This is a genomic window from Pseudomonas sp. GD03903, from assembly GCF_029840045.1.
In the GTDB taxonomy this organism is placed as follows: Bacteria; Pseudomonadota; Gammaproteobacteria; order Pseudomonadales; family Pseudomonadaceae; genus Pseudomonas; species Pseudomonas pseudonitroreducens.
This window is the reverse complement of sequence record NZ_JAOCBT010000001.1, coordinates 396,806-512,148: the sequence shown is the minus strand read 5'-3', so window position 1 is coordinate 512,148 and position 115,343 is coordinate 396,806. Positions and strand designations below refer to the sequence as shown.

89 protein-coding genes and 1 riboswitch (2 of these 90 running past the window's edge) are annotated in these 115,343 nt (G+C 65.9%); of the genes, 37 read left to right on the top strand and 52 right to left on the bottom strand.

What is annotated here, in order from left to right:
• From hflX to N5C91_RS02185, 7 genes are all read right to left on the bottom strand, one after another.
• Window positions 1-658: the 5' portion of a ribosome rescue GTPase HflX gene (gene hflX / locus N5C91_RS02215; RefSeq protein ID WP_236171295.1), read on the bottom strand. Its footprint begins 644 nt before the window's first position; only the first 658 of its 1,302 coding nucleotides appear in the window; the start codon lies at window positions 656-658; its stop codon lies off the left edge, out of view.
• Between the two features lie 12 nt (window positions 659-670).
• Complete coding sequence (hfq, locus tag N5C91_RS02210) at window positions 671-919, bottom strand: RNA chaperone Hfq (RefSeq protein ID WP_017520393.1); 249 nt, start codon at window positions 917-919, stop codon at window positions 671-673.
• 106 nt (window positions 920-1,025) lie between these two features.
• On the bottom strand, window positions 1,026-1,988 hold the full coding sequence (miaA, locus tag N5C91_RS02205) for a tRNA (adenosine(37)-N6)-dimethylallyltransferase MiaA (RefSeq protein ID WP_279827519.1): 963 nt from the start codon (window positions 1,986-1,988) through the stop codon (window positions 1,026-1,028).
• 78 nt (window positions 1,989-2,066) lie between these two features.
• On the bottom strand, window positions 2,067-3,971 hold the full coding sequence (mutL, locus tag N5C91_RS02200; protein ID WP_279827517.1) for a DNA mismatch repair endonuclease MutL: 1,905 nt from the start codon (window positions 3,969-3,971) through the stop codon (window positions 2,067-2,069).
• Window positions 3,968-5,398: an N-acetylmuramoyl-L-alanine amidase AmiB gene (gene amiB / locus N5C91_RS02195; protein WP_236171292.1), complete on the bottom strand. Its 1,431-nt coding sequence runs from the start codon at window positions 5,396-5,398 to the stop codon at window positions 3,968-3,970. The genes mutL and amiB overlap by 4 nt, the downstream gene beginning before the upstream one ends.
• 7 nt (window positions 5,399-5,405) lie before the next feature.
• Window positions 5,406-5,873: a tRNA (adenosine(37)-N6)-threonylcarbamoyltransferase complex ATPase subunit type 1 TsaE gene (gene tsaE / locus N5C91_RS02190; protein ID WP_236171291.1), complete on the bottom strand. Its 468-nt coding sequence runs from the start codon at window positions 5,871-5,873 to the stop codon at window positions 5,406-5,408.
• On the bottom strand, window positions 5,861-7,357 hold the full coding sequence (locus N5C91_RS02185; protein WP_279827512.1) for an NAD(P)H-hydrate dehydratase: 1,497 nt from the start codon (window positions 7,355-7,357) through the stop codon (window positions 5,861-5,863). The genes tsaE and N5C91_RS02185 overlap by 13 nt, the downstream gene beginning before the upstream one ends.
• A 104-nt stretch (window positions 7,358-7,461) precedes the next feature.
• On the opposite strand from N5C91_RS02185, the gene queG reads away from it, so the two are divergent.
• The gene (queG, locus tag N5C91_RS02180) at window positions 7,462-8,523 is read left to right on the top strand and encodes a tRNA epoxyqueuosine(34) reductase QueG (RefSeq protein ID WP_279827634.1); all 1,062 of its coding nucleotides are present in this window, start codon (window positions 7,462-7,464) and stop codon (window positions 8,521-8,523) included.
• A 95-nt stretch (window positions 8,524-8,618) separates the two neighbouring features.
• Here the strand turns inward: queG and orn are convergent, their stop codons facing one another.
• Window positions 8,619-9,161, bottom strand: a complete 543-nt coding sequence (gene orn / locus N5C91_RS02175; protein WP_279827510.1) for an oligoribonuclease — start codon at window positions 9,159-9,161, stop codon at window positions 8,619-8,621.
• A gap of 89 nt (window positions 9,162-9,250) precedes the next feature.
• On the opposite strand from orn, the gene rsgA reads away from it, so the two are divergent.
• Window positions 9,251-10,282, top strand: a complete 1,032-nt coding sequence (gene rsgA / locus N5C91_RS02170; protein WP_279827508.1) for a small ribosomal subunit biogenesis GTPase RsgA — start codon at window positions 9,251-9,253, stop codon at window positions 10,280-10,282.
• Between the two features lie 245 nt (window positions 10,283-10,527).
• Here the strand turns inward: rsgA and motB are convergent, their stop codons facing one another.
• Together motB and motA are read right to left on the bottom strand one after the other, a co-directional pair.
• The gene (motB, locus tag N5C91_RS02165) at window positions 10,528-11,595 is read right to left on the bottom strand and encodes a flagellar motor protein MotB (protein WP_279827506.1); all 1,068 of its coding nucleotides are present in this window, start codon (window positions 11,593-11,595) and stop codon (window positions 10,528-10,530) included.
• A gap of 2 nt (window positions 11,596-11,597) precedes the next feature.
• On the bottom strand, window positions 11,598-12,449 hold the full coding sequence (gene motA, locus N5C91_RS02160) for a flagellar motor stator protein MotA (RefSeq protein ID WP_054906352.1): 852 nt from the start codon (window positions 12,447-12,449) through the stop codon (window positions 11,598-11,600).
• A 120-nt stretch (window positions 12,450-12,569) separates the two neighbouring features.
• Here motA and N5C91_RS02155 point away from each other — a divergent pair, with 120 nt between their 5' ends.
• The 6 genes from N5C91_RS02155 (at window position 12,570) to N5C91_RS02130 (ending at window position 21,025) form a co-directional block, all read left to right on the top strand.
• Window positions 12,570-14,093, top strand: coding sequence for an HDOD domain-containing protein (locus N5C91_RS02155; RefSeq protein ID WP_279827503.1), 1,524 nt, complete (start codon window positions 12,570-12,572; stop codon window positions 14,091-14,093).
• Window positions 14,094-14,207: 114 nt separating this feature from the next.
• Window positions 14,208-15,023 carry a thiosulfate sulfurtransferase gene (rhdA, locus tag N5C91_RS02150; RefSeq protein WP_236171285.1) on the top strand — a complete coding sequence of 272 codons (816 nt, stop codon included), beginning with the start codon at window positions 14,208-14,210 and terminating at the stop codon, window positions 15,021-15,023.
• A 3-nt stretch (window positions 15,024-15,026) separates the two neighbouring features.
• Window positions 15,027-15,896 (top strand): archaetidylserine decarboxylase, encoded by an 870-nt coding sequence (asd, locus tag N5C91_RS02145; RefSeq protein WP_236171284.1) that lies wholly within the window; start codon window positions 15,027-15,029, stop codon window positions 15,894-15,896.
• Window positions 15,897-15,972: 76 nt separating this feature from the next.
• The gene (locus tag N5C91_RS02140; RefSeq protein ID WP_279827498.1) at window positions 15,973-16,950 is read left to right on the top strand and encodes an HPP family protein; all 978 of its coding nucleotides are present in this window, start codon (window positions 15,973-15,975) and stop codon (window positions 16,948-16,950) included.
• A gap of 128 nt (window positions 16,951-17,078) precedes the next feature.
• A complete protein-coding gene (locus N5C91_RS02135) occupies window positions 17,079-18,887 on the top strand; it encodes a molecular chaperone (RefSeq protein WP_279827495.1) in 1,809 nt (602 codons plus the stop codon).
• 65 nt (window positions 18,888-18,952) lie between these two features.
• Complete coding sequence (locus N5C91_RS02130) at window positions 18,953-21,025, top strand: EAL domain-containing protein (RefSeq protein ID WP_236199039.1); 2,073 nt, start codon at window positions 18,953-18,955, stop codon at window positions 21,023-21,025.
• A 192-nt stretch (window positions 21,026-21,217) separates the two neighbouring features.
• Here N5C91_RS02130 and serB read toward each other — a convergent pair whose 3' ends face one another.
• Window positions 21,218-22,429: a phosphoserine phosphatase SerB gene (serB, locus tag N5C91_RS02125; protein WP_236199040.1), complete on the bottom strand. Its 1,212-nt coding sequence runs from the start codon at window positions 22,427-22,429 to the stop codon at window positions 21,218-21,220.
• 223 nt (window positions 22,430-22,652) lie between these two features.
• Here serB and N5C91_RS02120 point away from each other — a divergent pair, with 223 nt between their 5' ends.
• Complete coding sequence (locus tag N5C91_RS02120) at window positions 22,653-24,221, top strand: AhpA/YtjB family protein (RefSeq protein ID WP_279827491.1); 1,569 nt, start codon at window positions 22,653-22,655, stop codon at window positions 24,219-24,221.
• Window positions 24,222-24,271: 50 nt separating this feature from the next.
• Window positions 24,272-24,808 (top strand): metal-dependent hydrolase, encoded by a 537-nt coding sequence (locus tag N5C91_RS02115; protein ID WP_236171278.1) that lies wholly within the window; start codon window positions 24,272-24,274, stop codon window positions 24,806-24,808.
• A gap of 1 nt (window position 24,809) precedes the next feature.
• Here N5C91_RS02115 and N5C91_RS02110 read toward each other — a convergent pair whose 3' ends face one another.
• The 11 genes from N5C91_RS02110 to N5C91_RS02060 all read right to left on the bottom strand — a co-directional run bounded on the left by N5C91_RS02110 (window position 24,810) and on the right by N5C91_RS02060 (window position 37,209).
• Window positions 24,810-26,048, bottom strand: a complete 1,239-nt coding sequence (locus tag N5C91_RS02110; protein WP_279827486.1) for a calcineurin — start codon at window positions 26,046-26,048, stop codon at window positions 24,810-24,812.
• Entirely contained in the window at window positions 26,048-27,673 is a 1,626-nt protein-coding gene (locus N5C91_RS02105) for a phospholipid carrier-dependent glycosyltransferase (RefSeq protein ID WP_347815394.1), read from the bottom strand. Before N5C91_RS02105 ends, N5C91_RS02110 begins: the two co-directional genes overlap by 1 nt.
• Window positions 27,674-27,849: 176 nt before the next feature.
• A complete protein-coding gene (locus N5C91_RS02100; RefSeq protein WP_236171275.1) occupies window positions 27,850-28,572 on the bottom strand; it encodes an ABC-type transport auxiliary lipoprotein family protein in 723 nt (240 codons plus the stop codon).
• A gap of 151 nt (window positions 28,573-28,723) precedes the next feature.
• Entirely contained in the window at window positions 28,724-30,988 is a 2,265-nt protein-coding gene (gene parC / locus N5C91_RS02095) for a DNA topoisomerase IV subunit A (protein ID WP_236199044.1), read from the bottom strand.
• A gap of 7 nt (window positions 30,989-30,995) precedes the next feature.
• Window positions 30,996-31,514 carry a TIGR02281 family clan AA aspartic protease gene (locus N5C91_RS02090; RefSeq protein ID WP_279827479.1) on the bottom strand — a complete coding sequence of 173 codons (519 nt, stop codon included), beginning with the start codon at window positions 31,512-31,514 and terminating at the stop codon, window positions 30,996-30,998.
• Complete coding sequence (locus tag N5C91_RS02085) at window positions 31,511-32,551, bottom strand: esterase-like activity of phytase family protein (protein WP_236171272.1); 1,041 nt, start codon at window positions 32,549-32,551, stop codon at window positions 31,511-31,513. Before N5C91_RS02085 ends, N5C91_RS02090 begins: the two co-directional genes overlap by 4 nt.
• Window positions 32,551-34,446, bottom strand: a complete 1,896-nt coding sequence (parE, locus tag N5C91_RS02080) for a DNA topoisomerase IV subunit B (RefSeq protein WP_236171271.1) — start codon at window positions 34,444-34,446, stop codon at window positions 32,551-32,553. The genes N5C91_RS02085 and parE overlap by 1 nt, the downstream gene beginning before the upstream one ends.
• 11 nt (window positions 34,447-34,457) lie before the next feature.
• Window positions 34,458-35,087, bottom strand: coding sequence for a YqiA/YcfP family alpha/beta fold hydrolase (locus tag N5C91_RS02075; RefSeq protein ID WP_236171270.1), 630 nt, complete (start codon window positions 35,085-35,087; stop codon window positions 34,458-34,460).
• A gap of 75 nt (window positions 35,088-35,162) precedes the next feature.
• Window positions 35,163-35,972, bottom strand: coding sequence for a 3',5'-cyclic-AMP phosphodiesterase (gene cpdA / locus N5C91_RS02070; protein WP_236199049.1), 810 nt, complete (start codon window positions 35,970-35,972; stop codon window positions 35,163-35,165).
• Window positions 35,973-36,142: 170 nt separating this feature from the next.
• Complete coding sequence (locus N5C91_RS02065) at window positions 36,143-36,601, bottom strand: DUF1249 domain-containing protein (protein ID WP_045216166.1); 459 nt, start codon at window positions 36,599-36,601, stop codon at window positions 36,143-36,145.
• Window positions 36,592-37,209, bottom strand: a complete 618-nt coding sequence (locus tag N5C91_RS02060; protein ID WP_017520423.1) for an NUDIX domain-containing protein — start codon at window positions 37,207-37,209, stop codon at window positions 36,592-36,594. Before N5C91_RS02060 ends, N5C91_RS02065 begins: the two co-directional genes overlap by 10 nt.
• A gap of 216 nt (window positions 37,210-37,425) precedes the next feature.
• Here N5C91_RS02060 and N5C91_RS02055 point away from each other — a divergent pair, with 216 nt between their 5' ends.
• Entirely contained in the window at window positions 37,426-38,178 is a 753-nt protein-coding gene (locus N5C91_RS02055; RefSeq protein ID WP_279827468.1) for an RsiV family protein, read from the top strand.
• 217 nt (window positions 38,179-38,395) lie between these two features.
• Here N5C91_RS02055 and cytX read toward each other — a convergent pair whose 3' ends face one another.
• Window positions 38,396-39,682: a putative hydroxymethylpyrimidine transporter CytX gene (gene cytX / locus N5C91_RS02050; RefSeq protein WP_279827465.1), complete on the bottom strand. Its 1,287-nt coding sequence runs from the start codon at window positions 39,680-39,682 to the stop codon at window positions 38,396-38,398.
• Window positions 39,683-39,798: 116 nt separating this feature from the next.
• Entirely contained in the window at window positions 39,799-41,679 is a 1,881-nt protein-coding gene (gene thiC / locus N5C91_RS02045; RefSeq protein WP_279827462.1) for a phosphomethylpyrimidine synthase ThiC, read from the bottom strand.
• A gap of 112 nt (window positions 41,680-41,791) precedes the next feature.
• Window positions 41,792-41,899, bottom strand: a riboswitch (TPP riboswitch).
• Between the two features lie 173 nt (window positions 41,900-42,072).
• On the opposite strand from thiC, the gene N5C91_RS02040 reads away from it, so the two are divergent.
• Window positions 42,073-43,527, top strand: coding sequence for a TolC family outer membrane protein (locus N5C91_RS02040; protein ID WP_279827459.1), 1,455 nt, complete (start codon window positions 42,073-42,075; stop codon window positions 43,525-43,527).
• A 598-nt stretch (window positions 43,528-44,125) separates the two neighbouring features.
• Here N5C91_RS02040 and N5C91_RS02035 read toward each other — a convergent pair.
• Both N5C91_RS02035 and N5C91_RS02030 read right to left on the bottom strand, forming a co-directional pair.
• On the bottom strand, window positions 44,126-44,914 hold the full coding sequence (locus N5C91_RS02035; RefSeq protein WP_236171264.1) for a class II aldolase/adducin family protein: 789 nt from the start codon (window positions 44,912-44,914) through the stop codon (window positions 44,126-44,128).
• A 65-nt stretch (window positions 44,915-44,979) separates the two neighbouring features.
• Window positions 44,980-46,053, bottom strand: coding sequence for an ABC transporter substrate-binding protein (locus N5C91_RS02030; RefSeq protein ID WP_236199054.1), 1,074 nt, complete (start codon window positions 46,051-46,053; stop codon window positions 44,980-44,982).
• A gap of 351 nt (window positions 46,054-46,404) precedes the next feature.
• Between N5C91_RS02030 and N5C91_RS02025 the strand changes: the two genes are divergently transcribed.
• The 3 genes from N5C91_RS02025 to N5C91_RS02015 all read left to right on the top strand — a co-directional run bounded on the left by N5C91_RS02025 (window position 46,405) and on the right by N5C91_RS02015 (window position 49,475).
• The gene (locus N5C91_RS02025) at window positions 46,405-46,755 is read left to right on the top strand and encodes a cupin domain-containing protein (protein WP_236171262.1); all 351 of its coding nucleotides are present in this window, start codon (window positions 46,405-46,407) and stop codon (window positions 46,753-46,755) included.
• Window positions 46,756-46,825: 70 nt separating this feature from the next.
• The gene (locus tag N5C91_RS02020; RefSeq protein WP_279827452.1) at window positions 46,826-48,775 is read left to right on the top strand and encodes an FAD-dependent oxidoreductase; all 1,950 of its coding nucleotides are present in this window, start codon (window positions 46,826-46,828) and stop codon (window positions 48,773-48,775) included.
• 106 nt (window positions 48,776-48,881) lie between these two features.
• Window positions 48,882-49,475, top strand: a complete 594-nt coding sequence (locus N5C91_RS02015; RefSeq protein ID WP_205337798.1) for a cupin domain-containing protein — start codon at window positions 48,882-48,884, stop codon at window positions 49,473-49,475.
• Window positions 49,476-49,755: 280 nt separating this feature from the next.
• Here the strand turns inward: N5C91_RS02015 and waaA are convergent, their stop codons facing one another.
• On the bottom strand, window positions 49,756-51,027 hold the full coding sequence (gene waaA / locus N5C91_RS02010) for a lipid IV(A) 3-deoxy-D-manno-octulosonic acid transferase (protein WP_279827444.1): 1,272 nt from the start codon (window positions 51,025-51,027) through the stop codon (window positions 49,756-49,758).
• Between the two features lie 237 nt (window positions 51,028-51,264).
• Window positions 51,265-52,149 carry a LysR family transcriptional regulator gene (locus N5C91_RS02005; RefSeq protein ID WP_279827442.1) on the bottom strand — a complete coding sequence of 295 codons (885 nt, stop codon included), beginning with the start codon at window positions 52,147-52,149 and terminating at the stop codon, window positions 51,265-51,267.
• A 142-nt stretch (window positions 52,150-52,291) separates the two neighbouring features.
• Here N5C91_RS02005 and N5C91_RS02000 point away from each other — a divergent pair, with 142 nt between their 5' ends.
• The 4 genes from N5C91_RS02000 (at window position 52,292) to N5C91_RS01985 (ending at window position 56,075) form a co-directional block, all read left to right on the top strand.
• Complete coding sequence (locus tag N5C91_RS02000; protein WP_279827440.1) at window positions 52,292-52,624, top strand: multidrug efflux SMR transporter; 333 nt, start codon at window positions 52,292-52,294, stop codon at window positions 52,622-52,624.
• 234 nt (window positions 52,625-52,858) lie between these two features.
• Window positions 52,859-54,034, top strand: a complete 1,176-nt coding sequence (locus N5C91_RS01995; RefSeq protein ID WP_279827437.1) for an FAD-dependent oxidoreductase — start codon at window positions 52,859-52,861, stop codon at window positions 54,032-54,034.
• Complete coding sequence (locus tag N5C91_RS01990) at window positions 54,031-54,834, top strand: aldo/keto reductase (RefSeq protein ID WP_236171258.1); 804 nt, start codon at window positions 54,031-54,033, stop codon at window positions 54,832-54,834. The genes N5C91_RS01995 and N5C91_RS01990 overlap by 4 nt, the downstream gene beginning before the upstream one ends.
• A 329-nt stretch (window positions 54,835-55,163) precedes the next feature.
• The gene (locus N5C91_RS01985) at window positions 55,164-56,075 is read left to right on the top strand and encodes a metal ABC transporter ATPase (RefSeq protein WP_236199060.1); all 912 of its coding nucleotides are present in this window, start codon (window positions 55,164-55,166) and stop codon (window positions 56,073-56,075) included.
• A gap of 137 nt (window positions 56,076-56,212) precedes the next feature.
• Here the strand turns inward: N5C91_RS01985 and N5C91_RS01980 are convergent, their stop codons facing one another.
• From N5C91_RS01980 to msbA, 6 genes are all read right to left on the bottom strand, one after another.
• On the bottom strand, window positions 56,213-57,418 hold the full coding sequence (locus N5C91_RS01980) for an acyl-CoA dehydrogenase family protein (protein WP_279827433.1): 1,206 nt from the start codon (window positions 57,416-57,418) through the stop codon (window positions 56,213-56,215).
• Between the two features lie 10 nt (window positions 57,419-57,428).
• On the bottom strand, window positions 57,429-58,712 hold the full coding sequence (locus N5C91_RS01975; protein WP_279827431.1) for an acyl-CoA dehydrogenase family protein: 1,284 nt from the start codon (window positions 58,710-58,712) through the stop codon (window positions 57,429-57,431).
• Window positions 58,713-58,958: 246 nt separating this feature from the next.
• Window positions 58,959-60,383: a bifunctional D-glycero-beta-D-manno-heptose-7-phosphate kinase/D-glycero-beta-D-manno-heptose 1-phosphate adenylyltransferase HldE gene (hldE, locus tag N5C91_RS01970; RefSeq protein WP_054906316.1), complete on the bottom strand. Its 1,425-nt coding sequence runs from the start codon at window positions 60,381-60,383 to the stop codon at window positions 58,959-58,961.
• A gap of 87 nt (window positions 60,384-60,470) precedes the next feature.
• Window positions 60,471-61,883 carry a PIG-L family deacetylase gene (locus N5C91_RS01965; protein ID WP_279827425.1) on the bottom strand — a complete coding sequence of 471 codons (1,413 nt, stop codon included), beginning with the start codon at window positions 61,881-61,883 and terminating at the stop codon, window positions 60,471-60,473.
• A 153-nt stretch (window positions 61,884-62,036) separates the two neighbouring features.
• Entirely contained in the window at window positions 62,037-62,933 is an 897-nt protein-coding gene (locus N5C91_RS01960; RefSeq protein ID WP_279827422.1) for a GNAT family N-acetyltransferase, read from the bottom strand.
• A 22-nt stretch (window positions 62,934-62,955) separates the two neighbouring features.
• Window positions 62,956-64,785: a lipid A export permease/ATP-binding protein MsbA gene (gene msbA, locus N5C91_RS01955; protein ID WP_236171252.1), complete on the bottom strand. Its 1,830-nt coding sequence runs from the start codon at window positions 64,783-64,785 to the stop codon at window positions 62,956-62,958.
• Between the two features lie 99 nt (window positions 64,786-64,884).
• Between msbA and N5C91_RS01950 the strand changes: the two genes are divergently transcribed.
• Window positions 64,885-65,532 (top strand): lipopolysaccharide kinase InaA family protein, encoded by a 648-nt coding sequence (locus N5C91_RS01950; RefSeq protein WP_279827419.1) that lies wholly within the window; start codon window positions 64,885-64,887, stop codon window positions 65,530-65,532.
• On the opposite strand, the gene N5C91_RS01945 is transcribed toward N5C91_RS01950, so the two are convergent.
• Window positions 65,533-66,930: a hypothetical protein gene (locus N5C91_RS01945; RefSeq protein ID WP_236199066.1), complete on the bottom strand. Its 1,398-nt coding sequence runs from the start codon at window positions 66,928-66,930 to the stop codon at window positions 65,533-65,535. It lies immediately after the preceding gene.
• A gap of 471 nt (window positions 66,931-67,401) precedes the next feature.
• Between N5C91_RS01945 and N5C91_RS01940 the strand changes: the two genes are divergently transcribed.
• Window positions 67,402-68,322: a glycosyltransferase family 2 protein gene (locus N5C91_RS01940; RefSeq protein ID WP_236171249.1), complete on the top strand. Its 921-nt coding sequence runs from the start codon at window positions 67,402-67,404 to the stop codon at window positions 68,320-68,322.
• Between the two features lie 81 nt (window positions 68,323-68,403).
• Here the strand turns inward: N5C91_RS01940 and N5C91_RS01935 are convergent, their stop codons facing one another.
• The 12 genes from N5C91_RS01935 to glnE form a co-directional block, all read right to left on the bottom strand.
• Window positions 68,404-69,207, bottom strand: coding sequence for a hypothetical protein (locus N5C91_RS01935; protein WP_279827411.1), 804 nt, complete (start codon window positions 69,205-69,207; stop codon window positions 68,404-68,406).
• Between the two features lie 37 nt (window positions 69,208-69,244).
• A complete protein-coding gene (locus N5C91_RS01930; protein ID WP_279827408.1) occupies window positions 69,245-69,928 on the bottom strand; it encodes a hypothetical protein in 684 nt (227 codons plus the stop codon).
• The gene (locus N5C91_RS01925; protein ID WP_236171246.1) at window positions 69,925-70,911 is read right to left on the bottom strand and encodes a glycosyltransferase; all 987 of its coding nucleotides are present in this window, start codon (window positions 70,909-70,911) and stop codon (window positions 69,925-69,927) included. Before N5C91_RS01925 ends, N5C91_RS01930 begins: the two co-directional genes overlap by 4 nt.
• A 63-nt stretch (window positions 70,912-70,974) precedes the next feature.
• A complete protein-coding gene (locus tag N5C91_RS01920) occupies window positions 70,975-72,729 on the bottom strand; it encodes a carbamoyltransferase (protein ID WP_236171245.1) in 1,755 nt (584 codons plus the stop codon).
• Between the two features lie 5 nt (window positions 72,730-72,734).
• The gene (locus N5C91_RS01915) at window positions 72,735-74,222 is read right to left on the bottom strand and encodes a lipopolysaccharide kinase InaA family protein (RefSeq protein WP_236171244.1); all 1,488 of its coding nucleotides are present in this window, start codon (window positions 74,220-74,222) and stop codon (window positions 72,735-72,737) included.
• On the bottom strand, window positions 74,219-74,974 hold the full coding sequence (locus tag N5C91_RS01910) for a lipopolysaccharide kinase InaA family protein (RefSeq protein ID WP_279827400.1): 756 nt from the start codon (window positions 74,972-74,974) through the stop codon (window positions 74,219-74,221). The genes N5C91_RS01915 and N5C91_RS01910 overlap by 4 nt, the downstream gene beginning before the upstream one ends.
• Complete coding sequence (locus tag N5C91_RS01905) at window positions 74,971-75,705, bottom strand: lipopolysaccharide kinase InaA family protein (RefSeq protein ID WP_279827398.1); 735 nt, start codon at window positions 75,703-75,705, stop codon at window positions 74,971-74,973. Before N5C91_RS01905 ends, N5C91_RS01910 begins: the two co-directional genes overlap by 4 nt.
• Window positions 75,705-76,511, bottom strand: a complete 807-nt coding sequence (gene rfaP / locus N5C91_RS01900) for a lipopolysaccharide core heptose(I) kinase RfaP (protein ID WP_236171241.1) — start codon at window positions 76,509-76,511, stop codon at window positions 75,705-75,707. Before rfaP ends, N5C91_RS01905 begins: the two co-directional genes overlap by 1 nt.
• Before the next feature lie 105 nt (window positions 76,512-76,616).
• Complete coding sequence (locus N5C91_RS01895) at window positions 76,617-77,738, bottom strand: glycosyltransferase family 4 protein (protein ID WP_279827394.1); 1,122 nt, start codon at window positions 77,736-77,738, stop codon at window positions 76,617-76,619.
• Window positions 77,735-78,808, bottom strand: coding sequence for a lipopolysaccharide heptosyltransferase I (waaC, locus tag N5C91_RS01890; protein ID WP_279827392.1), 1,074 nt, complete (start codon window positions 78,806-78,808; stop codon window positions 77,735-77,737). The genes N5C91_RS01895 and waaC overlap by 4 nt, the downstream gene beginning before the upstream one ends.
• Window positions 78,805-79,848: a lipopolysaccharide heptosyltransferase II gene (gene waaF / locus N5C91_RS01885; RefSeq protein WP_279827390.1), complete on the bottom strand. Its 1,044-nt coding sequence runs from the start codon at window positions 79,846-79,848 to the stop codon at window positions 78,805-78,807. The genes waaC and waaF overlap by 4 nt, the downstream gene beginning before the upstream one ends.
• 301 nt (window positions 79,849-80,149) lie before the next feature.
• Window positions 80,150-83,095, bottom strand: coding sequence for a bifunctional [glutamate--ammonia ligase]-adenylyl-L-tyrosine phosphorylase/[glutamate--ammonia-ligase] adenylyltransferase (gene glnE, locus N5C91_RS01880; protein ID WP_279827387.1), 2,946 nt, complete (start codon window positions 83,093-83,095; stop codon window positions 80,150-80,152).
• Between the two features lie 244 nt (window positions 83,096-83,339).
• On the opposite strand from glnE, the gene aceE reads away from it, so the two are divergent.
• From aceE to msrA, 4 genes are all read left to right on the top strand, one after another.
• Window positions 83,340-85,988 (top strand): pyruvate dehydrogenase (acetyl-transferring), homodimeric type, encoded by a 2,649-nt coding sequence (aceE, locus tag N5C91_RS01875; RefSeq protein WP_045216080.1) that lies wholly within the window; start codon window positions 83,340-83,342, stop codon window positions 85,986-85,988.
• An 11-nt stretch (window positions 85,989-85,999) separates the two neighbouring features.
• A complete protein-coding gene (gene aceF, locus N5C91_RS01870) occupies window positions 86,000-87,640 on the top strand; it encodes a dihydrolipoyllysine-residue acetyltransferase (protein WP_279827384.1) in 1,641 nt (546 codons plus the stop codon).
• 285 nt (window positions 87,641-87,925) lie between these two features.
• Window positions 87,926-90,625 carry an EAL domain-containing protein gene (locus N5C91_RS01865; protein WP_279827381.1) on the top strand — a complete coding sequence of 900 codons (2,700 nt, stop codon included), beginning with the start codon at window positions 87,926-87,928 and terminating at the stop codon, window positions 90,623-90,625.
• A gap of 132 nt (window positions 90,626-90,757) precedes the next feature.
• Window positions 90,758-91,405 carry a peptide-methionine (S)-S-oxide reductase MsrA gene (gene msrA, locus N5C91_RS01860; RefSeq protein ID WP_236171233.1) on the top strand — a complete coding sequence of 216 codons (648 nt, stop codon included), beginning with the start codon at window positions 90,758-90,760 and terminating at the stop codon, window positions 91,403-91,405.
• Between the two features lie 192 nt (window positions 91,406-91,597).
• On the opposite strand, the gene N5C91_RS01855 is transcribed toward msrA, so the two are convergent.
• Entirely contained in the window at window positions 91,598-92,434 is an 837-nt protein-coding gene (locus N5C91_RS01855) for a 23S rRNA (adenine(2030)-N(6))-methyltransferase RlmJ (RefSeq protein WP_279827375.1), read from the bottom strand.
• A 178-nt stretch (window positions 92,435-92,612) separates the two neighbouring features.
• On the opposite strand from N5C91_RS01855, the gene N5C91_RS01850 reads away from it, so the two are divergent.
• The 10 genes from N5C91_RS01850 to N5C91_RS01805 all read left to right on the top strand — a co-directional run bounded on the left by N5C91_RS01850 (window position 92,613) and on the right by N5C91_RS01805 (window position 107,731).
• Window positions 92,613-94,415 (top strand): acyl-CoA dehydrogenase, encoded by a 1,803-nt coding sequence (locus N5C91_RS01850; RefSeq protein ID WP_279827370.1) that lies wholly within the window; start codon window positions 92,613-92,615, stop codon window positions 94,413-94,415.
• Window positions 94,416-94,598: 183 nt separating this feature from the next.
• Entirely contained in the window at window positions 94,599-95,276 is a 678-nt protein-coding gene (locus N5C91_RS01845; RefSeq protein ID WP_236171230.1) for a hypothetical protein, read from the top strand.
• A gap of 104 nt (window positions 95,277-95,380) precedes the next feature.
• Window positions 95,381-97,123 (top strand): potassium/proton antiporter, encoded by a 1,743-nt coding sequence (locus N5C91_RS01840; protein ID WP_279827367.1) that lies wholly within the window; start codon window positions 95,381-95,383, stop codon window positions 97,121-97,123.
• 83 nt (window positions 97,124-97,206) lie between these two features.
• Window positions 97,207-100,560, top strand: coding sequence for a mechanosensitive channel MscK (mscK, locus tag N5C91_RS01835; protein ID WP_279827365.1), 3,354 nt, complete (start codon window positions 97,207-97,209; stop codon window positions 100,558-100,560).
• Between the two features lie 58 nt (window positions 100,561-100,618).
• The gene (selO, locus tag N5C91_RS01830; RefSeq protein WP_279827362.1) at window positions 100,619-102,079 is read left to right on the top strand and encodes a protein adenylyltransferase SelO; all 1,461 of its coding nucleotides are present in this window, start codon (window positions 100,619-100,621) and stop codon (window positions 102,077-102,079) included.
• A gap of 122 nt (window positions 102,080-102,201) precedes the next feature.
• The gene (locus N5C91_RS01825) at window positions 102,202-103,479 is read left to right on the top strand and encodes a bifunctional O-acetylhomoserine aminocarboxypropyltransferase/cysteine synthase (RefSeq protein WP_279827359.1); all 1,278 of its coding nucleotides are present in this window, start codon (window positions 102,202-102,204) and stop codon (window positions 103,477-103,479) included.
• A gap of 370 nt (window positions 103,480-103,849) precedes the next feature.
• Window positions 103,850-105,769 carry a methyl-accepting chemotaxis protein gene (locus tag N5C91_RS01820; protein WP_236199083.1) on the top strand — a complete coding sequence of 640 codons (1,920 nt, stop codon included), beginning with the start codon at window positions 103,850-103,852 and terminating at the stop codon, window positions 105,767-105,769.
• Between the two features lie 109 nt (window positions 105,770-105,878).
• On the top strand, window positions 105,879-106,313 hold the full coding sequence (gene trxC / locus N5C91_RS01815; RefSeq protein WP_236171224.1) for a thioredoxin TrxC: 435 nt from the start codon (window positions 105,879-105,881) through the stop codon (window positions 106,311-106,313).
• Window positions 106,314-106,398: 85 nt separating this feature from the next.
• Window positions 106,399-106,845, top strand: a complete 447-nt coding sequence (locus N5C91_RS01810) for a YiiD C-terminal domain-containing protein (protein WP_236171223.1) — start codon at window positions 106,399-106,401, stop codon at window positions 106,843-106,845.
• Between the two features lie 76 nt (window positions 106,846-106,921).
• The gene (locus tag N5C91_RS01805) at window positions 106,922-107,731 is read left to right on the top strand and encodes a universal stress protein (RefSeq protein ID WP_279827352.1); all 810 of its coding nucleotides are present in this window, start codon (window positions 106,922-106,924) and stop codon (window positions 107,729-107,731) included.
• Between the two features lie 4 nt (window positions 107,732-107,735).
• On the opposite strand, the gene N5C91_RS01800 is transcribed toward N5C91_RS01805, so the two are convergent.
• Window positions 107,736-108,503 (bottom strand): ParA family protein, encoded by a 768-nt coding sequence (locus N5C91_RS01800; RefSeq protein ID WP_279827350.1) that lies wholly within the window; start codon window positions 108,501-108,503, stop codon window positions 107,736-107,738.
• A 423-nt stretch (window positions 108,504-108,926) separates the two neighbouring features.
• Complete coding sequence (locus N5C91_RS01795) at window positions 108,927-109,832, bottom strand: LysR family transcriptional regulator (RefSeq protein WP_279827349.1); 906 nt, start codon at window positions 109,830-109,832, stop codon at window positions 108,927-108,929.
• 387 nt (window positions 109,833-110,219) lie between these two features.
• Here N5C91_RS01795 and N5C91_RS01790 point away from each other — a divergent pair, with 387 nt between their 5' ends.
• Window positions 110,220-111,551 (top strand): MFS transporter, encoded by a 1,332-nt coding sequence (locus N5C91_RS01790; protein WP_236171219.1) that lies wholly within the window; start codon window positions 110,220-110,222, stop codon window positions 111,549-111,551.
• A 243-nt stretch (window positions 111,552-111,794) separates the two neighbouring features.
• A complete protein-coding gene (gabP, locus tag N5C91_RS01785) occupies window positions 111,795-113,186 on the top strand; it encodes a GABA permease (RefSeq protein ID WP_236199088.1) in 1,392 nt (463 codons plus the stop codon).
• Between the two features lie 318 nt (window positions 113,187-113,504).
• Here gabP and hemE read toward each other — a convergent pair whose 3' ends face one another.
• A complete protein-coding gene (gene hemE / locus N5C91_RS01780) occupies window positions 113,505-114,569 on the bottom strand; it encodes a uroporphyrinogen decarboxylase (RefSeq protein ID WP_279827343.1) in 1,065 nt (354 codons plus the stop codon).
• Between the two features lie 188 nt (window positions 114,570-114,757).
• Window positions 114,758-115,343, bottom strand: partial view of an FAD-dependent oxidoreductase gene (locus N5C91_RS01775; RefSeq protein WP_017520506.1) — the 3' portion only. 833 nt of this gene lie beyond the right edge of the window; only the last 586 of its 1,419 coding nucleotides appear in the window; its start codon lies off the right edge, out of view; its stop codon occupies window positions 114,758-114,760.

Below are 115,343 nucleotides of genomic sequence, written 5' to 3'. Positions count from 1 at the left end.
TGGTCAGCGCATTGAACAGCGTGGACTTGCCGGCGTTGGTGTAGCCCACCAGGGATACCGCCGGAATCTCCGCCCGGCGACGGCCACGACGAGCCTGCTCACGCTGGCTGCGGACCTTTTCCAGGCGGGACTTGATCTGGCGGATACGCCCACGCAGCAGGCGGCGGTCGGTTTCCAGCTGGGTTTCACCCGGGCCACGCAGGCCGATACCGCCTTTCTGGCGTTCAAGGTGAGTCCAGCCGCGTACCAGACGCGTGCTCATGTGTTCCAGCTGGGCGAGCTCCACCTGCAGCTTGCCTTCGTGGGTACGGGCGCGCTGGGCGAAGATGTCGAGGATCAGCCCCGTACGGTCGAGCACGCGACATTCGAGCGCTCGCTCGAGGTTGCGCTCCTGGCTCGGCGTAAGGGTGTGATTGAAGATGATCAGCTCGACCTTCTCGGCGTGGACGAGGTCGTGCAACTCTTCGACCTTGCCGCTGCCGATCAGGTACTTGGCTGAGGGCTGATGGCGCGAAATGCTGACGAAAGCAACCGATTCCGCGCCTGCCGAACGGGCCAGCTCCTGGAATTCCTGCGGGTCTTCGCGCGCCTCGGGGTCCTGACCTTCCAGATGGACCAGAATGGCCCGTTCCCCACCACCCGGGCGCTCAAAGAACAAGGCGGACTCCCGTCAAACGTTGCCCGGCTCGGCCGGTTGATCACCGGTGGGCAGGCGCACGGGGCGGCTGGGAACCACGGTGGAGATAGCGTGCTTGTAGACCATCTGGCTGACAGTGTTCTTCAGCAGGATGACGAACTGGTCGAAGGATTCGATCTGACCCTGCAGCTTGATGCCGTTGACCAGGTAGATGGAAACCGGAACGCGTTCTTTGCGCAGGGTATTGAGGTAAGGGTCTTGTAGCGAATGCCCTTTTGACATATGCCGCACTCCTTGTAAGGGTAAAAAACTGATTTAGTAGTAGTCGAATTTGGCTTAACGCCGTCCTGAACCCCAAGGATAGACGGCCGGAATTAAGGTCTCGAGCCTATATGGAGACCGCCTCAAAGTATTTCAAGGCACGCGGCAAATTGTCGCTTGCCTGACTGTCCAACCAGTGTAGATCGCTCCAGCTGCGGAGCCAGGTGAACTGGCGCTTGGCTAGCTGCCGCGTGGCGATGACGCCGCGCTCCACCATCTCAGCGTAGGACAGTTTGCCCTCGAGGTAATCCCATACCTGTCGGTAACCCACCGCTCTTATGGACGGTAGCCCCACGTGCAAGTCACTCCTTGCGCGAAGGCGTTCGACCTCGGCGATGAAGCCCTGTTCCAGCATCTGGTCAAAACGTTGCGCGATACGCTCGTGCAATACCTGGCGCTGCAGAGGCGCGATTGCCAGATGAGCCACAGTATACGGTAATTGTCCACCGCCTTGCGCGCCGAGACCCGCATTTTCACGCGCCTGGCGCAGGCGATGTGCAGTCATGGACATACCGCTCACACGGTACACCTCAAGGGCCCGGACAAGTCGCTGGGGATCGTTGGGATGGATACGTGCAGCCGACTCCGGGTCGACGCGGGCCAGCTCCGCATGCAGGGCGCCCCAGCCTTCAGCGGCGGCCCAGGTCTCCAGCTCAATCCGCACGGCGGGGTCGGCGCTGGGCATATCGGCCAGCCCTTCCAGCAACGCCTTGAAATACAACATGGTGCCGCCAACCAGCAGCGGGATCTTCCCGGCCGCGGTGATCTCGGCCATGGCCGCCAGGGCGTCAGCGCGGAACTCCGCCGCCGAATAGGCCTCGCTGGGGTCACGGATGTCGATCAGGCGGTGCGGAAACTCGGCCAGCACTTCACGAGAAGGCTTGGCAGTACCGATGTCCATGTCGCGGTAGATCAGCGCCGAGTCCACGCTGATCAACTCCACTGGCAGCAAGCGCGCCAGTTCCAGCGCCAGGTCGGTCTTGCCGGCGGCGGTGGGGCCCATGAGAAAAATGGCGGGAGGCAGGGACATCGGGAGCTCGTTATTGCGCACTGCTGAATCGATTGGCGCGCAGTTTACTGCACTTTCCTGAACGCAACCTTACGGAAATCAACGTCCGCGCAGGAACAGCTTGTCCAGTTCGTCGAGCCCCAACTGGGTCCAGGTCGGGCGGCCGTGGTTGCACTGGCCGCTGCGCTCGGTCACTTCCATGTCGCGCAACAGGCCGTTCATCTCCGGCAGGGTCAGACGCCGGTTGGCGCGTACCGCGCCGTGGCAGGCCATGGTGCCGAGCAGCTCGTTGAGGTGCGCCTGGATACGGTCGCTGGTGCCGTACTCCAGCAGATCGGCAAGCACGTCGCGCACCAACTGGGTGGCCTCGGCCTGCTTGAGCAGCGCGGGAATCTGGCGGATCGCCAGGGTTTCCGGGCCGAGCCGCTGCAATTCAAAGCCCAGCCTGGAGAACCAGCTGCCATGCTCTTCGGCGCAATCCGCCTCGCGCTCGCTGACGGCGATAGACTCCGGCACCAGCAGCGGCTGGCCGCGCAGGCCTTCGCTGGCCATGGCGGTCTTCAGGCGTTCGTACATGATGCGTTCGTGAGCAGCGTGCATATCCACCAGCACCAGGCCGTGGGCGTTCTCCGAGAGGATATAGATGCCCTTGAGCTGCGCCAGGGCATAGCCCAGCGGCGGCACGTCCTGGCTGCTTTCCGGCAGCGCCTGCGGCGCCTGGTCGGGCAACGGAGCGAAGTAGGCCTTGTAGGCGCCCTGGGCCTCCTGGATCGGCGGCATTTCCGGGCGGTTCGGCTGATAGCTGTAGTCGCCACCAGCGCCGGAGCCGGCGGAAGTCGGACTCGGCTGCCAGGCGCGCGCGGCGGCAGGAGCCTCGAGCACGGTCTCGGACAGGCGCATCTCGCCCTGCGGGCCGAACTCGCCGGCTTCCGCGCCAGTGGGGCGCGGCACAGTCAGACTGGTCGCTCCCGGCGGCGCCAGCTGATCGTCCGGGCGCACTTCCGCCAGCGCCCGGTGCAGGGTGCCGTAGAGGAAGTCGTGGACCATGCGGCTGTCGCGGAAGCGCACTTCGTGCTTGGTCGGGTGGACGTTGACGTCCACCACCGCGGGGTCAACCTCGAAGAACAGCACGAAGGTCGGATGCCGGCCGTTGTACAGCACGTCGCGATAGGCCTGGCGCACGGCGTGGGCGACCAGCTTGTCGCGCACCATGCGGCCGTTCACGTAGAAGTACTGCAGGTCCGGCTGGCTGCGGGAGAAGGTCGGCAGGCCAACCCAGCCCCACAGGTGCAGGCCATTGCGCTCCACCTCGATGGGCAGGGCCTGCTCGAGGAAGCCGGAGCTGCACACCGCGCCGACGCGGCGGGCGCGGGAGGCTTCGTCCTTCGCTTCATGCAGCGAGAGGATGGTCTTGCCGTTGTGGCGCAGATGGAAAGCCACGTCGAAGCGCGCCAGGGCCAGACGCTTGATGACTTCCTGCAGGTGATCGAATTCGGTCTTCTCGGCGCGCAGGAACTTGCGCCGCGCCGGGGTGTTGAAGAACAGGTCGCGCACTTCGATGCTGGTGCCCACCGGGTGCGCCGCCGGCTTCACCGTGGATTCCATGTCGCGCCCCTCGACTTCCACCTGCCAGGCCTGCTCGGCGTCGGCGGTGCGGGACGTCAGGGTCAGACGCGAGACGGAGCTGATCGAGGCCAGCGCTTCGCCACGGAAGCCCAGGCTCATCACCCGCTCGAGGTCTTCCAGCTCGCGGATCTTGCTGGTGGCGTGGCGCGCCAGTGCCAGTGGCAGGTCGTCGGCGGGGATGCCGCTGCCATCGTCACGCACACGCAGCAGCTTGACGCCGCCCTGTTCGACTTCGACATCGATGCGCTTCGCACCGGCGTCCAGGCAGTTTTCCAGCAGTTCCTTGATGACCGAGGCGGGCCGCTCGACCACTTCGCCGGCAGCGATCTGGTTCGCCAGCCGCGGAGTCAGCAGCTGGATTCGGCGAACGTCACTCATTGCTGCGACGCCAGGGCAGTGCCGGGAATGTTCAGCACCTGGCCGACCTTCAGAGCATCGGTCTTCAGGCTGTTGGCGCTACGGATCGATGCGGTACTGACGTCATAGCGGCTGGCGATCATGCCCAGGCTCTCGCCGGCGCGCACCACGTGCTCGCGGGGACCGGAAGCCAACTGACCGCCGTCACGCAGCGAAGCGATATAGGTGCCCGGCGGCGGGGTCTGCACGAAGTACTGGCGCACACCGCTGGCAATGGATCGCGCCAGCGCCTGCTGGTGCGAACCACTGGCCAGCTTGGCCGATTCGTTCGGGTTGGAGATGAACCCGGTTTCCACCAGGATCGACGGGATATCCGGAGACTTCAGCACCATGAAGCCGGCCTGTTCCACCCGACGCTTGTGCAACGGGGTGACACGCCCAACGCTGGTCAGGACCTTGTGGCCGACGTCCAGGCTGGAAGACATGGTGGCGGTCATCGACAGGTCGAGCAGCACGCCGGCGAGCATCTTGTCCTTGTCGTCGAGGTTGACGCCGCCATCACCGCCGATGAGGTCGGAGCGGTTTTCCGTGTCGGCCAGCCAGCGCGCGGTCTCGGAGGTGGCGCCACGATCGGACAGGGCGAACACCGAGGCACCGAAGGCGCTGCGGCTGGGCGCGGCGTCGGCATGGATGGAAACGAACAGGTCCGCACCCTTCTTGCGGGCAATGACGGTGCGGTTGCGCAGCGGGATGAAGTAGTCGCCGGTCCGCGTCAGTTCGGCGCGGAAGCCCTTCATCTGGTTGATCTGCCGTTGCAGTTCGCGGGCGATCGACAGGGTGATGTTCTTCTCGTGCAGGCCGTTCGGGCCGAGAGCACCGGGGTCTTCGCCGCCGTGACCGGCGTCGATGGCAATCACGATGTCACGCTTGCCGCCGCTGCTGGGCGCGGGAATCTTGGCGACCGACTGCGCCGGGCTGACCGGGGTGGCGGGTACGCTGGGGGTCGGGGTCGCCGGTACGTCCGGGGCGATGTCGGCGCCCTGGTCATACAGGTCGACGACCAAGCGATTGCCGTACTGCTGGTTCGGCGGCAGCACGAAGCTCTTGGGCGTGACCTGGTTCTTCAGGTCCAGCACCAGGCGCAGGTCGGTAGGCGAGCGCTGGGCAGAGCGCATCGCGGTGATCGGCGTGTTGCTCAGCTTGAGCTTGTCGAGCGCAGCGGCCATCTGCGCGCCATTGATATCGACGACGATGCGGTTGGGTGCACTCAGGGTGAACAGACTGTGCTGCACGGGACCGGACAAGTCGAACACCAGACGTGTGTTGTCCGGCGCGCGCCAGATGCGCACGCTCTTGATTTGCGTGGCGGCAGAAACCTCGCCGGCAAAGAATGCCAGCAGAACGGACACCCCGATAAACAACGCCCGAAGGCGCAACCCCCAACCCATCTTTTTTCTATGCTCCCGTGGCCAGGGCGGCACACCAGGCTTCGCCCCGTGTTCCGTGCGGGTCGAGGCGCAGCATGCGTCCGCCCGCATGCGGAACAATGGTAATGTCCATGTCGGCCTTTGGCAAAATGCCTTTGCCGCGCTCCGCCCACTCGATCAGGCACAGTGCGTCGCCCTCGAAGTAGTCGCGGATACCGAGGAACTCCAGTTCTTCCGGATCGGCGAGGCGGTAGAGGTCGAAGTGGAAGGCGCGCAGATCGCCGATTTCGTAGGGCTCGACCAGGGTAAAGGTCGGACTTTTCACCGCTCCGGCATGGCCCAATCCGCGCAGAATGCCGCGCGAGAGGGTCGTCTTGCCCGCCCCCAGGTCTCCGTGCAGGTAGATCACCCCGCGTCCGCCGGCTGCCTCGGCAATCCGCCGACCGAGGTCGACCATGGCATCTTCGCCGTCGGCGAAAAGATTCAGTTCAGGCATGGGGACAGCTCCTCGAGCAACTGACGAACGGCAGGAATCAGATCGGCGGCTGCCAGGCCGCGACCTTGCGCACCGAGCGACTCGCCGGCACATGCATGCAGCCAGACTGCCAGGCAGGCGGCATCGAACGCAGGCAAGCCCTGCGCCAGCAGCGCACCGAGAATGCCGGACAACACATCGCCGAGCCCAGCGCCCGCCATGGCAGGGTGACCATGACTGCACAGCGCCAGCCGTCCATCCGGAGACGCGACCAAGCTGCCGACGCCCTTGAGCACGACCACGGCCTGATAGCGCTGTGCCAGTGCGCGCGCCGCATTCGGGCGGTCCGCCTGGACCTCGGCGGTGGTTATCCCCAGCAGACGCGCCGCTTCGGCGGGATGGGGAGTGATCAACCAGTCAGCGGACGGACGAGCGACCAGCCCTTCGGACAGCAGATTGAGCGCATCGGCGTCCCACACCTGCCGGCACGCCAGGCTCGCCGCGGCACTGACCAGCACACGGCCCCAGGCTTCGCGACCGATACCGGGCCCCACTACCAGGACATCGGCGCGCTCGGCGAGACGCAGCAGCTCGGCGGAAGAGGAAACGCCGCGCACCATCAACTCAGGCCGGCGAGCCAACGCCGCGGGCACGTGGGCCGTGCGCGTCGCCAGGGAAACCAGCCCGGCACCACAGCGCAGCGCGCTTTCCGCTGCCAGCAGAGCGGCGCCACCCATGCCGGTATCGCCGCCGATCACCAGCGCATGGCCGAACTGGCCCTTGTGCGCGGCCTTCGGGCGCGCAGCCAGGCGAGCCAGCGAGGCAGGAGCGAGACGGCGCGCCACGCCGTCCTCGGAAATCAGCGCAAGATCGGCATCGAGCCCGTCGAACGCCAGTTCGCCACACTGATCGGGGCCACTGGCGGTGAACAGACCAAGCTTGAGGCCGATGAAGGTCACGGTCAGGTCGGCGTTCACCGCGCAACCCAGCACTTGCCCAGTGTCGGCGCTGAGACCGGAAGGGATGTCCACCGCCAGCACCGGCAGTCCGCTGGCGTTGATTGCGCCGATGGCCGAGGCATAGGGCTCGCGCACCTCGCCACCGAGGCCGGTGCCCAGCAGCGCATCTACCAGCACGCCGCGCAGTTCGGCACGCTCGCTCCAGGCATCGATAGCCACGCCGACTGAGCGCGCCTCGCCATGGGCCGAGGCGGCATCGCCGGACAGCCGCGAAGCCTCGCCCACCGCCAGCACGCGCACGCGCCAGCCGGCGCGCAGGGCCAGGGCCGCTATCAGGTAGCCATCGCCGGCGTTGTTGCCATGGCCGGCCAGGACGGTGATCTCGCCGGCATCCGGCCACTGGCGGCGCAGGGCGCGCCAGGCAGCATGGGCGGCACGGCGCATCAGCTCGAAGCCGGGCGTGCCAGCGGCGATCAGGCGTGCGTCGAGGTCACGTACCTGCTGGGCGCTGTAGAGATCAAGGGGCAGATTATCGTGGGCAGTCATCGCGAATCCGGGCGGCAGGGTGTGTCGCCTTGGCTGGCGGGCAGGCCGACGCCGGCAAGGTCTGGCAGAATTATACGCACCCGGACTTCGGTTTCCTGCCCTCCATGCACGATTCAACGCTCGACCATGACGACCTCGCCCGCGCCATCAAGGACTGGGGGCGCGAACTCGGCTTCCAGCAGGTCGGCATCAGCGGGCTCGACCTGGAGGCGCACGGTGCGCACCTGCAGCGCTGGCTGGCCGCCGGCTATCACGGCGAGATGGACTACATGGGCGCCCACGGCAGCAAGCGCTGGCGGCCGGACGAACTGGTGCCCGGCACCCTGCGGGTGGTGTCGCTGCGCATGGACTATCTGCCCGGCGACACGCGCATGGCGCAGGTGCTGGGCGATCCGGAGAAGGCCTATGTATCGCGCTACGCCCTGGGCCGCGACTACCACAAGCTGATTCGCAAGCGCCTGCAGCAACTGGCCGAACGCATCCAGCAGCGGGTGGGGCCGTTCGGTTTCCGCGCCTTCGTCGATAGCGCGCCGGTGCTGGAGAAGGCCATTGCCGAGCAATCGGGCCTGGGCTGGATCGGCAAGAACACCCTGGTGCTCAATCGCAAGGCCGGCAGCTATTTCTTCCTCGGCGAGTTGTTCACCGATCTGCCACTGCCGGTGGACGCGCCGCACGGCACCGAGCACTGCGGGCGCTGCTCGGCCTGCATGGACATCTGCCCCACCGCCGCCTTCGTCGCACCCTATGTGCTGGATGCGCGGCGCTGCATCTCCTACCTGACCATCGAATTGAAGGGCTCGATCCCCGAGAACCTGCGCCCGCTGATCGGCAACCGGGTGTTCGGCTGCGATGACTGCCAGATGGTCTGCCCGTGGAACCGCTTCGCCCGCGCCACCGACCAGCACGACTTCCAGCCGCGCCACAGCCTGGACAACGCCGCGCTGGCGGAGCTGTTCCTGTGGACGGAAGAAGAGTTTCTCAGCCGTACCGAGGGCTCGCCGCTTAGGCGCGCCGGTTACGAACGCTGGCTGCGCAACCTGGCCGTGGGCCTGGGCAACGCACCGTCGACTATTCCGGTGATCGAGGCACTGCGCGCGCGGCGGGAGTTCCCATCGGAACTGGTGCGCGAGCATGTGGAGTGGGCGCTGGGCCGGCACGGCGCTTGAGGCTCTTGTAGGGCGCATAACGCGCCAGCGTTATCCGCCGCGCACGTCGGCGGATAACCTGTTCCAGGTTATCCGCCCTACGAGATGCCGCCCACTCAGAGCTTGATGAAGTGCTCGCGGTAGTAGCGCAGCTCGGCGATGGACTCGCGGATGTCGTCCAGGGCCAGGTGGGTGTTGCCCTTCTTGAAACCGTCACGCACCGAAGGTGCCCAGCGCGCGGCCAGTTCCTTGAGGGTGGAGACGTCCAGGTTGCGGTAGTGGAAGTAGCCTTCCAGCTTCGGCATGTGCCGATAGAGGAAGCGGCGATCCTGGCAGATGCTGTTGCCGCAGATCGGCGAGCTGCGCTTGGGTACCCACTTCTCCAGGAAGGCAATGGTCATCGCCTCGGCTTGCGCGGCGGAGATGGTGCTTTCGCGCACCCGCTGGGTCAGGCCGGACTGGCCGTGCTGGCGGGTGTTCCACTCATCCATGCCGGCGAGCAGCTCCTCGCTCTGGTGCACGGCGATCACCGGGCCTTCCTCGAGGATGTTCAGCTCACTGTCGGTGACGATGGTCGCCATCTCGATGATGACGTCCTTGTCCGGGTCCAGCCCGGTCATTTCCAGGTCGATCCAGATCAGGTTCTGCGGGTTCTGCATGATGGGGCTCCTCAGCTCAGCCCCCTAGTTTAGCGGGAAGCGCACCAGTGCATGCTAAACTGCGGCGCGATTTTCCCTGTGGATTCCCTATGGCCAAGCGTCACCTAACCCGCCGGCAGAGCTGGCGGATCGAAAAAGTCCAGGAAGAGCGCGCTGCCCGCGCCGCCAAGCGCGAATCACGCGCGCTGGAAGAACTGGAAGGCGGCGACCTGGGTCCGGAACAGACCGGGCAGGTGATCGCCCACTTCGGCGTCCAGGTGGAAGTCGAGGCCCAGGACGGCGACGACGCCGGCCAGGTGTTCCGCTGCCACCTGCGCGCCAACCTGCCACCGCTGGTGACCGGCGACCAGGTGGTCTGGCGCCCGGGTAACCAGGGCATCGGGGTGATCGTCGCGCAACTGCCGCGGACCTCCGAGCTGCGCCGCCCCGACATGCGTGGCGTGCTCAAGCCGGTGGCGGCCAACGTCGATCGCATCGTGATCGTCTTCGCCCCGCGCCCGGAACCCCACGCCAACCTGATCGACCGTTACCTGGTGGCTGCCGAACACGCCGGTATCAAGCCGCTGCTGCTGCTGAACAAGGCCGACCTGATCGACGAGGAAAACGCCCCCTTCCTCGATGCGCTGCTGGGCACCTACCGCGAGCTGGGCTACCCGTTGCTGGAAGTCTCGGCCGCCAACGGCCTGGCACTGGACGCCCTGCGCGCCGCGCTGAACGAACACGTCAGCGTATTCGTCGGCCAGTCCGGCGTGGGCAAGTCGTCGCTGGTGAACGCACTGCTGCCCGGGGTCGACACGCGTGTCGGCGACCTCTCCGAAGTTACCGGCAAGGGCACCCACACCACGACCACCGCACGGCTGTTCCACTTTCCCGCCGGCGGCGACCTGATCGACTCCCCCGGCATCCGCGAATTCGGCCTCGGGCATGTCAGCCGCGACGATGTGGAGGCCGGCTTCATCGAATTCCACGATCTGCTTGGCCACTGCCGCTTCCGCGACTGCAAGCATGACCGTGAACCGGGCTGCGCTTTGCTCAAGGCATTGGAAGAAGGGCGCGTCTCGCCGCAGCGGATGAACAGCTACCGGCACATCCTCGCCAGCCTGCCGGAAGACGAATATTGATTGGCGGATAAAGCGTTCCGCTTTATCCGCCCTACACCGATGCGAGCCGTAGGGCGGATAACCCTCACGCGTTATCCGCCGCACCGATGTTGCCCAGGCCGGTAGGAGCGAGCTTGCTCGCGAACAGCTTCCGCAGCGGCGTTGATTCGCGAGCAGGCTCGCTCCTACGAAGAGCACGCCTCGGCCAATCAATGGCATGAAGCGCAACGAAGAAGGCCAGCTTTTCAGCTGGCCTTCTTCGTTTCCTACTGCTGCTTGTTCAGCTCGTCGAGTTTCAGCGTGCCACCGTCGTCGAACAGGTTGAGCTTCTGCTTGAGCTGGTCCGGCGGCACGGGGTCGCCCTGCCTGGCCGGCGCGGCATTCGGGGCATCCGGAGCACCCGGCGCAGCTTGTGCCCCCGGCACGGCAGGCGCGGCGCCATCGGCCGGTTTCTCAGCGCCACCGTCCTGTCCCTCGATGGCACGCTGGGCCTTCTTGGTCAGGACAATGATGTCGATGCGGCGATTCACCGGGTTCAGCGGCTGGTCGCGGTCGAACAGCGCCGAGGAGGCGTAACCCACCACGCGGGCGATCTGGTCTTCCGGGTAGCCGCCGGCTTCCAGCGTGCGGCGCGCCGCGTTGGCGCGGTTGGCCGACAGCTCCCAGTTGCCGAAGTCGCCGTTGCCGGCGTAGGGCTTGGCGTCGGTGTGGCCACTGATGCTGATCTTGTTCGGCACCTGCTTGATGGTCTCGGCCAGCGCCAGCAGGATGTCCTCGAAATACGACTGCAGGCGCGCGCTGCCCAGGTCGAACATCGGCCGGTTGTCCGAATCGACGATCTGGATACGCAGCCCGTCCTGGGTGATCTCGAAGAGGATCTGGTCCTTGAAGCGCTTCAGCGTCGGGTTCTCGTCGACCTTGTTCTGCAGCTCCTGCAGCAGCAGCTCCAGGCGCTCCTTCTCCACCTGCTCGGCGACGTCCTGGGCCTGTTGCTCGGTGACCTTGGCGTTCTCGTCCGGGTTGATGCGCGTCTCGTCGGCGTCCGGCTGGGCCTGGATCTGCGGGTTCAGCGTCTTGTCCGGCGCCGGCGTCGGCGTGCCGCCCAGGTCGATGACGTAGGGACTGGCGCTCTCGGTGAAACCGATGGGGTCCTGGAAGTAGCCGGAGATGGCCTTCTTCTGCTCGGGCGTGGCCGAAGACAGCAGCCAGAGCACGAGGAAGAACGCCATCATGGCGGTGGCGAAGTCGGCGAAGGCGATCTTCCAGCCACCGCCATGGTGGCCGGCGGCATAGCGCTTGATGCGCTTGACGATGATCGGCTGGTTGTTATCCATGCTTAGCGCCCACGTACCGCCTGTTCCAGCTCACTGAAGCTGGGACGATGCGCCGGCAGCAGCACCTTGCGGCCGAACTCCACGGCCAGCGACGGCGGCATGCCGGAGGCAGATGCCACCAGGCAGGCCTTGATCGCTTCGTAGAGGTTCAGCTCTTCCTTGGCGTCGTGCTCCAGGGCGTTGGACAGCGGGCCGACGAAACCGTAGGCGGCGAGAATACCGAGGAAGGTACCCACCAGCGCCGCGGCGACGTGGTGGCCGATCTCGGCCTGGCTGCCCTGGCCGAGCAGCGCCATGGTGATCACGATACCCAGTACCGCGGCGACGATACCGAAGCCTGGCAGGGCATCGGCGACGCGGGTCACCGCGTGGGCGGGGTGTTCGAGGTCTTCCTTGAGGCTGCCCAGTTCCATGTCGAACAGGCCTTCCAGCTCGTGCGGCGCCATGTTGCCGGAGGACATGATGCGCAGGTAGTCGCAGACGTAGGCGGTCATGCGGTCATCCTTGAGCACTGCCGGGTACTTGCTGAAGATCGGGCTGGCAGCCGGGTCCTCGACGTCGGCCTCGATGGCCATCATGCCCTCGCGGCGGCTCTTGTTGAGCACCTCATAGAGCATGCCCAGCACTTCCAGATAGAAAGTGTGGGTGAAGCGGTTGCCGAACATCTTCGGCGCCTTCTTCAGCACGGTCATGAAGGTGCTGCCAGGGTTGGCCTGGAGGAAGGCGCCCAGCGCGGCACCGCCGATGATCAGCACCTCGAACGGCTGGATGATGGCAGCAATCTTGCCGCCGGAGAGCATGTAGCCGCCGAGCACGCTACCCAGAATGACGATGATGCCGATGATTTTTGCCATGGGGACCGGACTGAAACTGTGAACAGAAAGGAGGCATGATTCCCGCCTCCCTGTTGTTATCGGAGATTTCGGGCAAGACTATAGGCCGAAAACACTAAAAACCAGTTCGGCGCCTCACGCATGTCTAAGCAAGTGCTTCATCCAGAGCGTCTCAAGGCCTGGCTTAACCAGCTGGAAGATCTGCCTTTGCCGGTTCCACTGGAACAGCGCGATGACATTCGCCGGGCGCTGAACGACAGTCGCCGCTCGATCCGGGACATTTCCGAACTGCTGCAGGACGCACCAACGCTGGCGTTCGCCATCCTGCGCGAAGCCAACCGCGTACCCAGTGTGCGGGACAATCCGGCGGAAAGCCTGGAAGTGGCCCTCAATCGCCTGGGGCTGGCACGTGTCACCCAGTTGCTGGATAGCCTGCCGGCGATGCCGGAGGCACAGATGCCCCGCGCGCTCAGTCAGTTGCTACTGATCAGCCGCCATGCCATGCAGCAGGCCAGCGGCCTGTTCGCCAACCGCCTGGCGCGGCTCTGGCAGGAAATCCACTGGGGCAGCCTGTTCACCCTCGCGCCGTTGTGGGCGCTGGCCACCGCCAGACCGGAGCTGATGGAGAACTGGCAGCGCCAGGTCTACGGCCTGGGCCGCTGCAGCAGCGAAGTCGAAGAGGAACTGCTCGGCACTCCCCTGCTGCCCTTGTGTCGCGCGCTGGCCGACAGCTGGCGACTGCCGGACTGGGTCGGCCAGGGCTACGCCCTGCTCAGCGACGACAAGCGCCTGCTGGTGCGCGCCCTGCACGTCGCCCACACCGAACATGAGCCGCTGGGCCAGCAGCAGCGCCTGGATGCCGACCCGGAACTGCAACGCTGGCTGACCCGCCCGGCCAACACCATTCTCCTGGCCAACAGCATCGCCATGGCCGCGCACCAGTCCTGGGGCGGCGTGCACATGCTGCGCTGGCAGCGCCTGACCAGCCTCTACCTGCAGATGCCGCTGGAAGAGTTGCAACAGACCGTCCACGGCCTCGCCGCGCAGAGCGCCCGTCACCACGCCCGTCCGCTGCTCTGGCACCCGGCCGAGGCGCTGCTGTGGCCCTGGGAGGCGCGCCGCTGGCTCAACGGCCCGAAGGCCGCAGAACCGGCCAAGGCGCCGGATACGCTGGCCGAATGGCGCCAGCACTGTAGCCGCCTGATGCAGACGCCCAGCCCGTTCGGCAACGCCGTGCAACTGCTCGACTGCGCCAGCGACGCCCTGCAGGCCTGCGGGCTGCAACGCGGGATGATCCTGCTGGCCGACAAGGGTGGCAGTTGGCTGCAGGCGCGCCGGCACTTCGGCCTGGACAGCGAGATTGGCGACTTCAAGCTGGAAGTCGCCGCCAGCCCGGTGCTGCGCAAACTCCTGCAACAACCCGGGCAACTGCGCCTGAGCCCAGCCAACATGGCCGAGTTCTCGGCGCTGATCCCCGGCTCGCTGAAGGCGCTGCTGCCCAGCGAACACCTGCTGCTGCGCTCGCTGGGCAACGGCGCGCGAGTCGTCATGCTGGTCGTCTGCGACCGCCTGGAGCAGCCACTGGCGGACTTTCACGCCCAGGCCTTCGGCCGCACCGCGCAGTGCATCGAGCACGCGGTGAAGCAGATGGCGCGGGGCTCGTGATCCGGGAAAGGTTTGCGCCCCGCCTTCCGCCCTTTAAACTAACCGGCCTCACGGGGTAGCCCAGGGCACGCGCTCACGTTGCCTCCCCCACCTTTTTCGCCGGGAGTCTCCGCCATGTCCGCCTTCTCCGCCCTGCCCCTGGTGATCGAACCGGCTGACCTCGCCAGCCGTCTCGATGCTCCGGAACTGATTCTGGTCGACCTGACCAGCGCCGCGCGCTACGCCCAGGGTCACATCCCCGGCGCCCGCTTCGTCGCGCCCGCGCGCACCCAGCTGGGCGGCACGCCGGCGCCCGGCCTGCTGCCGGCCAAGGCCGACCTGGAGGCGCTGTTCGGCGAACTGGGCCACAACCCCGATGCCGTCTATGTGGTCTATGACGACGAGGGCGGTGGCTGGGCCGGCCGCTTCATCTGGCTGCTCGACGTGATCGGCCACGACAACTATCACTACGTCGACGGCGGCCTGCATGCCTGGCTCGCCGACGGCCTGCCGCTGAGCGAGGACGTCCCCGCCGCGGCCGGCGGCCCGCTGCCGCTGACCCTGCACGACGAACCCACCGCCACCCGCGAATACCTGCAGAGCCGCCTGGGCGCCGCCGACCTGGCCGTCTGGGACGCCCGCAACCCCAGCGAGTACAGCGGCCAGAAAGTCCTCGCCGCCAAGGGCGGGCATGTGCCGGGCGCCGTCAATTTCGAATGGACCGCCGGCATGGACCCGGCCCGCGCCCTGCGCATCCGTACCGATATGCCGCAGATCCTCGAGGACCTGGGCATCACCAAGGACAAGGAAGTGATCACCCACTGCCAGACTCACCACCGCTCCGGCTTCACCTACCTGGTGGCCAAGGCCCTCGGATATCCGCGGGTCAAGGGCTATGCCGGTTCCTGGTCGGAATGGGGCAACCATCCCGACACCCCCGTAGAGGTTTAAGGAATGTCGTTCAAAGATCGTCTGTTCATCCTCGCCCAGTACCTGCTGCCGCATCACCTGCTGTCGCGCCTGATCGGCTGCGCTGCGGAATGCCGCGCCCCCTGGTTCAAGGACCGTCTGATTCCCTGGTTCGCCCGTCGCTACCAGGTGGACATGCGCGAAGCCCAGGTCGAGGACCTGCGTGCCTATGAGCACTTCAATGCCTTCTTCACCCGTGCCCTGAAAGACGGCGCCCGGCCACTGGACGAAAGCGCAGGCGCGGTGCTCTGCCCCGCCGACGGCGCCATCAGCCAGCTCGGCCCGATCGAGCACGGCCGCGTGTTCCAGGCCAAGGGCCACAGCTACAGCCTGATGGAACTGCTGGGCGGCGACGCCGAGCGCGCCGCGCCGTTCATGGGTGGCGAGTTCGCTACCGTCTACCTGTCGCCCAAGGATTACCACCGCGTGCACATGCCGCTGGCCGGCACCCTGCGCGAGATGGTCTACGTGCCGGGCCGACTGTTCTCGGTGAACCAGCTGACCGCCGAACAGGTACCGGAACTCTTTGCCCGCAACGAGCGTGTGGTGTGCATCTTCGACACCGAGCGCGGGCCGATGGCCGTGGTGCTGGTGGGCGCGATGATCGTCGCCTCCATCGAAACCGTCTGGGCCGGCCTGGTCACGCCGCCCAAGCGCGAGCTGAAATCCTTCAGCTACGACGAAGCCGCGCGCGCGCCGATCCACCTGGAGAAAGGCGCCGAACTGGGCCGCTTCAAGCTGGGCTCCACCGCCATCGTGCTGTTCGGGCCCGAGCAGGTCAGCTGGGCGGAAAACCTCGCCGCCACCAGCGCCGTACGCATGGGCGAACGCCTGGGTGGCGCGCGCCAGGGCTGACGCCCGTTTCTATAAGGCGGGCGGCCAATGAGCTGCCCGCCGCTGCTTTCCGCCTCATCGTGTTAGTTCTCCTGCCATGAAACGCTTCCTGCACCTGATGGGCTGGCGTGCCAACGCCACCAGCCATCTTGAAAAGTGGCTCTCCGCAATCGGAGCGCTGTGCGGCATCGCCGCTATCTACGCCGTCACCCACTGGATTCTGCCCAGCGAAGCGGCCATCTGGGTCGTCGCCTCCATGGGCGCCAGCGCCGTGCTGCTGTTCGCCGTACCCCATGGCGTGCTGTCGCAGCCCTGGGCAGTTCTCGGCGGCCAGGTACTCTCGGCCTGCGTCGGCGTCATCTGCCAGAAACTCTTTCCCGGCCAGCCGTTCACGCCCGCTCTCGCGGTCGGCGCGGCGATCCTGGTCATGCACTACGCGCGCTGCATCCATCCACCGGGCGGCGCTACCGCGCTGGCAGCGGTTTCCGGCGGGCCAGCCATCACGGCCCTGGGCTTTCACTACGTGCTCAGCCCGGTACTGCTCAACGTGGTGCTGATCCTCGCGGTCGCCGTGGTCTTCAACGGTCTGTTCGCCTGGCGTCGCTATCCCGCGCCGCTGGCACGCCTGCCCGCCACGCCGAAGCTGCCCGCCGGCCCGGCGCCCGAAGACCTCTACCACGCGCTGCGCAAGATGGATTCGTACATCGACGTGCAGTTCGACGACCTGCTGAAAATCCTCCAGCTGGCCCAGGAACATGCCCAGGCGCAGCGCCTGACGCCGGACGACATCCTGCTCGGCGCCTGCTACAGCAATGCCCTGAGCGGCGACGCCTGGGCCGTGCGCCAGGTGATCGACGACCATCCGGACAAGCGCAGCCGCCAGGACCAACTCGTCTACAAGGTGGTCGGCGGCGCCGGCAAGGGCAATACCGGCGTCTGCCGGCGCCAGGACCTGCTCGACTGGGCCGCGCATCCGGTGCTCGCCCAGGGCGACGGCTGGGTACGCAGCACGGCGCAGGAGTCGGCGAAGAACGCCCTGCAACGGCAGATCAAAGGCGAGACCGCTCTACCGTGACCTGTTCGCGCACCATCCGGGCGATGGGCTGCGGCGGGCGGCGGATGCTGCTAGAGTTCGGAAAAAGCCGACAGTTATGACCAACCGGTTCGTACAACGAGCCGGCTTGTGGAGAAACGATTGCCACCATGGACAACAGTCCCCAGCAGTTTCTACGTGTCCCCACCCCGACGCACGAGAGCCTGAGCTTCTGCAACGCCAATGCGCGTGAGCTGAAAAACTGGCTGGATCACCTGCCCAAGGCCAACCTCGGGGAAACAGCCCGCCAGCTTTACCAGGGGCTGATCGAACTCAACCAGCTCAAGCTGCCGGTCGAGACGCGCCTGCAGTTGCTGGAACTGTTCCGCCCGGAAGTCCACTTCGTCTGCCATAACCTGGAACGGCACTTCCTCAACCAATCCATCGTCCTCGACGAGCGCCCGCGCAAGGTCGCCAACCTCTGCCAGGCCCTGCAGAACCACCTCGCCATCGGCTACAAGCTGATCGTTGTACGCGAAGCTTCGCGCTTCACCCGCGAGCGCGCCCAGGCCACCACCGCTGCTATCCAGCGCGCTATCCGCAGCCTCTGCGGCCCGCTGGTGCGCGCCTCGCAGCTGTATTGTCCGGTGCCGGAAAACCTCTGGCTGGAGCTCCACCAGCTCTACCAGCTTGCCCGCCAGCACGGCCTGCAGCACACGCCGGTGCGCGATGCCTTGGCGCGTCAGTCCCAGGGGCTGTCCATCGAACAGTCCTACCTGGTGGCGCTGATGCTCGGCTCCGCGCGCTGCAACCAGATGCGTCAGAACAACATCGCCCGTGTCGCCGAAGTCCTCGAGGGCTGGACGGCGCAGGTGAAAGTCCAGGCCGCCGATGCGCCCTCCACCCTGTTCGTGGTGGTGCCGCAAGTCGACGGCCCGCCGCGCTACCGCACCCTGTTCAAGGAAAGCGACCTCGCCGGCAGCCTCGGCATCGACCCGCAGCCGCTGGTGGACCTGATCCGCGAGTACCTCCTGTTGCCTCCGGAAAGCCGCGCGCAGGCGCGCCTGAAGGTTCCCGAGGGCGTCAGCGTCGACCTGCTGCAGCACCTTGCGGCGGCCTGGGGCGACATCGCCGAACGCACCTTCCACCGCACCCCCGGCCAGGGTCAGCTGACCCTGTGCATCGGCATGAGCGCCCTGCATTACTTCCTCGCTGGCCGCAGAAACTTCAACGACGTGCTGAAGATCCAGGTGCAGGAACAGGTACCGGCCTTCAAGGCTGACGTGAAGGATGCCTGGTCCGGCGCCTTCGACGCGCAGAAGGTCAACGACTGGCAGCCCGGCATGCCGCTGGAAGAAATCGAGTACACCGCACCGCGCGCCAACGACGACAGCGGCCTGAACGTGGCGCAGGAATCCCCGCGCGACGACTACCCGGTGTTCACCCTGAACATCGTCAACCACAGCCCCGGCGGCTACTGCCTGACCTGGCCGAAGGATATCCCCAGCCAGCTGCAGGCCGGCGAGATCCTTGGCATCCAGGACACCCCGGAGCACAGCTGGAGCGTCGCCGTGGTGCGCTGGATTCGCCAGGTCCGTGGCGGCGGCACGCAGATGGGCATCGAGCTGATCGCTCCGCTCGCGCAACCCTGCGGCCTGCAGTTGCTGCGCAAGACCGAACAGGGCAGCCAGTATCTGCGCGCCCTGCTGCTGCCGGAGATCGCCGCGATCTCCCGCCCGGCCACCGTCATCACCCCGCGCCTGCCGTTCCAGGAAGGCAATCGCGTGCAGCTCAACCTGCAGGGTGACGAGCGTCGCGCTACCCTGACCCGCAAGGTCACCGCCACTGCCAGCTTCACCCAGTTCGAATACCAGGCGCAGGATGCAGCCGGCACAGCGAGCGATAAGCCCATCACAGCACCGAATGCTCGCGGCGCTGGCGGGGAGGAAGACTTTGACTCGCTCTGGAAGTCTCTGTAGATTCCAGGCGATCCCCTTTCGTCGCCTTTTTGCTGCCGTCCAGCGCGGTATAAGCAGTCTTCTCCATGGCCAATGAAAAGAAAACCATCCGCCTGCTGATCCTGGAAGACTCGCAGAACGAAGCCGAGCGCCTGGTCAGCCTGTTCCGCAACGCCGGTCGTGCGACCCGCGTCCACCGCATTACCTCCAGCGAAGACCTGACGGACATCCTGTCCCAGGGCTGGGACCTGCTGATTGCAGCCCCCGAAGCCGAGGCGCTGGAGCCGAGCGAAGCGCTCAGCACCATCCGCCGGCAGGCCAAGGATATTCCCTTCATCCAGCTGGTCAGCGGCAACGACTCCGATGCCGTCACCGAGGCCCTGGCCCTCGGCGCGCAGGACGCCCTGCCGCAAGGCGAGGACGAGCGGCTGATCCTGGTAGCCAACCGCGAACTGGCCAACCTCGAGGAACGCCGCGCGCGGCGCGCCGCCGAAGTCGCGCTGCGCGAAGCGGAGAAGCGTTGCCAGTTGCTGCTGGACAGTTCGGTCGACGCCATCACCTACGTCCACGACGGCATGCACATCTACGCCAACCGCGCCTACGTCGGCCTGTTCGGCTACGAGGATGCCGAGGAGCTGGAAGGCATGCCGATGATCGACCTGATCGCCGGCTGCGACCAGGCCAACTTCAAGGACTTCCTCAAGGGCTATCAGACCACCGAGGACAATGCCGACCTCGCCTGCAGCGGTATCCGCAGCGACGGCCAGGCCTTTGCCGCGCGCATGACCTTCTCGCCGGCCACCTATGACGGCGAGCCGTGCATCCAGGTGGTGATCCGCGCCGAGTCGGACAACGCCCAGCTCGAGGAAAAACTCCGCGAAGTCAGCAGCCAGGACCTGGTTACCGGCCTGTTCAACCGCGCCCACTTCCTCGACCTGATGGACACCGCCGTGGAGCGCGCAGTGACCGCCGGACAGCCGGCGACCTTCGCCTACATGCTGCTCGATCGCGCCCAGGCCCTGCAGCTGGAACTCGGCGTCGCCAGCATCGACCTGCTGCTGGCGGACCTGGGCAACCTGCTGCGCGGGCAGTTCCCGGAGCAGGCGCAACTGGCCCGCCTGAGCGACGACGTGTTCGCCGTGCTGTTGCCGGGCGAAACCCCAGAGCAATCGGTCCCGCGCTTCAACGCCCTGCTGAAGAAAGTCGAAGGCCATCTGTTCGACATTCATGGCCGCACCGCGCAGATCACCCTGTCCATCGGTACCGCCGGGCTCGACGAGAAGACCACCCGCGCCCAGGAAGTCATCGAGCGCGCCCACCGCGGCGCCGATGAAATCGCACAGAAGGACGGCAACGGCCTGAAGGTTTTCAACCCGGCCGACGAACTGGCTGCCGCCGCCTACCGTGGCGACATCAGCGCGATCATCCGCCAGGCGCTGGAGCAGAACAGCTTCCGCCTGCTGTTCCAGCCAATCATCAGCCTGCGCGGCGACACCCACGAGCACTATGAAGTGCTGCTGCGCCTGCTCAATCCGCAGGGCGAGGAAGTGCCGCCGGCGGACTTCCTCAATGCCGCCAAGTCCAGCGGCCTGGCCGAGAAGATCGACCGCTGGGTGCTGCTCAATTCCATCAAGCTGCTCTCCGAACATCGCGCCAAGGGGCATGAGACCAAGCTCTTCGTGCACCTCTCCGGGCCCAGCCTGCAGGACCCGGAACTGCTGCCGTGGCTGAGCGTGGCGCTGAAGGCCTCGCGCCTGCCGGCCGACGCGCTGATCGTGCAGATCAGCGAGCCGGACGCCATCGCCTACCTGCGCCAGGCCAAGGTGCTGAGCCAGGGCCTCGCCGAGCTGCACTGCCAGGTCGCACTGTGCCAGTTCGGTTGCGCACTCAACCCGTTCAACACCCTCAAGCACATGAACGTCGACTTCGTGAAGGTCGACGGTTCCTACGTGCAGGACCTGAACACGGCGGAGAACCAGGAAAACCTGAAGACCCTGATGGCCAGCCTGCACGCCCAGGCCAAGCTGACCATCGTCCCGATGGTGGAAAGCGCCACCGCGCTGGCCACCCTGTGGCAGGCCGGCGCCAACTACATCCAGGGCCGCTACCTGCAGGGCCCGAGCCAGGCGATGGACTACGATTTCGCCTCGGACGAGTAAGCGGAAGTTACGGCGGAGCTCCAGTATTGGGGTTGATCGATCGCGGACAGAGTCCGCTCCTACCCCCGGCCTGAGCGTAGGAGCGGACTCTGTCCGCGATTGGGTTGGCTCCACGCCGAACCATCCGTAGCATGCGAAAACAAAAAAGCCGCCCCTTGGGACGGCTTTTTTGCAGCGACAACTCAGCGCTGGTCAGGCACCTTCGCGATCGCGGAAGCCGAGCAGGTACAGGATGCCATCCAGCCCGAGGGTGGAGATCGCCTGCTTGGCCGACTGCTTGACCAGCGGCTTGGCGCGGAAGGCCACTCCCAGGCCGGCCAGACCGAGCATCGGCAGGTCGTTGGCGCCGTCGCCCACGGCAATCGTCTGCTCCAGCTGCAAACCTTCCTTCGCGGCCAGCTCGCGCAGCAGGTCAGCCTTGCGCTGGGCGTCGACGATGGGCTCGATGGCCACGCCGGTCAGCTTGCCGTCGACGATCTGCAGTTCATTGGCGAATACGTAGTCGATACCCAGCTTCGCCTGCAGTTGCCTGGCGAAGTAGCTGAAGCCACCGGAGAGAATGGCGGTCTTGTAACCCAGGCGCTTGAGCTCGGCGAACAGGGTCTCGGCGCCTTCGGTCAGGCGCAGCGAGGCGCCGATCTCTTCCAGCACGTCTTCGGACAGACCCTGCAGCAGCGCCAGGCGCTCCTTGAAGCTGGCGCGGAAGTCCAGCTCGCCACGCATGGCGCGCTCGGTGATCTCGGAGACCTGCTCGCCGACGCCGGCGGCCTTGGCCAGCTCGTCGATCACTTCGGCCTCGATCAGCGTCGAGTCCATGTCGAACACCGCCAGGCGACGGTTGCGGCGGAACACCGAGTCCTGCTGGAAGGCGATGTCGACGTTCAGCTCCTGGGCCACGCTGAGGAACTCGGCGCGCAGCGCCACCGGGTCGGCCGGTTCGCCGCGCACGGAGAATTCGATGCAGCCCTTGCCCTGGTCGGCCGGCATGTCCAGCGGCATGCGCCCGGACAGGCGATCGATCTGGTCGATGTTCAGGCCGTACTTGGCGGTGATCGAGCTCACCCGCTGCAACTGCTCGGCGGTTACCCGGCGAGTCAGCAGGGTGACGATGTGGCGCGGCTTGCCCTGGCCACCGACCCACTGGCGGTAGTCGTCTTCGGAGACCGGCGTGAAGCGCACCTGCTGATCGAGTTCGTAGGCCGTGAATAGCACGTCCTTGAGCACCGAGGAAGCCCGCTGGTTATCCGGGATTTCCACCAGGATGCCGAAGGAGAGGGTGTCGTGGATCACCGCCTGGCCGATATCGAGGATGTTCACGCCACCCTGCGCCAGGACGCCGGTAATGGCTGCGGTGAGGCCGGGGCGGTCTTCCCCGGTGATGTTGATCAGGACGATCTCGCGCAAGGCGCTGTCTCCGCCATGGAAAAAAGGCGGTCATTCTACCTGCTTTCAGTGCCTGCGGATGCTCCGCTCGCCCACCCGCGCAGCGGCACCGCCGATCGGAATGCACGGTGGATCGGCATGGCACGCCGACTTTCGCCGCCTTGACAGCGCCTGCGGCGCTTTGCCCCCCGGTAGGGCCTCGTTATACTGCCCCGCATCTGCCCTAGAGAAGACCGAGCCCGCTGTGACCCGGCCCACCTCCGTCAAGCCCGACAATTTCTTCCTGCTGCTCTTCCACGCCCTGCGTCAGCGCCGCGTGCCGATTGCCCTGCGCATCGCCGTCCACAGCTTGCTGTTGGTGGCCACGGCCCTGGTGATCTATGCCTGCGTGATGGGCCTGCAGTTCAAGCAGGCCATGCAGCAGCAGGCCGACGCCCTCGGCCAGAGCCTGACCACGCAGACCGCGCAGTCAGCCACCGAGTTGCTGGTGTCCAACGACATCCTCAGCCTCAACGTGCTGCTCAACAACCTGACCAAGAACCCGCTGGTGGCCCACGCGGCGATCTACAGCGTGGACAACCGCATCCTCGCCGAATCCGGCACGCGGCCCAAGCAGGGCCTGCTGGGCGACGCCGAAGGCCTGTACTCCACGCCCATCACCTTCCAGGAAGTCATCGCCGGCCACCTGCGCATCAGCCTCGACATGCATCAGTTCGAGCAGCCGATGACCGTCAGCCTGCAGAGCATGGGACTCATCAGCCTGATCCTGTTGCTGCTCACCCTGACTTTCGGCCTGCGCCTGGGGCGGCAGATTTCCACACCCCTGTTACAACTTCGCGTCTGGCTTCGCGATCCGGACGACAGCGCGCCGGGCGCCGGTCTGCAGAACGAGATCGGCGATCTCGCCCGCCAGCTGCAAGCTCGCCTGGCGCCGGAGAAGCCGCCGGCCCCCGAGCCGGTGGTCAGCGCCCCCGCACCGCGCGCGAAAGCGCCGGCCAAGGCCGGCAAGCCCGCTGCCAGGGAGCCGGTGCTGGAAGCCAGCGGCGCCACTGACGAACACGAATTCGACGAGAACATCTTCTCCGACGACGAGCTGCTCACTCCCGCTGCGCGCCGCAAGGCCGACGCTGAAGACGACTTCCCCGAGGAAGAATTCGAGGCGGTGACGGAAGAGGAAGCCGAGGACGAAATCGGCGTCGAGGAAGAAGAGCCCGAAGCCGAGCCGGAGCCGGTTTCCGCCGGCACCAGCGCGGTGCTGGCCGTGCAACTGGGCGCCCAGGAACAGCTGCGGCGCCTGCCGCGTGCGCGCCTGGTAGACCTGCTGGAACGCTACCGCGACTGCCTGGAGCAGGCCGCGCGCCTGTACAAGGGCACGCTCTACACGCTCAGCGACGGCGGCAGCCTGATCCTTTTCCACAGCCGCGACCAGGACGAGGAATTCCTCACCAATGCACTGTGCTGCGGCGAGCTGATGCGCGCCCTCGGCCACGCCCTGCAGATCGAGGTTGCCGACAGCGGCATCACCCTGCAGCTGCAGCTGGGCCTGGTGCTGGGCGAAGACGTCGCCGACCTGGAACAGGCCGAACTGCTGCAGGATTCCTCTGCCCAGGACGCCCTGGCCCTCAGCCAGCACAGCCGCAACCTGCTGCTGGTGGAAAAATCCATTGGCGACGACGAGAAGGTCCGCGAGCGGGCACGCATCCGCCCCATCGCCAGCCCGGAAAACGCCTGCTGCGTGGAATGGCTGAAAGAGCCCTATCCGTCCATGCTGGAGCGCCAGCTCTCGCGCATGCGCGCCCTGCGCACCACCTGACCCCCAATAGAAAGAGAGGGGGTCGCCAGGCCCCTCGTGGAACGGACTCCATGACCACCCTGATCACTCATCCCCTGCCCGTGCTGGCCGTGGGCCTCGCGCTTGGTTCGCGCCTCATTGCGCCGCGACTGCTGCTCGCCGGCATGCTGGCCGCCTGCCTGCCCGACCTCGACGTGGTCGCCTTCAAGCTGGGGATCGCCTACCACGATGCCTTCGGCCATCGCGGTTTCAGCCACTCCTTGCTGTTCGCGGCGTGCATGGGTGTGCTCGGGGCGCTGGGCTGCCGCTTGCTGGGCAGCGGCCCGCTGAAAGCCGGCCTGTGGATCGGCCTGGCGACCGCATCCCATAGTGTGCTGGATGCGATGACCGACGGCGGCCTGGGCGTCGCGTGGTTCTGGCCCTGGAGCGAGCAGCGCTACTTCCTGCCGCTGCACCCCATCGAGGTTTCGCCCATCGGCCTGTCACGCTTCCTCAGCCAACGCGGGCTCGACGTGCTGCTCTCCGAGGCGCGCTGGGTCTGGTTGCCCTGCCTGGGTGTGGCGCTGGCCGGCATCGGCGTGCGCCGCCTTCTCCGCCGGGACGCCTGACTCAGCGCTTGCCGAGCTGCGCCTGGACCTGGTCGAGTAGCGAAGCCTGCGCCCCCGGCAGTGGCAACTGCGCGCTGTAGCCGTGGAAACTGGCGAACCGTGCCTGGTAATCCAGCTCGAGCTGGAAGCGGTTATCCCAGCCGGGCGAATCTTCCGGCATCAGTTGATCGCAATCATTCAGCGCCTGCAGCGACTCGCAGGGCTTGTACGCCTGCGGGTAGACCTGGCGCTTCCAGAGCACCCACGGCGACAGCGACAGGCCGGCGAGGCGATTGCGCCGCAGGTCCAGCTCCAGCAACTGCAGCAGCCCGTTGCCGCCCAGGTACTGGTGCTGGTAGTCGACCATTACCATGTCCACGCTGTGTCCCAGGTCGTTGAGCATCCGCGTGTGCACGGCGCCGTCAGCATGGGCGTTCAGGGTGAGGAATATCTGGTCGTTGCGGCGAATCAGCCGGTCCCATAGCAGCGCTCCGCTGGCATTGTCCTCGTGGGACAGCTCGGCCATGCCGTTGGCACCGCGGCGCAGGATGCTGTGGGAAGCGAGGATCACCGGTACGTGCGGATGTTCGTCAATGACACTCTGTGCCCATGCCAGAGTCGCCTCTGAAGGGCTCCAGTCCAGCGCCAGCAGCAGGAACGACTGGCCGTAGCGCTGGAACAGGTGCACCTGGCTCAGCCCCTTGGGATCGCTGCCCACATAGGTGCTCTGCCAGGCGGCGCGCTCGGGGCCGAAGTGGTCCTTGAAGCGATCGAGGAAGGAGCGACGGTCATCCGTGCTGGCCTCCTCATGCACGTCACGCTCGCCCGTGGCGATGCTGTAGGGCACGCCGCGCTCTTCCAGCGTGCGCATGGCGCCACTGGCGGTCTGCCACTGGGTGGCGACACCGGCGTTCTCCACCACGTCGCCGAGGTGGACCACCAGCGGAACCTGCAGCAGCTCGGCATGCTTCGCCAGCCAGTAGGTCTGGGCGAAGAACGCCAGTGCCGGCTGGTACGGCAGGTCGGGGAAGCGTTGCTCGCTGCGGAACAGATGGCGCTTGCGGTGGTTGTTCTCCGCATAGAACTGGGTATCCGGCAGCAACGGCAGGACGAAGCTGCCGCCGCCGGAGACGATCTCCAGGGGCGGCAGGGGGTGCTGGCGGAAGAATGCCTGGTCCCGTTCGACCACGTCCTGGGTATCGGAGTCGTCGCAGCCCCCCAGCAGCAGGCAGCAGGCAAGTAGGGAAGTCAGTACTTTCATCACGGATTGGAGCCCACTCCGGGGAGGCGCAGCAGGCGGTAGGTGTCGTTGTCGAAACGGCCTTCGAACAGCGCTTGCGAGGCCCCGGGCAGCGAAGCGGCAATGCGCTGGGCATCACGCGCCTGGATCATCAGGTAGAACGGGCCGCTCTGCGCCACCAGTTGCTCCGGGCTGTCGAGGAACAGCGGCTGCAGGTCGCGGTCGAGGTTGACCATCAGCTTGATCGCCCGCGCGTCCGGCCCCATGCCATAGAGCACCAGCGGCGCAGGCTGCGTATCGAGATGGCGGGCAAGCTCGCGGGAAAACGCCTGGCTGTCGTACAGACGGTGCTCCACCGGTTCGAAGACCAGGATGAAGCTCGCCCACAACGCCAGCGCCGCCAGCAGCGCCAGTTCCGCCGACCGGCGCCAGCGCAGCGCGCCAGTTGCCAGCAATGCCGCGAGTACCACGACGCACACCGGCAGGTGCCAGCCGAGCGCGGCCAGCTCCTGTGGATAACGCTTCCAGGCGAACCACAACCCGGCCAGCAGAAGCGCCGGCAGCGACAACCAGAGCAAACGCAGCAGCCCGCGCAGCACCTGCGCCAGGCGGCTACCGGCGATCATGAAGGGATATCCCGCGATGACGGCCGCCAGGGGCGCCACGGCGATGATGTAACGCGCCTTCTTTGCCTGCGGGACCGACAGCCCGAGCATGACGACCAGCCCGGCCAGGGCGCAGCCCGCCACCAGGTGGAAGGCCGGCTCACGGCGCTGCTGCCAGAGCAGCGCGAGGACCGGCAGCGCCAGCGGGAAGGCCAGCGCGTAGTTGCCCAGGGAGCTGCGGAAGTAATACAGCGCATCGCTGGAGCCGGCGGAGCCATCCAGGCGACCGATCACCTGCATCCGCAGGACATCCTGGACGAACGCCTCGCCGCCCACGGAGCGTGCCAGCGCGATCAGCGCAAATACGCAAAGGATCAGCAACGCCAGCGCGCTAGCGGAAAAGGCGAACAGGGACTTCCAGCGCCGGTCCAGCAGCAATTGGCTGCACACCATGCCCGCCGGCACCACCAGGCCAAGCGGGCCGCGCAGGGCGAATCCGATGAACAGCAGCGGCAACAGCCGCAGCAGCAGACCCGGCACGCTGTGGCGTTCGGCGTGGAAGGCAAGGTAGAAGGCCAGCAACCCCACCGCGGCCACCATCAGGTCAAGGGAGACGGCACGCGTCTCACTGACGAAGGTGGCCGTCAGCAGCAGCATCGCCACGCTGATCAGCGCCCAGGAGCGGGAGAACGGCGCCACCAGGCGATACACCACGCCAGTGCAAGTCGCCGCAGCCAGCGCGGTGGGCAACCAGGCGGTGAGCTCCGTGACCCGCCCCAGCGGCAGCGACAACAGGTACGTCAGGAAGGTCGCGGTGGCCGGGTAATCCGGATAGGGCGCGCCGTAGGTGGTCGGGAACCAGCTCGGCCCGTGACGCAGCATTTCACGGGCGAACAGGACGAAGCGCGAGTCGAAGCCGACAAAGGCATCGCCCTGCACGCCGAGCAGAAACAGCACCAGCGCCGCCAGCATCACGCAAAGCGTCTGACGACTCAGGGCGGATTCCGCCTGAACACCGGAGGTAGGAGGGAATGACGACACGCGCGAGTCTCTCGCAGGCCCTGCGCGGAAACGTCCGGACGCCACCAGCCTGCACAAGCGCCCGTAGATACCACGGAGGCCGTCAAGAAGATGTCAAAACCGGCCACGGCAGAAGCAAAACGGCCCGCAAAGCTATGCTCTGCGGGCCGCGGCTGTGTCGATCGGCGCGAGGTGACCTAGAAGCGGTAAACCTCGACATCGGTGCGAATCGGCACCACCAGCGGGATCTTCGGCCCTTCTTCCTTGGGCTTCGCAGCCTGCTCGGTATTGGCGACCTGCGGCTTGCGCGGCGGCGCGGCCTGTTGCTCGGCAACGGCGGTCGCCACCGGACGCACGTCACGGGCCAGCTGGACCGACAACTTGCGCAGCAAGTCGCCCTGGGCCCGCACCTGATCCTGCACGCTGCCCGAATGCGCCTCTTCCTCGCGGAACACACGGCTGTCGCGCAACTCGCCCTTCTGGTCGAGCAGACGCCAGCGCGCCTCCAGCACCGCCGGCTCCTTGGGGCCAGAATCCAGGCGACTGATGGTCAGCATGACCTGCACCTGCGGGGTGAAGCCGGGCTTCTCCGGGAACAGCGCCAGGCGGGTGCTGTCCAGCTCGCCCGAGAGCAGGCGCATCAGCTGCTGGCTGACATTGGTCTCCAGGCTGCCGGCCCAGCGGGCTTCGGTGGAGAGGTTGAGAATACCGTCGGCCTGGCGCTGGACCATGGTCTCGCGCTTCAGGTAATCGGCCAGGGATACCGGACCGAGCAGTACAGCGACACCGTTGTCACGGGTCGGCACAGGAACCGCACCCGCATCCAGTTGGTACAACTGGGTCGGCCGGTTCACTGTACAGCCCGTCAGCCCGAGGAGGCTGACGAGGGAAAATAAGGCCAAGACGCGCCAAGCGCTCATCTGGATCACCGTCATTCGCCGAAATTCGGCGCTACTTCCAACAAATTTCACTATAGCTTCAGGCGGCACGCGGAGGCGCCGGTAGCCAAAGGGACGTATCATCCCTCAACCGGCGCCTCAGCTCCAGAGGCAGAATGTATCGAACCGCGTTTCAATCCTGAGACAGCGATTCTACCAGCAAGGCATCCACTCGCTGGAAACCGCGCGGCAGTTTGTTGCCACGACGCCCTCTTTCACCCTTGTAGTGCTCCAGATCGTCCCCTTTGAGAGACAGCGTGCGCTTGCCGGCCTGCAGCACCAGGGTGGCGCCCGGCGGCAGCACGGCGAGGTCGGTGAGGTATTCCTCGCGGCTCGCCACGCGGTCGCCCGGCACGCTGATGATCTTGTTGCCCTTGCCCTTGGCCAGTTGCGGCAGGTCGGAAACCTTGAACAGCAGCAGGCGGCCTTCGGTGGTCACGGCGGCGATCCAGTCCTGCTCGACATCGGCGACCGGACGCGGCGCCATCACCTGCGCACCGTTGGGCAGGCTGAGCAGGGCCTTGCCGGCCTTGTTCTTGGCCTGCATGTCCTCGCCCTTGGCAACGAAGCCGTAACCGGCATCGGAGGCCAGCACATACAGCGCGGTGTCCTCCGGCAGCAGCACCCGGTCGAAGGTCGCGCCCGGCGGCGGCGTCAGGCGGCCGGTCAGCGGCTCGCCCTGGCCACGGGCCGACGGCAGGCTGTGGGCGGCCAGTGAGTAACTGCGCCCGGTGGAGTCGATGAATACCGCGAACTGGTTGGAACGACCTGGCGCGGACGCCTTGAAGCCGTCGCCGGCCTTGTACGACAGACCGGTGGCATCGATGTCGTGGCCCTTGGCGCAGCGCACCCAGCCCTTTTCGGAGAGCACCACGGTCACCGGCTCGGTAGGCATCAGCTCGGTTTCCGACAGCGCGCGGGCTTCGGCACGGGCGACGATCGGCGAGCGGCGGTTGTCGCCGTAGGTCTCGGCGTCGGCAACCAGCTCGTCGCGCACCAGTTTGCGCAGCTTGGCGCCGGAACCGAGGATCGCCAGCAGCTTGGCGCGCTCCTTGGCCAGCTCGTCCTGCTCGCCGCGGATCTTCATCTCTTCCAGGCGCGCCAGCTGACGCAGGCGGGTGTCGAGAATGTAGTCGGCCTGCAGCTCGGAGAGCTCGAAGCGCTGCATCAGGACCGGCTTGGGCTGGTCCTCGGTGCGAATGATGTGGATGACTTCGTCGAGGTTGAGGAAGGCGACCAGCAAGCCTTCCAACAGGTGCAGGCGCTTCTCGACCTTGTCCAGGCGGAATTGCAGGCGGCGGCGCACGGTGTCGGTGCGGTAGGTCAGCCACTCGCTGAGCACCTGGCGCAGGTCCTTGACCTGGGGTTTGCCGTCCAGGCCGATGACGTTCATGTTCACCCGGTACGAGCTTTCCAGGTCGGTGGTGGCGAACAGGTGGGTCATCAGCTCTTCGGCATCCACGCGGTTGGAGCGCGGGATGATGACGATGCGGGTCGGGTTCTCGTGATCCGACTCGTCGCGCAGGTCGGCGACCATCGGCAGCTTCTTGGCCTGCATCTGCCCGGCGATCTGTTCCAGCACCTTGGCCCCGGAGACCTGGTGCGGCAGCGCGGTGACCACGATGTCGCCGTCCTCGACGCGGTACACGGCGCGCATGCGCACCGAGCCACGGCCGGTTTCGTAGATCTTCTGCAGGTCGGCGCGCGGGGTGATGATTTCCGCCTCGGTGGGGAAATCCGGGCCGGGCACGTGCTCGATAAGGTCGGCGACGGTCGCTTGTGGCTCGTCCAGCAGGCGAATACAGGCGGCCGCCACTTCGCGCAGGTTGTGCGGCGGAATATCGGTGGCCATGCCCACGGCGATGCCGGTGGTGCCATTGAGCAGAAGGTTGGGCAGGCGCGCCGGCAGCACGGCCGGCTCGTCCATGGTGCCATCGAAGTTCGGCACCCAGTCCGCAGTGCCCTGGCCCAACTCGGAGAGCAGGGTCTCGGCATAGCGCGACAGGCGCGCTTCGGTGTAACGCATGGCGGCGAAGGACTTGGGATCGTCCGGCGCACCCCAGTTGCCCTGGCCGTCCACCAGCGGGTAGCGGTAGGAGAACGGCTGGGCCATCAGCACCATGGCCTCGTAGCACGCCGAATCGCCGTGGGGGTGGTATTTACCCAGCACGTCACCGACGGTACGCGCCGATTTCTTGTGCTTGGCGTCCGCGTCCAGGCCCAGCTCGCTCATGGCATAGACGATACGCCGCTGTACGGGCTTGAGGCCGTCGCCGATATGCGGCAGGGCGCGGTCCATGATCACGTACATGGAGTAGTTCAGGTAAGCCTGTTCGGTGAAGTCGGCCAGTGACCGGCGCTCCACGCCCTCCAGACTCAGATCGAGGGTTTCGCTCATGCGTGCCTCACGGTGTAGATCGCTGGCGCAGCACCAGGGTGCCGTCCTGCTGGGTGAAATCGAGTTGTCTGAGTGCGCTCATGCCAAGCAGCACCTCGTCGCCCTCCATGCCCGGCGCGATCAGCGCCGGCACATCGGTCAGGCGGATGTCGCCAAGCTGCAGGCTCGGCAGGCGCGTGCGCCAGCCCTGGCTGCGGCCATTGGCGGTGTCCAGGGTCACCGGCAAGCCGCGCGGCAGGCCGAGGCGGTCGGCCAGGCGCTGCGGCAGGGCCACCTGGGTGGCTCCGGTATCGAGCATGAAAGTCACCGCCTCGCCATTGATCCGGCCGTCCGCCACATAGTGGCCGGCGCGGTTGCCCACCAGTCGCACTTCCACTTCGCCGTTGGCGCGGGTCGATTGCGGCTGCGGATTGTGCTGACGGGTTTCCCAGGCGCCGAAGTAGTGCGTGGCGAGCAGGATGCCCGCGCCCCAGGCGAGGAGCATCATGATCTTGCCGATCCGCTTGCCGGGTACTGCGTCGTTCATTTGCCACCGAGCCAGCCGCCGGCCGGTGCCGCGAAGCGCAGCACGTAGGGGCGTCCGTCGCCATCGGCACGTGCGTGCTCACCGTTGTCCAGGCCGATCCAGGCACCCTGGTCGTCGAGGATCAACGCTTCGGCCACGCCGTAAGGCAGGTCATAGCGCCGTTCCGGGGCCAGTGCGCCGGCGGCGAAGGACCAGCACAGCTCCTGCGCACCGGTCTTGGCGTCGCGCCGGCAGATCTGGTGCGCCAGGCGTTCCAGGGTGAACAGCTTGTCCTTGTACAGCGCAAGATCGGAGAAATCGATCGGCAGCGCCCGCTCGGCGCCCAGCTCCGGCGGTGGCAGCGCAGTGCCGCCTTCGCTGAGCATCACGCAGTTGCCTTCGCATTTCCAGGTGCCGTTTTCGTTGTGCACCTTGAGCAGGCCACGGCGTTGACGCTCGGCGGCCAGCCAAAGCTGCTTGCCGTCGGCGCTGACGGCGATGCCTTCGTAGAGCGCGTTGAATTCCATCAGCAGGCCGCTGGCGCGCGCCTGGCGCAGCAGGCTCTGCGGCAGCGGCAACCAACTCGGTTCGCCAGCAGCCGGCAACAGCAGGACCGCCGCATAGCCTTCGCTGACGACGTAGCGGTTGCCCGCCTGATCGCAACTGATGCCTTCGAAGTCCATGGCGCCGCCGCGCAGCAGGCCGCCGACGCTGACACGCGCCTTCGCCCCCCAGGACAGCCCGCTTTCCGGCGTACCCGGTACGACGAAGGGCTCGGCGGTGGCTTGCCAGGCCTTGCCCGGCGTCTCGTCGATCAACAGACGGTAGATGCGGTCGTCGTCACGATCGGACACCGTCCACATCTCGCTGCCGCACAGCGCCAACCCGGAGAGATTGCCGCTGGGCATGCCCTCCACCGGGTGCTCGGCGACGAACTGCAGCGATGCCGGTGCCACGGGCGTCGCGACCGCTGCGCCAGCCTTGGGCGCCGGTTCGGCGGCCTGGGCGGCGACAGCGAGGCCGGCGCACAGGCCGAGCGGGGCCAACAGCCAGCGCATCAGGCGATGTCCGCCAGGTTGCCTTTGGTTTCCAGCCAGGACTTGCGGTCGCCGGCGCGTTTCTTCGCCAGCAGCATGTCCATCATTTCCACGGTGCCCTCGGTGTCTTCCAGGGTCAGCTGGACCAGGCGACGGGTGTTCGGGTCCATGGTGGTTTCGCGCAGCTGCGGCGGGTTCATCTCGCCCAGGCCCTTGAATCGGGTGACCTGCGGCTTGCCGCGGCGCTTCTCGGCGGCCAGGCGGTCGAGGATGCCGTCGCGCTCGGCCTCGTCCAGGGCGTAGAAGACTTCCTTGCCCAGGTCGATACGGAACAGTGGCGGCATGGCGACATAGACATGCCCGGCTTCCACCAGCGGGCGGAAGTGACGGACGAACAGCGCGCACAGCAGGGTAGCGATGTGCAGGCCGTCGGAGTCGGCGTCGGCGAGGATGCAGATCTTGCCGTAGCGCAGTTGCGAGAGGTCCGCGGCGCCCGGGTCGACGCCAATCGCCACGGCGATGTCGTGGACTTCCTGGCTGGCGAGCACTTCGCCGCCATCCACTTCCCAGGTGTTCAGGATCTTCCCGCGCAGCGGCATGATCGCCTGGAACTCCTTGTCCCGCGCCTGCTTCGCCGAGCCGCCGGCGGAGTCACCCTCCACCAGGAACAGCTCGGCGCGCATCGGGTCCTGCCCCGCGCAATCGGCCAGCTTGCCGGGCAACGCCGGGCCCTGGGTGATCTTCTTGCGTTCGACCTTCTTGCCCGCCTTGAGGCGCCGGCCGGCGTTGCTGATCGCCAGCTCCGCCAGTTGCAGGCCCAGTTCGGGGTGGGCGTTGAGCCACAGGCTGAAGGCGTCCTTGACCACGCCGGAGACGAACGCGGCAGCCTCACGGGAGGACAGGCGTTCCTTGGTCTGGCCGGAGAACTGCGGCTCCTGCATTTTCATCGAGAGGACGAAGGCGATGCGCTCCCAGACATCTTCCGGGGCCAGTTTGACGCCGCGCGGCAGCAGGTTGCGGAACTCGCAGAACTCGCGCATCGCGTCCAGCAGACCCTGGCGCAGGCCGTTGACGTGGGTGCCGCCCTGGGCGGTAGGAATCAGGTTGACGTAGCTTTCCTGCAGCGATTCGCCGCCCTCGGGCAGCCACAACAGCGCCCAGTCCACCGCCTCCTTGTTGCCGGCCAGCGCGCCGCAGAACGGCTCGTCGGGCAGGCGCAGGTTCTCGGAGACGGAATCGACCAGGTAGGAGCGCAGGCCATCCTCGTAGTGCCACTCGATGCGTTCGCCGCTGGACTTGTCCTCGAAGCTCACCAGCAGGCCCGGGCAGAGCACGGCCTTGGCCTTGAGCACGTGCTTCAGGCGGCTGACGGAGAACTTGTGCGAATCGAAGTACTTGGCGTCCGGCCAGAAGTGCACGCTGGTACCGGTGTTGCGCTTGCCGACGCTGCCGACGACTTCGAGGTCGCTGGACTTGAAGCCATCGGCGAAGGTCATGCGGTATTCGTTGCCGTCGCGCTTGACGCGCACCTCGACCAGCGTCGACAGCGCGTTCACCACCGAGATACCGACGCCGTGCAGACCGCCGGAGAACTGGTAGTTCTTGTTGGAGAACTTGCCGCCGGCATGCAGCTTGGTGAGGATCAGTTCGACGCCGGGCACGCCCTCTTCGGGGTGGATGTCCACCGGCATGCCGCGGCCGTCGTCGATCACTTCCAGCGAGTTGTCCTCGTGGAGGATCACCTGCACGCTCTTGGCGTGGCCGGCGAGGGCTTCGTCGACGCTGTTGTCGATGACTTCCTGGGCCAGGTGGTTGGGCCGGGAAGTGTCGGTGTACATGCCCGGGCGCTTGCGCACCGGATCGAGGCCGGAGAGAACCTCGATGGCGTCTGCGTTATAGGCGTTCTGCTGGGCCATGGGGTTCCTGCTTAATCAGTCGAAGAGGTGATGGCTTCAAATTCGGAGAAATCCACGTCGCGCCATTGGCTGGACGGCACGCCGGCGAAGGCCAGGAGTGTCGGCAGATGGCTGACGAAGCGCTGGAAGCTGTGATCGCCGCCGGACTCGATGCGCAGTGCAGCGGCCCGGTAGAAGCGCTCCGCGGCGCGGTAGTCGAGGGTTTCGTCGGCGGTCTGCAGCCACACCTGGTAACGCGAGCCGTCGACAGGCGCGGGGACTTCCAGTTCCGCCAGCGCGGCAACGTGATCCAGGCTCAGTTCCCAGGTCTCGCCGCTGTAATAGTTGGTCTGCGGGCCGAGCTGGCCGTCGAACAGCCGGTGCGGGGCGACGGCCGGGTTGATCAGCACGGCCTTGAGGCCATGGCGCTCGGCCAGCCAGGTTGCGTAATAGCCGCCCAGGGAGCTGCCGATCAGCAGCGGCTGGCCCAGCTCGGCGACGGCGGCTTCCAGCTGCGCCATGGCCTGGCGCGGATGATGGTGCAGCGCGGGCACGCGCAGGCCATCGGCCAGGCCCAGGCGCTGCATGGCTGCCGTAAACTGGCGCGCCTTCTGCGAGCCGGGCGAACTGTTGAATCCGTGGATATAGAGGAATGCGGTCATGGGCCGGGAGGCTACAAGCTGCAAGTGGCATGCCGCAAGTGGGTCAGCGTCGCAAGGCGTTCCAAACGTGACCGATCAATAACCCTTGATGCTGTAGTCGACTTCGAACTCGATGTCGGTCACCCGCGAAACACCGGTTTCCACGCCCCCATCGGGCAGCAGGCGCAGCCAGCGATAGCCCGGCGCCGGGCTGTCGACACAGAAGTCCTCGCTGCCCGGGGTGAACTGCACGCAGGTGGATGGCGAGGCCAACAGGCGCACGTCGCCGCGCATCCGGTCGATCTCCTGGTGTACGTGGCCCCAGAGCAGGCAACGCACGTTCGGATAGCGGTCGAGCACGGCGAACAGGCGTTCCGGGTTATAGATGCCGATGCGGTCCATCCACTGGCTGCCGATGGGTACCGGGTGGTGGTGGAAGCTGATCAGCAGGTGCTTGTCCGGCGCGGCCTGGATGGCACGCTCGAGCAACTGGATCTGCTCGACGGTCATCTGCCCCGGCACTGCGCCGGGAATGGTGGAATCCAGCAGGATCACCCGCCAGGCGCCCAGGTCGATCACCGGTTCGAGCAGGTCGGTACCGGCGGCGGCTTCGCGCATCGGCCCCATTTCGTCGTGGTTGCCGGGGAACCAGCGGATCGGCGCGGCAATCGGCGCGGTAAGGCTGCGGAAACGCTGGTAGGACTCTACCGAGCCATCCTGGGAGAGGTCGCCGGTGGCCAGCACCAGGTCGATCGCCGGTTGCTCTTCACCCACCAGGCGCACGACCTGCGTCAGGCTGTCGGCAGTATCCATGCCCAGCAGCCGGCCGTTCTCTTCGGCGAACAGGTGGCTGTCGGAAAGCTGGACGACCAGGACGGAGTCGAAAGCGCTGGACTGGGTGGGCAATGCGCCTTCTCCTTTGAGGCGGGCGTGCGGGGATTCGTGACGAAGTATGGTGACAGGCGCCCCCCTGAGCAAACCGGGAAAGCGTCACAGATCACAGTTAGGGACACGAGTCTGCGATGGGCGGGCAGAATATCACGGCGCAGCCATGTCATATGGCCACCATCGCGATTTCAGCGTTGCAGCACCGGCTCCAGCTCATGCCCGCAGGACAGGCAGTGGCTCAGCCACTCGCCGAGGAACTGGTTGAGCTGGTTCTTCTCGTCCGGCTGGTGCATCGCCTGGTTCGGGTAGGGGTAGATGGCCAGCAGGCGGCGCGCCTGCTCGGCGCCAACCACTTCGGCCATGCGCGCATCGTGGTACACCCGCACTTCCAGCTTGGGCGCCGGCAGCCAGGGCAGGCCCAGCTCCTGGCGGACCTGCAGGACGGTGGTGTACGGGCAGGCTTCGATCACGTCCAGCGCCAGCACGCCGAGCAGCCGCTCGCCTTCGCTGAGCGCCACGCGGCGCGAGACCTGGGCCTCGCGCATTTCCGGCAACAGGCGCATCAGGCGCAAGTAGTTCGCCTCGCAGGTCGCCTGCAACCCCGCCAGGTCGACGCGATAGCGCTCGCGCAGCAGATTCACACCCATAACCCCCTTACCTCGGCGCGATTGAGCGCCAGCCATTGCAGGGCGAGCATGCTCGCCGCGTTGTTGATACGGCCGTCGCGCACCGCTTGCAGTGCTTCCTCGAACGGCATGACGTGGACACGGATGTCCTCGCCCTCCTCCTCCAGCCCGTGGATGCCCGAGGCATTGCTGCTGTCGCAGCGACCGACGAACAGGTGGACCAGCTCGTTGCTGCCGCCAGGCGATGGCAGGTACTGGGCAATCGGCCAGAGTGCGCCGAGGGTCAGGCCGGCTTCTTCCACCGCTTCGCGGCGGGCGACTTCCTCGGGCTCCTCGTCCTTGTCGATCAGCCCGGCGACCAGCTCCATCAGCCAGGGATTGACCCCGGCGTCCATGGCGCCGACGCGGAACTGCTCGATCAGCACCACCTCATCGCGCTGCGGATCGTAGGGCAGCACGCACACGGCATCGTGGCGCACGAACAATTCGCGCTTGAGCACCGGGCCCATGCCGCCGGCGAACTGGCGGTGCCGCAGGTGCAGGCGGTCGACCTTGTAGAAGCCCTTGAAGCACTGCTCGCGCTTCTGGATCTCGATGTCCTGGGGGCCTGGCTTGAACGTTTCCGACATCCCGTTCCACTCACTCTAGGTTGAACTTCGCGCCATCCTATCGCGCCGCCGGAGCAGGCGCAGCCTCTTTCGCGGCCGCCGGGCGGCCGGTCTGCTGTGACCGTCGCACACTGCCGTCGTTCCGCCAAAGTGGTTCATACTCAGCCGCCGAACCGGCAGCGCCGATGGCGGTCGAACCACTCCAATTGCCGGCGAACGTCAACGACAAGGATTCCCATGCGACTTCTGAAACTTGCCGCCCTGGGCAGCATCTGCCTGTTACTGGGGGCGTGCCAGGGTCTGTTCAAGCCCTCCCTCGACGAGCCGCTGAGCGCGAGCCACACCGCCTTCGAACACGCGAAACCCGGTTGCCAGGGCGAACAGTGCCCGCTGTTCAACCTCGATACCGTCAGCTTCGCCGACGAGCCGGCACTCAACGACGCGATCAACGCGCAACTGCTGCAACTGGCCCGCGAAGGCGACGGTGCGGCCCCCGCCAGCCTGGACGTCTACGAGAAGCGCTTCCTCGATTCGGCCCAGCCCGGCTGGAGTTCCTACCTGCAAGCGAAGATCCGCGAACAGCATGACGGTCTGGTGATCATCGAACTGTCCAGCTATCGCTTCACCGGCGGCGAGTACGGCCAGCCCGGCCGCGCGTTCATCAATTATGATCGACGCATCCACAAGGTGCTCACCCTGCAGGACATTCTTCTGCCCGGCCAGGAGGACAACTTCTGGAAAGTGGCGCGCATGGCGCACCAGGCGTGGGTCCTGCAGAACAAGCTGGACGAGCAGGACCCGAACTTCTCGAAGAACTGGCCATTCCAGCCGACCGAGCACTTCGCCCTGACCTTCGGCGCGCTGACGCTCAAGTACGACATCGACCGCATCGCCCCGCATTCGGTCGGGCACCCGGAGCTGAAGATTCCGTACCCGCGCCTGAACGGCATCGTGAAGACCTATTACTTCCCCGGGCGCGGGGCGCAGTAAAGGTCCGGTTCGCGAGCAAGCTCGCTCCTACGAAGAGCACACTCGGCGTTACCGGCTACCTGCAGGAGCGAGCTTGCTCGCGAGCAGCGTTACGCAGAAGTTCACAGTAGCCGGAAGCCAATCGCGGACAAAGTCCGCTCCTACGCCCGGCCTGAGGGTAGGAGCGGACTCTGTCCGCGATCGCTCAAAGCAACGCCAAATCCCGCTGCAATGCGCCTTACGCCGAAGCCGGCACTTTCACGCCCACACGCCCCAGCAGCAGCTGCAGCACACCCGCCACCACCAGCGCCGGCAGGGTCGCACCCAGGTCCGGCTGGTAGTTCGCCAGCAGGTGATACACCACCACGCCACCACCCCAGGCCAGCAGCGAGCCCCAGCGCACGCCATGGGGAATCGCGGCCGGCGCGCGGCGACGGAGGACGAAGTGGTCGATCAGCACCACGCCGAACAGCGGCGCGAACACCGAGCCGATCAGCAGCAGGAAGTTCTGGTACTGCTCCAGCGGCGCGAACCAGGCGATCAGGGTACAGATCACGCCGATCGCCAGCGCCAGGTGCTCGACCTTGAGCGGCAGCAGGATGCCGCTGGACACCGCGGCCGAGTGGATATCGGCGAAGGCCTTTTCCGACTCGTCGAGCAGGATCAGCAGCAGCGGGATGCCCATGCCCGCGCCGGCCAGCGCCAGCAATAGTGCATTGGCATCGCTGCCCTGGGCGAACGCCAGGGTGTAGGCGACGCCCAGGCCCATCAGCCAGAAGCAGCCGATGAAGAAGCCCAGTGCCGCGCCGGTGAAGGTGTGCCCGGCGCGCTTGCCGAAGCGCGAGTAGTCGGCGATCAGCGGCAGCCAGGACAGCGGCATGGCGATGGCGATATCGAAGCCCACGGCGAAGGACAGCGAACCGTCGCCGGCCTTGGCCCAGAGCGCCGCCAGGTCGGCGCGCTGGAACAGGTCAAAGGTCAGCCAGATGCACGCGGCGAGCAGCAGCCAGATACCCCAGCGGCGCAGCACGCGGCGCACGAAGGCCAGCGGACCGGCGACCGCCAGCAGAGTTGCCAGCGCACCGAACACCAGGGTCCACAGCGCAGGGTTGGCCCAGGCGCCACCTTCACCGAAGGCGCGGGTCGCCAGCAGGCTGGCGGCATCGCGCATGACGATGATCTCGAAGGCGCCCCAGCCGACCAGCTGCAGCAGGTTGAGCAGCGCCGGCAAAGCGGCGCCGTGGCTGCCCAGGCTGAGCTTGAGCGAGGCCATGGCGGACAGGCCGGTATCGGTGCCGATGACCCCGGCGCTCGCCAACAGCAGCACGCCGACCAGGGTGCCGAGCAGGATCGCGCCCAGCGCGCCGGCCAGGCCCAGGCCCGGCGCCAGCAGCGCGCCGGTCTGCAGCACCATCAGGCCGATGCCCAGGGAGAACCAGAGGGAGAACAGGTCGCGCAGGCCGAGCACACGCTGGGCGCTGCCCACGGCGGAGGTCGGTGAATAATCGATGGCGGTAGTGGTCACGATGCGTGCAGGGCTCGAATAATTGTTGGAATTGGGCGACAGGCTTCAGGCGGCAGGCAGCAGACGCCGAGCGGCTCCTTGCTCTTGCCTGCAGCCTGCCGCTTGTAGCTGAGTCGTCAGACCTGTTTGTAGATCACCGAGCCTTCGTCCTTGAAGCGCGCGGCCTGTTCCTGGAAGCCGGCCTCGATGGCTTTCTGCTCATCGGTGAGGCCGTTTTCCTTGGCGTAGTCGCGGACTTCCTGGGTGATCTTCATGGAGCAGAACTTCGGCCCGCACATAGAACAGAAGTGCGCGACCTTGGCCGAATCCTTGGGCAGCGTCTCGTCGTGGAAGGCACGGGCGGTGTCCGGGTCCAGGCCGAGGTTGAACTGGTCCTCCCAGCGGAACTCGAAGCGTGCCTTGGACAGCGCGTTGTCGCGGATCTGCGCGCCCGGGTGGCCCTTGGCGAGGTCGGCGGCGTGCGCGGCGATCTTGTAGGTGATGATCCCGGTCTTCACATCATCCTTGTTCGGCAGGCCCAGGTGTTCCTTGGGCGTGACGTAGCAGAGCATGGCGCAGCCGAACCAGCCGATCATCGCCGCGCCGATGCCCGAGGTGATGTGGTCGTAGCCCGGCGCGATGTCGGTGGTCAGCGGGCCGAGGGTGTAGAACGGCGCCTCGTCGCAGCACTCCAGCTGCTTGTCCATGTTCTCCTTGATCAGGTGCATCGGCACATGGCCGGGGCCTTCGATCAGGACCTGGACGTCGTGCTTCCAGGCGATGCGGGTCAGCTCGCCAAGGGTCTCCAGCTCGCCGAATTGCGCGGCGTCGTTGGCGTCGGCGATAGAGCCCGGACGCAGGCCGTCGCCCAGCGAGAAGCTGACGTCGTAGGCCTTCATGATTTCGCAGATTTCCTCGAAGTGGGTGTAGAGGAAATTCTCCTGGTGATGCGCCAGGCACCACTTGGCCATGATCGAGCCGCCACGGGAGACGATGCCGGTGACCCGCTTGGCGGTCAGCGGCACATAGCGCAGCAGCACGCCGGCGTGGATGGTGAAGTAGTCCACGCCCTGCTCGGCCTGCTCGATCAGGGTGTCGCGGAAGATTTCCCAGGTCAGGTCCTCGGCGATGCCGTTGACCTTCTCCAGCGCCTGGTAGATCGGCACGGTGCCGATCGGTACCGGGCTGTTGCGCAGGATCCACTCGCGGGTCTCGTGGATGTGCTTGCCGGTGGACAGGTCCATCACCGTGTCGGCGCCCCAGCGGATGCCCCAGGTGAGTTTCTCCACTTCTTCCTCGATGGAGGAACCCAGCGCGCTGTTGCCGATGTTGCCGTTGACCTTCACCAGGAAGTTGCGGCCGATGATCATCGGTTCCAGTTCGGTGTGGTTGATGTTCGCCGGGATGATCGCGCGGCCGCGGGCCACTTCCTCACGGACGAACTCAGGCGTGATTTCCTTCGGGATGCTGGCGCCGAAGCTCTGCCCCGCATGCTGCGCATCCAGCAGGCCGGCGGCACGGGCTTCCTGCAGCTTCATGTTCTCGCGGATGGCGATGTATTCCATCTCCGGCGTGATGATGCCCTGGCGCGCGTAGTGCATCTGCGTGACGTTACCGCCGGCCTTGGCGCGGCGCGGGGTACGGACATGGGCGAAGCGCAGGGCGTCGAGGCTGGCGTCGGCCAGGCGCGACTGGCCGAACTCGGAAGTCAGGCCGGGGAGAATCTCGGTGTCGCCGCGCTCGTCGATCCAGCGCGAACGCACGTCCGGCAGGCCCTTGCGCAGGTCGATACGGACGTCCGGATCGGTGTAGGGACCGGACGTGTCGTAGACCATTACCGGGGCGTTCTGCTCGCCGCCGAAGGCGGTCGGGGTATCGGCAAGGGAAATTTCCCGCACGGGGACGCGGATGTCCGGGCGCGAGCCGGTCAGGTAGACCTTCTTCGAATTCGGAAAGGGCTGGGTCGACTGGCGGTCCAGTTGTTCAAGGCGGGTGACGTTGTTTTTCTGGGTGCTCATCCTGGCTCTCCTGGGGTTGATTGCCGGGGAGAACCTGAGACGAGAGGAGCTGCTTGCTGCAGCGAAGGGACGCACCCCGGGAAGGGCTGGGGCCGGGGCGGAATGCGCCGCGGGATGCGTACTTCTTGTTCCCTACGCGGGTGCTAACCCGATCAGGTTCAACGGGATCCGGAACTATCCGATCTCAGCCCCTCGCAATGGGGCACCCCGACAAGAACGCCCGCAGTCTAATCAAGTGCACTGCGATAAGCCAACGCCGTCTGACCGAAAACTGCCGAAGTACTTGCAGCCAGCTACACTCCTGCCTCGGAAGGCTCGTACGAACGCGCCTTGACCGCCACCGGCGGCGACCGTAGCCTTGCCCCACCTCGCATCACTTTCCAGGATGAACGAATGCTGCGCAGACTCTCTCTGGCTGTCGCTGTAGCCGCAACGACAGGCTTTGCCTGGGCTGCACAGCCCGCTCCGGCCGCTCCCTCGCTCCCCACCAAGACGGATCTGATCAACGTCTATAAAGACGCCGTCGACAACAACGCCGACCTTGCTGCCGCCCAGGCCGACTACCTGGCGCGCAAGGAGGCCGTACCCCAGGCGCGCTCCGGCCTGCTGCCGCAGATCAATGCTGGCGCCAGCACCGGGTCGACCCGTACTTCGCTGGATACCCCCAGCGCCACGCTGAACCGCAACACCCAGCTGGTACAGGCGAGTCTGAGCCAGCCGCTGTTCCGCGCGGACCGCTGGTTCCAGCTCAAGGCCGCGGAAAACACCACCGAACAGGCCCAGCTGGAATTCTCCGCGACCCAGCAACAGCTGATCCTGCAGACCGCCCAGACCTATTTCGGCGTGCTCCGTGCCCAGGACAACCTGGCCGCCAGCAAGGCCGAGGAAGCAGCGTTCAAGCGCCAGCTCGACCAGTCCAATGAGCGCTTCGACGTCGGCCTGTCCGACAAGACCGACGTGCTCGAATCCCAGGCCAGCTACGACACCGCGCGGGCCAACCGCCTGGTCGCCGAGCAGCAGGTGGATGACGCCTTCCAGGCCCTGGTGACCCTGACCAACCGCGAGTACAGCGCCATCGAGGGCATCCTCCACTCGCTGCCGGTGGTGGCGCCGGTTCCCAACGACGCCAAGGCCTGGGTGGACACCTCGGTGCAGCAGAACCTGCGCCTGCAGGCCAGCAACTACGCGGTCGACGCCGCCGAAGAGACCCTGCGCCAGCGCAAGGCCGGCCACCTGCCGACCGTCGACGCCGTGGCCCAGTACCAGAAGGGCGACAACGATGCCCTGGGCTTCTCCAACTCCGGCGTACCGGGCGAGCCGCACTACGGCAAGTACGTCGACCAGACCAGTATCGGCCTGCAACTGAGCGTGCCGATCTACAGCGGCGGCCTGACCAGTTCCCAGGTCCGCGAGGCCTACCAGCGCCTGAACCAGAGCGAGCAGCTGCGCGAGAGCCAGCGCCGCCAGGTGGTGCAGGACGCCCGCAACCAGCATCGCGCGGTGAACACCGACGTGGAGCAGGTGAAAGCGCGTCGCCAGGCGATCATCTCCAACCAGAGCTCGCTGGAAGCCACCGAGATCGGTTATCAGGTTGGTACCCGCAATATCGTCGACGTACTGGACGCCCAGCGTTCCCTGTACAACTCGGTGCGCGACTACAACAACACCCGCTACGACTACATCCTCGACAACCTCAGCCTCAAGCAGACCGCCGGCACCCTCGCGCCGAGCGACCTGGAGGCACTGGGCGCGTACCTGAAGCCGGACTACAACCCGGACAAGGACTTCCTCCCGCCGGACCTGGCCAAGGCCGCCGAGGCGCAGCTCAAGGCCGGTTCGAAGTACTGATCCCGCCCCACGAAAAAGCCCCGCGATGCGGGGCTTTTTCTTTTCAGCCATACAGCCCGCCCCGCCAGGGGCCACACAGTGCGTAGGAGCGGACTCTGTCCGCGATTGGTTGAACCCCACGCCAAGCCCATCAACGGAGCCGCCGAGTAGACATCGCGGACGAAGTCCGCTCCTGCGCAAACCTTATTCCATGCGTAGGAGTGGACTCTGTCCGCGATTGGTTGAACCCCGCGCCAAGCCCATCTACGGAGCCGCCGAGGAGACATCGCGGACGAAGTCCGCTCCTACGCAAGCCTTATTCCATGCGTAGGAGCGGACTCTGTCCGCGATTGGTTGAACCACGCGCCAAGCCCATCAACGGAGCCGCCGAGGAAACATCGCGGACGAAGTCCGCTCCTACGCAAACCTTATTCCATGCGTAGGGGCGGACTCTGTCCGCGATTGGTTGGACCACGCGCCAAGCTCATCAACGGAGCCGCCGAGGAGACATCGCGGACGAAGTCCGCTCCTACGCAAGCCTTATTCCGTGCGTAGGGGCGGACTCTGCCCGCAATTGGATGAACCGCGCCCGAGGGCCAGAATCGGAGTGGCCGAGTGATCAGTCGCGGTAGCCCGGCGAGACGCGATCCAGCATGCGCAACAGCGCCGACCAGGCCAGGTCGTAGCCATCCGGATCGCTCAGCTCGCCTTCGGCCAGCGGCCGCGCCGGGGCGTTGAACTGTTGCTCGGTGTGACGACACACCTCCTCCGGTGGAATCACCAGCTCGCCGCCCGCCTGGGCCGCCAACTGGATGTCGCAGGCCTTCTCCAGGTAGTACATGCGCAGGAACGCCTGCTGCACTGTCTGCCCCACCGTCAGCAGACCGTGGTTGCGCAGCATCAGGCCATAGTGATCGCCCAGGTCACGCACCAGGCGCTCCTGCTCGTCCATGGACAGGGCGATGCCTTCGTAGTCGTGGTAGCCCAGGCGCCCGTAGAACTCCAGGGAGATCTGGTTCAGCGGCAGCAATCCGCAGGCTTGCGCCGCCACCGCGCAACCCGCGCGGGTATGCGTGTGCAGCACGCACTGGGCGTCGTCGCGAGCGCCGTGGATGGCGCTGTGGATCACGAAGCCGGCCGGGTTGACCTTGTACGGCGACGGCTCCACCGCATGGCCGCCGAGATCGATCTTCACCAGGCTGGAAGCGGTGATTTCGTCGAACATCAGGCCGTAGGGGTTGATCAGGAAATGGTGTTCGGGACCGGGAATACGCACCGAGATATGGGTGAAGATCAGGTCGGTCATGCGGTAGTGCGCGATCAGGCGGTAGCAGGCCGCCAGCTCCTCGCGCAGCTTCCATTCCTCGGGCGAACAGGTGGCGCGGCTGGGCGCCTGCAGCGACGTCATGGTGCACTTCTCCTCAAGGCAAAAGACGCCGGGGCGGAGGCCCCGGCGCCACGCTCACGTTCTGGTTACTGCGCGGCCCAGGCGTTGAAGCGCTCTTCCAGCTCCTCGCCATGGTCAACCCAGAACTCGTCGTCCATCGCCAGGCCCTGGGGCAGGTTCTGCGTCGAGGTCGGCACCCAGCCGGCGAGATCGGACGGCAGGCGTTCGGCGGCCTGCTTGTTGGTCGGACCATACGCAATGTGCTTCACGTAGTCGACCTGGGCATCGGGCTGATTGGCGAAGGCGATGAAGCGCTTCGCCGCATCGACATGCTGCGAGCCCTTGATGATCGCCCAGTAGTCCATGCCGTACAGGCTGCCCGGCCAGACCAGCTGCAGGTTGCGCCCGCCCTTGTAGGCATCGGCGATGCGCCCGGTATAGGTGGTGGTCATCACCACGTCACCGGCGGCAAGCCACTGCGCCGGTTGTGCGCCGGCTTCCCACCACTGCACGTAGGGCTTGATCTGGTTGAGCTTGGCGAAGGCACGATCGACGCCGGCCTTGGTGGCCAGCTCCTTGTAGACGTCCGCCGGCTTCACGCCGTCGGCCATCAGGGCGAACTCCAGGTTGTAGATGGCGCGCTTGCGCAGGCCACGCTTGCCGGGGAATTTCTTCACGTCCCAGAAATCCGCCCAGGACTGCGGCGCCGGCTTGAGCTTGTCGGCGTCGTAGGCGATGGCGACGCCCCATACCAGCGCAGCCGAGCCGCAATCCTTGGCGGCATTCGGGATCAGCTGGTCCTTGCCGCCGATCTGCTGCCAGTCCAGTGGTACGAACAGGCCTTCATCGCAACCTCGGGCCAGGTCCGGGCCCTCGATCTGCACCACGTCCCAGTCGGCATGGCCGGTGTCGGCCATCACCTTGATGCGCGCCATTTCGCCGTTGTATTCGCTCTGGGTCACGCCGACCCCGGATTGCTTGCTGAACGGCTGGAAGAAGGCCGCGTCCTGGGCCTTCTGGCCCGCGCCGCCATAACCGACCACCACCATGTTCTCGGCGGCCTGGGCGACGCCGCAGCACAGCCCGAGGGCGAGCAGCAGTGGCGCGGCGGCGGTCTTGCGGAAGAAGCGTTTGTGGAAAGTGCTTTGACGCAAAGTCATCGGGCATACCCCCAGTCGTAGGTGGCAGCGGGCGCAGCCGGAATGGCCGCACACACGTAGGACGGGCGCGCCGGAACCACGGAGCAAGAAAGACAGGGCAGAGATGAATCGATTGCCAGCGGGTGGACCCGCCGTGCGAGGGGGGACCGTACGGGACGGTTCATGCGCCTCTCCTCTTGTAGTTGTTGTGGAGCACGTCGCGGTTGCCTCCGGAAAACTCCGGGAGCGGCATCGAAACTACCCAGTCACTTTTAAAAAAACAAGTTGATTTTTTACTGGCGGTAAATTTCCATAGAGAGAACTTAAACAACAATTGCTTAGAAAGCATTGCCCGCCCCAGGAGAAGCCGCCGTGTCCCAGGTTCGCCACTTCCAGCAATCCGCCCTGCAGTTCCAGCCCTACGGCGGACAAGACATCGAACGTGCCGCCATCTGCCGCCTGATCGGCCCGGCGGACAGCGAAACCATGGGCGCCGGCCTGGCTCGCTTCGACGGCGTTTCCATCGAATGGACCGTGCTCTACGACGAGCTGATCGTGGTGCTGGAAGGCAACTTCCGCCTGCGCCTGGCCGACCAGGTGATCGAGGCCAAGCCGGGCGATGTGATCTGGGTGCCGGAGCGCACGCCGCTGGCCTACGAAGGCGAAAAAGCCTGCGTCTTCTACGCCCTCTACCCGGTGGACTGGCAGGCGCGCAACGCTTGAGTCCAACCTCCGGCCGCCGCCGCGGCCGATGCTTCAACGCTGTACCACAACAAGAATCCGGAGTTGCCCGATGAGCCAGTTTCCCCACCTGTTCAGCCCGCTGCAGATTCGCGGCAAGGCGCTGAAGAACCGCATCATGTCCACCGGGCACGACACCTCGATGCCCACCGACAACCTGGTCAACGATCAGTTGGTGGCCTACCACACCGCCCGCGCCAAGGGCGGCGTCGGCCTGATCGTGCTGCAGGTCGCCGGCGTGCACGACAGCGCGCGCTACACCTCCCATGTGCTGATGGCCACCGATGACGAGTGCATCCCCGGCTACCGGCGCATCGCCGAGGCGTGCCACGCCGAGGGCACGGTGGTGCTGTCCCAGGTATTCCACCCCGGTCGCGAGATCATGGAATCCAGCGATGGCCTGCTGGCCGTGGCCTACGCCCCGTCCGCCTCGCCCAACGAGCGCTTCCGGGTGATGCCCCGCGAGCTGAGCCAGGCGATGATCGACGAGATCATCGAGGGCTATGCCGCCGCCGCACGGCGACTGCACAGCGCCGGTATCGACGGCGTGGAAGTAGTCGCCAGCCACGGCTACCTGCCGGCGCAGTTCCTCAACCCGCGGGTGAACCGCCGCAGCGACGGCTACAACGGCGACCTCGACGCCCGCCTGCGCTTCACCCGCGAAGTGATCGCCGCCATCCGCGCCGCCACCGACAAAGACTTCATCATCGGCCTGCGCATCTCCGCCGACGAACGCGATCCCGAAGGCCTCACCGAAGACGAATCGCTGCAGGGCGTCCAAGGGCTGCAGAAAGACCTGGACTACGTGCACATCGTCGCCGGCACCTCCGCCTCCCTGGGCGGCGCCATCCACATCGTGCCGCCGATGGCCATCGAAGCGGCCTACCTGGCCAACGAGGCCGGCACCTTCAAGCGCAACCTGGATATCCCGCTGTTCGTCACCGGGCGCATCAACCAGCCGCAGGAGGCCGAACTGATCGTCGCCCGCGGCCAGGCCGATGTCTGCGGCATGACCCGCGCGCTGATCTGCGACCCGCAGATGCCGAGCAAGACCGAAAGCGGCCACGTCGAGGACGTGCGCGCTTGCATCGCCTGCAACCAGGCGTGCATCGGCCACTTCCACCGCGGCTACCCGATCTCCTGCATCCAGCACCCGGAGACCGGCCGCGAACTGATCTACGCCGAACGCAAGATGGCCGCCCAGCGCAAACGCGTACTGGTGGTCGGCGGCGGGCCGGCCGGCATGAAGGCCGCCGCTGTCGCTGCCCAGCGTGGTCATGACGTCACCCTTTGCGAGGCCACCGCTCAGTTGGGCGGCCAGGTCAATCTCGCCCAGCTCCTGCCGCGCCGCGCGGAGTTCGGCGGCGCGTCCACCAACCTGCAGCGTGAAATGCAACTGGCCGGCGTCGAAGTGCGCCGCAACACCCGCGTCGACCGCGCGCTGGTAGAAGCTGAGCGCCCCGACGTCGTGATCGTCGCCACCGGCGCCTCGCCCTATCGCCCTCCCTACGAGGAAGCCGGCGAGCTACAGGTGGTGGACGCCTGGCAGGTGCTGCGCGGCGAAGTGAAGCTCGGCCGCTCGGTGCTGGTCACCGACTGGCGCGCCGACTGGATCGCCCCCGGCATCGCCGAGCGCCTGGTGCGCGACGGCCACCAGGTGCAACTCGCCGTGAACGGCACCCACGCCGGCGAAAGCCTGCCGCTCTACGTGCGCGACCACTTGGCCGGCGAACTGCACCGCCTGGGCATCAGTATCACCACCTACGCCCGCCTGTACGGCGTCGACGACAGCACCGTCTACCTGCAGCACACCGCCAGCGGCGAGCCGATGCTGGTGGAAAACATCGACACCCTGGTGCTCTGCCAGGGCCACCAGCCGGTGGACGACCTGGCCGACGAGATCGCCGACCTCGCCGAGGTACGCCGCATCGGCGACTGCCTGGCGCCGCGCACGGCGGAAGAGGCCATCTACGAAGGGCTGAAGGCAGGCTGGGAGATTTAAGAGCGAGCGCAGGCAGCAGGCTACAGGCGGCATGCAGGAGCAAGAGCCGCTTCAGCCTGCCGCTTGAAGCCTGTAGCCTGTAGCCTTTCACTCCCGGACCCTTCGCATGAGCCGCAAAGCCCCGCAGGAAGCACCCGCCAACGCCGAAGCGCAGTTCCTCGGCACCCGCATCCGCGGCCTGCGCAAGCGGCGCGGCATGACTCTGGCGGAACTGGCCGAACAGAGCGGACTGACCGCCGGCTACATCAGCCAGCTGGAACGCAACCTCGCCTACCCGTCGATCCCGGCACTGTTCAACATCGCCCGCAGCCTGGGTGTGACCATCCAGTGGTTCTTCGCCAGCGAAGTGCAGGTCGACCCGGCCGACGCCGGCTACGTGGTGCGGCGCAACGCTCGCACCAGCGTGCATTACGAGGACGGCATCGTCGACGAACTGCTCAGCCCGCAGCCCAGCCGCCAGCTGGAAATCCTCCACTCGAAATTTCCGCCCGGCACCTACAGCCAGCAGAGCTACAGCCACGAGGGCGAGGAAGCCGGTTATTTGCTCAGCGGCACGTTCGAGCTATGGGTGGGCGAACGTTATTTCCTGCTCAATGAGGGCGACAGCTTCAGCTATTCCAGCCAGGAGCCGCACCGTTATGGCAATCCGGGTGACGTGGACGCCGTGGTGCTGTGGGTGATTACCCCGCCGACGTTCTGAAGTTTCGGGGCTTTTCGTAGGAGCGAGCTTGCTCGCGAACCTGCCTGATGCTGTTGCTGCCGAAAGAGCGTTCGCGAGCAAGCTCGCTCCTACAGTCGAGGTCCCGGGAAACTCTGGAGCCTCTCCCCTCACCCCAGCCCTCTCCCTGAGGGAGAGGGGGCAGGTCGGCAGGCAACCTGTCGGCGAGGCGTTTAAAACTGCTGTCTCCGGCTGACTCAGCGTGCCACCTGGCACCGAGCGGTCCCCTCTCCCTCCGGGAGAGGGTCAGCGCCAATGCCAATCAGCCCTTGATCAACCTGCCGAGGCCATCCAGCAAGCGCGCCAACGCGCCCTGGTTGGCCTTCATCACCCCCAACCCAGCCTCGGCCATGCGCTCGGCGCTGGCCGGTTCATCCCACAAGGCGGCCACGGCCACCGCCAGCGACGGCGCGTCGGCCACTTCGCGCAGTGCGCCGACCTCGCGCAGTTGTGCAGCGATTTCCAGGAAGTTGAACAGGTGCGGGCCGGACAGCACCGGCTTGCCCAGCGCCGCCGGCTCCAGCAGGTTGTGGCCGCCATTGGGCACCAGGCTGCCACCGACGAAGGCGACGTCGGCCAGCGCGTAGAGGAACAGCAGTTCGCCCATGGTGTCGCCCAGCAGGACCTGGGTGTCCGCTGTGACCAGCTCCCCGGTGGAGCGGCGCTGGGTATGGAAGCCTTCACGCTGGCACAACTCGAACATCGGGCCGAAGCGCTCCGGGTGACGTGGCACCAGGATCAGCAGCGCCTCCGGATGCTTTTCCAGCAGTTGGCGGTGCGCCGCGAGGACGATCTCGTCTTCGCCGGCGTGGGTGCTGGCAGCGATCCAGATCGGCCGCTGCTGTGCTTGCCATTGGCTGCGCAGGTCAGCGGCTCGGACCAGCAGTTCAGGGTCGATGGTCAGGTCGAACTTGATCGAACCGGTCACGCTCACGCAGTCCGGGCGCGCGCCGAGCTGGCGGAAGCGCTCGGCTTCGGCCTCGGTCTGCACGGCGATCCAGCTCATCTCTTCGAGCATCGGCCGGGTCAGCCCGGCGAAGCGCGCGTAGCCGCGCGCCGAACGTTCGGACAGCCGTGCGTTGGCCAGCGCCACCGGAATGCCGCGCTTGGCGCACTGGTGGATGTGGTTGGGCCACAGCTCGGTTTCCATGATCACGCCCAGCACCGGCCGCGCGCGGTCGAGGAAGCGCGCCGCCGCCCAGGGCAGGTCGTACGGCAGGTAGCAGTGCTGCACCTGGTCGCCGAACAGTGCGCGGATGCGCTCGGAGCCGGTGGGCGTCATGCAGGTGACACTGATCGGCAGGCCGGGATGGCGTTGCATCAGCGCGCGGATCATCGGCGCGGCGGCGATGCTCTCGCCCACCGACACCGCGTGCACCCAGATGCCGCCGGGCTTGAGCGCCGGCAGGCCGAGGGCGAAGCGCTCGCCGACGCGCTGGGCATAGGCCGGGGCCTTGCGCGAACGCAGGAACAGGCGCAGCGCGACCAGCGGCAGGCCCAGGTGGAACAGCAGGGTATAGAGGGTCCGGTTCATGGCGGCGGAGAGTAGCAAATTACCCGCCCGGCCCGCTGCAATTGGCGCATGAGGTGGGAGGCACGTAGGAACGGACTTCGTCCGCGATCGGCCACCGGCGCGTGGGGAAATCATCGCGGACAGAGTCCGCTCCTACGGAAGCTGCTCAGTCGTAGGGCGTATAACGCGCCAGCGTTATCCGCCGAGCAAGAGCCGGCGGATAACCTGTTCCAGGTTATTCGCCCTACGAAAATCTCGTCAGACCGGCGCGGCGAGATGCTCCGCGAAGCAGTCGCCCAACCAGTTCGCCGCCGGCCCCAGCGGCTCGTCGCGGCGCCAGACCAGCTCCACCACCAGCGGCGGCGGCGTCCAGTCGCTGGCCAGTTCGACCAGCAGCGGCTGGTAGGCCGGGTACTGCGCCACGTGGGTCGGCAACCAGGCCCAGCCGAGGTCGCGCATCAGCAGTTCGGCCATGGCGTAGAAGCTGTCGGCGCGCCAGACCAGCGGGCTGATCTGCTCGCCGCCGGGGTAATGGCTGTCCTGCGGGGCCATCAGCAACTGGCGATGCCGCGCCAGCTCGCGGCGGTCGGCATAGTCGAGCTTCGCCAGCTCATGCCCGGCGCCGCACACGGTGACCATCTCGATGGTGCCCAGGCGCTGCCGCTCGAGTTCCTCCGGCATGCCCTCGTGATGGAACAGCAAGCCCAGGTCCGCACGGCGCTCCAGCAGCTTGCGCGCCACGTCGCCCTGGGCGCTGCTGGAGAGCTGCACCTCCACGCTGGGGAATTCCTGCGCCAGCGCTTCCAGGCCCGAGAGCACCGGTTGGTAGGGCATCGCCTCGTCCTGGGCCAGGCGCAACAGCGGCTCGGTGCCGCAGACCAGCGAGCGGGCGCGGCTCTCCAGGCGCTCGCACTGGCGCAACACTTCCCGTGCCTCATCCAGCAGCGCGCGCCCTTCGGCGGTCAGCACCGGCTGGCGGCCACTGCTGCGTTCGAACAGGGTCACGCCCAGGTCGCTTTCCAGCAGGGCGATGGACGAACTCACCGCCGACTGCACGCGCTGCAGCTGGCGCGCCGCTGCCGAGAAGGAAGACTGGTCGGCGACACTGACGAAGAGACGCAACTGGTCCAGGTTCCACTGCATGACTTGCCTCCATCACCTATCTCAAAAGCAGATAGGTAATGACTTTATCCCATCGCCGGGAAGACTAGAATGCCCGGCAGAATCGAACGTCAGCAGCGTGTCGCTCATACCGAGCGGCGTGTCGTTCCGGGGAGCACCCACCATGCCCGGCTATTTCTACCTCGCCATCGCCATCGTCGCCGAAGTCGTCGCCACCGCTTCGCTGAAGTCGGTCAAAGGCCTTTCCACGCCCCTGCCGCTGATCCTGGTCATCGTCGGCTACGCCATTTCCTTCTGGATGCTCACCCTGGTGGTGCGCAGCATTCCCGTGGGCATCGCCTACGCCATCTGGGCCGGCCTGGGCATCGTACTGGTCAGCGTTGCCGCGCTGTTCCTCTACCAGCAGAAACTCGACACCGCCGCGGTACTGGGAATGTGCATGATCGTCAGCGGCGTGGTGGTCATCCAGTTGTTCTCCCGCACCGCGGGTCATTAAAGAGGGTGAGTAGCTAACGGCCAGCCCTGAAGAGCCCCTCACCCTAACCCTGGCTGCGCGCCCCGCTCCTCAAGCGGGAGAGGGGACCGTTCGACACGAAGTGAAACCTCGGTATCAGCCGGCACAGACGGCTCCCCCTCCCTTTGGGAGAGGGCTGGGGTGAGGGCAACGACGGCTGGTTGCGGCCTACAAGGGTTATACTGCGCGCTTCGTTTTTCCCTTCGAGGCGCTTTCATGTCCGAATCCCTGAGCACCGACATCCTCATCGTCGGCGGCGGCATCGCCGGTCTCTGGCTCAACGCCCGCCTGCGTCGCGCCGGCTTTTCCACCGTGCTGGTGGAGAACACCGCGCTGGGCGGCGTGCAGAGCATGCGCTCGCAGGGGATCATCCATGGCGGCACCAAGTACGCGCTGCACGGCGCGCTGACCGGCGCCTCGGAAGCCATCGCCGACATGCCCGCGCTGTGGCGCGACTGCCTGGCCGGCACCGGCGAAGTGGACCTGCGCGGCGTGCGCGTGCTCTCCGACGCTCACTACCTGTGGTCCCCGGGCGGTCTGGCCGGCAACCTCACCAGCTTCTTCGCCAGCAAGGCGGTGCGCAGCCGCGTCGCCCAGGTAAAAGGTGCGGACCTGCCGCCAGCCCTGCAGGACAAAGCCTTCAAGGGCAAGGCCTACCGCCTCACCGAACTGGTGCTGGACGTTCCCAGCCTGGTGGCGCGCCTCGCCGAACTGGCCGGTGACGGCCTGCTCGCCGGCGAACGCATCGAAGCCCTGCGCGAAGGCGACAAGCTGGTCGGCCTGCGCGTCGACGGCCGCGAGATCCGTGCCCAGCGCGTGGTGCTCAGCGCCGGCGCCGGCAACGAAGCCTTGCTGCGCGAACTGGGCCTGGAACGCCCGGAGATGCAGCGCCGCCCGCTGCACATGGTGCTGCTCACCGCGCCGACCCTGAAGCCGCTCTACGCCCACTGCCTGGGTGGCGGGCCGAAACCCCGCGTCACCGTCACCACTCACCCGCTGAGCAATGGCGACTGGGTCTGGTACCTGGGCGGCGAGATTGCCGAAGCCGGCGGCGTGGCGCGCAACGAGGCCGAGCAGATCGCCGAGGCGCAGCGCGAACTGCACAAGCTGGTGCCCTGGATCGACCTCTCCGCCGCGCGCTGGGCCACCCTGCGCGTGGACCGCGCCGAACCCTCGCAGAACAACCTGCTGCGCCCGGACAGCGCCTTCCTCGCCGAGAACGGCGCGCTGCTGGTCGGCTGGCCGACCAAACTGGCGCTGGCGCCGAACTTCGCCGACCGCGTGCTGGAGTCCCTGGATAAAGCCGGAGTTCGCCCACAGGCCGCGGCGGCCCTGCCCGCACTGCCACGCCCCGCCATGGCCCGCCCGGTCTGGGAGGAACTGTTCGGATGAAGACTCTGCACCACCTGCACCGCCCGCTGGGCAGCACCGGCCTGAACGTCTCGCCGCTGGGCCTGGGCACCGTGAAGCTGGGCCGCGACCAGGGCGTGAAATATCCCGCCGGCTTCCGCATCCCCGATGACCGAGAAGCCGCCGACCTGATCGCCCTGGCCCGCGACCTGGGCATCAACCTGATCGACACCGCGCCGGCCTATGGCCACAGCGAGGAACGCCTCGGCCCGCTGCTGCGCGGCCAGCGCGACCAGTGGGTGATAGTCAGCAAGACTGGCGAGGAGTTCGACGGCGGACTCTCGCACTTCGACTTCAGCGCCGCCCACACGCGCCGCTCCGTCGAGCGCAGTCTCCGGCGTCTGGAGACCGACTACATCGACCTGGTACTGGTGCATTCCGACGGCAACGACCTGGACATCCTGCGCGGCACCGAGGTCTACGCAACCCTGGAGCGCCTGAAGGACGAAGGGCTGATCCGCGGCTTCGGCTTCTCCGGCAAGACCGCCGACGGCGGGCTGCTGGCCCTGGAGCGCGGCGATTGCGCCATGGTCACCTACAACCTCAACGAGCAGGCGGAAAAGCCGGTGATCGACCACGCCCAGGCCCATGGCCGCGGCATCCTGATCAAGAAGGCCCTGGCCAGCGGCCACGCGGCCCTCGCACCCGGCGTCGACCCGGTGCGCGCCAGCTTCGAGCTGGTGCTCGGCCATCCGGGAGTGGCCAGCGCCATCGTCGGCACCATCAATCCGCTGCATCTGGCGCACAACGTCAGCATCGCCGCCGAGGTGCTCGACCACTGATCGGCAGACGCCGTACGGTCATGTGGATTGCGTATTCCTGTGCCATGCTGCAACTCCCCCGGCGAAAACCGTGGGCATAGAAACTGTCGCCAGCCGGTGATTCCCCTGCAAAAATCTCGGAATCACCAAGCCTTTCAGGGAAAAATCCGGAAATCTTTTTGATTTTCGATGACACCAGGATCGGTGTCAGGCTGTCTAGGTTGTAGCGACCCCGTAAAGAACGATCGGCCGGTCCGTCTCCAGCAGACGGTCAGCGTTGGCGTCGGCGTCGCCTTTGAAAAGGACGCGCCCGGCGCAACCCGGCGCCCTGTACGAGAAGGAACCCCCACATGCCCCGTACGCTCGCCCGCAAGGACCCGACCGCCTTCAAGACCCTGCCGCTGCTGGTGGAAGCCAGCCCGGAAGGGCTCGCCTACCAGACCCTCGGCAAGCCCCTGAACTTCGCCCAGGTGCTGGAAAAGCGCCGCCCCATCGAGATCCATGAAACCGAACGCTTTACCACCGAACTGGCCAATCTCGGCGTTTCGGTGCGCCTGACCCTGAATTACCAGGGCCGCGACCACTGGATTCTGGTGCGCCAGCGCCGCCTGGATCGTGGTGACACCGTACTCAAGCTGATTTCCGGCTATGTGCCGGCCCACGAACTGAACCTGCCGCTGCTCACCGCGATCCAGGAAGTCGCCGAGGAATGCCTGGTGGAGACCGCCGATGGCTGGCTCGGCGGGCGCTTCGGCGACACCTGGCTGCCGACGCCCTACGAGGGCATCCTGCGCTACCGCGAAACCAGCCACTTCTCGCTGACCCCGCTGTCCGGCGCCTCGCGCCCAGTGCAGGCCGGCGCGCTGCGCCTGCTGGAGCGTCCGCAAGCCTACGTGCACCTGCCGACTGCCTCCTTGCAACTGGTCTATGACCTGCGCATGGAACTGCCCAAGGATGCCCGTGAAGTCAGCCTGTTCCATGTCGACGAGAAACTCGAAAGCGGCCCACTGGTGGCGCGCCTGGATCGCCGGCGCCCGGACATCTACCTGCTGCCGCTGGAACATGGGCAGCCGACCGGCGAGCTGTTCACCCTGAGCAAGGGCGAACTGTGCAAGGCGAGCACTCGCGGCGTCTGGCTGTCGGAGAGTTTCGCCGAGCAGGATGGCTGGCTGGTGCGCGAAGAACGCATCCGCTTCCGCGAATGGATGGAGCAGTGGCCGCCCGCCGCCGGCAATGCCGGTAGCGGGCGGCGCACGGCCTGAGGCCGTAACCTGATTCGCCCTGCCCGACGGTAGGGCGGAATCTGTAGGAGCGAGCTTGCTCGCGAACGGTGCACACCGGCCAAGCAGTCGTTGGGTCGGTTCGCGAGCAAGCTCGCTCCTACGAAAAGCGCTCCGCCTTACTTCAGCTGGCTGGAGCTCTTGCCCAGCAGGCGCCGCGCGACGATCAGCAACTGGATCTGTTGGGTACCCTCGAAGATGTCGAGAATCTTCGAATCCCGCGCCCATTTCTCCAGCAACTCTTCTTCCCCATAACCCAGCGCTCCCGCCAGCTCGACGCATTTCAGCGTCACCTCGTTGGCTACTCGCCCGGCCTTGGCCTTGGCGATGGAGGCCTCCTTGGAGTTGGGCAGGCGGTTATCGGCCATCCACGCCGCCTTCAGGGTCAGCAGGCGCGCCGCTTCCCATTCGGCCTCAAGCCGGTACAACGTGGCCTCGGCGTGGCTGGCAGTAAGCAGTGACTGGCGATAGTCGAAGCGGCAGCCGGCCTTCTTCAGCAGCTCGCGGGTTCGGTCCAGCGAGGCCTTGGCCACGCCGATGGCCATGGCTGCCACCAGCGGGCGGGTGTTGTCGAAGGTTTCCATCACCCCGGCGAAACCCTTCTGCACATCGATCTCGGCGTTGCCCAGCAGGTTGGCCGCCGGTACGCGGCAATCGCTGAAGCTGATGGAGGCGGTGTCCGAGGCCTTGATACCGAGCTTCTTCTCCAGCCGAGTGACGGTCATGCCCGGCGTGCCCTTCTCCACCACGAAGGACTTGATCGCCGCACGCCCCAGGTTCTTGTCCAGGGTCGCCCAGACCACCACCGCATCGGCGCGGGCGCCCGAGGTGACGAAGATCTTCTCGCCGTTGAGCAGGTAGTGATCGCCATCGCGGGTAGCGCTGGTGCGGATCGCCGCCGAGTCCGAGCCACAGCCCGGCTCGGTGATGGCCATGGCCGCCCAGGTACCGGAGAAGCGCTTGAGCTGCTCCTCGTTGGCCACCGCGGCGATGGCGGCGTTGCCCAGGCCCTGGCGCGGCATGGCCAGCAACAGGCCGGTGTCGCCCCAGCACATTTCCATCACGCCCAGGCAGGCGGACAGGTTGCCGCCATTCTTCACGCCCTCCTCCGCGCCGGCCTTGCGCTTGCTCGCCGAGGTGGCGCCGACCGCGTCCGGCGAGCCGGCGTTCATGCCGTCCAAAAGCGCGGCGAGCAGGTCCAGTTCCTTGGGATAGGCGTGCTCGGCCTTGTCGTACTTGCGGGAAATCGGTCGCAGGTAGTTCTCGGCGACCTGACGGGCCTGGTTCTGCAAGGTGCGGAATTTCTTCGGTGTCTCGAGGTACATGCAAGGCTCCTTACAGGTGCAGGCCGCCAGCCATCAGGCTGACCGCGCGCAGGTCGCGGTACCAGCGCTCGGCCGGGTGTTCCTGGGTGAAACCATGGCCGCCGAGCAGTTGCACCGCGTCGGTACCGATCTTCATCGCCTTCTCGGCACAGAGCAGCTTCGCCAGGTAGGCCTCGCGGTGGAACGCCTGGCCCCGCTCGGCCAGCGCGCAGGCGCGCCAGACCATCAGGCGCATGGCGTCCAGCTCCACGGCAATGTCCGCGACCATGAAGGCCACGCCCTGGCGATGGCTGATCGGCTCACCGAAAGCCTCGCGCTCGTTGCAGTAGGTGATCACGTAGTCGAGCGCGGCCTGGCCAGTGCCCACGGCGAGCGCGCACCAGGCCAGCGCGGCGTAGTCGAGGAAGGCTTGATAGTCGAAGCGTTCCGCCGCCAAGCGCTGCTCGGCTGGCACTTTCACGCTCTTGAAGCGTATCCGCGCGGTGCCGGTGGCTTTCAGGCCCATCGCCGGCTCTGCGCGCACCTCGACGCCCTTGGCGCGGGTATCGATGAGGAACAGCGCCGGGCCATCGCCGGCATCCGCTGCGACGATCAGTTTCTGCGCGTCCACGCCACGCACCACCAGGCATTTCTCCCCAGTCAGCGTGTAGCTCGCCCCGCGCTTGCGCGCCTTGGTGGACAGGCGCTGCGGATCAGCCAGCAGCTGCGGTTCATTCACCGCAATGGCGATCAGCGGCGCTGCCTCTTCGGCGACGAAGGCCGGCAGCCAGCGCGCCTGCTGTTCCGGCGAGGCCCAGCGGCGAATGCAGTTGGCCGCCGACAGTGGTACCAGCAGCGCAGCGGCCAGACTCAGGTCGCCGCGGGCAAGGGCTTCAGCGATCAGCGCATTGCTCACCACGGTACGCTCGCCGGCCATGCCACCGTGCACTTCACTGACGCCGTAGTGGGTCAGCCCCAGTTCCTGCGCCTGGGCCAGCAGCTCCAGGCTCAGGCTGGCCTTGGCGTCGGCCTCATGGGCGGCCGGGCGCAGCACTTCGGCGGCGAAGCCTTCGAGCATCTCCACGAGCATCTGTTGCTCATCGGACAGCGACAGGTCGAACAGCCCGTCCGGGTCGGCCTTGCGTGGGGTCTTGGGCTGCTTGGCGGCGCGCTCGCTGGCCAGCCGGAAGCCGGTGCGGCTGCCGCTGTAGAGCAGTCTTTCGAAAGGCTTGCGCAGCTTGAATCGGTCAGGCCAGTCGGCCTGGGCGACACGGTTCAGCACGGCCAGGGCGCGGCCCTGCACGTCGGTGGTCATGGCATCTCGCTCCGCGGAGGGTGGATGCCCCGATCATGCGCCGGGAAATGGCGGGGGAACCATGACCGCTTTGCCGTTGGTCGCTGGCAGAGCGGTCAGTGGGGGTATGCGGGGTTACCTGGGGTGATGGGAGTCTGTAGGAGCGAGCTTGCTCGCGAATGGCCCCGCAGCGGGGTTTGTTCGCGAGCAAGCTCGCTCCTACAAAAGGCGCTCCCTGCAGGAGCGGCCCAGGCAAGCGAAAGCAGATCAGCCCTGGTGGCGAATCTTCTCGACGATGGCGGTGGTGGAACTGTTTTCCACCAGGCCCAGCACGCGGACTTCGCCGCCGTATGCCTTGACGATGTCGGCGCCGACCACTTGCTCGACACCGTAGTCGCCACCTTTCACCAGCACGTCCGGACGGACTTCGCTGAGCAGCCGCTCGGGGGTGTCTTCGCCGAAGCTGACGACCCAATCCACCGCGCCGAGGCCGGCGAGTACGGCCATGCGGCGGTCGACACTGTTGATCGGGCGGCCCGGGCCTTTCAGGCGGGTGACCGAGCCATCGTCGTTGACCCCGACGATCAGGCGGTCACCCTGGGCGCGCGCCTGCTCCAGGTAGGTCACATGGCCGGCATGGAGGATATCGAAGCAGCCGTTGGTGAAGACGATCTTCTCGCCGTGGGCGCGGGCGTCCTCGATGGCCAGCAGCAGCTGGTCGAGGCTCAGTACGCCACGCTCGGAGCCCTGCTCGCGCTGCACGGCGCGGCGCAGTTCCGGGGCGCTGATGGCAGCGGTGCCGAGCTTGCCGACGACGATGCCGGCGGCCAGGTTGGCCAGGGCCACGGCTTGCGGCAGGTCCTCACCGGCGGCGATAGCGCCGGCCAGAGTGGAAATCACCGTGTCGCCGGCGCCGGTGACGTCGAACACTTCGCGCGCGCGGGCCGGCAGGTGCAGGGCACTGTGGCCGGGGCGCAGCAGGGTCATGCCGTGTTCGCCACGGGTGACCAGCAGCGCACCGAGTTCCAGCTCGGTCATCAGTTGCTGGCCCTTGGCGACCAGGTCGGCCTCGTCGGTGCAGCGACCGACGATGGCTTCGAACTCGGAGAGGTTCGGGGTGATCAGGCTGGCGCCACGGTAGATGGCGAAGTCCTTGCCCTTGGGGTCGGCCAGCACCGGGATACCGCGCTGGCGAGCGGCCTGGATCAGCGCCTGGTGGTTCTTCAGCGCGCCCTTGCCGTAGTCGGAGAGCACCAGCACGCGGACCTGGTCGAGCAGCGCCTCGACATCGGCGGACAGCGCCACGGCGTCGGTGCGGAAAGCTTCCTCGAAGTCCACGCGCAGCAGTTGCTGGTGACGGCTCATGACCCGCAGCTTGACGATGGTCGGCTGCCCGGCGATGCGCTGGAAGCGGGTGGTCACGCCCACCGCCTGCAGGCTGTCGCTCAGGCTGTCGGCGGCTTCGTCGACGCCGGTGACGCCGACCAGGAAGGCCGGGGCTCCGAGGGCGGCGAGGTTCAGCGCGACGTTGGCGGCGCCACCGGGGCGGTCCTCATGCTGCTCGACCCGCACCACGGGCACCGGCGCCTCGGGCGAGATGCGCGAGGTCGCGCCGTGCCAGTAGCGGTCGAGCATCACGTCGCCGACTACTAGAACGGGGGCCTGGTCGAAACGGGGCATGGTCAATTTCATGGGAACTCCGCAGGTCGAAATCGCCGCGGATAATACCATAGCCGCCCGCTGCGACTTGCGCCGGACACCGGGCGGTCACGGCAATCTCTATGGGACTTTGCGCACCCAGAACAACTCGTGGCGACGCACCGCCTTGCGGAAGAACTCGTCGTCGCCGGTGACCGGCCATTGGCGCCCGGCGAGCACGCGCTGAATCAACCGGCGCAGGCGCTTCTTGCCGGTCAGCGGGGTCTGCAGGTCGTGTTGCAGGGCCAGGGCCTGGGCCTTGTCGATGCGCGCCGCGGGATCCAGCACCGGGCTCCACAGCGGGTCGGCCGGCAATGCCTCGATACAGGGTGGCAGGGCGATGCCGCCGTCCGCCGGGCCCATCGGCCAGCGGTCGTTGTCGTGCAGGTGGTTGGCGTAGAGCAGCAGGGTCTGCGGCTTCCAGCTGCTGCGGCCGATCGCCTCCAGCGTCGCGCGGGTGGCGTGCACGTGGTCGGCGTGAGGGTCCAGCTCCGGGTGCGCGGTGAGGATCACTTCCGGGCGGATGTGCTCGATGAGCGTGGTCAGGTCAGCCACCAGGTTGAGCCAGGTCGGCGCGCCGTCGCTGTCACCCGGCAGGGGGAACGGATTGAAGCCGCGCACGCTGCGGATGTCGGTCTCGCCGGACTCTTTCGAGCCGAACGCCTGGCTCGGCTCGGCCGCCATGGCCGGCAGTTGCAGGCAGTAGTAGCCCAGCTGCACGCAACGCTCGGCCGGCACGCCACCCCAGAGCGGAGCGGCAATGCTGTCCCAAGTCCGCAGGCGGCCTTTCAGGCGCGCCGCAGCGGCCTTGTCCAGACCCAGGCGCTGGTAGTGCTCGGCCTCGATCTCGCCCTGGGTCAAGGTAACGATCCAGGCCTCCGGGCAGCGGCTGTACTGGCCAAAGGCGGCCAGTTCGGCATCGTCCGCGTGGGGCGCGATGATCAACAGGCGCTTCTGTGCGTAGTCCGGATTATGGAAGGCATGCAGCACACCGTGCTGCGCCAGCCGGCAATGGCGGCCGCGAATGCGCAGATGTCCGGCGCGCAGCGCTTCGCCCTGGCCGGAGAGGTTGAGGTAGCGCTTGCCGCTGACGCCGCGCTCGAAGTCCTGACGATCGACCTCGACGCCCTCGATCAGCACCTGCGGGTCAAGCCAGCGGCCGAGCAGCGAGGCCTTCACCTCGATCTCCAGCACCAGCGTTTCCTCGTTCTCCGGCAACGCGCCGGTGGCTACGTGCAGGCCGTGCGAGCCAAGGGACACCGGCAGGGCGACGGAGCCCTCGGGGAAGTCGTAGCGGTAGTCATCGCGCGGCGAATAGAACAGGTGGTCGGCAAACCAGGCTTCATGGGCGAGCCAGCCGAGAAACACGGCCAGCGGCACGCTCCACCAGGGCGCGAAGATGCCCAGCAGGATCAGCGCCAGCAAGGCGACGAGCAGGACCGCGCGCTTCTTGCGGCGGTGCTGTTTGAGCAGTTGCTGCTTGCGGGCGCTCATGATCGTTCTCCGTTAAAACCAATCGCGGACGAAGTTCGCTCCCGCAATCAGGTAAGGGCGTTGCAGGTGGGCTGTAGGAGCGAGCTTGCTCGCGAACCCAACTCTGCGGCTGAGCTATTCGCGAGCAAGCTCGCTCCTACGAAGAGCCTGAAGTCAGACCTGGAACACCGGCACGCGGTGGCACCAGCGATCCTTGTACTCGCGGTCGGCGCGGCCGAAGGAATAGCGCAGCGGCTTGCCCAGCGCCTCGGCCTCGGCCCAGGCCTCTTGCGTATTGACGAAACTGAGCACGCTACCGGGGCTGAACTCGCGGTTTTCCGGAGCCACGCCGCCGTTGATGTACTCGACGCTGATCCACTTCGGCGCCTCGACCCGATAGAGAATCTGGATCGCTACCGGCTCGCCGTCCAGGCGTACCAGGGAGCCACGCATGAATTCGCGCATCAGGCTGAACACTTCGGCCAGCCGCGCCTTGCCCGGTACCTCGAACTCCCAGCGGCGCTGGAACAGGTCGGCATAAATACGTGCCTGCTCCTCGGGGCTCAGCTCGCTCATGGGCTGCAGCACACCGCCCGCCTCTTCCAGCAGGCGCTGTTCGCGGCGCTGGTTGTAGCGGAACTTCTTCGAGAAATCGGCCGGCGCGCGGTTCATCGCCAGTTGCTCGGGTTGCTCGCGGGCATCGCCGACCTGCTCGCGATTGAGCTCGGAGAGGTAGCGCACCTGATGGCGCAGCTCGATGCGCGCGCCTTCGGCGATCGGCAGGATGATCTCGGCATTGCCCAGGTCGAACAGCGCCTTCCTGCCCTCACGCCTGAGCACGTCCTTGGACAGCGCCAGGTGGCGCCCCCAGGTCGGCACGGCAGCGCGCAGCTCGTTGCCTTCGAACCAGCCCAGGTAGCGCACCGCAATGCCGGCCAGGCCGGCCAGGCGTTCGACAACATCCGGGTGGGTGGCGACGCTGCCACCGAAGCGCTGCCAGGCGGCGGCATAGTCGGCCGCCGCGATGGGCGTCCAGCCGCGTTCGCGGAAGAATCGCAGTCGGTTCAGCATGCCTGGGAAATCCGCACCATCGTCATACCGGCTGCTCGACGCTCAGCTCATTGCCATCGACCGGATCGTCGGCGAACTGACGGGCGTGCAGGCGGGCGTAGTAGCCGTTCTGGGCAATCAGCTGAGCGTGAGTACCGCGCTCGACGATCTGCCCCTGGTCCATCACCAGGATCAGGTCCGCCGCCTCGATGGTGCTCAGGCGGTGGGCGATGACCAGCGTGGTGCGGCCTTCCATGACCTTCTCCAGGGCGGCCTGGATGTGCCGCTCAGACTCGGTATCCAGCGCCGAGGTGGCCTCGTCGAGGATCAGCACCGGCGCATCCTTGAGCAGCGCGCGGGCAATCGCCAGGCGCTGGCGTTGGCCACCGGAGAGCATCACGCCGTTCTCGCCGACTTCGGTGTCGAAGCCTTCGGGCAGGCGGTCGATGAACTCGCGGGCGAAGGCGTCCTCGGCGGCCTTTTCCACCGCCTCGCGCGGCCTGCTGGCGAGGTCGCCGTAGGCGATGTTGTTGAGCACGCTGTCGTTGAACAGGTTGACCTGCTGGGTCACCAGGGCGATGTGGCGGCGCAGGTTGCTCAACTTGTAGTCTTCGACGTCCGTGCCATCGAGCAGGATCTGCCCTTCGCTGTGGTCATAGAAGCGCGGGATCAGATTGGCCAGGGTCGACTTGCCGCTACCGGAACGGCCGACCAGCGCCACCATCTGGCCCGGTTCGACGCTGAAGTTCAGCTCGTTCAGGACCTTTCGCTCGGTACCCGGGTAGGTGAAGCTGAGGTTCTTCACTTCCAGTCGGCCCTTGACGCGATCGCGCTCCAGGGTGCCGTTGTCCACTTCGGGCGTCTCGTCGAGTTGCTCGAAGATGCTCTCCGCACCCGCCACACCCTTCTGGATGGTGGAGCTGACTTCCGACAACTGGCGAATCGGCTTGGGCAGCAGGCCCGCCATGGAGATGTACGCCACCAGGTCACCGACTGTGGCATCCCCGCGCAACAGCAGCACGAAGTAGAGCAGCACAGCCATCGCACTGTAGATCACCAGCTGCAGCATCGGCGTGTAGATCGCCGAGGTCTTGTTCATGCGCAGGTTCTTCTTGGTGTTCTCGCTGGTGACATTCTGGAAGCGCTGGCGCTCGTAGGTCTCGCCGCCGAAGCTGCGGACCACGCGGTAGCCCTGGATGGTTTCGGAGGACACATGGGTCACGTCGCCCATGGCCACCTGGATCTTCTTGCTCTGCTTGCGGAACTTGCGGCTGGCACTGGTCACCATCACGGCGATGATCGGCAGGATCGCCAGCATCACCAGGGTGAGCTTCCAGTTCATCCACAGCAGCGAGAGGAACAGGAAGACCACGGTCATCCCCTCACGGATCACCACCTTGATGGCGTCGGTGGCGGCGCCAGTGACCATGGTCACGTTGAAGGTGATGCGCGAGATCAGATGGCCCGAGTTGTTGCTGTCGAAATAGCGGTTGGGCAGCGTCAGCAGGTTATTGAACAGGGCGATGCGCAGATCCTGGACCAGGCCCAGGGAAACCTTGGCGATGAAGTAGTTGCCGAGGAACGAGCCGATGCCCTGCCAGACGGCGATCAGTACCACCAGCAGCGGTACCGCATAGAGCAGCGAGAGGTCGCGCAACCAGGCCCAGGGGGCGTTGGGGAACAGCTTGGCATCCGGATGGGCGAGACCATCGACGAAGTACTTGAGGATGCCCGCCAGCATCGGCTGGGTCGCGGCGAAGATCAGGAAGCCGACGATGCTGAGCAGGAACATCCCGATGTACGGGCGCACATAGGTCAGCAGTCGGAAGTAGATCTTCAGGCTCGAAGGTGCCTGGGGTTCTTTACCGGACATGGAGGAATCGCACGCTTAAAAGGTCGGGGATTATAACACAGCGCTCTCGTTTGCCCGGCGGCTAGGCTACTATAGCCGGCTACCGTTCAGGGACCCGTTATGCAAGACCTCGCTCTCTCCGCTTACGAATCGCTGCGCGCTGGCGCCCAGGTTGTGGAAGCCGACAAGCATGGCGACAAGGTCCTGCGCCTGGCCGATGGCAACTTCCTCAAACTGTTCCGCCGCAAGCGCCTGATCTCTTCCGCGGCGTTCTATCCCTATGCGCAGCGATTCGCCGACAACGCCAGCACGCTGCACAAGCTGGGAGTGCCCTGCCCGCAGATCATCGGTGTCCATCGCATCACCGATATCGCCCGCGACGTCGTGCACTACCAGCCGCTGCCCGGCCTGACCCTGCGCCAGTTGATCAGCGCCAGCCAGACTGACGAGCAACTGCGCCAGCAACTCGGCTCGCTCATCGCCAGGCTGCACGACTGCGGGGTGTATTTCCGCTCGCTGCACCTGGGCAACGTCGTGCAGACCCCCGAGGGCGAACTGGGCCTGATCGACATAGCGGACATGAAGACCCAGCGCCGGGCGCTGAACCGACTGCAGCGCAAACGCAACTTCGCCCATATGCTGCGCTACACGCAGGACAGGGCATGGCTGCTGGCGGACGGCGGGGCACAGCTCTGCCAGGGCTATCGGCAGGCCAGCGCCATGCCCTGGCCGCCCGGCTCACTGGAGCAAACGCTGCAACAGCCCTAGTCAGGGCTGCTGTGCACCAGCTCGACGCAGGACGACATAAGTCTCGCCCTTGCGATTGTGGAAGGTCGCGAGCGGCACCAGCCCGCGCTTTTCCAGCGCCGGCAACTGCTCGCTGGCCTTGCGCTTGAGATCCAGCACGAAGTACTCGTAGGCACCATTGCCGGTCAGCGCCAGCGCCTGATCGCTCTCCAGCCCCTCGCGGCCATACCCCCAGCCGGCGTAGTAACTCACCCGATTGTCATCCTGAAAGACACGCGCCGTCTTCGGCAGGTGCTCGCCTACCCAGTGACCGGCGTCGCGCAAGTGTGTCTTGGGCGCAGAAAACGACACCACGTTAGCCACGGCCATCAGCACCAGGATCGTCACCAGGGCAATCCGGATGCGCGGCCAGCGCTGCGCCATCAGGCTCAGCCCCCAGGCAACCCGCGGCAACAGGAGGAACGCGGCGAAGGCCACGTAGCGGCTCGACAGGAACAGGTGGCTCAAGGTGAAAACCAGCAACAACGCGATGTAGCCAAAGGCAGCGAGATCCAGCAGCAGCCAGCGGCTTTCCCGCTCGCGCCACTGCGCAGCGGTGCCCACGAGCAGCGGCACCAGCAGCACGCCAAAGGCACTGAGCACCTTGCTCGCCACGTAACCCAGCAGGCCGAAGAAGATGATCTGCGGAGCACTGTCACGGGCATACTCGAAGGGCATCGCCCTCGCCACGCCATCCGCGAACACGTAGAAGTTATGCCAGACGCCCGACAGGTTCAGGTAGCCCACCAGGTCCGCCACTCGTCCCTGGGGCAACAGGCCATGCCGGCTGGCCCAGAGCAACGCAGCGGCGCCCGCGCCCACCAACGCAACGCCGGTGGCGAAGCGCAAACCACGACGCACAGGATCATCCCCGCGAGCCTTGAACACCTCCACCAGCGGCACGATCAGCAGCAGGTAGACGGCCTCGAAGCGAAACGCCGCCGCCAGGACGATAGCCAGGCCGGCCAATAACAAACTGCGCGGGCGGCGCTGTTGCAGCCAGCTCTGCATGTAGCACAGGCCGATCAGCGAGAACGCCCAGAAACCGTTCTCCCGCAGGATGTCACCGCGATACTCGTTGAATGCCGGGACCGCCAGCACGGCGAGGCAGGCCCAGGGTAGGACTTCCGGGCGAGTGCGCCGGACCAGGTCGACGCAGGCAACACAGGCGAGCGCAGTGAGCAACTCGCAGAACACCCGGGCGAGCAGTTCGAAGCTCAAGCCCGTCAGTTGGCTGGTCAGGCCCAGCAGCACGGAGAACCAGGGCCAGTCGAAGCGCTGTAACGCCCCGGTGACACCCTGCTGCTGGTAGATGCCCGCCAGATCCATGTACAGCGCTGCATCACGCCCGATGATCGGGTTGCAGAGGGATGCAATCAATGACAAAACGAGGCTGGCAAGGAAAACGCACCACAGCAGCTTTCCTTCGCTGGCCGTGGAAAAAAACGAACGCCCGACTACATGACTACCCATGAAACCCTTCATCTCGGATATGAATCACCAGAAAGGCAGCATTCAGCAGTTTCCTGCTCAAAGAATCAACCCGGACCAAGCACTCTCCCTCGCCTGAGACGCCGAAACGACGCTGGGCACAGGTTTTCCGGGGAGAACGCCACAAGCGCATCTGACCGTCTGTAGAACCTTGGATACAAGTCTTTCAACAGGATACTATTCGTCGCCCCGGAACAACTTGTGCAGCAGCGCTCGCGTCGAGTCACTCCAGGGCCAAGCAGGCACAAGGCACTGCGACTTAACTTGAATTTGCTGTGACGAATGCCCCGGAGCAGATCGCAGCCTCGCATATTCTGATGCCAGCTAGTGGATGGACAGCTACGCAATGACGCTCTTCTCATGACAGCAAGACCACTGATCAGCGTTGTAATTCCCGCGTACAACTATGCGCACGTGCTTCGCCGCGCGGTCGAATCCGTCGCCGCTCAACTGGATGAGCACAGCGAGCTGCTGATCATCGATGATGGCTCCTCGGACGATACGCCGGCGCTGATCGAGGCCCTTCATCACCAGTTCGGCAATTTCCGCAGCCTGCGCAAGGAAAACGGCGGGCTCGCCAGCGTGCGCAATCGCGGAATTGCCGAAACCCGAGGGGACTACCTGATCTTCCTCGACGCCGACGATGAAATGGCACCCGGGGCCCTGCGAGCCGCGCGCCAGCACATCGAACAGTTCCCGCACAGCCGCATGGTGATTGGTGGCTACCTGGCAAAGACCTGCGGTCGAACGGTCGAGCGCACGCCCCAGGCGCTGCCGCAGACGCCGCAGGAACGGGTGCGCGGCTATCTCATCGACAAGAACATCAACCTCTCCAACGGTGCCTGCGTCATGCATCGGGAGGTGTTCGAGCGCGGCCTGTATCCGGAGAACTTCCGCAATGCCGAGGACATCCCGGTGTTTGCGCAGGTGCTGGCCAGTTATCCCTGCACCATCCTGGAAAAACCCCTGGCGACCATCCACCGCCACGATGACAGCCTGCGCCACCAGTTCCACTACTCGAAGCAGATCGGGGTGGAGCTGGTCGAGGAAGTCTTCCGACGCCTCGATGGCGATTGGCAGCGGCTGAGCAAGGCCTATTACACGCAACGCTGCCTGTCGCTGTTCCGCGAAGCCTACCTGACGGACGACGACCCTTCGGCCAAACACTTCTTCCGCATGGCCCTCAAGCGCGATTGGCGAGTCGTTTTCAAGCTGTCCTATACGCGCAAGGCGCTGCGCCTCTGGCTCAATGCCAAGCGCAGGAAGAAAGTCGCCAAGTAGAACCTTGCAACCTGCTCGACCCGACCGGGCCGGGCAGGTTCAGCGGATACCCGGCCCGCTCCGGGCCTTCAGCCGCAGAACCTAGAGAATGCCGTACCTGTCCAGCCAGGTGCGCAGCCGTGCGCCCTTGTGGAAGTAGCGATTCTCGCGCTTGCCCATGGAGCGCTTGGGTGAGAACGGCTCCTCGGCGAACTGCCCGTCGATGCGCACCCGCGAGGCAGTGGTATCCATCAGGCAGACCCGCGCGCCGTGGCGCTGCAAGGCGAACTTCAGCAGGCGCTCGGAGTGCAGCGAGCGTCCGCTTGCATCACAGAAGTTCAGCATTTCCTCGGCCCGGCAGCCGTAGGCCCGGTACATCTCGCGACCACAGATGGCAAAGCGGTCGTTGAGCCCGCCCCACCACTGCCAGTTCGGCACATAGACGTTCTTGCGGCGCCGCTGTGGCTGATCGAACACATAGCCTGGCAACGGGTCGTGGAAGAAGATATCCGGACGGACATACACGACGAAGTCCGGATCCGTCGGCGCCAGCAGCGAAGTCACCTGGTGCAGGGAATTGAGCTGGTGAATCAGGTTGCGGATGGAGCGAAAATCATCCTTCCAGGTATCCCCGCGCTGCTTTATCGCTTCGAAATTCCAACGCTCGAGGCAAAGCTCCGGCTCTTCGATCAGACCGGTCATTCCCTGGAAAGGAGCGAAGTTCTCCTCGTCCAGCACACCCGCCTCGCCGGAACGGGGGTTGAACACCTGCTGCAGGCGATAGAGATGGTAGAAGCACGACACCTGCGCGTCGGCCGGCAGAGCCTGCAGGACGTTGCGCTGAATCTGCGGAAAACACAGATCGGAATTGCGTGGAATACCAAAGAAGGCGACGGCAATCTTCACAGCCCGACTCCGCTGAAAAAGTTCGACTGACAGCCGCTCATTGACCTTTCCTGCCTCCAGGACGCCAAGGCCACCACCAGCGCTTGCCGGTGTTCTCCAGGGCAATTACACGCACGCGGGAAGCCTGCATCCAGGCGCGCTCGTAGTCCCACGCATGCCCTTTCCAGAGAGTGCCCGCTTCGTTGGAAAAGCCCAGGGCGAGCAACTCGTAGGAGTAACCGGGCCTGCCGCGCAACCAGTCGAACAGCACCATGGCGTTGAACCCGGTGGAAGGGCCGGCGAATGGCTTGCCGCTGGGGCGTATGCGGGGGTAGTCGAGCAGGCTGGGCAATGGGATGCGGTCCTCGTAGATCGCCACCCGCGGCAGCGCCGACATCGGGTTGACCACTCCCACCAGCAGGCTGAAGCAGCGCTGCGGTGACTGCTCGAACAGCCTCGTGATGCAAGGGCGGCACGGCAATCCGAAGAAATGGAAGTCCTGCCCGTGGTAGCCATGGACGAATACGTTGACCGTCTCGGCGCTCAGCAACTCGGCCTTGACCGCCGTATTGAAGCTCACCACGACATCGCGCGGGCCAAGCGCCAACGCCTCGAAATCCCTGGCGCTGATCGCCGGGTTGTTCGCGACCAGGATGACTCGCTCGGCGCAACCGAGGACAGCCCTCAGCTCCGGCGGCAGGTTGTCTTCAACCCATTCCGCGGTATGACTACTCCGGCTCACGATCGACCTTTCGCCTCGACGGCAAAGCCGAAGCGCATACGCGCCCACCAGCGGGTCAGCGCCCCGGGCATGGACCAACCGTGCAGGGGTTCGGCGATGGCGGCCGCCAGATCCTTGCCCACCCGGGCGAAGGTGTAGCGCTCCTCGACGAAGGCCTGGCCGGCCCGGGCAATCCGCGCGGCCAGCTCAGGGTCTGCCTGGAGCTGCTGAATGCGCTCCACCGCCTCGTCGACCGAGCGATAGAACACCACGTTGCGCATGTCCTCGAAGCCCAGCAGGCGGTCTTCCTCGCCCTGGCTCCAGGCCAGCAGGACGCAACCACAGGCCATGGCTTCGAAGTTCTTGATCATGAACTCGCCCATGCCGATATCGGCGCTGACGAAGATCGCGATACGGTTGAGCGTCTGCAGATACTCCGCCCCGGAAGCGGTGCGGGTGATGAGCATCGGCACGCGCTCGGCGATGCTCTCCAGCATGTCCTTGCGCTGGCTGTACTCGCTGCTCTTCAGGCTGCCGAGGAAACCGACCGGGATATCGCGTTCGCTGCCGATATTGCGCAGCATCTCCTCGTCATAGCCCTTGGAGACGAAACGCACGTCGATCCCTTCGTCCGCCAGCCGCTGGGCCACCAGTGCGCCCGACACGAGGATGCGCGCCCCCGGAAGCTTGTGCAGCAGCGCCGAGTACTTGCCGCGATACTTACTGCCAGGCATGTAGTTCTGGTAGGCGTCGTGCTCGAGGATCACCAGGTTGGGCAGGCAGCGCAGCACGGCGAGCTGGGGCACCATGCGCTTGAGGCGCGAGAAGATCACGATCCGGTCGAAACGACGGTAATCGGCGGCGATGAGGTAGGGTCCCAGGTTCATCTGCTGCGCCTTGCTCAGGCGATGAATCTCGCACTCGGAGCAATTGCTCTGGATGACCTCATAAAGACGATCGAGGATGACCCTCTGCTCGTCCATCACCATCAACATCACTTTCACGACGTGTCTTCCCGACATGGAAACCGGCCCCTGGCGGAGCCGGCTGGAAACAGCCTGGCGGACTCAGTCCGCCTGGCTGACGGCGGTGCCTTCCTTGACTACCAGGATGTCCTGCATGATCAGGTACTGCAGGTCCGAGCCGTAGAACATGTTCAGCGCATCGGTCGGCGAGCAGATCATCGGCTCGCCACGGCGGTTCAGCGAGGTGTTGAGCGCCACGCCATTACCGGTGAGCTTCTCCAGCTCCTTCATCATGTCGTAGTAGCGCGGGTTGAACTCGCGCTTGAGGACCTGGGCACGCGAGGTGCCGTCTTCATGGACGACTTCCGGCACGCGGGTCTTCCACTCCTCGTTGACCTCGAAGGTGAAGGTCATGAACGGCGCCGGGTGGTCGATCTTGAACATCTGCGGGCCGACGGTATCCAGCATCGACGGGCAGAAGGGCCTCCAGCGCTCGCGGAACTTGATCTGCGCGTTGATGCGATCGGCCACGCCGGCGATGCTCGGGCAACCGATGATCGAGCGGCCGCCCAGGGCACGCGGGCCGAACTCCATGCGGCCCTGGAACCAGGCCACCGGGTTGCCTTCGACCAGCACCTTGGCGATGTGCTCGGGCACGTTGTCGATCTTGCGCCACTGCGGCTTGGCCTCGTGACGGGCACAGGCGGCAATGACGTCTTCGTTGCTGTATTCCGGGCCGAGGTAGACGTGCTCCATCTTCTCGACCGGCACGCCACGCTCCCAGGAGACATAGGCGGCGGCGCCAACCGCGGTGCCGGCGTCGCTGGCCGCGGGCTGCACGTACAGCTCCTTGACCTCGGGACGGGCGATGATCTTCTGGTTGAGCTTGACGTTCAGCGCGCAACCGCCGGCGAAGGCGACCTTGCCGGTTTCACGGATGATGTCGCCCAGGTAGTAATCCATCATCTCCAGCGCCAGTTTCTCGAACAGAGCCTGGATGCTGGCGGCATAGTGGATGTACGGATCGTCGGCGATGTCGCCTTCACGCTTCGGGCCGAGCCATTCGATCAGCTTGGGCGAGAAGTAGTAGCCCTTGCCCTTTTCCTTGTAGCGACGGAAGCCGATGACGTTGGCGTAGTCGGTATTGATGGTCAGCTCGCCGTTCTCGAACTTGGCCAGACGCGAGAAATCGTACTTGCTGGCGTCACCGTAGGGCGCCATGCCCATGACCTTGAACTCGCCGTCGAGCATGTCGAAGCCGAGGTACTCGGTGATCGCACCGTACAGGCCGCCCAGGGAGTCCGGATCGTAGAACTCCTTGATCTTGTGGATCTTGCCGTTCTCGCCGTAGCCGAAGAAGGTGGTGGCGTACTCGCCCTTGCCGTCGATCCCGAGGATCGCCGTCTTCTCCTTGAAGCCCGAGCAGTGGTAGGCACTGGAGGCGTGGGCCAGGTGGTGCTCGACCGGCTGGATCTTGACCTTCTTCAGGTCGAAGCCCAGCTGCTGCAGGCACCACTGGATACGCTTGTAGTAGCGGTGGTAGCGACGGTTGCCGAGCAGGATGGCGTCCAGCGCACGGTCGGGCGCATAGGCGTAGCGCTTGGCGTAGTGCCAGCGGGCCTTGTCGAAGATGCTGATGGGGGCAAAGGGAATGGCCACCACGTCAACGTCCGACGGCTTGATCCCGGCCTGTTCCAGGCAGAACTTGGCCGACTCGTAGGGCATGCGGTTCTTCGCGTGCTTGTCGCGGACGAAGCGCTCTTCTTCGACGGCCGCGACCAGCTTGCCGTCGATGTACAGGGCGGCGGAAGGGTCATGGCTTACGGCGCCGGACAGGCCGAGGATGGTCAATGCCACAGGGTCTAGCCTCTTTCATCTGGGCGGGTGCCGGGCACCCGCGGTAAACGTTCGTCGAGCAGCCGGTGCAGTGCGCTGCCCTCTGGCCAGTTGCGCAGGAAACGCGCACGGTCGCGGGCATAGGCGCGGGCGAAGCTCGCTTCTCGCGAGTGGCGCTGCATGGCATCGAGGTCGATCAACGACCACTGCCCGCCTTCGCCCTGCTCCTGCCAGAACAGGTTGTGCCCCTTCAGGTCGCCGTGGCTGATGCGCTCGCGCACCAGCGCCGCGAACAGTCTGTCCAGGGCTGCAAGGTCTGTCTCCGGCGGCAGGCCGCCCCCTGCCTGTTGCTCCAGGTAGGGTTTGAAACGGTCGATTATATCCTGACCCGCCAGGTAATCGGTAATCAGGAAGGCCGGGCCACGCAGCCAGAGCCAGCGGCGCTCGATGACCGCCAGCGGACGCGGCGTGGCGATGCCGAGGAAGGCCAGGCGGTGCCCCTCGCGCCACGCGCCCCAGGCGCGGCTGGGACGCCAGAAGCGCTTGAACCAGTGCAGCAGGTTCTTGATGTTGTAACGCTTGATGACCAGTGGCCGGCCATTCAGCTCGACCTTGGCGACTGTCGCGGCGCCGCCGGTCTTGTAGAGGTGCCCCCTGGCGATGAACGCGTCGGGGTCGGCCAGCAGCGGCTGCAGGCCCTCCTCCTCCTCGCGACGCACCGCGCGCAGGCCGAACGGGCCCTTGAACACACTGAACAGGCTGCAGTCGCGGGCGATCTTCTTCATCAGGTCGCCGACGCGCCAGCGCCGAACCCTGGCGATTTCCTTCTGCAGCGCCTCCAGCGGCAGCGCGTGCTCGCCGTTGGCCAACAGATAGTGGATCAGCAGCTCTTCGAGGAACGGATCGAGACTGGCCGGCAACTGGGCAAAGAACACCCCGAGGTTTTCCAGCACATGCTTGCGCGACAGCGGCTGACCGGGTGTTTCCGCGCGGATGCCGGCACCGTCGATCAGGTACAGCTTGCCGGCGTGGCGCAGCAGGTTGTCCAGGTGCAGGTCTTCCTGCCACAGGCCCTTGGCGTGCAGCTGGGCGATGGCCGTCAGCGCTTCGGCAATGACGGCGCTCTGCCCGTCGGACAGCAGCGGCTCGCCTTCCACGGCACGCCAGGCGTCCCAGAGGCTCTGGGCATTGTCGAGGAACTCGAAGAGCAACCAGCCGCCCTCGCCGTCCTTCAGCCCGTCGGCCAGCAATGCCGGCGTAGTCAGGCCTTGCTCGGCGAGCAGGCGCACGCCGTCGCGCTCACGCTGGAAGTGTCGCGCTGCCTTGCCACCGACCAGCAGCTTGGCCAGCACCGGACGGCCGCGCCAATTGGCCGCAGCAACGTAGCGCTGCCCAGGCAGTACCCGCAACAGGTTGTCCAGGCGCAGTTCGGCCGGGCCGGCGCCATCTTCCAGCTCGATGCGCAGGGGCAGCGCCGGGGCACGGCCGGCATCGCGCAGGGCGGACAACCTCATGCGCGGTTTTCCTTCTTCTTGCGGCGCGCGCCGAGGCGGCGGTACCAGTCGTCGACCTCCGGGCCGCTGGAAGCGGTGCCCAGATAGGCGGCGAGCAGGTGGCGCACGTCGCTCTCGTTCCAGTCCGGCGCGCGGCGCAGCAGCGGTTCGAGGTCGCGCACGCGGTCGCGCTGGCCGAACCACAGCGGGCGGGTCTTCTCCAGGTCGATCAGGGTCGCCTCGAAAGCGTCGTCGGTTTCCCGCAGGAAGATGTGCTTGGGATAGAAGCAGCCGTGCATCTGCCCGGCTTCATGCAGGCGCCGGGCGAGCATGCCGCAGGCGCGCAGGATGGCCTGGCGGCGCTCGGCGGGCAGGTTCGACCAGCCTTGCAGCAGGCTGTCCAGGTCACGCCAGCCGTCCAGGGCGCGGGTCATGAGGATTGCGCGGCGCTCGCCGCCGATCTGCCGCGCACCGAAGAAGGCCGCCTGCATGGAGGGGATGCCGAGCTGATGGTAGCGCTGGATATTGCGGAACTCGCGGCTGAAGGTTGGCTCGCCCAGCGGGCGCTTCAGGCTGCGGGTCAGGTGGTTGCTCTGGCGCTTGAGGTAGTAGGCGGTGCCATCCAGCTCCAGGCGGTACACACTGCTCCAGCCACCGCGCTCGGTGTTGGGCTCATCCACGGCCACCAGTTGCAGGTCCCAGAGGGCGTCGAAATCGGCCAGTCCGTTGCTTTCCAGCAGAGCCTGGTCGTCCTCAGCAATGAAATCCTTCACTCGCGTCCCTCGAAGAAATGGACGATCTGCCGGACACGTTGCTTGTCCGATGCATTCAATCGCTCGCGGCGCCGGTAGAGCAGATAGAACTGCAGGCGCTGCGTGTAGGAAAGGTGGTACTTGGCGACCTTGTCGAGCGTGGCCAGGTCCTTGGTGATCCGGTAGCGCAGCATGAAGCTGATCCAGAAATCGCCAATCGGGCAATCAATGAAGTACACCGTGCCGTTTCCATCCACCAGAATGTTGCGCCACTTCAGGTCGTTGTGGGTGAAGTGGTGGTCATGCATGGTTCGCGTATAGCCGGCCAGCTGGCGCATGACATGTTCGACCCAGGCGCGATCCTTCAGGCGCGGATCGTCGCGCCGGGCCAGGGCGTGCAGATCTTCGGTGCCCACCAGCTCGCGGGTAATGATTGCGCCGCGGGAGAAGCCACCGTTGACGCGCTCCAGGCCATAGGCCACCACTTGCGCGGTCGGTATGCCCCACTTGGCGAACTGCTTGAGGTTCTGCCACTCGGCCTTCACCCGCGGGCGCGGCAGATAGCGACGCAAGCCCTTGCCCGGCTTGCGATAGCGCTTGACGTAATAACGCACACCGTCGCGCTCCACGCGCACCACGTCGGACATCGCATCCTTGGTGATGCGCTCGCCTTCAAGGGCGAACACGGCATCCAGGCTGCCGAATTCGGCGGCGAGATGCTGGTAGTCGGCTTCGAGTACCCAGCCGGCCATCAGAGCAGGTCTCCATAACGTTGCTTGCGGTCGTAGAGCTTGGCTGCCTTGCGCTCCATCCACGCCAGCAACGCAGCCTCCTCGCGGAGGATGTCACGCAGCGGGCGCAGGAAGTAACCACGCAGGAAGCGCAATTTGTCACGGCGCGTAAGGCCGATGTCCAGCGCCGAGAAATACAGCGCCGCCAGGTCCTTGTTGCGCCAGCGGCGTGGCGTGGCGGCGCGGGTCTGGGCGCGGTGCAGATCGATCACCGACAGGCGCAGGTCATCGGCGCTGATCGGGCGATCGGTGTGCAGCAGGAAGTGGCAGATGTAGCAGTCGCGGTGGTTGACCCCGGCGCGGTGCATGGTGCCGACCATTTTCGCCACCTCGGCGATCAGCGCGCGCTTCAAGCGCGGCTGCGGCGGCTGCTGCAGCCAGTCCAGCGACAGCACTTCCAGGTCAGTGGTCGGCGCCAGTTCCTCGGTGACGATGAAGGAATGCTGGCTGGCAGGATTGCCGCCACGCTCGCCATAGGCCACCGAGGTCATGGTCGCCACGCCGGCCTGGTGCAGGCGCTCCAGGGCACGCTGCTCCTGGCCCGCGCCGAGCACCGGGAGCTTGGCGCTGAACAGGTTCTTGACGATCTCGCCCCAGCCGATGCCGCGGTGGATCTTCACGAAGAAACCGCGCCCGTCGACTTCGGTACGCAGCGTGCGGCGGCCTTCCAGCTCGCGATAGACCTTGCCCTGCAAGCGCTCGACTTCGGCGAACGGGTCCTTGCCGGCCCAGAGGCTTTTGAACGGTTCGTGCAGCTCAAGCTTCATGGGCAGCGCCTTTGTAGGAGCGAGCGTGCTCGCGAACCCGCATGACACTGCGGCATGCCGGGAAATGCTTCGCGAGCAAGCTCGCTCCTACGAGAGCCAAAGCGTTCATTCATGCCCCCGCAGGATCACGTCGGCGGCATGCTGCGGCATGCTGTAGAGGTCGGCGCTATCGGCGTAGGCCAGGCCATTGCGCGACCAGTCGGCACGCGCGGCATCGTCTTCCAGCATCTTCTGGAGCATGCCGTTCAGGCGCTCCTGCTCGAAGGGCGACGGCACCACACGACCGGCTTTCGCTTCGTCGATGTAATGGGCATAGCCACAGACGTCGGTGACCAGCACCGGCAGCCCGGCCACCAGCGCTTCCAGCAGCACGGTACCGGTGTTCTCGTTGTACGCCGGGTGGATCAGCAGGTCGGCGCCGAGCAGGAAGCGCGGGATATCGCTGCGCCCCTTGAGAATCTGTACGTTGTCCGACAGGCCCAGCGCCTTCACCTGCAGCAGGAATGGCTTGGGATCGTCCTGGCCGATGGCGATCAGGCGGGTGCGCTTGCGCAGCGAACGCGGCAGCGATGCCAGCGCCTTGAGGCTGCGGTCCAGGCCCTTGGTCTTGAAGCCGGAGCCGATCTGCACCAGCAGCAGGTCATCCTCGGCCAGCTTGAACTCGCGGCGGAACTCGGCGCGAATCTCGCCGGCGTTGGCCGGTGCGCGGCGGTCCTGGGCGATGCCCGGGGGCAGCAGGTGGAAGCGCGCCGCGGGCGTGCGGTAATGCTTGATGAACAGCGGCTGCTGAACCTCGGAGATCATCAGGATCTCGGTCTTCGATTCCGGGGCGAACACCGCGCGCTCGTAATCGGCGAAGTGCTTGTAGCGGCCCCAGCGACGGTAGAAGGAATTGCGCAGGGTCTGCGCCTTGTCCTCGAAGCAGCCGTCAGCGGCGTAATAGACGTCCAGGCCGGGCATCTTGTTGAAGCCGATCACCCGATCCACTGGCGAGCGCGCGAGGTCCGCCGCCAGCCAGGCGCTGAATTTCTCGTTGCGGCGATGGTTGAATAAGGACTTCACCGGCGCCACGCGCACATCGAAGCCGGACGGCACCTCGCCTTCCCAGATCGGCGTGTAGACGCGGATGGAGTGGCCACGTTTCTGACACTCCAGGGCGATGCGCATGAAATCGCGCTGCAGCCCGCCGAACGGGAAATATTTGTAGAGGACGAAAGCCAGGGTCATCGAAGCGTCTCCGGGGCCAGCAGCAGTGCCTCCAGCTGGGTCGACACGCGCTGCGGGTTCAGCCGCGTGAAGCACAGAGGCTGTTCATGCCGCAGGTCGAACTGGCGCTTGTCTTCGGCCGTCGGCTGGTAGGTGCAGGTCTTCTGCAGGCAGGGCGTGCACGAAGGCCAGTCACTGGCCAGGTGCACCTGCGAACGCCCGTAGGCGCCGGTGAGACCGGGATTGGTCGGGCCGAACAGCGAAAGCGTCGGCACGTCCAGGGCCGCGCCCAGGTGTCCGAGTCCGGTGTCGACCGCCACGCAGGCGGAGGCGCCGGCCAGCACCTTGGCCATGCCGGCAAGGCTTAATCTGGGGAGCACCGAGGCGTTTTCCAAGCCTTCGGCCAGCCGTTCGGCGCGCTGCCGCTCGGCTTCGTTGCCCCAGGGCAGGCGGACTTTCCAGCCGCGTTCGCCCATACGCTGGGCCAGCTCACGCCAGTAGACCTCCGGCCAATGCTTGGTCACCCAGGTGGTGCCATGCAGGAATACCAGGTAGGGCTCGGTCTCCACCGCGTCCAGCAGGCGATTGCGATCCAGGCCGTAATCGCCGGTGCCAGCGGGCAACGGGTAATCCAGCGCCTGGGCGAACAACTGGCGCACACGCTCGACGGCGTGCTGGCCCCAGGCGACCGGATAGGTGCGGTTATAGAAGCGACTGGCAGCCGGCTCGCGGGCCGACTCCCGGTCCAGCCCGGCGATCGCAGTACGACGGCGCACGTAGCGGGTCAGCCAGGCGCTCTTGAGCAGGCCCTGGGCGTCGATCACCAGGTCGTAGTCGACCTCCTTCAGGCGACGCTTGAAGCGGCTCCACTCGCCGCTCTTGAGAGTCTGCCAGAGGTTCTTGCGCCAGCGACGGATCGCCACCGGGATCACCTGGGCCACGGCCGGATGCCAGGCAGGAATCTCGGCGAAGCCTTCCTCAACCACCCAATCGAACTGGATGCCGGGGATGGCGCGGGCGGCGTCGGTCAACGCCGGCAGGGTATGGATGACATCGCCCAGGGACGAGGTCTTGATCAGCAGGACCCTCATTCGGCGCTTTCCACGTCCACCGGGTCGGCAACCAGTCGGTCCAGCGCCTCGATCACTGGCCGCGGCTTGAGTTCGCGCAGGCAGTTGTAGTGGCCGAAGCGGCACACACGATCGAAGCACGGGCTGCAGTCCAGGCCCAGGCGGACGATTTCCACCTGGTCGGCCAGCGGCGGGGTGAACTGCGGCGAAGTGGAACCGTAGACCGCCACCAGCGGGCGGTTGAGTGCGGCAGCCACATGCATCAGGCCGGAATCGTTGGTGACCACGGCAGCGGCGCAGGACATCAGGTCGATGGCCTCGGCCAGGGCGGTCTCGCCGGCCAGGTTCACCGACTCTTCGCGCAGGCCGGGGATCAGCCGCATGCGGATATCTTCACCGCCGGGATGATCGTTCTTCGAGCCGAAGATCCACACCTGCCAGCCGGCGCGGATCTTCACCTCGGCGACCTTGGCGTAATACTCAGCCGGCCAGCGCTTGGCCTCGCCGAACTCGGCGCCGGGACACAGCGCCAGCACCGGGCGGTCCAGGCTCAGGCCGAACTTGGCAAGCGCGGCCTCGCGACTCTGCGGGTCGATGGCCAGGCGCGGCTGTGGATAAGGTTGCGGCAGCTCGGCACCCGGCTCGAAAGCCAGTGCCATGAAGCGCTCGATCATCAGCGGGTAACGCTCTTTATCGAGCGTTCGGATGTCGTTGAGCAGGCCGTAGCGCATTTCGCCCTTCCAGCCGGTGCGCCTGGGGATGCCGGCGAAATATGGCACCAGCGCCGACTTGAGCGAATTGGGCAGGAGGATGGCCTGGTCGTACTGACCCTTGAGGGACTTGCCGATGCGCCGGCGCGCGGCGATATCCAGCACACCATGGCCGAGCGGGAAACTCAGGGCCTGGCGCACCTCGGGCATGCGTTCGAGGATCGGCCGGCTCCAGTCGGGCGCCAGCACGTCGATCACGCAGTCCGGATGCCGCTGCTTCAGACACTGGAAGAGTGTCTGCGCCATCACCATGTCGCCCACCCAGGAGGGGCCTACGATCAGAATTCTCATGCCTTTTCCAGAAACGACCGGGGAGGCTCTCGCCTCCCCGTACTCCATTCATCCAGCCGTGCAGCGCGTGCCCTCACGGTCGGGTGCCGAGCATCGAATGCCGGCAGTCTAGCCCAGCCGGCAAACCGGCCGGGCGGATTTCGTCACTCCCTGTGACCTGGCGCAATGGCATCACACGCCTTGCTCCTGACATCTATAGACCTGCGCAAGCGACTGGCAGCGCGGCCTGCTCCGGCGATCACCATCCCGCCGGATGCTGGCTCCATCGTTCAAAAGCCCTGGGGAGGGAAATCGCAGCGAATCAGGTCAGCTCGAAGGCTTTCCACATCTGCATCACCATGCGCCGCTCGGCATGGAAGTGGTCGCCGCTTACCACGCCCGGCTGCTTCTGCAGGGACAATCGGTGCGCCGCCGCCCGGTAGGCCTTGTAGGCATCCTGCAACTTCAGGACATCCTCGCCGGACATCAACCCGACCCGCTCCAGCGCTTCCAGAATGCGGATATTGTCGGTGAACTCCACCAGCTCCGGGTGCTGCCACGACCAGGCCAGGGCCGCGTATTGCACCATAAATTCGATATCGACGATACCACCGGCATCCTGCTTGAGATCGAACGGGGCCGCGGCCTCGAAGGCATTCGGTGCCGTACCGGCGGCGGTGCTCGGGGTGCCGAGGTTGTCGCGCATCTTGGCGCGCATCTCGCTGACCTCCTTGCGCAGCTCGGCCAGGTCGCGCTGCTGGCCCAGCACCTTCGCGCGGATCGCCTCGAAAGCCCTGGCCACCCGCTGGCAGCCGGCAAGTACGCGAGCACGCACCAGCGCCTGGTGCTCCCAGGTCCAGGCTTCGCCCAGCTGATAGGCCTCGAAGGCGCGCAGCGAACTGACCAGCAGCCCGGAAGCGCCACTCGGCCTCAGGCGCATATCCACCTCATAGAGCATGCCCGAGGGCGTCTGCGCGGTGAGGAAGTGGATGATCTTCTGCCCCAGGCGCGTGTAGAACTGCGCGCCGTCGATGGACTTCTCGCCGTCGGTCTCGCTCTGCGGGTCGCCGTCGTGGATGAATACCAGGTCCAGGTCCGAACCGTGGCCCAGCTCCAGGCCGCCGGACTTGCCGTAGCCGATGATGATGAAATCCGGATCGCAAGGCGTGCCGTCCACCCGGGTCGGGCGGCCGTGGCGTTGTACCAGCTGGTCCCAGGTCAGGCTCAACACCTGCTCGAGGATCGCTTCGGCCAGCCAGGTCAGGTAGTCGCTGACCTTCATCAACGGCAGGGTGCCGGCGATCTCCGAGGCCACCACGCGCAGGCCGTGGGCGAGCTTGAAGTGGCGCAGAGTCTCCATCTGCTGCTCGAGGTCGTCCGCGGGAATACGCGTCAGCCGCTCGCGCAACTCGGCGCCCAGTTCGGCAGCCTGCGGCGGACGGAACAGCCGTCCTTCATTCAACAGTTCGTCGAGCAGGATCGGGAAGCGGGCAATCTGCTCGGCCACCATCGGGCTCGCCGCACAGAGGGTCAGCAGGCGCTCCAGCGCGCCGGGGTTTTCGGTGAGCAGCACGAGGTAAGCCGAACGCCGCGCCACTGCTTCGATCAGCGGCAGCGTGCGCTCCAGCAGCACATCGGCCGGCCCGCGCTCGGCGATCATGTTCAGCAGGCGCGGCATGAAGGCATCCAGCCGCTCGCGTCCCAGGCGCTGCATGGCGCGCACCTGCGCACCATGGCGCAGGTCAGTGAGGCGCTTCCAGGCCAGCGCCGGCTCAGCGAAGCCGGTGTCGGCGAACTGGCGGCAGGCGGACTCCTCGTCCACCGCTTCCTCCCAGATCGGAATCCACTCGCCACCAATGGTGGTATCGACCTTGCCGTCCTCGTCTTCATCCGGGTCGGCAATTACCTGGTGGAAGTGCCAGTCGATGCGCTCTCGCCATTGGTTGATCGCCTGGTGGAAAGCCGACCAGTTGGCGAAGCCCATGATGAAGGCGACGCGAATACGCTCGAACTCGTCTTCCGGCAGCATCTGCGTCTGCCGATCGGCAATGGCCTGCAGGGCATGCTCGGCGTAACGCAGGAATTCGTAGCCCTCGCGCAGTTCGGCGACCACCTGCGGCGGCAGGTAGCCCTGCCCTTCGAGGATCGCCAGCACGCGCAGCAACGGCCGCTGCTGCAGGCTGAGGTCACGGCCGCCATGGATCAGCTGGAAGGCCTGGGCGATGAACTCCACCTCGCGGATGCCGCCGGCGCCCAGCTTGATGTTCTCGCTCATGCCCTTGCGCCGCACCTCCTGCTGGATCAGCTGCTTCATGGTGCGCAGCGCCTCGATGGCGGAGAAGTCCAGGTAGCGGCGGTAGACGAACGGGCGCAACAGTTCGAGCAGGCGCTGGCCGGCTTCCTGGTCACCGCCGACTACGCGCGCCTTGATCATCGCGTAGCGTTCCCAGTCGCGCCCCTGGTCCTGGTAGTACTGCTCCAGCGCGGCAAAGCTGTGTACCAACGGACCACTGGAGCCGTAGGGGCGCAAGCGCATGTCGACGCGGAAGGCGAAGCCCTCGACGGTGATGGCATCCAGCGACTTGATCAGCTTCTGCCCCAGGCGGGTGAAGAACTCCTGGTTATCCAGCGCGCGCTTGGCGCCCTGGGTCTCGCCACCCTCGGGATAACCGAAGATCAGGTCGATGTCGGACGACAGATTGAGCTCGCCCGCGCCCAGTTTGCCCATGCCCAGCACGATCATCTTCTGCGGCAGCCCCGAGCGATGGCCGATGGGCACGCCGAACTGCTGGCAATGGCGCTGATAGAGCCAGGCCAGGGACTGGTCGATGCAGGCGTCGGCGAGGTCGGACAAGTCGCGACAGGTACCGGCCAGGTCGCTGCGGCGGCTCAGGTCGCGCCAGATGATGCGCACCTGCTGGCGTCGACGGAAACGGCGCAGGCGGCGACCCAGCTCGTCTTCGTCGGCGCAATCGGCCAGCAGCGCTTCCAGCTGCGCCCCCATCTCGCCGGGCTGCAGGCCACGCTCCAGCTCACCGGTCGCGGCCAGCTCCAATAGAAAGGCAGGATCGCGCTGGACCTGCTCGGCAACGAAATCGCTGCCGGCGGTGACGCGGGAGAAATCGGCATGCCGCTCGTCGGACCAGCCTTCGAAGCTGGCGATCTGCTCGGGAGAAGAGGCGGCGATGGCGGTGCGAAAATTCTGCTCAGCTCGCTCGGCGAGAGGCTTAAGAGTGGCCGGCAAAGCGGCCAGGGACGGCAGGCTCATGGTCTATCCTGAGTGGTCGGCGAGGCGCCGGCATTCCTGTCTTTTCGCGCCCCTGTAGTTTTACTACTAACTTTTTCTGGCGGAGGGGTGTATCCGCTGGCGATTTGTAGTAAAACTACAACCCGCCGGGCGTACCCCCGGAGCACTTCCAAGAATTCGCCGCGTCGCCCACGAGGTTGGCGCAGCTATCGGCAACGATCTACTGGCTTCCGATTCTGGAAGCCTTTCCGCCCTGGAGCAAGCCATGCAAGACCTCGATCCCGTCGAAACCCAGGAATGGCTGGACGCCCTGGAATCGGTCCTGGACCGTGAAGGTGAAGACCGCGCCCATTACCTGATGACCCGCATGGGCGAGCTGGCCAGCCGGTCCGGCACCCAACTGCCCTACGCCATCACTACGCCGTACCGCAACAGCATCCCGGTCACCCACGAAGCGCGCATGCCCGGCGACCTGTTCATGGAACGCCGGATCCGCTCCCTGGTGCGCTGGAACGCCCTGGCGATGGTGATGAAGGCCAACAAGAACGACCCGGATCTGGGTGGCCACATCTCCTCCTTCGCTTCCTCGGCGACCCTGTACGACGTTGGCTTCAACTACTTCTTCCAGGCCCCGACCGACGAACACGGCGGCGACCTGGTGTTCTTCCAGGGCCACGCCTCCCCCGGCGTCTACGCCCGCGCTTTCCTCGAAGGCCGTATCAGCGAAGACCAACTGAACAACTTCCGCCAGGAAGTGGACGGTAACGGCCTGTCCTCCTACCCGCACCCCTGGCTGATGCCGGACTTCTGGCAGTTCCCGACCGTATCCATGGGTCTGGGCCCGATCCAGGCGATCTACCAGGCGCGTTTCATGAAGTACCTGGAAAGCCGCGGCTTCATTCCCGCCGGCAAGCAGAAGGTCTGGTGCTTCATGGGCGACGGCGAGTGCGACGAGCCGGAATCCCTGGGCGCGATCTCCCTGGCCGGCCGCGAGAAGCTGGATAACCTGATCTTCGTCATCAACTGCAACCTGCAGCGCCTCGACGGCCCGGTTCGCGGCAACGGCAAGATCATCCAGGAACTCGAAGGCGTGTTCCGTGGCGCCGAGTGGAACGTCAACAAGGTGGTCTGGGGTCGCTTCTGGGACCCGCTGTTCGCCAAGGACACCGCCGGCTTGCTGCAGCAGCGCATGGACGAGGTCATCGACGGCGAGTACCAGAACTACAAGGCCAAAGACGGCGCCTACGTGCGTGAGCACTTCTTCGGTGCGCGTCCGGAGCTGCTGGAGATGGTCAAGGACCTCTCCGACGAGGAAGTCTGGAAGCTCAACCGTGGCGGCCACGACCCCTACAAGGTCTATGCGGCCTACCACCAGGCGGTCAACCACAAGGGCCAGCCGACCGTCATCCTGGCCAAGACCATCAAGGGCTATGGCACAGGTTCCGGCGAAGCGAAGAACATCGCGCACAACGTCAAGAAGGTCGACGTCGAGTCCCTGAAGTCGTTCCGCGACAAGTTCGACATCCCGATCAAGGATGCCGATCTGGAAAACCTGCCGTTCTACCGCCCCGAGGAAGGCAGCGCCGAAGCCAAGTACCTGGCTTCCCGCCGTGCCGCGCTGGGCGGCGTGATGCCGGTGCGCCGCGAGAAGAGCTTCCAGGTCCCGGTTCCCCCGCTGGAAACCCTCAAGGCCATGCTCGACGGCTCGGGCGACCGCGAAATCTCCACCACCATGGCCTTCGTGCGGATCATCTCGCAGTTGGTCAAGGACAAGGAACTCGGCCCGCGCATCGTCCCGATCGTCCCGGACGAAGCCCGTACCTTCGGTATGGAAGGCATGTTCCGCCAGCTCGGCATCTACTCCTCCGTCGGCCAGCTGTACGAGCCGGTCGACAAGGATCAGGTGATGTTCTACCGCGAGGACAAGAAAGGTCAGATCCTCGAGGAAGGCATCAACGAAGCCGGCGCCATGTCCAGCTGGATTGCCGCGGGTACCTCGTACTCCACGCACAACCAGCCGATGCTGCCGTTCTACATCTTCTACTCGATGTTCGGCTTCCAGCGTATCGGCGACCTGGCCTGGGCCGCAGGCGACAGCCGCGCGCACGGCTTCCTGATCGGCGGCACCGCCGGCCGTACCACCCTGAACGGTGAAGGCCTGCAGCACGAAGACGGTCACAGCCACCTGCTGGCGGCGACCATCCCGAACTGCCGCACCTACGATCCGACCTACGCCTACGAGCTGGCGGTGATCATCCGCGAAGGCTCGCGGCAGATGATCGAAGAGCAGCAGGACATCTTCTATTACATCACCGTGATGAACGAGAACTACGTCCAGCCGGCCATGCCCAAGGGCGCCGAGGAAGGCATCATCAAGGGCATGTACCTGCTCGATGAGGACAAGAAGGACGCCGCGCATCACGTGCAGCTGCTGGGTTCGGGCACCATCCTGCGCGAAGTCGAAGCCGCCGCGAAGATCCTCCGCGAAGACTTCGGCATCGGCGCCGACGTCTGGTCCGTTCCGAGCTTCAACGAACTGCGCCGCGACGGCCTCGCCGTGGAGCGCTGGAACCGCCTGCACCCGGGTCAGAAGCCCAAGCAGAGCTACGTCGAAGAGTGCCTGTCCGGCCGCAAGGGCCCGGTCATCGCCTCCACCGACTACATGAAGCTCTACGCCGAGCAGATCCGCCAGTGGGTTCCGAGCAAGGAATTCAAGGTCCTGGGCACCGACGGCTTCGGCCGCAGCGACAGCCGCCGCAAGCTGCGCGACTTCTTCGAAGTCGACCGCCACTGGGTCGTGCTGGCCGCGCTGGAGGCCCTGGCCGATCGTGGTGATATCGAACCCAAAGTGGTGGCCGAGGCCATCGCCAAGTTCGGCATCAACCCCGAAAAACGCAACCCGCTGGACTGCTGAGGAGAGGCACGATGAGCGAACTGATTCGTGTACCCGACATCGGCAATGGTCAGGGTGAAGTCATCGAACTGCTGGTCAAGGTCGGCGACACCGTCGAGGCCGACCAGAGCCTGCTGACCCTGGAATCCGACAAGGCCAGCATGGAAATCCCCTCGCCGAAAGCCGGTGTGGTGAAAAGCCTGAAGGTCAAGGTGGGCGACACCCTGAAGGAAGGCGACGAGATCCTCGAGCTGGAAGTCGAGGGAGGTTCGGCTGCCGCCGAAGCGCCCAAGGCCGAAGCTCCGGCTCCGGCCGCCGAGGCACCGAAGGCAGAGGCTCCGGCCGCTGCCCCGGCGCCGGCTGCCGCGCCCGCCGCTGGCGCCAGCGTCCAGGACATCCACGTCCCGGACATCGGCTCCGCCGGCAAGGCCAACGTCATCGAAGTCATGGTGAAAGCCGGCGACACGGTCGAGGCCGACCAGTCGCTGATCACCCTGGAGTCGGACAAGGCCAGCATGGAAATCCCCTCGCCGGCTGCCGGCGTGGTGGAGAGCGTGTCGATCAAGATCGGTGACGAAGTCGGCACCGGCGACCTGATCCTCAAGCTCAAGGTCGCGGGCGCTGCTGCCCCGGCTGCTGCTGAACCAGCTCCGGCGGCTGCTCCGGCCGCTGCCGCTCCTACCGCCGCTCCGGCACCGGCCGCTGCACCGGCCAAGGCTGCGGAAGCCGCTCCGGTGGGCGCGCCCAGCCGTGACGGCGCCAAGGTCCACGCCGGCCCCGCGGTGCGCATGGTCGCCCGCGAGTTCGGCGTCGAGCTGAGCGAAGTCAAAGGCACCGGCCCGAAAGGCCGCATCCTCAAGGAAGACGTGCAGCTGTTCGTCAAGGAACAACTGCAGCGCGCCAAATCCGGCGCGCCGGCTGGCGCTACCGGTGGCGCGGGCATCCCGCCGATCCCGGAAGTCGACTTCAGCAAGTTCGGCGAAGTGGAAGAAGTGGCGATGACCCGCCTGATGCAGGTCGGCGCCGCCAACCTGCACCGCAGCTGGCTGAACGTGCCGCACGTGACCCAGTTCGACTCGGCCGACATCACCGAGATGGAAGCCTTCCGCGTGGCCCAGAAAGCCGTGGCGGAGAAGGCTGGCGTCAAGCTGACCGTGCTGCCGATCCTGCTGAAGGCCTGTGCCCACCTGCTCAAGGAAATGCCGGACTTCAACAGCTCGCTGGCCCCCAGCGGTAAGGCGCTGATCCGCAAGAAGTACGTGAACATCGGCTTCGCCGTGGACACGCCGGACGGCCTGCTGGTCCCGGTGATCAAGAACGTCGACCAGAAGAGCCTCCTGCAACTCGCCGCCGAAGCCGCCGAACTGGCCGAGAAAGCGCGCACCAAGAAGCTCTCCGCCGACGCCATGCAGGGCGCCTGCTTCACCATCTCCAGCCTCGGCCACATTGGCGGCACCGGTTTCACGCCGATCGTCAACGCGCCGGAAGTGGCGATCCTCGGTGTCAGCAAGGCGACCATGCAGCCGGTATGGGACGGCAAGGCCTTCCAGCCGCGTCTGATGCTGCCGCTGTCGCTGTCCTACGATCACCGCGTGATCAACGGGGCCGCAGCCGCGCGCTACACCAAGCGTCTGTCGGACCTGCTGGGCGATATCCGCACCCTGCTGCTGTAAGTGCTGCTCTTGTAAGTGTTGCAAAGGCCGGCCACGCCGGCCCTCCTCTCGACGAGCACGCCACGCTCGTACTCTCCAGCCCTGCCGGATGGCGGGGCTTCTTTTTGCCCGCACGATTCTGACCGGCGGCTCGGCCTCGCGGCCGCACCGCACTCAACTTCGCTGCGTGACGGCCGATACAGTCTTGGCTTGTCATGGCCCCGTGCCTCATGCAAATCTTGCCAACGCCCATAGAAGTCGGGCGAGGCCATGTACCTCGTCCAGCACCCTGGAAATCTCCCGCGCATGAAGAGTCATCCCGATGCCGCCAGCCGTCAGGCGGCCGAGGTTGTCACGCAGCTTCCCGTCCCTTCGAGGCTCGGGATGCTGCGCTTCGAGCGCCTGAACGAACCCAGCTGGACCCTGCTGTTCCTCGACCCCGGCTGCGAGCGGCAGATCGGCGTGCCGGCCCAGGACCTCTGCGGCATTCTCGACGCCCCCTACGCCAGCCTGATGGAGCCAGAGGCGCGCCATCGCCTGCATGAGCAAGTGCAGCAGCAACTGCTCAGGGACGGCCGCTACCGGGTGCGCTACCTGCTCCACTCGCCGCGCGGCACGCTGAACGTGCTGGAGGTCGGCGAGTCCTTCCAGCAGCACGGCCGCCAGCTGCTGCACGGTTACTTGCTGCAGACCGAGGCGGACGAACACGAAACCGAGCTGGACCCGCGCCTGCTGGACCTGGAAGCGCAGAACATCCGCCTGAAGATGTCCCTGGAGATGTACCAGCGCTCCCAGGATGAACACCTGCAGCACCTGGTGCGCTCGCGCACCCAGCAGAACCTCATCGTGCGCCTGGCGCGGCACCGCTACCTGTCCAGCGACCCGCTGCTCGAAGCCGCGCAACTGATCGCCCAGGCCGCTTGCGAGGCCTACGACGTGGCCCGCGCCGGCATCTGGCGCCTGCACCCGGACCATCGCCTGGAAGCGGTGACCATCTACCGCCGCGACACCGACCAGTACGAGAAGCCGCAGGACATCGACGCCAGCAACTTCCCCAATTACCTCGATGCGGTGCACAGCGGCCGCGCCATCGACGCCCACAACGCCCAGCAGGACCCGCGCACCCAGGAACTGGCCATGCGCTACCTGCGCCCGCAGGGCATCAGCGCGATGCTCGACGCCACCATCCGCGTCGGCGGCGAAGTGGTCGGCGTGCTCTGCCTGGAACACGTCGGCGAAGTGCGCATGTGGCAGAGCGATGAAATCGCCTTCGCCGGCGAACTGGCCGACCAGTATGCCCAGGTGCTGATGAACCACGAGCGGCGCAACGTCTCCAGCGCCCTGCACCTGTTCCAGCGCGCTGTCGAGCAGAGCGCCAGCGCCTTCCTGCTGATCGACCGCGACGGCCTGGTGGAGTACGTCAACCCGAGCTTCACCGCCATCACCCAGTACGGCGCCGACGAAGTCCGCGGCCGCCGCCTGCCGGAACTGCCGGCACTGGCCAACCTCAGCGAACTGCTGTTCGACGCGCGCTCCACCCTGGTCACGCAGAACAGCTGGCAAGGCGAGTTCCGCAGCCGACGCAAGAACCTCGAGCCCTACTGGGGCCAGCTATCGCTGTCCAAGGTCTACGACGACAAGGGCGAGCTGACCCACTACATCGGCATCTACGAAGACATCACCCAGAGCAAACTGGCCCAGCAGCACATCGAGAAGCTCGCCTACCGCGACAACCTCACGGGCCTGGCCAACCGGCACTTCTTCATCAATGCCCTGGAAGAGCGCCTGCAAGTGGGCAGCGAACATTCGCTGAGCCTGCTGCTGGTGGACATCGACAACTTCAAGCGGATCAACGACAGCCTCGGCCACCAGACCGGCGACAAGCTGCTGGCCAACCTCGCCCGGCGCCTGCGCAGCAGCCTGAGCGACAGCGCCACCCTGGCGCGCTTCGCCAGCAACGAGTTCGCCGTGCTGCTGGAAGAATCCGTTGCCGGCCGTGGCGAGAAGGTTGCCGCGCAGATCCTCGACGTACTCGACAAGCCACTGTTCGTCGACAACCAGTTGATCAGCATCACCGGCTCCGTGGGCATCGCCTACGCGCCGCAGCACGGGCAGGACCCGCAGACGCTGATGAAGCACGCGGGCCTGGCGCTGCACAAGGCCAAGGCCAACGGCAAGCACCAGGTGCAGACCTTCACCGAGGCGATGACCGCCGAGGCCAGCTACAAGCTGTTCGTCGAAAGCAACCTGCGCCGCGCGCTGGTGCAGGACGAACTGGCCGTGCACTACCAGCCCAAGCTGTGCCTGCGCAGCGGCGCGCTGCTCGGCCTGGAGGCCCTGCTGCGCTGGCAGCACCCGGAAAAGGGCATGATCCGCCCGGACCAGTTCATCAGCGTTGCCGAGGAAACCGGGCTGATCATCCCCATCGGCAAGTGGGTGATCCGCCAGGCCTGTCGCCAGGTCCGCGAGCTGGCCGCCAAGGGGCTGGGCGACCTGCACATGGCGATCAACCTGTCGCCCAAGCAATTCAGCGACCCGGACCTGGTCGGCTCCATCGCCGCGATCCTCCACGAGGAAAGCATCCCGGCCTCGCAGCTTGAACTGGAACTGACCGAAAGCCTGTTGCTGGACGCCACCGACGACACCCGCCAGCAACTGGAGCGCCTGAAGAGCCTAGGGCTGACCCTGGCCATGGACGACTTCGGCACCGGCTACTCGTCGCTGAGCTACCTGAAGAAATTCCCCATCGACGTGATCAAGATCGATCGCAGCTTCATCAAGGACATCCCGGACAACCAGGACGACATGGAAATCACCTCGGCAGTGATCGCCATGGCCCACAACCTCAAGCTGCAGGTGGTCGCCGAAGGCGTCGAGACCGCCGCCCAGCTGGCTTTCCTGCGGCGCAACCGCTGCGACATCGGCCAGGGCTACCTGTTCGACAAGCCGATCCCCAGCCACGACCTTTCCTCCAGCCTGCAGCGCTACCCCTGCCGCCCGCAGTGAGGCGCCCTGGCGCGGCGTGCCCGCAGCCATCCTCGCGAGTTGTCTCAAACCTCCCGCAAAGCAAAACAAACGCTGTAATCTTCGGCGAGTACCCGAGTCTATTGCCGCCCCTATCCAGAGGAGACGAATGCCATGACCCTGCGCTCGCAAATACTTGCCCACAAACTGGAACTGCCCAGCTCCGCCCAGGCCCTGCCGGGGCGCGAAAGCCCGATGCCAGTGCCTGAAGCGCATTACGTCAATGGTCATCCGCTGAGCGCGCCCTTCCCCGCCGGTGTGCAGCAGATCGTTGTCGGCCTGGGCTGCTTCTGGGGTGCCGAACGACGCTTCTGGCAACAGCCGGGCGTGTGGGTCACCGCGGTGGGTTATGCCGGCGGTTTCACGCCGAACCCGACCTACGACGAAGTCTGCTCCGGCCTGACCGGCCACAGCGAAGTGGTCCTGGTGGCCTACGACCCGCGTGAAACCAGCATCGAGGCACTGCTGAAGGTGTTCTGGGAATCCCACGACCCGACCCAGGGCATGCGCCAGGGCAACGACACCGGCACCCAGTACCGCTCGGTGATCTACTGGTTCGACCAGGCGCAGAAAGCCGCCATCGACGCCAGCCGCGCAGCCTTCCAGAAGGAACTGAGCGCCAAGGGCTATGGCGAGATCACCACGGAAATCCGCGAGGTGCCGCCGTTCTACTACGCCGAGGCCTACCACCAGCAATACCTGGCGAAGAACCCCAACGGCTACTGCGGCCTGGGCGGCACGGGCGTGTGCCTGCCGGCGTAAACCCATACCTGTAGGAGCGAGCTTGCTCGCGAACAACCCCGCTGCAAGATCGGTTCGCGAGCAAACTCGCTCCTACACGGGCACCTGGCTCATCCGTAGCGTAGGAGCGGACTCCGTCCGCGATCGGTCCGAGCCACACTGAACCGTCAAGGTCACCGCCAAGAAAAAGCCCCGGCACTGCCGGGGCTTTTTTCATTCGGCGATCAGCCAGTCCAGCTGGCTGCTGCCTTCACTCTGCGCCAGCGTTTGGGCCAACCACGGCAACAGCCCGCGCAGCTCTTCATCCAGCGGCCACGGCGGGTTGACGATGACCAGCCCGGAACCATTCAGGCGGTCCGCCGTGTCGGCCGGATGCACGCACAACTCCACGCGGAGCATCTTCGGCGCCGAGCTCTTCTCCAGGCGCTGGTAAAAGCGCTTGAGCTGGCGGCGATCCTTGATCGGGTACCAGATGGCGACCACGGTCTGGCGCATGCGGCCGATGGCCTCGTCCAGCGCGGCTACACAGCGTTCCAGGTCGTCAGGTTGCTCGAAGGGCGGGTCGATCAGCAGCACACCACGCTTCTCCGCTACCGGCAGGAAGGCTCGGGGCAGCAGCCAGCCGTCCCCCTGGTGCACCGAGATGCGCCGCTCGCCGGCCATGTTGGCCTTGAGCAGACGGCCATCCTCGGGGTGCAGCTCGTTGAGCAGCACGCGGTCCTGCGGGCGGGTCAGGCGGCGCGCCAGCTCCGGCGAGCCCGGGTAGAACTCCAGGCCGCCATCGGGATTCAGTGCACTCACGACGCCCAGGTAGTCCTGCAGCAACTCCGGCAGGTCATCGCGCTCGTACAAGCGGCCGATGCCCGACTCCCACTCGCCGGTACGGCTGGCTTCATCGCCCAGCAAGTCGTACAGGCCGATGCCGGAGTGGCTGTCGAGGTAGGCGAAGGGCGTGTCCTTGCGCGCCATCAGCGCGAAGATGCGGGCGAGGACAATGTGTTTCAGCACGTCGGCGTGGTTGCCGGCGTGATAGGCGTGGCGGTAGTTCATCGATAGCGGACTCCTCAAGGCGCGCAGTTTAGGCCCTGTGGCCGGTGCGGTGCGAGCCCGCCGTCGCCGGCGCCGGCCGGGAGCCCGGGTGTTTTAGCCCTTTATCACGCTCATGGATGATTCTGTGCGCGCTTCATTCACCAGACTAGACTGCGGCGATTCCCACGGAGGTCGATCCATGTCCGAGACCCTGCTCAGCTCCCGCAACCTCGCTTTCGAACTCTACGAAGTGCTCGACGCCGAGGCCCTGACCCAGCGCGAACGCTTCGCCGACCACAACCGCGAGACCTTCGATGCCGCCCTGTCCACGGCGCGCGGCATCGCCGAGGAGCTGTTCGCCCCGCACAATCGCAAGAACGACGAGAACGAACCGCAGTACGTCGACGGCGGCGCGGTACTCATCCCGGAAGTGAAGCCGGCGGTGGACGCCTTCAACGAGGCCGGTTTCCAGAACGCCTCGCGCAGCTTCGAACAGGGCGGCATGCAACTGCCGCACCTGCTGTCGCGCGCCTGCTTCGCGCACTTCCAGTCGGCCAACATCGCCACCTCGTCCTACCCGATGCTGAGCATGGGCGCCAGCCACCTGATCGAGACGTTCGGCAGCGACGAGCAGAAACGCCTGTTCCTGCAGCCGATGATCGAGGCGCGCTTCTTCGGCACCATGGCGCTGACCGAGCCGCACGCGGGCTCGTCCCTGGCCGACATCCGCACCCGCGCCGAACCGGCCGCCGACGGCAGCTACCGGATCAAGGGCAACAAGATCTTCATCTCCGGCGGCGACCACCCGCTGTCGGAGAACATTGTCCACATGGTGCTGGCCAAGCTGCCGGACGCACCGCCCGGCGTGAAGGGCATCAGCCTGTTCATCGTGCCCAAGTTCCTGGTCAACGACGACGGCTCCCTCGGCGCACGCAACGACGTGACCCTGGCCGGCCTGTTCCACAAGATGGGCTGGCGCGGTACCACGTCCACCGCATTGAACTTCGGCGACAAGGGTGAGTGCGTCGGCTATCTGGTCGGCAAGCCGCACCACGGCCTGGCCTACATGTTCCAGATGATGAACGAGGCGCGCATCGGCGTCGGCATGGGCGCGATCATGCTCGGCTACGCCGGCTACCTGTATTCCCTGGAATACGCCCGCGAGCGCCCGCAAGGCCGCCCGGTGGACGCCAAGGACCCGACCTCGGCGCCGGTCTCGATCGTCCAGCACACCGACGTCAAGCGCATGCTGCTGACCCAGAAGGCCTACGTCGAGGGTGCCTTCGACCTGGGCCTGTACGCCTCGCGTCTGGTCGACGACTGCGAAACCCTGCCCACCGAGGAGGAGCGCAAGCAGGCCCATGAACTGCTCGACCTGCTCACCCCGATCGTCAAATCCTGGCCTTCGGAGTTCTGCCTGAAGGCCAACGAACTGGCGATCCAGATTCTCGGCGGCCACGGCTACACCCGCGAGTACCCGGTCGAGCAGTACTACCGCGACAACCGCCTGAACCCGATTCATGAAGGTACCCATGGCATCCAGTCGCTGGACCTGCTCGGCCGCAAGCTGGCGCAGAACAACGGCGCCGGCCTCAAGCAACTGACCCGCCTGATCAACCAGACCTGCGAGCGCGCCCAGGCGCACACCTCGCTGGACAAGCTGCGCGAACCGCTGGAGCAGTTGATGGCGCGCCTCTCGGCGACCACCCTGAGCCTGCTCGGCGACCTGATGCAGGGTCGCGTAGGCCAGGGCCTGGCCAACTCGGCGCTGTATCTGAAGGTCTTCGGCCATGCCGTGATCGGCTGGCGCTGGCTGGAGCAGGCGATTCGCGCCGAGGAAGGGCTGGCGTGCGGCCACGCCGCCGACACCGATTTCTACCGCGGCAAGCTGCAGGCCGCGCGCTACTTCCTGACCTGGGAAGTGCCGTCCTGCCACCACGACCTGGCGCTGCTCGAAGCCCGCGACGACACCTGTTTCAGCATGCAGGACGCCTGGTTCTAGGTCCCCGCATGTGCCTTCTGCCCCGGTCACGTCCGGGGCTTTTTTATGCCCGGGAAAATCCGCTCGTTCCAGCCCTTCCGGGCGCCTCACAGGATGAGGGACAACAGCCCAGCAGAATGAGGGAATATTCCCACCGATAACTCTGACTCGACCGACTGCAAGGCCTGAGGAGGATGCCGTTGAATGGCGTCCGCGAAATTCACGCACCTCACGACCATGGCCATCCAGACGCTCACCAGCCGTTCCTTCCGCCGTCGCTGCCAGACGCTGTTTCCGGTAGTTGCCATCGCCGTGGCGCTGGGCTGCACACTCGTGTTGTTCAATACCGGTTCGAGCGACGACGGCAAGCAGCGCTACGCTGCACTTTCGCCGAGCTCCGCACCGATCTACAGCACGCCCAGCACAGAAGCCTTCGAGCACGCCGACGACTACCTGAAGAACATCGACAAGGCCATGAACGACGGCATTGCCGTACTGCGCGGTGGGGACCACACGTCGATTGCCTCGCAGAGCCGTTACTTCAACGCCCTGGTCAACGCCGGTTATGCACAGTTCGGCTCCTCCTACTACGACCCGCTGGGCAGTTGCGGCGTCACGGGCAGCTCGGCCCGGCACCTCTGGCACACACAGATACGCGCACTGGGCGCCAGCCAGGGGCAGTACACGGCCGGCGAGATCAGCAAGGCCCGCGCCACCCTGCAGCGGGACCGGCAAGCCTGCCTGGATGCCGTGCAGCTGCCACTGGAAGAGGCGCTCAGCTGGGCGCCCACCGCACTCCCCACATTCAACCTGGTGCCGACCTGGCAGAACAGCGGGAGCTGGCTCGACAGCACCGCCGAACGGTCCTCAACAAACCTTTGACAGCCTTGTAAATCCGCAGGTTAGAATCGATTGGCATGCGGCCTGCATCCTGATCCTCGCGTAGTGTCGCCACTCCCCCCTCATTTGCGCCGGAGATCGACCTTTTGGATGCCGTGGCCATCAACAGCTATTTCCTGATCGCTGCTGTGCTGATCGGCATGAGCATCCTGGTCAGCTCGCTGTCCTCGCGCCTGGGCATCCCGATCCTGGTCATCTTCCTCGCCGTGGGCATGATCGCGGGCACTGACGGACCTGGCGGCATCGGCTTCTCGAACTACCCCATGGCCTACCTGGTGGGCAACCTGGCACTGGCAGTGATCCTGCTGGATGGCGGATTGCGCACGCGGGTCTCGAGCTTCCGCGTGGCGCTCTGGCCGGCGCTTTCCCTGGCTACCGCCGGTGTGCTGATTACCGCAGGCCTGACCGGCATCGCCGCTGCCTGGCTGTTCAAGCTGAGCTGGATGGAAGGTCTGCTGATCGGCGCCATCGTCGGCTCCACCGACGCCGCCGCGGTGTTCTCGCTGCTGGGCGGCAAGGGCCTGAACGAGCGGGTCACCGCGACCCTGGAAATCGAATCGGGCAGCAACGACCCCATGGCGGTGTTCCTCACCGTCACCCTGATCGACATGCTCGCCCACGGCGAAAGCGGCCTGTCCTGGAGCTTCCTCTGGCACTTCCTGCGCGAGTTCGGCATCGGCTCGGTGCTGGGCCTGGGCGGCGGCTGGCTGCTGCTGCAGGTGATCAACCGCATCCACCTGGCCAACGGTTTGTACCCGCTGCTGGCCATCAGCGGCGGCCTGCTGATCTTCGCCGTGGCCAACGCCGTGCATGGCAGCGGCATCCTCGCCATCTATCTGTGCGGCCTGGTACTGGGCAACCAACCGATCCGCTCGCGCCACGGCATCATGCACATGCTCGACGGCATGGCGTGGCTGGCGCAGATCGGCATGTTCCTGGTGCTGGGCCTGCTGGTCACGCCCCACGACCTCTGGCCCATCGCCCTGCCCGCCCTCGGCCTGGCGCTGTGGATGATCCTCTTTGCCCGCCCGCTGTCGGTGCTGGTCGGGCTGTTCCCGTTCCGCGCCTTCCACGGCCGCGAAAAAGCCTTCATCGCCTGGGTCGGCCTGCGCGGCGCGGTGCCGATCATTCTCGCGGTGTTCCCGCTGATGGCCGGGCTGCCCAATGCCCAACTGTTCTTCAACGTGGCCTTCTTCATCGTCCTGGTCTCGCTGCTGGTGCAGGGCACCAGCCTGCCCTGGGCCGCCAAGCTGCTGCGCGTGGTAGTGCCGCCGGACCCGGCGCCGATCTCCCGCGCCGGCCTGGAAGTCCACCCGACCAGCGAGTGGGAGCTGTTCGTCTACCACCTGAGCAAGGAAAAGTGGTGCATCGGCGCCGCCCTGCGCGAGCTGAAGATGCCCGAAGGCACCCGTATCGCCGCACTGTTCCGTGGCACCCAGTTGCTGCACCCGTCCGGTAGCACCATCCTCGAAGCCGACGACATCCTCTGCGTGATCGGCCACGAGCACGATCTGTCGCCGCTGGGCAAACTGTTCAGCCAGGCGCCGGATCGCGGCCTGAGCGCGCGCTTCTTCGGTGACTTCGTGCTCGAGGGCGACGCCCAGCTCTCCGCCGTGGCCTCGCTCTATGGCCTGAAGCTGGAAGGCGTGGACGGCGAACAGAACCTCGGCCGCTTCATCGCCCACGAGATCGGCGGCCAGGCGATCATCGGCGACCAGGTGGAATGGAACGGCCTGACCTGGACCGTGGCCGCCCTGGACGGGAACAAGATCCGCAAGGTCGGGGTCAAATTCCCGGAAGGCCGTCCCGGCCCCGGTCTGTTCCTCTGACCGCCCACCGGTACCCGCTTGCGGGTGCCGGCCCGCCAGCACTACCCTCTGCCCACTTTCCGCACGAGCCGCCACCCGCGACCATGTCATTCCTGCTGCGTACCCTTCTGACCGCCGTCCTGCTGGGCGGCTCACTCATCGGCCTGCCCGCGCTGGCCGCCGATACCTCTCCGCCGAGCGCCGAAAAGGTGCAGCAGAGCCTCGACAGCCTGGCCGACCGCAAGCTGGCCGATGCCGAGGCCAAGCCGATCAAGGCAAGCCTGGAGAACACCCTGAAGCTGCTGGCGGCCAAGGCCGACAGCGAGAAGCAGCTGCTTGAACTCAAGGGCCGGCTGGCCGATGCGCCCAAGCTGATCAACGAGAACCAGAAGGCGCTCGGTCGCCTCAAGGCCAGCAGCGAGAAGCCTGCCAGCCAGCGTTACAACGGCTCCAGCGCGACCCAGCTGGAAATGCTGCTCAACGAGCAGTCCACCCAGCTCGCCGCCTGGCAGAAGGAGATGGTCGACGCCAAGAGCGAGATCCTCACCGCGCAGACCCGACCGGAGCGGGCCCAGGCCGACCTGAGCAAGAACCAGACACGCCTGCTGGAAATTGCCGGGCTGATCAAGGCCGGAAAGGAAGGCGCCAAGCCGATTTCGGATGAGCGCCGCAACGAGCTGCTGGCCGAACAGGCCATGCTCACCTCGCAGAATCTCCTGCTGCGCCAGCAACTGGCCGGCAACAACCTGCTGCTCGACCTGGCCTCCAGCCAGCGCGACCTGCTGGCCGAGCGCATCGGCCGCGAGGAGCGCGAGACCCTCGAACTGCAGGCGATGATCAGCGACAAGCGCCGCGAACAGTCGGAGAAGACCGTCGCCGAACTGTCCAAGGACAGCCAGGCCGCCGGCACCGACAGCCTGCTGAGCCAGCAGAGCGCCGCCAACCTGAAGCTTTCCGACTACCTGCTGCGCACCACCGACCGCCTCAACACCCTGACCCGGCGCAACCTCGAAGCCAAGCAGCAACTGGACAACCTGACCCAGGGCGAACAGGCCCTGGACGAACAGATCAACGTGCTGCGCGGCAGCCTGCTGCTGGCCAAGATCCTCTACCAGCAGAAGCAGTCGCTGCCCGTGATCAAGACTGACCAGGACCTCGCCGACGAGATCGCCGACCTGCGCCTGTACCAGTTCGAGCTGAACCAGAAGCGCGACGAGATCAACAACACCCAGGTCTACCTCGACAACCTGCTGGCCCAGCAACCCCAGGAAAGCGTCACCCCGCAGTTGCGCCACGACCTCGGCGAGCTGGTGGACACCCGCCTGGAGCTGATGGAGCGTCTCAACCACGAGCTGAACGCACTGCTCAACGAAGCCATCACCCTGCAGTTGAACCAGAAGCAGCTCAAGGAAACCAGCGACAGCCTGCGCGCCACCCTCGACGAGCAGATGTTCTGGATTCCCAGCAACCGCCCGCTGGACCTGTCCTGGTTCAAGATGACCCCGAGCCTGCTGCACCACCAACTGGCCGAAGTACCCTGGGGCTCGGGCGTCAAGGAGCTGTTCGAGGGCCTGATCGACCGCCCCTTCCTGTTCCTGCCCCTGCTCCTGCTGGTCGCCGGGCTGCTGTGGAAGCGCCGGTTCCTCTACGACAAGCTGGAATCGCTGAACGACGACATCGGCCACTTCAAGCGCGACAGCCAGGCGCACACGCCATTGGCGCTGCTGCTCGCCGTGCTGCTGGCCTTGCCCGGCACCCTGGCGCTGGGCATCGCCGGCCTCGCCCTGCTGCTCGACGCCCGCGGCCAGAACGCCACACTGGGCAGCGCGCTGCTGGAGATGGCACAGGTGTGGCTGGTGTTCTACACCGCCCACCGCATCCTGCGCCCCGGCGGCATCGCCGAGCGGCACTTCCACTGGAGCCAGGCGCAGGTGCAGTTCCTCGGCAAGCTGATGCGCCGCCTGGGGCTGGTGGTGATGTCGCTGGTCGCCGTGGTCACCGTCGCCGAGCACTCGCCGGCGTCGCTGGCCGATGACGTGATCGGCATCGCCGTGGTGCTGTTCGGCTACGGCGCCATGACCTGGCTGCTCGCCCAGTTGCTGTTCAACAGCCCGTCCAGCGAGCGCCCGTCGATGATCAAGATGATCGTCGGCCTGGGCTTCACCGCCCTGCCGGTAGCGCTGTTCCTCGCGGTGGGCTTCGGCTACTACTACACCGCGCTCAAGCTCACCGACCGCCTGATCGACACCCTGTTCCTGCTGATGTTCTGGATGGTGGTGGAAGCCACCTTCGTCCGCGGCATGGGCGTTGCTGCCCGCCGCCTGGCCTACCAGCGTGCCCTGTCGAAACGGCAGAACGCGCCCAAGGAAGGCATCGAGGGCAGCGAAGTCGTCGTCGAGGAACCGACCCTGGGCATCGAGCAGATCAACGAGCAGTCCATGCGCCTGATCCGCCTGGGCCTGCTGATCGGCTTCGTGGTCACCCTGTACTGGGTCTGGGCCGACCTGATCAGCGTGGTCTCCTACCTCGACAACGTAACGCTCTACCAGTACACCAGCGGCACCGGCGACGCAGCGTCCACCACGCCGATCAGCCTCAGTGACTTCATCATGGCGCTGGTGATCGCCGCGGTGACCGTCGCCCTGGCGCGCAACCTCCCCGGCTTGCTGGAAGTGCTGGTGCTGCAGCGCCTGACCCTGGCCCAGGGCAGCGCCTACGCCATCACCACCCTGCTCTCCTACACCATCAGCGGCGTCGGCATCGTCAGTGCGCTGTCCACCCTCGGGGTGAGCTGGGACAAACTGCAATGGCTGGTGGCTGCGCTGTCGGTCGGCCTCGGCTTCGGCCTGCAGGCGATCTTCTCCAACTTCGTCTCCGGCCTGATCATTCTCTTCGAGCGCCCGGTACGGATCGGCGACGTGGTGACCATCGGTACGCTGTCCGGCACGGTCAGCCGCATCCGTATCCGCGCTACCACCATCACCGACTTCGACCGCAAGGAAATCATCGTCCCCAACCAGACCTTCATCACCGGCCAACTGGTGAACTGGTCGCTGAGCGATACGGTGACGCGGGTGACCATCAAGATCGGCCTGGCCTACGAGAGCGACCTGCCGCTGGCGCGCAAGATCATGCTGGAAGCCGCCCACGCCAACCCACGCATCCTGCGCGACCCGGAGCCGGTGCTGTACTTCACCACCATCAGCGCCAGCACCTTCGACTACGAACTGCGCTTCCACGTGCGCGAGCTGGGCGACCGCAACCCGGCGGTGGACGAAACCCTCACGCGCATCGCCCTGGCCTTCCGCGAGGCAGGCATCGACATGGCGTTCAACCAGGTCGACGTGTTCCTGAAGAACTTCCAGGGCCAGGAAGCCCAGGTCATCGTCGGGCAGCAGCAGCCCGCCGCCACGCCGGTAAAGATCAGCCAGGACAAGCCCGCCGGCGACAAGGCCTGATGCTGGACGCCTTCGGACATGTCCGAGCACAATGCTCGGACATGTCCGGAGTTAACCTGTGAAAAAGCTCGACGAACTCGTCTTCGATAACCGCTTCGCCCGCCTGGGCGATGTGTTCTCCACCGAAGTCCTGCCTGATCCCATCGCCGATCCGCGCCTGGTCGTTGCCAGCACCTCGGCCATGGCCCTGCTCGACCTCGACCCGAGCGAAGCGGACAACCCGGTGTTCGCCGAAATCTTCGCCGGCCACAAGCTCTGGTCGGAAGCGCAGCCGCGCGCGATGGTCTATTCCGGGCACCAGTTCGGCTCCTACAATCCCCGCCTGGGCGACGGCCGCGGCCTGCTGCTGGGCGAAGTAGTGAACAATGCAGGCGAGCACTGGGACCTGCACCTCAAGGGCGCCGGCCAGACGCCGTATTCAAGGATGGGCGACGGTCGCGCCGTGCTGCGCTCGTCGATCCGCGAGTTCCTTGCCAGCGAATACCTCGCCGCCCTCGGCATCCCCAGCAGCCGCGCCCTGTGCGTCACCGGCTCCAGCACCACGGTATGGCGCGAGACTCGGGAAACCGGCGCCATGCTGTTGCGCATGGCCCCCAGCCACGTGCGCTTCGGTCACTTCGAGTACTTCTACTACACCAAGCAGGAAGAGCACCTGAGGACGCTCGGCGAGTTCGTTCTCAATTCGTACTTCCCGCAGTGCCTGGACGACGAAAAGCCCTACCTGGCGTTCTTCCGCGAAGTGCTCGAGCGCAACGCGCAGATGATCGCCTACTGGCAGGCCTACGGCTTCTGCCACGGCGTGATGAACACCGACAACATGTCGATCCTCGGCATCACCTTCGACTACGGCCCCTACGCCTTCCTCGACGACTTCGACGCCAACCACATCTGCAACCACTCCGACGACAGCGGCCGCTACTCCTTCAGCAACCAGGTGCCGATCGCCCACTGGAATCTCGCCGCGCTGGGCCAGGCGCTGACGCCCTTCGTCGAAGTCGACGACCTGCGCGCCACCCTCGACCTGTTCCTGCCGCTGTACCAGGCGCACTACCTGGACCTGATGCGCCGTCGCCTGGGCCTCAGCAGCGCCGAAGACGGCGATCTGGAGCTGGTGCAGCGCCTGCTGCAGAGCATGCAGAAAGGCGCCGTGGACTACTCGCTGTTCTTCCGCCGCCTCGGCGATCAGGCGCCTGAGCAAGCATTGGCCGTGGTACGCGAAGATTTCGTCGACCTCGCCGGCTTCGACGCCTGGGCCGCCGACTATCAAGCGCGCGCCGAACGCGAAGGCGGCAGCCAGGACGAACGCCGCGCGCGCATGCACGCCGTAAACCCGCTCTACGTGCTGCGCAACTACCTCGCCCAGGAGGCCATCACGGCCGCCGAACAGGGCGACTACAGCGTGGTGCGGCGCCTGCACGAAGTGCTCAGCAAGCCCTTCGAAGAGCAGCCGGATGCCGAGCACTTCACCCGCCGCCCGCCGGACTGGGGCAAGCACCTGGAGATCAGTTGCTCGTCCTGAGCCGGTTATAAGCTCAGCCAAAAGCGATCTAGCGACGCCCCGGCCACATTGCTCCCGGTCATTGACCGGGGCCGGGCGCCGCTCGCATCCTCGGGGCTTTCTGCCACAAGGACGCTCGAACAATGAAACCGGAAACCCTGGCCATCCACGCCGGCTACAGCCCCGACCCGACCACCAAGGCCGTGGCCGTGCCGATCTACCAGACCAGCTCCTACGCCTTCGACGACACCCAGCACGGCGCCGACCTGTTCGACCTGAAGGTCGCCGGCAACATCTACACGCGCATCATGAACCCCACCAACGCGGTGCTGGAGGAGCGCGTCGCCGCGCTGGAAGGCGGCGTCGCGGCGCTGGCGGTGGCATCGGGCATGGCCGCCATCACCTACGCCATCCAGACCGTCGCCGAAGCCGGCGACAACATCGTTTCGGTGGCCAAGCTCTATGGCGGCACCTACAACCTGTTCGCCCACACCCTGCCGCGTTTCGGCATCCAGACCCGCTTCGCCGCCCATGACGACATTGCCGCCCTCGAAGCGCTGATCGACGAGCGCACCAAGGCGATATTCTGCGAATCCATCGGCAACCCGGCGGGCAACATCGTCGACCTGCAGGCCCTGGCCGATGCCGCACACCGCCATGGCGTGCCGCTGATCGTCGACAACACCGTCGCCACCCCGATCCTCTGCCGCCCGTTCGAGCATGGCGCCGACATCGTCGTGCACTCGCTGACCAAGTACATCGGCGGCCACGGCACCAGCATCGGCGGCATCGTCGTCGACTCGGGCAAATTCCCCTGGGCCGACAACAAGGCGCGCTTCCCGCTGCTCAACACGCCCGATCCGTCCTACCACGGTGTTACCTACACCGAAGCCTTCGGCCCTGCCGCCTTCATCGGCCGCTGCCGCGTCGTGCCGCTGCGCAACACCGGCGCCGCGCTCTCGCCGTTCAACGCCTTCCTCATCCTGCAAGGCCTGGAAACACTCGCCCTGCGCATGGAGCGCCACTGCGACAACGCGCTGAAGGTCGCGCAGTACCTGCAAGATCATCCGCAGGTCAGCTGGGTGAAATACGCCGGCCTCGCCGACCATCCCGAACAGGAACTGGCGCTGCGCTACATGGGCGGCAAGCCCGCGTCGATCCTCTCCTTCGGCATCAAGGGCGGCCAGGAAGCCGGCGCGCGCTTCATCGACGCGCTGAATCTGGTGGTACGCCTGGTCAACATCGGCGACGCCAAGTCCCTGGCCTGCCACCCCGCCTCCACCACCCACCGTCAACTCAACGACGAGGAGCTGGAGAAGGCTGGCGTACCACGCGACATGGTGCGCCTGTCCATCGGCATCGAGCACATCGACGACATCCTCGCCGACCTCGCCCAGGCGCTGGACGCCGCCAAGGCCTGACCCGTGGCAACCGGATGAGGCGCCAGTGCGGCGCCTTATCCGCGGGTCAGCGGCTCCTGCAATATCTCTTTGCCATCATCTTGCAGACGCCCTGCCTGCCTTTCCGTAGAATGCCGCCCAGCGCCGCAAGCCAGCGCGCGACCGCACCCCGCGACACGCCAGCGAACAGGGATTTCGTCCGCCTTTCCCCTGCCCCTTTCCTTCCGACCCGCCTTCCAGGCGCCGGCCGGTGGATAACTTTTTTCGCCCGTGACCATACGGTTCCGCCCGATCCTGCCGATAGGGCTTGGACGTGGTTCGCCACCCTGGCCCCCAACAAGAACAATCTCCGAACGGCCTGACTTCACACAACCTTTCCTGGAGATCGTCAATGAACAGCTGGATTTCCAACCTGAGCGTGAACCTCAAGTTGGCCCTGGGCTTCGGCCTGGTCCTCGCCTTCACCGCCATCCTCGCTATCGTCAGCTGGGTCGGCCTGGGCTCGCTGATCGACCGCAGCAACTGGATGAGCGACATCACCGAGCTCAACTCGCGCCTCACCAAGCTGCGCATCACCCGCCTGCAATACATGATCGCCGACGGCGCCGAGCAGGAAGCCGCCAACGTCATGTCCACCCTGGCCGACTTCAAGGCGCAGCAGCAGAAACTGCGTGCCTCCTTCGTCAGCCCCGAGAACGTGCGCATGCTCGACCAGCTCGGCGGCATCATCGCCGACTACGAGAAGTCCCTGGCCGCCATGCGCGCCGGCTACCAGAGCGCCGGCATCACCCGCCGCACCCTGCAGGACAATGCTGCCCGCGCCGCCGAACTGACGGCCACGATCCAGCAGGACATCCTCAAGGCCCCGGCGGACGAGGAGCGCGCCACGCGCTTCCAGGCCATCACCGGTACCCGTGAAGACCTGCTGCAGGCCCGCTACGACGTGCGCGACTACCTCGCCAACGCGCTCACCAGCAACGGTGACGGCGTGACCCGTGGCCTCGACGAAAGCATTGCCGGCCTGCCGGCCCTGGAAAACGTCCTCGGCGTCGCCGAAGCGCAATACGTCCAGCAACTGGGCACGGCCCTGCGCGCCTATCGCGACGCGGTCACCACCCTGCGCGGCAACATGGCCAGCATCGTCCAGGCGCGCAAGGAAATGACCACCCAGGGCCAGGACATCGTCAAGATCAGCGAAAATCTCTACCAGTTGCAGCTCGATCGCCGCGACGCCGAAAGCGCGCGCGCCCGCAGCCTGCAAACCCTGGTAACCCTGCTCGCGCTGGTGCTGGGCAGCATTGCTGCGCTGATCATCACCCGCCAGATCACCCGGCCGCTGCACGACACCATGGCGGTGGTCGACCGCATCGCCGCCGGCGACCTGTCGCAGACCATTCAGGTCAGCCGCCGCGACGAACTCGGCCGCCTGCAACAGAGCATGCAGCGCATGAGCCAGAGCCTGCGCGAACTGATCGGCGGTATCCGCGACGGCGTCACCCAGATCGCCAGCGCCGCCGAGGAGCTCTCCGCCGTCACCGAGCAGACCAGCGCCGGTGCCAACACCCAGAAGATCGAGACCGACCAGGTTGCCACCGCCATGCACGAGATGTCCGCCACCGTGCAGGAAGTCGCGCGCAATGCCGAGCAGGCTTCCCAGGCCGCTTCCGCCGCCGACCACCAGGCCCAGGACGGCGACCGTGTGGTGAACAAGGCCGTTGAGCAGATCGAGCGCTTGGCCGAGGAAGTCGAACGTTCCGCCGAGGCGATGCAGCGCCTGGAGCAGGAAAGCGAGAAGATCGGCAAGGTAATGGATGTGATCAAATCAGTGGCCGAACAGACCAACCTGCTGGCCCTCAACGCCGCCATCGAAGCCGCCCGCGCCGGCGAGGCCGGTCGCGGCTTCGCCGTGGTCGCCGACGAAGTGCGCGGGCTGGCCCAGCGCACCCAGCAATCCACCGAAGAAATCGAAGCCCTGGTCGCCGGCCTGCAGAGCGGCACCCGCCAGGTCTCCAGCGTCATGCTCGGCAGCCGCGAACTCACCGCCAACAGCGTCGCGCTGAGCCGCCAGGCCGGCGAATCCCTCGGTGAAATCACCCGCACCGTCTCCAATATCCAGGCGATGAACCAGCAGATCGCCACCGCCGCCGAAGAGCAGAGCGCCGTGGCCGAGGAGATCAGCCGCAGCGTGGTCAACGTCCGAGACGTCTCCGAACAGACCGCCGCCGCCAACGAAGAGGTCGCCGCCTCCAGCGTCGAACTCGCGCGCCTGGGTGGGCAGTTGCAGACGCTGGTCAGCCATTTCCGCGTGTAATGCAAATGGGCCGACGCCAGTCGGCCCCTCTTCGGAAATGCACACATCGCACCGTTGAGATCCGCCCGCCAAGGCTCCATCTTTGCTCTATTGCCATTGGAGCCCCGCCATGTCCGATCCCCTGATCATCCCCTGCCCGAACTGCAACGGCCTGAACCGCGTCCCTGCCGCGCGGCTGGGCGACTCGCCCAGCTGCGGGCGCTGCCAGTCGCCGATCGTGCTGGATACGCCATTCGACCTCGATGAAGCCGGTTTTGCCGCCCAGGCCAAGGGCGATCTGCCGTTGCTGGTGGACGTCTGGGCCGACTGGTGCGGGCCGTGCAAGGGTTTTGCGCCGGTGTTCGAGCAGGCCGCGGCGCGGTTGTCGGGCAAGGTGCGCCTGGCCAAGCTGGACAGCGATGCCAATCCGAACCTTTCCGCACGCCTGGGCATTCGCTCGATTCCCAGCCTGATCCTGCTGCGCAACGGCCAGGAAGTGGCGCGGCAGAGCGGTGCAATGCCGCTGCCGCAGTTGCTCGACTGGCTGTCCCGCCAGGGCCTCTGAGGGCGAGCGTTTCGGTCAATCCGCGCGGTCATTGCCAGGCCGCGCCGGGCGGCTAGGCTTGGGCGAAAGCCAACGGAGCAAGCCCATGCCTTCCTACCCCGAAGACTTCATCCGCCAGCTCACCGAAGAGCACATCGCCTTCGTCAAGCGCACCGGCCTCAAGGCCGAGGTGCTGGAGCCTGGCCACGTGCGCCTGCGCATGCCGCTCAAGGGCAACGAGAACCATATCCAGAACATGTACGCCGGCGCCCTGTTCACCGTAGCCGAGCTGCCCGGTGGCGTGCTCATGCTGACCAGCTTCGACGCCCGGCGCTTCTACCCCATCGTCAAGGAAGCCGGCCTGCGCTTCCTGCGCCCGGCGGCCAGTGACGTGACCGTCGACGCGCAGCTCAGCGAAGCCGAAATCCAGCGTATCGGCGAGGAAGCCACGCACCAGGGCAAATCAGAGTTCGTTCTCGACCTGCAACTGAAGGACGACGAGGGCAACGTGGTTGCCGAAAGCCACGCCATCTATCAGTTGCGCAGCCGCTGAATCCGGGGGTTGCCCTGCATCAAGGTGAAATTTCCTACGTGGCGCGACAGTAGAAGCGCCACAGAGGGAGCCCACCATGTACAGGAACCTGCTCGTCGCCCACGACCTCAGTGTCGAGGCGGACATCGCCGTGCGCCGCGCCACGCAACTGGCCCGCCAGCACGGCGCCAGCGTCACGCTACTGCACGTGATCGAGGAATTCTTCCCCGACCGCATGATGGCCACGGTCCGCGAAGCTGCCGAGGTGGCGCTGCGCGATGCAGCACGCAGCAGTGGTCTCGGCGACTGCCAGTTGCTGATCCGCCAGGGCCGCGCAGCCAATAACGTGACCGAGGCGGTGCAGGAGCTGGGCGCTGACCTTCTGCTGATCGGCGCGCACCACCAGCAACTGCTGGAGCGCTTCGACGGCACCACCCTGGAGCGCATCGCCCGGCACTGCCGCGCGCCGATCCTGCTGGCTGTCGAGGAATCCGCTGCGCCTTACGCCAAGGCCCTCGCCGGGCTGGACCTGTCGCACTGCTCCTGCCAGGCCTGGCGCGCCGGCTATCGATTGCTCACACCCGCCGCCGAGCTGCTCGCGCTCAACGCCTACCAGCCAGGCAAGAAGGCCGGTCGCGCCGACAGTCATCTGCAGACCCAGCGCGAGCTGTTGCGCCAGGCACTGCAGGATGAGCGCGCACAGGTCCCGGCCAGCGGGCCGCAGTTACTTTGTGCGGTGCAGCAGGGAACCGCCCAGCAGGCGCTGGAGACGGCGTTGCGCGAATGGGCGCCGGACCTGCTGATACTCGGCAGCCGCAGCCGCGGCGCCATCGAGCAGGCCATGCTGGGCAGCGCGGCGCGTTATTTCCTGCGCCGGCCGCCCTGTGACGTGCTGATCAGCCAGTAACCGCTCAGGCTTCCAGCAGGTTGTGCAGTTCGACGAACTGCTGGGTCAGCTTGTGCCGCGGCTCGAGGAAGATCAGCGGGGTGCAGGCCTGGTGCGATTCGCGCATCTTCACCGAGCTCATCAGGTACACCGGCAGCACCGGTAATTCCTCTTCCAACAGTTCGTCCAGCAGCTGTTGCGGCAGGGTCGCGCGCGGCTGGAACTGGTTGACCACGATGCCTTCGACTTCCAGGTCCTCGTTGTGGTCTTCCTTCAGTTCCTCGATCTCCTGCAGCAGGCCATACAGCGCCTGGCGGGAGAAGCTGTCGCAATCGAAGGGGATCAGGCAGCGATCCGCCGCGATCAGTGCGGAAACCGTATAGAAGTTAAGTGCCGGCGGGGTGTCCAGGTAAATCCGGTCGTAGTCTTCGGCCAGTTCGTCCAGCAGTTTGCGCAGCTTGTTGATCTTGTGCTTCTGCTCGAGCTTGGGCTGCAGATCCGCGAGCTCCGGGCTGGCGGTGACGATGTGCAGGTTGTCGAACGGCGTCTCGTAGATGTCCACCTTGCCCTTGCGGCTGAACGGTCCGGACGACAGCGTCTGCTTGAAGAAGTCGGCGATACCCACCGGCAGGTCCTCGCCGGTCAGACCGGTGAGGTAATGTGTGGAGTTGGCCTGGGCATCCAGGTCCACCAGCAATGTCCGATAGCCCTCCGCCGCGCTCACTGCCGCCAGGTTGCAGGCGATGCTGGACTTGCCGACCCCGCCCTTCTGATTGAACACCACGCGTCGCATCAGCCATCCCTCCAGGAACATTCGAGTGCTGGGGGATTCTATGCAAAGCCCATGACAAGGGCGAGCACACTTCACCCCTCGGCTTGGTATACCGCTCAGCGGTTGCGGACTCTCTGCACAAGCTTCGCAGCCGGTGCGACAGCGAATTGAGAACCTTCCCAAGCCTTTGTCAGCGCACGTTGCTTGACTTCTGCACGTCCGCGGCAATGCCGATATTGCGCCATGATCCGTGTCGACGAAGCTCCTGGCGGGTCGGGGAAGTCTCATTTGTCGACCGGGATGCCAAGGGTCCACAAGAGCGGCGTTATTCGATATCGAGCAGACGCCTGCCTGGCGCGGGACGAACAGGACCAGGCGCTCCTGCCGGGAAAGCTCACTGCGTCGAGTACCAGCAAAGCCTGCCGAGCAGCGGGCCCTGATCCATCAACCAGCCCTGCCGGCCTGGACCTCCTGGGTCACCAGATCGAAGAACGACTGCGCCAGGCGCGACGACTCGTTGCGCCGCCGCACCAGCCACACCGAACTGGTCGCGCCTGGGTCGCTCAGGGTGCGATAGACCACGCCGTCCACCCGCGTACGGCGAAACGACGCCGGCAGCATCGATACACCCAGCCCCGCCGCGACCAGGCCGATGATGGTCATCGCCTCGCCCGCCTCCTGGGCGATGCGCGGGCTGAAACCGGCCTGCCGCGACAGCGCCATCAACTGGCTATAGAGGCCGGTGCCGTAGCTGCGTGGGAAGAACACGAAAGGCTCATCCGCCAGCTCGGCGAACTCCAGACCGTCCTGGCTGGCCTGCGCCAGTGGATGATCGGCGCGCAGCACGGCCACCAGCGGTTCGCTGAACAGCTCCACAGCTTCCAGGGTTTCCGGCAGCGGGATCGGACGAATCAGGCCGACCTGCACACGCTCCTCCAGCAGCGCCTGCACGGCCTGTCCGCTGCTCAGCTCCTGCAGATCCAGGTGCACATCCGGATACGCCTGGCGGAACGCCAGGATCGCGCGCGGGATGCTGGAGGTAAAAGGCGCCGACGCGGTGAAGCCGACCTTCAGCTCGCCGATCTCGCCCTGGTGCGCGCGGCGCGCCAGGAGCACGGCGCGGTCTACCTGCTGCAGCACCTGCCGCGCTTCGTCGAGAAACAGCTTGCCGGCCTCGGTCAGCGCCACCCGGCGGTTGGTGCGCTCCAGCAGGCGTGCGCCGATCTCTTCTTCCAGCGCCTGGATCTGCTGGCTCAGCGGCGGTTGGGAAATCCCCAGTTGCTCGGCGGCGCGGCCGAAGTGCAGCTCCTCCGCGACGGCGATGAAATAACGCAGGTGTCGCAGTTCCATGTTTCCCCCTGCTGGAGCGCCGGTGTTCCGGACTGGGTAGGAGCGGACTTTGTCCGCGATAGGTCGGGCCCCGTGCCGTGCGGTTCGCGAGCAAGCTCGCTTCTACAAAGCTCGCACTGCCTGTGGGAGCGAGCTTGCTCGCGAACCAGCCGCTGACCCGACGTCACAGGTGTTTGATTCGTAAAACGAATCAAACGTGTCGATTAATATATTGGAAATAATAAAGCCCGCTCCTTATCCTTTCCACACAAGCCCAATAACGACTACCAACCTGCTCCCTGCCTGGCCGCGCGGGCCCTTGCCGCCATTCCAGGCCCTCCTGCTTTTACCAACCTGAGGTGTGTCGTGAGTCAACCTGCCCTGCGGGCTTTGCGGGAAGAACATCCCATGGCGGCCAAGCCGCCTGTCGTTGAGGAACCATCGGCTGCGAACGATCCGGCGAGCCTGCTGGAAGCCGCGCACGAGGCGAACGGCGACGTGGTACGCGTCGTCGAAGAACTCGAAACCTACATCGAGAAAGGCACCCCGGAATTCATGCGCACCTCGCTGGCGCTGTTCTCCGGCGGCTTCGCCACCTTCGCCCTGCTCTACTGCGTGCAGCCGATGATGCCGGTACTGTCCGAGGCCTTCAGCCTGAGCGCCGCGCAGAGCAGCCTGGTGCTGTCGATCTCCACCATCACCATGGCCTTCGGCCTGCTGGTCACCGGGCCGATCTCCGACGCCATCGGGCGCAAGTCGATCATGGTCGCTTCGCTGGTCCTCGCCGCCCTGTTCACCCTCGGCAGCTCGCTGATGCCGACCTGGCATGGCGTGCTGGCCATGCGCGCACTGCTCGGCCTGTCACTCAGCGGCCTGGCGGCGGTGGGCATGACCTACCTCTCCGAGGAAATCCACCCGCAGCACATCGGCCTGTCCATGGGGCTGTATATCGGCGGCAACGCCATCGGCGGCATGAGCGGCCGGCTGATCAGCGGCGTGCTGGTGGACTACGTGAACTGGCACGTGGCGCTTGCCACCCTGGGCGTGCTGGCCCTGGCGGCGGCGCTGCTGTTCTGGCGCATCCTGCCCGAATCGAAGAACTTCCGCCCGGCACCGCTCAAGCCGCGCCGGCTGATCGAGGGTTTCATCGGGCACTTCCGCGATGCCGGGCTGCCCTGGCTGTTCCTCGAAGCGTTCCTGCTGATGGGCGCCTTCGTCACCCTGTTCAACTACATCGGCTATCGCCTGCTGGCAGAGCCCTACCACCTGAGCCAGGCCATCGTCGGCGTGCTCTCGCTGGTCTACCTGTCGGGCATCTACAGCTCGGCCTGGGTCGGCTCCCTGGCCGACCGCCTGGGTCGGCGCAAGGTGCTCTGGGCGATGATCGCGCTGATGCTCGGCGGCGTACTGATCACCTTGCTGCAACCGCTGGCCCTGGTGCTGGTCGGCTTGCTGGTGTTCACCTTCGGTTTCTTCGGCGCGCACTCGGTGGCCAGCAGTTGGATCGGCCGCCGCGCCCTGACAGCCAAGGGCCAGGCCTCTTCGCTGTACCTGTTCTGCTACTACGTCGGCTCCAGCGTCGCCGGTACCGCCGGCGGGGTGTTCTGGCACCACTATGGCTGGAACGGCGTGGGACTGTTCATCGCCGGCCTTCTGGCAATTGCCGTGGCAGTAGCCTTGCACCTGGCTCGCCTGCCAGTGTTACCCAGAGACCTGCCCACACTCCGCAAGATTGGGTAGTTTCTACACACAGCAAGCTCTACATGCCTGAAAACGACATGGAACGGTCGTACAAAGACATTTATCTCAGATCCGACAACGCCTGCCAGGCGGGCGTTGTGGGATAAATTCCCAACCTACGACTTAAGTCGTAACAAGATGTGGCGCGATCCTTGCGTTCACAATCTCGAACGACTTGTTGGAATCCTGAAACGGACCTCGACTCCCGCAGTACGCAATTCCCTCCGTAGTTGTAGGTAAAGCATGAGCAGCACCCCCTCTTCAGGGCTCTCCCAGGGCCTGCAAAATCGTCACGTCACGATGCTTTCGATCGCCGGTGCCATTGGCGCTGGCCTGTTCGTAGGTTCCGGCCATGCCATCGCCGAAGCCGGCCCCGCCGTCATGGTTTCCTACCTGATCGCCGGCCTGCTGGTGGTCCTGGTGATGCGCATGCTGGCCGAAATGGCCGTCGCGCAACCGGACAGCGGTTCCTTCTCCACCTATGCCGACCGCGCGATCGGCCACTGGGCCGGTTTCACCATCGGCTGGCTGTACTGGTGGTTCTGGGTCCTGGTAATCCCGCTGGAAGCCAACGCCGCTGCGGCGATCATCCACGCCTGGTTCCCCGGCGCGCCGATCTGGGTGCTGGCCTTCCTGATCACTTCGGCGCTGACCGTGACCAACCTGTTCAGCGTGAAGAACTACGGTGAGTTCGAGTTCTGGCTGGCACTGATCAAGGTCGTCTCGATCATTGCCTTCCTGGTGCTGGGCTGCGCGGCCATCTTCGGCTTCTCGCCCAACAGCGAAGTCTCCGGCATCGGCCACCTGACCAGCGAAGGCTTCCTGCCCAAGGGCTGGGGCGCCGTGCTCGCGGCGCTGCTGACCACCATGTTCTCCTTCATGGGTTCGGAAATCGTCACCATCGCCGCCACCGAGTCCAAGGACCCGGAGCAGCAGATCACCCGCGCCACCAACTCGGTGATCTGGCGTATCGCGCTGTTCTACCTGCTGTCGATCCTGATCGTGGTCTGCCTGGTGCCGTGGAACGACCCGCGCCTGGTGAGCATGGGCTCCTACCAGACCGTGCTGGAACACCTGCACATCCCGTACGCCAAGCTGATCGTCGACATCATCGTCCTCGTCTCGGTGACCAGTTGCCTGAACTCGGCGCTCTACACCGCTTCGCGCATGATGTATTCGCTGAGCAAGCGCGGTGACGCGCCGAAGATCGCCCAGGTGACCAGCGCCAGCCGCACCCCGGTCTACGCCGTGCTGCTGTCCACCGCCATGGCCTTCCTCTGCACCTTCGCCAACTACCTGGCCCCGGCCGAAGTGTTCAACTTCCTGCTGGCCAGCTCCGGCGCCATCGCCCTGCTGGTGTACCTGGTGATCGCCCTGTCGCAGTTGCGCATGCGCAAGAAGCTGCTCGCCCAGGGCCACCAGCTGAAGCTGAAGATGTGGCTGTTCCCCTGGCTGACCTGGGCGGTGATCATCTTCATCGTTGGCGCCCTGGTGATCATGCTGATCCGCCCGGATCACCGCATGGAGGTAGTCGCCACTACCCTGCTGACCGTCGTGGTGGTCTGCTCGGGTCTGCTGGTGTCCAACCGCCGCAAGGCACAGCGCGCCGCTGGCCTGGTGGGCGATGCTGCGTGATGCACTCTGATGGGGCTTGAGGCTCCATGAGGAAATGAAAAAAGCCCCGCTTCTGAGCGGGGCTTTTTTCATTGCAGCATGATCCGTTGTGCCATTCAGGCCGATCGCGGACGGAGTCCCCTCCTGCGCTCGGATCGGCTCTTTCGTAGGGGCGGACTCCGTCCGCGATTCATTGGCAGGGCCGGTGCCGGGGCGGTTCGCGAGCAAGCTCGCTCCTACAAAATAGCGCGGCCTGTAGGAGCGAGCTTGCTCGCGAACCCCGGAGCCAGAAACGAAAAAGCCCCGCATCCGCGGGGCTTTTTCAGTTCGGCATCAGGCTCAGTGATACTGCGCCGACAGCTCGTGCACCGCCTCGAAGAAGGCCCCCGCGTGAGCCGGGTCGACTTCCGGGGTAACACCATGGCCGAGGTTGAACACGTGGCCAGTGCCATTGCCGTAGGCGCCAAGGATACGCGCCACTTCAGCGCGGATGGCGTCTGGCTTGGCGTAGAGCACCGCCGGGTCCATGTTGCCCTGCAGGGCTACCTTGTCGCCGACGCGGACGCGGGCGTTGCCGATGTCGCAGGTCCAGTCCAGACCCAGCGCTTCAGCGCCGGTATTGGCCATGGACTCCAGCCACAGGCCACCGCCCTTGGTGAAGAGAATTACCGGCACGCGACGACCTCCATGCTCGCGGATCAGTCCGTCGACGATCTTCTGCATGTACGCCAGGGAAAACTCCTGGTAGGCCGCCGCCGACAGCGCGCCGCCCCAGGAGTCGAAGATCTGCACTGCCTGCGCGCCGGCAAGGATCTGCCCGTTAAGGTAGCTGGTGACCGACTGCGCCAGCTTGTCCAGCAGGGCGTGCAGGGCCTGCGGGTTGTTGTAGAGCATCGCCTTGGTCTTGCGGAAATCGCGGCTGGAACCGCCTTCGACCATGTAGGTGGCCAGGGTCCAGGGGCTGCCGGAGAAGCCGATCAGCGGCACGCGGCCGTTCAGCTCGCGGCGGATGGTGCGCACGGCGTCCATCACGTAACCCAGGTCCTTCTCCGGATCGGGGATCGGCAGGGCGTCGATGTCAGCCTGGGTGGTCACGACCTTCTTGAAGCGCGGACCTTCGCCGGTTTCGAAGAACAGGCCCTGACCCATGGCATCGGGGATGGTGAGGATGTCGGAGAAGAGGATCGCAGCATCCAGTTGCGGGTAACGATCCAGCGGCTGCAGGGTCACCTCGCAGGCCATCTGCGGGTTCATGCACAGGCTCATGAAGTCACCGGCCTTGGCGCGGGTGGCGCGGTACTCCGGCAGGTAGCGGCCGGCCTGGCGCATCATCCAGACAGGGGTGACATCGACGGGCTGCTTGAGCAGGGCACGGAGGAAGCGATCGTTCTTCAGGGCAGTCATAACGGCATCCGGAAAAAAAGTGCGGGCATTTTCGCAAAGCGCAAACGAAAAGGCACGGCGGGTGCCGTGCCTTTCGTCCATCGCGACAGTTTGTCGCTGCGGCCTACCTTCGTAGGGTGGCGTGGAGCGAAGCGATACCCATCAACTGCATGGGTATCGCAGGCTCCACCCATCCTACGAAATCACGCTCAGACGCCCAGGTAGTCGAGGATACCTTCGGCGGCCGTGCGGCCCTCGAAGATCGCCGTCACCACCAGGTCGGAACCGCGGACCATGTCGCCACCGGCGAAGATCTTCGGGTTGCTGGTCTGGTGCTTGAACTGCGCGGCGGCCGGGGCGATGACGCGGCCCTGGCTGTCGATCTCCACCTGGTGCTGGTCGAACCACGGCGCCGGGCTCGGGCGGAAGCCGAAGGCGATCAGCACGGCTTCCGCCGGGATGATTTCCTCGGAGCCCGGGATCGGCTCGGGGCTGCGACGGCCGCGGGCGTCGGGCTCACCAAGACGAGTCTCGACCACCTTCACGCCTTCCACCTTGTCCTCGCCGACGATGGCGATGGGCTGACGGTTGAAGAGGAACTTCACGCCCTCTTCCTTGGCGTTCTTCACCTCTTTGCGCGAGCCGGGCATGTTCTCTTCGTCGCGGCGGTAAGCGCAGGTCACGCTCTTGGCGCCCTGGCGAATCGAGGTGCGGTTGCAGTCCATCGCGGTGTCGCCACCGCCCAGTACCACAACGCGCTTGCCCTTCATGTCGACGAAGTCTTCCGGCGACTTC

Bases quoted from the DNA above. Each gene is read 5' to 3' on its own strand.
- N5C91_RS02055 (WP_279827468.1), top strand. From the start codon at position 37,426: ATGCGACTTCTGAAACTTGCCGCCCTGGGCAGCATCTGCCTGTTACTG.
- msrA (WP_236171233.1), top strand. From the start codon at position 90,758: ATGACCCTGCGCTCGCAAATACTTGCCCACAAACTGGAACTGCCCAGC.
- msbA (WP_236171252.1), bottom strand. From the start codon at position 64,785: ATGTCCGGTAAAGAACCCCAGGCACCTTCGAGCCTGAAGATCTACTTC.
- N5C91_RS02090 (WP_279827479.1), bottom strand. From the start codon at position 31,514: ATGAACGACGCAGTACCCGGCAAGCGGATCGGCAAGATCATGATGCTC.
- N5C91_RS02030 (WP_236199054.1), bottom strand. From the start codon at position 46,053: ATGACTTTGCGTCAAAGCACTTTCCACAAACGCTTCTTCCGCAAGACC.
- N5C91_RS01790 (WP_236171219.1), top strand. From the start codon at position 110,220: ATGGCGGCCAAGCCGCCTGTCGTTGAGGAACCATCGGCTGCGAACGAT.
- N5C91_RS02035 (WP_236171264.1), bottom strand. From the start codon at position 44,914: ATGACGTCGCTGCAGGCGCCCAGCCGCGCCACCTGTTCGCCCGAGGAA.
- N5C91_RS01805 (WP_279827352.1), top strand. From the start codon at position 106,922: ATGTACAGGAACCTGCTCGTCGCCCACGACCTCAGTGTCGAGGCGGAC.
- hldE (WP_054906316.1), bottom strand. From the start codon at position 60,383: ATGAAATTGACCATGCCCCGTTTCGACCAGGCCCCCGTTCTAGTAGTC.
- waaF (WP_279827390.1), bottom strand. From the start codon at position 79,848: ATGAGAATTCTGATCGTAGGCCCCTCCTGGGTGGGCGACATGGTGATG.
- N5C91_RS02015 (WP_205337798.1), top strand. From the start codon at position 48,882: ATGAGCCGCAAAGCCCCGCAGGAAGCACCCGCCAACGCCGAAGCGCAG.
- parE (WP_236171271.1), bottom strand. From the start codon at position 34,446: ATGGCCCAGCAGAACGCCTATAACGCAGACGCCATCGAGGTTCTCTCC.
- N5C91_RS01810 (WP_236171223.1), top strand. From the start codon at position 106,399: ATGCCTTCCTACCCCGAAGACTTCATCCGCCAGCTCACCGAAGAGCAC.
- N5C91_RS01825 (WP_279827359.1), top strand. From the start codon at position 102,202: ATGAAACCGGAAACCCTGGCCATCCACGCCGGCTACAGCCCCGACCCG.
- tsaE (WP_236171291.1), bottom strand. From the start codon at position 5,873: ATGCCTGAACTGAATCTTTTCGCCGACGGCGAAGATGCCATGGTCGAC.
- amiB (WP_236171292.1), bottom strand. From the start codon at position 5,398: ATGGGTTGGGGGTTGCGCCTTCGGGCGTTGTTTATCGGGGTGTCCGTT.
- aceF (WP_279827384.1), top strand. From the start codon at position 86,000: ATGAGCGAACTGATTCGTGTACCCGACATCGGCAATGGTCAGGGTGAA.
- N5C91_RS02000 (WP_279827440.1), top strand. From the start codon at position 52,292: ATGCCCGGCTATTTCTACCTCGCCATCGCCATCGTCGCCGAAGTCGTC.
- hfq (WP_017520393.1), bottom strand. From the start codon at position 919: ATGTCAAAAGGGCATTCGCTACAAGACCCTTACCTCAATACCCTGCGC.
- N5C91_RS01845 (WP_236171230.1), top strand. From the start codon at position 94,599: ATGGCGTCCGCGAAATTCACGCACCTCACGACCATGGCCATCCAGACG.
- queG (WP_279827634.1), top strand. From the start codon at position 7,462: ATGCACGATTCAACGCTCGACCATGACGACCTCGCCCGCGCCATCAAG.
- N5C91_RS02155 (WP_279827503.1), top strand. From the start codon at position 12,570: ATGTCTAAGCAAGTGCTTCATCCAGAGCGTCTCAAGGCCTGGCTTAAC.
- N5C91_RS01820 (WP_236199083.1), top strand. From the start codon at position 103,850: ATGAACAGCTGGATTTCCAACCTGAGCGTGAACCTCAAGTTGGCCCTG.
- N5C91_RS02110 (WP_279827486.1), bottom strand. From the start codon at position 26,048: ATGAAAGTACTGACTTCCCTACTTGCCTGCTGCCTGCTGCTGGGGGGC.
- N5C91_RS01990 (WP_236171258.1), top strand. From the start codon at position 54,031: ATGAAGACTCTGCACCACCTGCACCGCCCGCTGGGCAGCACCGGCCTG.
- N5C91_RS02020 (WP_279827452.1), top strand. From the start codon at position 46,826: ATGAGCCAGTTTCCCCACCTGTTCAGCCCGCTGCAGATTCGCGGCAAG.
- N5C91_RS02040 (WP_279827459.1), top strand. From the start codon at position 42,073: ATGCTGCGCAGACTCTCTCTGGCTGTCGCTGTAGCCGCAACGACAGGC.
- N5C91_RS01800 (WP_279827350.1), bottom strand. From the start codon at position 108,503: ATGCGACGCGTGGTGTTCAATCAGAAGGGCGGGGTCGGCAAGTCCAGC.
- parC (WP_236199044.1), bottom strand. From the start codon at position 30,988: ATGAGCGAAACCCTCGATCTGAGTCTGGAGGGCGTGGAGCGCCGGTCA.
- N5C91_RS01975 (WP_279827431.1), bottom strand. From the start codon at position 58,712: ATGACCACCGACGTGCAGGGCCGCGCCCTGGCCGTGCTGAACCGTGTC.
- N5C91_RS01855 (WP_279827375.1), bottom strand. From the start codon at position 92,434: ATGAACTACCGCCACGCCTATCACGCCGGCAACCACGCCGACGTGCTG.
- N5C91_RS01940 (WP_236171249.1), top strand. From the start codon at position 67,402: ATGACAGCAAGACCACTGATCAGCGTTGTAATTCCCGCGTACAACTAT.
- N5C91_RS02115 (WP_236171278.1), top strand. From the start codon at position 24,272: ATGACCACCCTGATCACTCATCCCCTGCCCGTGCTGGCCGTGGGCCTC.
- motB (WP_279827506.1), bottom strand. From the start codon at position 11,595: ATGGATAACAACCAGCCGATCATCGTCAAGCGCATCAAGCGCTATGCC.
- rhdA (WP_236171285.1), top strand. From the start codon at position 14,208: ATGTCCGCCTTCTCCGCCCTGCCCCTGGTGATCGAACCGGCTGACCTC.
- N5C91_RS01985 (WP_236199060.1), top strand. From the start codon at position 55,164: ATGCCCCGTACGCTCGCCCGCAAGGACCCGACCGCCTTCAAGACCCTG.
- N5C91_RS01795 (WP_279827349.1), bottom strand. From the start codon at position 109,832: ATGGAACTGCGACACCTGCGTTATTTCATCGCCGTCGCGGAGGAGCTG.
- hemE (WP_279827343.1), bottom strand. From the start codon at position 114,569: ATGACTGCCCTGAAGAACGATCGCTTCCTCCGTGCCCTGCTCAAGCAG.
- N5C91_RS02075 (WP_236171270.1), bottom strand. From the start codon at position 35,087: ATGACCGCATTCCTCTATATCCACGGATTCAACAGTTCGCCCGGCTCG.
- N5C91_RS02135 (WP_279827495.1), top strand. From the start codon at position 17,079: ATGGACAACAGTCCCCAGCAGTTTCTACGTGTCCCCACCCCGACGCAC.
- N5C91_RS01865 (WP_279827381.1), top strand. From the start codon at position 87,926: ATGAAGAGTCATCCCGATGCCGCCAGCCGTCAGGCGGCCGAGGTTGTC.
- N5C91_RS02130 (WP_236199039.1), top strand. From the start codon at position 18,953: ATGGCCAATGAAAAGAAAACCATCCGCCTGCTGATCCTGGAAGACTCG.
- N5C91_RS02085 (WP_236171272.1), bottom strand. From the start codon at position 32,551: ATGCGCTGGCTGTTGGCCCCGCTCGGCCTGTGCGCCGGCCTCGCTGTC.
- N5C91_RS01965 (WP_279827425.1), bottom strand. From the start codon at position 61,883: ATGAGCGCCCGCAAGCAGCAACTGCTCAAACAGCACCGCCGCAAGAAG.
- thiC (WP_279827462.1), bottom strand. From the start codon at position 41,679: ATGAGCACCCAGAAAAACAACGTCACCCGCCTTGAACAACTGGACCGC.
- motA (WP_054906352.1), bottom strand. From the start codon at position 12,449: ATGGCAAAAATCATCGGCATCATCGTCATTCTGGGTAGCGTGCTCGGC.
- asd (WP_236171284.1), top strand. From the start codon at position 15,027: ATGTCGTTCAAAGATCGTCTGTTCATCCTCGCCCAGTACCTGCTGCCG.
- N5C91_RS02005 (WP_279827442.1), bottom strand. From the start codon at position 52,149: ATGCAGTGGAACCTGGACCAGTTGCGTCTCTTCGTCAGTGTCGCCGAC.
- glnE (WP_279827387.1), bottom strand. From the start codon at position 83,095: ATGAGCCTGCCGTCCCTGGCCGCTTTGCCGGCCACTCTTAAGCCTCTC.
- N5C91_RS01950 (WP_279827419.1), top strand. From the start codon at position 64,885: ATGCAAGACCTCGCTCTCTCCGCTTACGAATCGCTGCGCGCTGGCGCC.
- N5C91_RS01895 (WP_279827394.1), bottom strand. From the start codon at position 77,738: ATGACCCTGGCTTTCGTCCTCTACAAATATTTCCCGTTCGGCGGGCTG.
- N5C91_RS02185 (WP_279827512.1), bottom strand. From the start codon at position 7,357: ATGACTGCCCACGATAATCTGCCCCTTGATCTCTACAGCGCCCAGCAG.
- N5C91_RS01915 (WP_236171244.1), bottom strand. From the start codon at position 74,222: ATGAGGTTGTCCGCCCTGCGCGATGCCGGCCGTGCCCCGGCGCTGCCC.
- N5C91_RS02100 (WP_236171275.1), bottom strand. From the start codon at position 28,572: ATGAGCGCTTGGCGCGTCTTGGCCTTATTTTCCCTCGTCAGCCTCCTC.
- mutL (WP_279827517.1), bottom strand. From the start codon at position 3,971: ATGAGTGACGTTCGCCGAATCCAGCTGCTGACTCCGCGGCTGGCGAAC.
- mscK (WP_279827365.1), top strand. From the start codon at position 97,207: ATGTCATTCCTGCTGCGTACCCTTCTGACCGCCGTCCTGCTGGGCGGC.
- N5C91_RS01995 (WP_279827437.1), top strand. From the start codon at position 52,859: ATGTCCGAATCCCTGAGCACCGACATCCTCATCGTCGGCGGCGGCATC.
- gabP (WP_236199088.1), top strand. From the start codon at position 111,795: ATGAGCAGCACCCCCTCTTCAGGGCTCTCCCAGGGCCTGCAAAATCGT.
- N5C91_RS01960 (WP_279827422.1), bottom strand. From the start codon at position 62,933: ATGCTGAACCGACTGCGATTCTTCCGCGAACGCGGCTGGACGCCCATC.
- orn (WP_279827510.1), bottom strand. From the start codon at position 9,161: ATGCAGAACCCGCAGAACCTGATCTGGATCGACCTGGAAATGACCGGG.
- miaA (WP_279827519.1), bottom strand. From the start codon at position 1,988: ATGTCCCTGCCTCCCGCCATTTTTCTCATGGGCCCCACCGCCGCCGGC.
- rsgA (WP_279827508.1), top strand. From the start codon at position 9,251: ATGGCCAAGCGTCACCTAACCCGCCGGCAGAGCTGGCGGATCGAAAAA.
- waaC (WP_279827392.1), bottom strand. From the start codon at position 78,808: ATGAGGGTCCTGCTGATCAAGACCTCGTCCCTGGGCGATGTCATCCAT.
- aceE (WP_045216080.1), top strand. From the start codon at position 83,340: ATGCAAGACCTCGATCCCGTCGAAACCCAGGAATGGCTGGACGCCCTG.
- N5C91_RS02140 (WP_279827498.1), top strand. From the start codon at position 15,973: ATGAAACGCTTCCTGCACCTGATGGGCTGGCGTGCCAACGCCACCAGC.
- rfaP (WP_236171241.1), bottom strand. From the start codon at position 76,511: ATGAAGCTTGAGCTGCACGAACCGTTCAAAAGCCTCTGGGCCGGCAAG.
- N5C91_RS01905 (WP_279827398.1), bottom strand. From the start codon at position 75,705: ATGGCCGGCTGGGTACTCGAAGCCGACTACCAGCATCTCGCCGCCGAA.
- N5C91_RS01850 (WP_279827370.1), top strand. From the start codon at position 92,613: ATGTCCGAGACCCTGCTCAGCTCCCGCAACCTCGCTTTCGAACTCTAC.
- N5C91_RS01980 (WP_279827433.1), bottom strand. From the start codon at position 57,418: ATGTACCTCGAGACACCGAAGAAATTCCGCACCTTGCAGAACCAGGCC.
- trxC (WP_236171224.1), top strand. From the start codon at position 105,879: ATGTCCGATCCCCTGATCATCCCCTGCCCGAACTGCAACGGCCTGAAC.
- N5C91_RS02065 (WP_045216166.1), bottom strand. From the start codon at position 36,601: ATGGGTGTGAATCTGCTGCGCGAGCGCTATCGCGTCGACCTGGCGGGG.
- N5C91_RS02060 (WP_017520423.1), bottom strand. From the start codon at position 37,209: ATGTCGGAAACGTTCAAGCCAGGCCCCCAGGACATCGAGATCCAGAAG.
- waaA (WP_279827444.1), bottom strand. From the start codon at position 51,027: ATGAACCGGACCCTCTATACCCTGCTGTTCCACCTGGGCCTGCCGCTG.